At 68.7% G+C, this 112792-nt stretch carries 97 protein-coding genes and 22 pseudogenes (1 of these 119 cut by a window edge); 62 read left to right on the top strand and 57 right to left on the bottom strand.

Features of this window, described 5'->3' with window-relative positions; all coding sequences use genetic code 11:
* Window positions 1-109 precede the first annotated feature (109 nt).
* Window positions 110-273: pseudogene (locus ACIHAR_RS28905) on the top strand (IS701 family transposase); the annotation flags it as partial.
* Window positions 274-554: 281 nt separating this feature from the next.
* Complete coding sequence (locus ACIHAR_RS28910) at window positions 555-1079, top strand: hypothetical protein (protein ID WP_400022534.1); 525 nt, start codon at window positions 555-557, stop codon at window positions 1077-1079.
* Between the two features lie 123 nt (window positions 1080-1202).
* Here ACIHAR_RS28910 and ACIHAR_RS28915 read toward each other — a convergent pair whose 3' ends face one another.
* Complete coding sequence (locus ACIHAR_RS28915) at window positions 1203-1814, bottom strand: TetR/AcrR family transcriptional regulator (protein ID WP_400022535.1); 612 nt, start codon at window positions 1812-1814, stop codon at window positions 1203-1205.
* Between the two features lie 94 nt (window positions 1815-1908).
* On the opposite strand from ACIHAR_RS28915, the gene ACIHAR_RS28920 reads away from it, so the two are divergent.
* The 3 genes from ACIHAR_RS28920 (at window position 1909) to ACIHAR_RS28930 (ending at window position 4464) form a co-directional block, all read left to right on the top strand.
* A complete protein-coding gene (locus tag ACIHAR_RS28920; RefSeq protein ID WP_400022536.1) occupies window positions 1909-3159 on the top strand; it encodes an NADH:flavin oxidoreductase/NADH oxidase family protein in 1251 nt (416 codons plus the stop codon).
* A 218-nt stretch (window positions 3160-3377) separates the two neighbouring features.
* On the top strand, window positions 3378-3503 hold the full coding sequence (locus ACIHAR_RS28925) for a hypothetical protein (protein WP_400022537.1): 126 nt from the start codon (window positions 3378-3380) through the stop codon (window positions 3501-3503).
* A gap of 193 nt (window positions 3504-3696) precedes the next feature.
* Window positions 3697-4464, top strand: a complete 768-nt coding sequence (locus tag ACIHAR_RS28930; RefSeq protein ID WP_400022538.1) for an N-acetyltransferase — start codon at window positions 3697-3699, stop codon at window positions 4462-4464.
* Window positions 4465-4801: 337 nt separating this feature from the next.
* On the opposite strand, the pseudogene ACIHAR_RS28935 reads toward ACIHAR_RS28930, so the two are convergent.
* Window positions 4802-5063 (bottom strand): annotated as a pseudogene (locus ACIHAR_RS28935) (aldehyde dehydrogenase family protein); the annotation flags it as partial.
* A 626-nt stretch (window positions 5064-5689) separates the two neighbouring features.
* Here ACIHAR_RS28935 and ACIHAR_RS28940 point away from each other — a divergent pair.
* The 3 genes from ACIHAR_RS28940 to ACIHAR_RS28950 are packed head-to-tail and all read left to right on the top strand — an operon-like array spanning window position 5690 to window position 6478.
* Window positions 5690-5842 carry a hypothetical protein gene (locus ACIHAR_RS28940; RefSeq protein WP_365452842.1) on the top strand — a complete coding sequence of 51 codons (153 nt, stop codon included), beginning with the start codon at window positions 5690-5692 and terminating at the stop codon, window positions 5840-5842.
* 19 nt (window positions 5843-5861) lie between these two features.
* Window positions 5862-6101, top strand: coding sequence for a hypothetical protein (locus tag ACIHAR_RS28945; protein WP_365452839.1), 240 nt, complete (start codon window positions 5862-5864; stop codon window positions 6099-6101).
* Window positions 6101-6478 (top strand): fic family toxin-antitoxin system, toxin component, encoded by a 378-nt coding sequence (locus ACIHAR_RS28950; protein WP_365452836.1) that lies wholly within the window; start codon window positions 6101-6103, stop codon window positions 6476-6478. The genes ACIHAR_RS28945 and ACIHAR_RS28950 overlap by 1 nt, the downstream gene beginning before the upstream one ends.
* Window positions 6479-7348: 870 nt before the next feature.
* On the opposite strand, the gene ACIHAR_RS28955 is transcribed toward ACIHAR_RS28950, so the two are convergent.
* A complete protein-coding gene (locus ACIHAR_RS28955; protein WP_400022539.1) occupies window positions 7349-7819 on the bottom strand; it encodes a hypothetical protein in 471 nt (156 codons plus the stop codon).
* A gap of 398 nt (window positions 7820-8217) precedes the next feature.
* On the opposite strand from ACIHAR_RS28955, the gene ACIHAR_RS28960 reads away from it, so the two are divergent.
* Complete coding sequence (locus ACIHAR_RS28960) at window positions 8218-8733, top strand: GNAT family N-acetyltransferase (RefSeq protein WP_365452830.1); 516 nt, start codon at window positions 8218-8220, stop codon at window positions 8731-8733.
* A gap of 19 nt (window positions 8734-8752) precedes the next feature.
* Here the strand turns inward: ACIHAR_RS28960 and ACIHAR_RS28965 are convergent, their stop codons facing one another.
* The 5 genes from ACIHAR_RS28965 to nhaA all read right to left on the bottom strand — a co-directional run bounded on the left by ACIHAR_RS28965 (window position 8753) and on the right by nhaA (window position 12210).
* On the bottom strand, window positions 8753-9184 hold the full coding sequence (locus tag ACIHAR_RS28965; RefSeq protein ID WP_400022540.1) for a hypothetical protein: 432 nt from the start codon (window positions 9182-9184) through the stop codon (window positions 8753-8755).
* Window positions 9185-10084: 900 nt separating this feature from the next.
* On the bottom strand, window positions 10085-10381 hold the full coding sequence (locus ACIHAR_RS28970) for a hypothetical protein (RefSeq protein WP_400022541.1): 297 nt from the start codon (window positions 10379-10381) through the stop codon (window positions 10085-10087).
* A 35-nt stretch (window positions 10382-10416) separates the two neighbouring features.
* Complete coding sequence (locus ACIHAR_RS28975; RefSeq protein ID WP_400022542.1) at window positions 10417-10581, bottom strand: hypothetical protein; 165 nt, start codon at window positions 10579-10581, stop codon at window positions 10417-10419.
* 37 nt (window positions 10582-10618) lie between these two features.
* Window positions 10619-10888: a hypothetical protein gene (locus tag ACIHAR_RS28980; protein ID WP_400022543.1), complete on the bottom strand. Its 270-nt coding sequence runs from the start codon at window positions 10886-10888 to the stop codon at window positions 10619-10621.
* Window positions 10885-12210 (bottom strand): Na+/H+ antiporter NhaA, encoded by a 1326-nt coding sequence (gene nhaA / locus ACIHAR_RS28985; RefSeq protein ID WP_365452816.1) that lies wholly within the window; start codon window positions 12208-12210, stop codon window positions 10885-10887. Before nhaA ends, ACIHAR_RS28980 begins: the two co-directional genes overlap by 4 nt.
* Before the next feature lie 547 nt (window positions 12211-12757).
* Between nhaA and ACIHAR_RS28990 the strand changes: the two genes are divergently transcribed.
* Entirely contained in the window at window positions 12758-14026 is a 1269-nt protein-coding gene (locus ACIHAR_RS28990) for a cation:proton antiporter (RefSeq protein ID WP_400022544.1), read from the top strand.
* A gap of 78 nt (window positions 14027-14104) precedes the next feature.
* Here ACIHAR_RS28990 and ACIHAR_RS28995 read toward each other — a convergent pair whose 3' ends face one another.
* Window positions 14105-15646, bottom strand: a complete 1542-nt coding sequence (locus ACIHAR_RS28995; protein WP_365452810.1) for an alanine/glycine:cation symporter family protein — start codon at window positions 15644-15646, stop codon at window positions 14105-14107.
* A gap of 452 nt (window positions 15647-16098) precedes the next feature.
* Here ACIHAR_RS28995 and ACIHAR_RS29000 point away from each other — a divergent pair, with 452 nt between their 5' ends.
* Window positions 16099-16650, top strand: coding sequence for a DM13 domain-containing protein (locus ACIHAR_RS29000; protein ID WP_400022545.1), 552 nt, complete (start codon window positions 16099-16101; stop codon window positions 16648-16650).
* A 117-nt stretch (window positions 16651-16767) separates the two neighbouring features.
* Here the strand turns inward: ACIHAR_RS29000 and ACIHAR_RS29005 are convergent.
* The 4 genes and pseudogenes from ACIHAR_RS29005 to ACIHAR_RS29020 form a co-directional block, all read right to left on the bottom strand.
* Window positions 16768-17093 (bottom strand): annotated as a pseudogene (locus ACIHAR_RS29005) (transposase family protein); the annotation flags it as partial.
* Window positions 17094-18574: 1481 nt separating this feature from the next.
* Window positions 18575-18721 (bottom strand): annotated as a pseudogene (locus ACIHAR_RS29010) (transposase); the annotation flags it as partial.
* 498 nt (window positions 18722-19219) lie between these two features.
* On the bottom strand, window positions 19220-19396 hold the full coding sequence (locus ACIHAR_RS29015; RefSeq protein ID WP_400022624.1) for a hypothetical protein: 177 nt from the start codon (window positions 19394-19396) through the stop codon (window positions 19220-19222).
* Window positions 19397-20553: 1157 nt separating this feature from the next.
* Entirely contained in the window at window positions 20554-20958 is a 405-nt protein-coding gene (locus ACIHAR_RS29020; RefSeq protein ID WP_400022546.1) for an STAS domain-containing protein, read from the bottom strand.
* 111 nt (window positions 20959-21069) lie between these two features.
* Here ACIHAR_RS29020 and ACIHAR_RS29025 point away from each other — a divergent pair, with 111 nt between their 5' ends.
* Window positions 21070-21402, top strand: coding sequence for a helix-turn-helix domain-containing protein (locus tag ACIHAR_RS29025; RefSeq protein WP_365452795.1), 333 nt, complete (start codon window positions 21070-21072; stop codon window positions 21400-21402).
* Window positions 21403-23223: 1821 nt separating this feature from the next.
* Here ACIHAR_RS29025 and ACIHAR_RS29030 read toward each other — a convergent pair.
* A complete protein-coding gene (locus ACIHAR_RS29030) occupies window positions 23224-23907 on the bottom strand; it encodes a class I SAM-dependent methyltransferase (protein ID WP_400022547.1) in 684 nt (227 codons plus the stop codon).
* Window positions 23908-24417: 510 nt separating this feature from the next.
* On the opposite strand from ACIHAR_RS29030, the gene ACIHAR_RS29035 reads away from it, so the two are divergent.
* A complete protein-coding gene (locus ACIHAR_RS29035) occupies window positions 24418-24876 on the top strand; it encodes a cupin domain-containing protein (RefSeq protein ID WP_365452783.1) in 459 nt (152 codons plus the stop codon).
* Window positions 24877-24925: 49 nt separating this feature from the next.
* The gene (locus tag ACIHAR_RS29040) at window positions 24926-25210 is read left to right on the top strand and encodes a hypothetical protein (RefSeq protein ID WP_400022632.1); all 285 of its coding nucleotides are present in this window, start codon (window positions 24926-24928) and stop codon (window positions 25208-25210) included.
* Window positions 25211-25584: 374 nt separating this feature from the next.
* Here the strand turns inward: ACIHAR_RS29040 and ACIHAR_RS29045 are convergent.
* The 3 genes and pseudogenes from ACIHAR_RS29045 to ACIHAR_RS29055 all read right to left on the bottom strand — a co-directional run.
* Window positions 25585-25809, bottom strand: a pseudogene (locus ACIHAR_RS29045) (transposase); the annotation flags it as partial.
* A gap of 315 nt (window positions 25810-26124) precedes the next feature.
* Window positions 26125-27312: a cation:proton antiporter gene (locus ACIHAR_RS29050; protein ID WP_365452780.1), complete on the bottom strand. Its 1188-nt coding sequence runs from the start codon at window positions 27310-27312 to the stop codon at window positions 26125-26127.
* Window positions 27313-27445: 133 nt separating this feature from the next.
* Window positions 27446-27898 carry a hypothetical protein gene (locus ACIHAR_RS29055; protein WP_400022548.1) on the bottom strand — a complete coding sequence of 151 codons (453 nt, stop codon included), beginning with the start codon at window positions 27896-27898 and terminating at the stop codon, window positions 27446-27448.
* Between the two features lie 170 nt (window positions 27899-28068).
* On the opposite strand from ACIHAR_RS29055, the gene ACIHAR_RS29060 reads away from it, so the two are divergent.
* Both ACIHAR_RS29060 and aceE read left to right on the top strand, forming a co-directional pair.
* Window positions 28069-28554 carry an Rrf2 family transcriptional regulator gene (locus ACIHAR_RS29060; RefSeq protein ID WP_365452774.1) on the top strand — a complete coding sequence of 162 codons (486 nt, stop codon included), beginning with the start codon at window positions 28069-28071 and terminating at the stop codon, window positions 28552-28554.
* 116 nt (window positions 28555-28670) lie between these two features.
* A complete protein-coding gene (gene aceE / locus ACIHAR_RS29065; RefSeq protein WP_400022549.1) occupies window positions 28671-31349 on the top strand; it encodes a pyruvate dehydrogenase (acetyl-transferring), homodimeric type in 2679 nt (892 codons plus the stop codon).
* 735 nt (window positions 31350-32084) lie between these two features.
* On the opposite strand, the gene ACIHAR_RS29070 is transcribed toward aceE, so the two are convergent.
* Complete coding sequence (locus ACIHAR_RS29070; protein ID WP_365452768.1) at window positions 32085-32441, bottom strand: hypothetical protein; 357 nt, start codon at window positions 32439-32441, stop codon at window positions 32085-32087.
* Between the two features lie 754 nt (window positions 32442-33195).
* Between ACIHAR_RS29070 and ACIHAR_RS29075 the strand changes: the two genes are divergently transcribed.
* Complete coding sequence (locus ACIHAR_RS29075) at window positions 33196-33483, top strand: DUF4190 domain-containing protein (protein ID WP_400022550.1); 288 nt, start codon at window positions 33196-33198, stop codon at window positions 33481-33483.
* A 299-nt stretch (window positions 33484-33782) separates the two neighbouring features.
* Here ACIHAR_RS29075 and ACIHAR_RS29080 read toward each other — a convergent pair whose 3' ends face one another.
* A complete protein-coding gene (locus ACIHAR_RS29080) occupies window positions 33783-34244 on the bottom strand; it encodes a VOC family protein (protein ID WP_400022551.1) in 462 nt (153 codons plus the stop codon).
* A gap of 1 nt (window position 34245) precedes the next feature.
* Window positions 34246-35226 (bottom strand): DUF5996 family protein, encoded by a 981-nt coding sequence (locus tag ACIHAR_RS29085; protein WP_400022552.1) that lies wholly within the window; start codon window positions 35224-35226, stop codon window positions 34246-34248.
* Window positions 35227-35656: 430 nt separating this feature from the next.
* Between ACIHAR_RS29085 and ACIHAR_RS29090 the strand changes: the two genes are divergently transcribed.
* Window positions 35657-35935, top strand: a complete 279-nt coding sequence (locus ACIHAR_RS29090) for a DUF4253 domain-containing protein (protein ID WP_400022553.1) — start codon at window positions 35657-35659, stop codon at window positions 35933-35935.
* A gap of 384 nt (window positions 35936-36319) precedes the next feature.
* On the opposite strand, the gene ACIHAR_RS29095 is transcribed toward ACIHAR_RS29090, so the two are convergent.
* From ACIHAR_RS29095 to ACIHAR_RS29105, 3 genes are all read right to left on the bottom strand, one after another.
* The gene (locus ACIHAR_RS29095; protein WP_400022554.1) at window positions 36320-36676 is read right to left on the bottom strand and encodes a MarR family winged helix-turn-helix transcriptional regulator; all 357 of its coding nucleotides are present in this window, start codon (window positions 36674-36676) and stop codon (window positions 36320-36322) included.
* Between the two features lie 1777 nt (window positions 36677-38453).
* Window positions 38454-40331, bottom strand: coding sequence for a molecular chaperone DnaK (dnaK, locus tag ACIHAR_RS29100; RefSeq protein WP_400022555.1), 1878 nt, complete (start codon window positions 40329-40331; stop codon window positions 38454-38456).
* A gap of 38 nt (window positions 40332-40369) precedes the next feature.
* Window positions 40370-40720: a J domain-containing protein gene (locus ACIHAR_RS29105; protein WP_365465925.1), complete on the bottom strand. Its 351-nt coding sequence runs from the start codon at window positions 40718-40720 to the stop codon at window positions 40370-40372.
* A gap of 424 nt (window positions 40721-41144) precedes the next feature.
* Between ACIHAR_RS29105 and ACIHAR_RS29110 the strand changes: the two genes are divergently transcribed.
* The 3 genes from ACIHAR_RS29110 to ACIHAR_RS29120 all read left to right on the top strand — a co-directional run bounded on the left by ACIHAR_RS29110 (window position 41145) and on the right by ACIHAR_RS29120 (window position 41974).
* Window positions 41145-41267: a hypothetical protein gene (locus ACIHAR_RS29110; RefSeq protein ID WP_400022556.1), complete on the top strand. Its 123-nt coding sequence runs from the start codon at window positions 41145-41147 to the stop codon at window positions 41265-41267.
* Window positions 41264-41647 carry a hypothetical protein gene (locus tag ACIHAR_RS29115; RefSeq protein WP_365465922.1) on the top strand — a complete coding sequence of 128 codons (384 nt, stop codon included), beginning with the start codon at window positions 41264-41266 and terminating at the stop codon, window positions 41645-41647. Before ACIHAR_RS29110 ends, ACIHAR_RS29115 begins: the two co-directional genes overlap by 4 nt.
* A gap of 174 nt (window positions 41648-41821) precedes the next feature.
* A complete protein-coding gene (locus tag ACIHAR_RS29120) occupies window positions 41822-41974 on the top strand; it encodes a hypothetical protein (protein ID WP_400022557.1) in 153 nt (50 codons plus the stop codon).
* A gap of 214 nt (window positions 41975-42188) precedes the next feature.
* Here ACIHAR_RS29120 and ACIHAR_RS29125 read toward each other — a convergent pair whose 3' ends face one another.
* From ACIHAR_RS29125 to ACIHAR_RS29135, 3 genes are all read right to left on the bottom strand, one after another.
* Window positions 42189-42611, bottom strand: coding sequence for an Hsp20/alpha crystallin family protein (locus ACIHAR_RS29125; RefSeq protein WP_365465920.1), 423 nt, complete (start codon window positions 42609-42611; stop codon window positions 42189-42191).
* Window positions 42577-43077, bottom strand: a complete 501-nt coding sequence (locus tag ACIHAR_RS29130; protein WP_400022558.1) for a hypothetical protein — start codon at window positions 43075-43077, stop codon at window positions 42577-42579. The genes ACIHAR_RS29125 and ACIHAR_RS29130 overlap by 35 nt, the downstream gene beginning before the upstream one ends.
* 87 nt (window positions 43078-43164) lie before the next feature.
* Entirely contained in the window at window positions 43165-43755 is a 591-nt protein-coding gene (locus tag ACIHAR_RS29135; RefSeq protein ID WP_400022559.1) for an HdeD family acid-resistance protein, read from the bottom strand.
* A 218-nt stretch (window positions 43756-43973) separates the two neighbouring features.
* On the opposite strand from ACIHAR_RS29135, the gene ACIHAR_RS29140 reads away from it, so the two are divergent.
* Window positions 43974-44396: an Hsp20/alpha crystallin family protein gene (locus ACIHAR_RS29140; RefSeq protein WP_400022560.1), complete on the top strand. Its 423-nt coding sequence runs from the start codon at window positions 43974-43976 to the stop codon at window positions 44394-44396.
* A 32-nt stretch (window positions 44397-44428) separates the two neighbouring features.
* Window positions 44429-44629 carry a hypothetical protein gene (locus ACIHAR_RS29145; RefSeq protein WP_365465912.1) on the top strand — a complete coding sequence of 67 codons (201 nt, stop codon included), beginning with the start codon at window positions 44429-44431 and terminating at the stop codon, window positions 44627-44629.
* Window positions 44630-44852: 223 nt separating this feature from the next.
* Here ACIHAR_RS29145 and ACIHAR_RS29150 read toward each other — a convergent pair.
* From ACIHAR_RS29150 to ACIHAR_RS29170, 5 genes and pseudogenes are all read right to left on the bottom strand, one after another.
* Window positions 44853-45278 (bottom strand): annotated as a pseudogene (locus ACIHAR_RS29150) (transposase); the annotation flags it as partial.
* A 150-nt stretch (window positions 45279-45428) separates the two neighbouring features.
* Window positions 45429-46265, bottom strand: coding sequence for a carbohydrate ABC transporter permease (locus ACIHAR_RS29155; protein WP_400022561.1), 837 nt, complete (start codon window positions 46263-46265; stop codon window positions 45429-45431).
* On the bottom strand, window positions 46262-47305 hold the full coding sequence (locus ACIHAR_RS29160) for a carbohydrate ABC transporter permease (protein WP_400022562.1): 1044 nt from the start codon (window positions 47303-47305) through the stop codon (window positions 46262-46264). The genes ACIHAR_RS29155 and ACIHAR_RS29160 overlap by 4 nt, the downstream gene beginning before the upstream one ends.
* A 2-nt stretch (window positions 47306-47307) precedes the next feature.
* Window positions 47308-48603, bottom strand: coding sequence for an ABC transporter substrate-binding protein (locus ACIHAR_RS29165; protein ID WP_400022563.1), 1296 nt, complete (start codon window positions 48601-48603; stop codon window positions 47308-47310).
* Window positions 48604-48659: 56 nt separating this feature from the next.
* Window positions 48660-49898, bottom strand: coding sequence for an aminotransferase class V-fold PLP-dependent enzyme (locus tag ACIHAR_RS29170; RefSeq protein WP_365465904.1), 1239 nt, complete (start codon window positions 49896-49898; stop codon window positions 48660-48662).
* A 247-nt stretch (window positions 49899-50145) separates the two neighbouring features.
* Between ACIHAR_RS29170 and ACIHAR_RS29175 the strand changes: the two genes are divergently transcribed.
* The 3 genes and pseudogenes from ACIHAR_RS29175 to ACIHAR_RS29185 form a co-directional block, all read left to right on the top strand.
* Entirely contained in the window at window positions 50146-50847 is a 702-nt protein-coding gene (locus tag ACIHAR_RS29175; RefSeq protein ID WP_365465902.1) for an FCD domain-containing protein, read from the top strand.
* A 388-nt stretch (window positions 50848-51235) separates the two neighbouring features.
* Entirely contained in the window at window positions 51236-51520 is a 285-nt protein-coding gene (locus tag ACIHAR_RS29180) for a hypothetical protein (RefSeq protein ID WP_400022564.1), read from the top strand.
* A 127-nt stretch (window positions 51521-51647) separates the two neighbouring features.
* Window positions 51648-51872 (top strand): annotated as a pseudogene (locus ACIHAR_RS29185) (transposase); the annotation flags it as partial.
* Here ACIHAR_RS29185 and ACIHAR_RS29190 read toward each other — a convergent pair.
* Both ACIHAR_RS29190 and ACIHAR_RS29195 read right to left on the bottom strand, forming a co-directional pair.
* Window positions 51771-52295: pseudogene (locus ACIHAR_RS29190) on the bottom strand (hypothetical protein); the annotation flags it as partial. The pseudogenes ACIHAR_RS29185 and ACIHAR_RS29190 sit on opposite strands and share 102 nt — an antisense overlap.
* Window positions 52296-52494: 199 nt before the next feature.
* A complete protein-coding gene (locus ACIHAR_RS29195) occupies window positions 52495-53322 on the bottom strand; it encodes a GNAT family N-acetyltransferase (protein WP_400022565.1) in 828 nt (275 codons plus the stop codon).
* Window positions 53323-53872: 550 nt separating this feature from the next.
* Between ACIHAR_RS29195 and ACIHAR_RS29200 the strand changes: the two genes are divergently transcribed.
* Complete coding sequence (locus ACIHAR_RS29200; protein ID WP_400022566.1) at window positions 53873-54394, top strand: DUF421 domain-containing protein; 522 nt, start codon at window positions 53873-53875, stop codon at window positions 54392-54394.
* Window positions 54395-54658: 264 nt separating this feature from the next.
* On the opposite strand, the gene secD is transcribed toward ACIHAR_RS29200, so the two are convergent.
* From secD to ACIHAR_RS29215, 3 genes are all read right to left on the bottom strand, one after another.
* Entirely contained in the window at window positions 54659-56914 is a 2256-nt protein-coding gene (gene secD, locus ACIHAR_RS29205; RefSeq protein WP_400022567.1) for a protein translocase subunit SecD, read from the bottom strand.
* 570 nt (window positions 56915-57484) lie between these two features.
* Entirely contained in the window at window positions 57485-58159 is a 675-nt protein-coding gene (locus ACIHAR_RS29210; RefSeq protein WP_400022568.1) for a response regulator, read from the bottom strand.
* An 11-nt stretch (window positions 58160-58170) separates the two neighbouring features.
* On the bottom strand, window positions 58171-59160 hold the full coding sequence (locus tag ACIHAR_RS29215; protein ID WP_400022625.1) for a HAMP domain-containing sensor histidine kinase: 990 nt from the start codon (window positions 59158-59160) through the stop codon (window positions 58171-58173).
* A 352-nt stretch (window positions 59161-59512) separates the two neighbouring features.
* Here ACIHAR_RS29215 and ACIHAR_RS29220 point away from each other — a divergent pair, with 352 nt between their 5' ends.
* The 8 genes and pseudogenes from ACIHAR_RS29220 (at window position 59513) to ACIHAR_RS29255 (ending at window position 63706) form a co-directional block, all read left to right on the top strand.
* Window positions 59513-59824 (top strand): TraR/DksA C4-type zinc finger protein, encoded by a 312-nt coding sequence (locus ACIHAR_RS29220; RefSeq protein WP_400022569.1) that lies wholly within the window; start codon window positions 59513-59515, stop codon window positions 59822-59824.
* 46 nt (window positions 59825-59870) lie between these two features.
* Window positions 59871-60245, top strand: coding sequence for a TraR/DksA family transcriptional regulator (locus ACIHAR_RS29225; RefSeq protein ID WP_400022626.1), 375 nt, complete (start codon window positions 59871-59873; stop codon window positions 60243-60245).
* On the top strand, window positions 60242-61063 hold the full coding sequence (locus ACIHAR_RS29230; RefSeq protein WP_400022570.1) for a rod shape-determining protein: 822 nt from the start codon (window positions 60242-60244) through the stop codon (window positions 61061-61063). Before ACIHAR_RS29225 ends, ACIHAR_RS29230 begins: the two co-directional genes overlap by 4 nt.
* Window positions 61064-61130: 67 nt before the next feature.
* Window positions 61131-61751: a hypothetical protein gene (locus ACIHAR_RS29235; protein ID WP_400022571.1), complete on the top strand. Its 621-nt coding sequence runs from the start codon at window positions 61131-61133 to the stop codon at window positions 61749-61751.
* A gap of 19 nt (window positions 61752-61770) precedes the next feature.
* A pseudogene (locus ACIHAR_RS29240) lies at window positions 61771-62194 on the top strand (aldo/keto reductase); the annotation flags it as partial.
* Between the two features lie 79 nt (window positions 62195-62273).
* A pseudogene (locus ACIHAR_RS29245) lies at window positions 62274-62396 on the top strand (RHS repeat domain-containing protein); the annotation flags it as partial.
* Window positions 62371-62598 (top strand): annotated as a pseudogene (locus ACIHAR_RS29250) (transposase); the annotation flags it as partial. The pseudogenes ACIHAR_RS29245 and ACIHAR_RS29250, both read left to right, overlap by 26 nt.
* Window positions 62599-62926: 328 nt before the next feature.
* Window positions 62927-63706, top strand: a complete 780-nt coding sequence (locus tag ACIHAR_RS29255; protein WP_365465882.1) for a hypothetical protein — start codon at window positions 62927-62929, stop codon at window positions 63704-63706.
* 180 nt (window positions 63707-63886) lie between these two features.
* On the opposite strand, the pseudogene ACIHAR_RS29260 reads toward ACIHAR_RS29255, so the two are convergent.
* Together ACIHAR_RS29260 and ACIHAR_RS29265 are read right to left on the bottom strand one after the other, a co-directional pair.
* Window positions 63887-64671: pseudogene (locus tag ACIHAR_RS29260) on the bottom strand (maleylpyruvate isomerase family mycothiol-dependent enzyme).
* Window positions 64672-65261: 590 nt separating this feature from the next.
* The gene (locus ACIHAR_RS29265; RefSeq protein WP_400022572.1) at window positions 65262-65612 is read right to left on the bottom strand and encodes an alpha-amylase; all 351 of its coding nucleotides are present in this window, start codon (window positions 65610-65612) and stop codon (window positions 65262-65264) included.
* Window positions 65613-66827: 1215 nt separating this feature from the next.
* On the opposite strand from ACIHAR_RS29265, the gene ACIHAR_RS29270 reads away from it, so the two are divergent.
* Together ACIHAR_RS29270 and ACIHAR_RS29275 are read left to right on the top strand one after the other, a co-directional pair.
* Entirely contained in the window at window positions 66828-67019 is a 192-nt protein-coding gene (locus ACIHAR_RS29270) for a hypothetical protein (RefSeq protein WP_400022573.1), read from the top strand.
* 831 nt (window positions 67020-67850) lie between these two features.
* A pseudogene (locus tag ACIHAR_RS29275) lies at window positions 67851-68099 on the top strand (transposase); the annotation flags it as partial.
* Here ACIHAR_RS29275 and ACIHAR_RS29280 read toward each other — a convergent pair.
* Window positions 68087-68350 (bottom strand): hypothetical protein, encoded by a 264-nt coding sequence (locus tag ACIHAR_RS29280; protein WP_400022574.1) that lies wholly within the window; start codon window positions 68348-68350, stop codon window positions 68087-68089. The pseudogene ACIHAR_RS29275 and the gene ACIHAR_RS29280 sit on opposite strands and share 13 nt — an antisense overlap.
* A gap of 648 nt (window positions 68351-68998) precedes the next feature.
* Window positions 68999-69586: a protoglobin domain-containing protein gene (locus ACIHAR_RS29285; protein WP_400022575.1), complete on the bottom strand. Its 588-nt coding sequence runs from the start codon at window positions 69584-69586 to the stop codon at window positions 68999-69001.
* Window positions 69587-70688: 1102 nt separating this feature from the next.
* On the opposite strand from ACIHAR_RS29285, the gene ACIHAR_RS29290 reads away from it, so the two are divergent.
* The 3 genes and pseudogenes from ACIHAR_RS29290 to ACIHAR_RS29300 form a co-directional block, all read left to right on the top strand.
* Window positions 70689-71240 carry a CGNR zinc finger domain-containing protein gene (locus tag ACIHAR_RS29290; protein WP_400022627.1) on the top strand — a complete coding sequence of 184 codons (552 nt, stop codon included), beginning with the start codon at window positions 70689-70691 and terminating at the stop codon, window positions 71238-71240.
* A gap of 410 nt (window positions 71241-71650) precedes the next feature.
* The gene (locus ACIHAR_RS29295; RefSeq protein ID WP_365465868.1) at window positions 71651-72124 is read left to right on the top strand and encodes a VOC family protein; all 474 of its coding nucleotides are present in this window, start codon (window positions 71651-71653) and stop codon (window positions 72122-72124) included.
* 837 nt (window positions 72125-72961) lie between these two features.
* Window positions 72962-73069: pseudogene (locus ACIHAR_RS29300) on the top strand (AAA family ATPase); the annotation flags it as partial.
* 38 nt (window positions 73070-73107) lie between these two features.
* Here ACIHAR_RS29300 and ACIHAR_RS29305 read toward each other — a convergent pair.
* Window positions 73108-73542 (bottom strand): DUF6228 family protein, encoded by a 435-nt coding sequence (locus ACIHAR_RS29305; RefSeq protein WP_400022576.1) that lies wholly within the window; start codon window positions 73540-73542, stop codon window positions 73108-73110.
* A gap of 154 nt (window positions 73543-73696) precedes the next feature.
* Window positions 73697-74036, bottom strand: a pseudogene (locus ACIHAR_RS29310) (transposase family protein); the annotation flags it as partial.
* Between the two features lie 505 nt (window positions 74037-74541).
* Between ACIHAR_RS29310 and ACIHAR_RS29315 the strand changes: the two are divergent.
* From ACIHAR_RS29315 to ACIHAR_RS29325, 3 genes and pseudogenes are all read left to right on the top strand, one after another.
* Entirely contained in the window at window positions 74542-75099 is a 558-nt protein-coding gene (locus ACIHAR_RS29315) for a DUF3291 domain-containing protein (RefSeq protein WP_365465864.1), read from the top strand.
* A 364-nt stretch (window positions 75100-75463) separates the two neighbouring features.
* Window positions 75464-76240: an endonuclease/exonuclease/phosphatase family protein gene (locus tag ACIHAR_RS29320; RefSeq protein WP_400022577.1), complete on the top strand. Its 777-nt coding sequence runs from the start codon at window positions 75464-75466 to the stop codon at window positions 76238-76240.
* 166 nt (window positions 76241-76406) lie between these two features.
* Window positions 76407-77567: pseudogene (locus ACIHAR_RS29325) on the top strand (sulfatase); the annotation flags it as partial.
* An 845-nt stretch (window positions 77568-78412) separates the two neighbouring features.
* On the opposite strand, the gene ACIHAR_RS29330 reads toward ACIHAR_RS29325, so the two are convergent.
* Window positions 78413-78850, bottom strand: a complete 438-nt coding sequence (locus ACIHAR_RS29330; RefSeq protein ID WP_365471101.1) for a cupin domain-containing protein — start codon at window positions 78848-78850, stop codon at window positions 78413-78415.
* A gap of 256 nt (window positions 78851-79106) precedes the next feature.
* Between ACIHAR_RS29330 and ACIHAR_RS29335 the strand changes: the two are divergent.
* Window positions 79107-79674: pseudogene (locus ACIHAR_RS29335) on the top strand (transposase); the annotation flags it as partial.
* A gap of 306 nt (window positions 79675-79980) precedes the next feature.
* Window positions 79981-80340, top strand: a complete 360-nt coding sequence (locus tag ACIHAR_RS29340) for an STAS domain-containing protein (RefSeq protein ID WP_365471104.1) — start codon at window positions 79981-79983, stop codon at window positions 80338-80340.
* 577 nt (window positions 80341-80917) lie between these two features.
* Here ACIHAR_RS29340 and ACIHAR_RS29345 read toward each other — a convergent pair.
* On the bottom strand, window positions 80918-81283 hold the full coding sequence (locus ACIHAR_RS29345) for a helicase associated domain-containing protein (protein ID WP_400022578.1): 366 nt from the start codon (window positions 81281-81283) through the stop codon (window positions 80918-80920).
* A gap of 409 nt (window positions 81284-81692) precedes the next feature.
* Here ACIHAR_RS29345 and ACIHAR_RS29350 point away from each other — a divergent pair, with 409 nt between their 5' ends.
* The gene (locus tag ACIHAR_RS29350) at window positions 81693-82340 is read left to right on the top strand and encodes a transglutaminase domain-containing protein (protein WP_400022579.1); all 648 of its coding nucleotides are present in this window, start codon (window positions 81693-81695) and stop codon (window positions 82338-82340) included.
* Between the two features lie 609 nt (window positions 82341-82949).
* Here ACIHAR_RS29350 and ACIHAR_RS29355 read toward each other — a convergent pair.
* The 3 genes from ACIHAR_RS29355 to ACIHAR_RS29365 all read right to left on the bottom strand — a co-directional run bounded on the left by ACIHAR_RS29355 (window position 82950) and on the right by ACIHAR_RS29365 (window position 85895).
* Window positions 82950-83318, bottom strand: coding sequence for a nuclear transport factor 2 family protein (locus ACIHAR_RS29355; protein ID WP_400022580.1), 369 nt, complete (start codon window positions 83316-83318; stop codon window positions 82950-82952).
* Window positions 83319-84441: 1123 nt separating this feature from the next.
* The gene (locus ACIHAR_RS29360; protein ID WP_365471110.1) at window positions 84442-84855 is read right to left on the bottom strand and encodes an SRPBCC family protein; all 414 of its coding nucleotides are present in this window, start codon (window positions 84853-84855) and stop codon (window positions 84442-84444) included.
* A gap of 29 nt (window positions 84856-84884) precedes the next feature.
* Window positions 84885-85895, bottom strand: coding sequence for an aldo/keto reductase (locus tag ACIHAR_RS29365; RefSeq protein ID WP_400022581.1), 1011 nt, complete (start codon window positions 85893-85895; stop codon window positions 84885-84887).
* 148 nt (window positions 85896-86043) lie between these two features.
* On the opposite strand from ACIHAR_RS29365, the gene ACIHAR_RS29370 reads away from it, so the two are divergent.
* Window positions 86044-86955 (top strand): LysR substrate-binding domain-containing protein, encoded by a 912-nt coding sequence (locus ACIHAR_RS29370; protein ID WP_400022582.1) that lies wholly within the window; start codon window positions 86044-86046, stop codon window positions 86953-86955.
* A 901-nt stretch (window positions 86956-87856) separates the two neighbouring features.
* A complete protein-coding gene (locus ACIHAR_RS29375; protein WP_400022583.1) occupies window positions 87857-88111 on the top strand; it encodes a hypothetical protein in 255 nt (84 codons plus the stop codon).
* Window positions 88112-88499: 388 nt separating this feature from the next.
* Here ACIHAR_RS29375 and ACIHAR_RS29380 read toward each other — a convergent pair.
* Both ACIHAR_RS29380 and ACIHAR_RS29385 read right to left on the bottom strand, forming a co-directional pair.
* Window positions 88500-89136 (bottom strand): annotated as a pseudogene (locus tag ACIHAR_RS29380) (IS5 family transposase); the annotation flags it as partial.
* Window positions 89133-89471 carry an ArsR/SmtB family transcription factor gene (locus ACIHAR_RS29385; RefSeq protein ID WP_400022584.1) on the bottom strand — a complete coding sequence of 113 codons (339 nt, stop codon included), beginning with the start codon at window positions 89469-89471 and terminating at the stop codon, window positions 89133-89135. The gene ACIHAR_RS29385 and the pseudogene ACIHAR_RS29380, both read right to left, overlap by 4 nt.
* Window positions 89472-89526: 55 nt before the next feature.
* On the opposite strand from ACIHAR_RS29385, the gene ACIHAR_RS29390 reads away from it, so the two are divergent.
* On the top strand, window positions 89527-90297 hold the full coding sequence (locus ACIHAR_RS29390; RefSeq protein WP_400022585.1) for an SDR family NAD(P)-dependent oxidoreductase: 771 nt from the start codon (window positions 89527-89529) through the stop codon (window positions 90295-90297).
* A gap of 86 nt (window positions 90298-90383) precedes the next feature.
* On the opposite strand, the gene ACIHAR_RS29395 is transcribed toward ACIHAR_RS29390, so the two are convergent.
* Entirely contained in the window at window positions 90384-90851 is a 468-nt protein-coding gene (locus ACIHAR_RS29395; protein ID WP_400022586.1) for a DUF6584 family protein, read from the bottom strand.
* Between the two features lie 323 nt (window positions 90852-91174).
* Between ACIHAR_RS29395 and ACIHAR_RS29400 the strand changes: the two genes are divergently transcribed.
* The 4 genes from ACIHAR_RS29400 to ACIHAR_RS29415 all read left to right on the top strand — a co-directional run bounded on the left by ACIHAR_RS29400 (window position 91175) and on the right by ACIHAR_RS29415 (window position 95176).
* Window positions 91175-92440 (top strand): MFS transporter, encoded by a 1266-nt coding sequence (locus tag ACIHAR_RS29400; RefSeq protein ID WP_400022587.1) that lies wholly within the window; start codon window positions 91175-91177, stop codon window positions 92438-92440.
* 49 nt (window positions 92441-92489) lie between these two features.
* Complete coding sequence (locus ACIHAR_RS29405; RefSeq protein ID WP_400022588.1) at window positions 92490-93338, top strand: oxidoreductase; 849 nt, start codon at window positions 92490-92492, stop codon at window positions 93336-93338.
* Between the two features lie 43 nt (window positions 93339-93381).
* Window positions 93382-94302 (top strand): helix-turn-helix domain-containing protein, encoded by a 921-nt coding sequence (locus tag ACIHAR_RS29410; protein WP_400022589.1) that lies wholly within the window; start codon window positions 93382-93384, stop codon window positions 94300-94302.
* 313 nt (window positions 94303-94615) lie between these two features.
* Window positions 94616-95176: a hypothetical protein gene (locus ACIHAR_RS29415; RefSeq protein ID WP_400022590.1), complete on the top strand. Its 561-nt coding sequence runs from the start codon at window positions 94616-94618 to the stop codon at window positions 95174-95176.
* 498 nt (window positions 95177-95674) lie between these two features.
* Here ACIHAR_RS29415 and ACIHAR_RS29420 read toward each other — a convergent pair whose 3' ends face one another.
* Together ACIHAR_RS29420 and ACIHAR_RS29425 are read right to left on the bottom strand one after the other, a co-directional pair.
* Window positions 95675-96784 carry a low temperature requirement protein A gene (locus ACIHAR_RS29420; protein ID WP_400022591.1) on the bottom strand — a complete coding sequence of 370 codons (1110 nt, stop codon included), beginning with the start codon at window positions 96782-96784 and terminating at the stop codon, window positions 95675-95677.
* Between the two features lie 717 nt (window positions 96785-97501).
* A complete protein-coding gene (locus tag ACIHAR_RS29425; RefSeq protein ID WP_400022592.1) occupies window positions 97502-98080 on the bottom strand; it encodes a hypothetical protein in 579 nt (192 codons plus the stop codon).
* A gap of 26 nt (window positions 98081-98106) precedes the next feature.
* Here ACIHAR_RS29425 and ACIHAR_RS29430 point away from each other — a divergent pair.
* From ACIHAR_RS29430 to ACIHAR_RS29455, 6 genes and pseudogenes are all read left to right on the top strand, one after another.
* Window positions 98107-98205: pseudogene (locus ACIHAR_RS29430) on the top strand (2Fe-2S iron-sulfur cluster-binding protein); the annotation flags it as partial.
* Window positions 98206-98226: 21 nt separating this feature from the next.
* A pseudogene (locus tag ACIHAR_RS29435) lies at window positions 98227-98550 on the top strand (FAD binding domain-containing protein); the annotation flags it as partial.
* A 227-nt stretch (window positions 98551-98777) separates the two neighbouring features.
* A complete protein-coding gene (locus ACIHAR_RS29440) occupies window positions 98778-100268 on the top strand; it encodes an aldehyde dehydrogenase family protein (protein ID WP_400022593.1) in 1491 nt (496 codons plus the stop codon).
* A 16-nt stretch (window positions 100269-100284) separates the two neighbouring features.
* Window positions 100285-100619: pseudogene (locus ACIHAR_RS29445) on the top strand (catalase).
* Between the two features lie 112 nt (window positions 100620-100731).
* Window positions 100732-101048 (top strand): annotated as a pseudogene (locus tag ACIHAR_RS29450) (catalase); the annotation flags it as partial.
* 189 nt (window positions 101049-101237) lie between these two features.
* A complete protein-coding gene (locus tag ACIHAR_RS29455) occupies window positions 101238-101399 on the top strand; it encodes a catalase-related domain-containing protein (protein WP_400022628.1) in 162 nt (53 codons plus the stop codon).
* A gap of 362 nt (window positions 101400-101761) precedes the next feature.
* Here the strand turns inward: ACIHAR_RS29455 and ACIHAR_RS29460 are convergent, their stop codons facing one another.
* Together ACIHAR_RS29460 and ACIHAR_RS29465 are read right to left on the bottom strand one after the other, a co-directional pair.
* On the bottom strand, window positions 101762-104626 hold the full coding sequence (locus ACIHAR_RS29460) for an AAA family ATPase (protein ID WP_400022594.1): 2865 nt from the start codon (window positions 104624-104626) through the stop codon (window positions 101762-101764).
* A 189-nt stretch (window positions 104627-104815) separates the two neighbouring features.
* Window positions 104816-105874 carry an alpha/beta hydrolase gene (locus tag ACIHAR_RS29465; RefSeq protein WP_400022595.1) on the bottom strand — a complete coding sequence of 353 codons (1059 nt, stop codon included), beginning with the start codon at window positions 105872-105874 and terminating at the stop codon, window positions 104816-104818.
* Window positions 105875-106671: 797 nt separating this feature from the next.
* On the opposite strand from ACIHAR_RS29465, the gene ACIHAR_RS29470 reads away from it, so the two are divergent.
* From ACIHAR_RS29470 to ACIHAR_RS29480, 3 genes are all read left to right on the top strand, one after another.
* Complete coding sequence (locus ACIHAR_RS29470) at window positions 106672-107082, top strand: heme-binding protein (protein ID WP_400022596.1); 411 nt, start codon at window positions 106672-106674, stop codon at window positions 107080-107082.
* Window positions 107083-107204: 122 nt separating this feature from the next.
* Window positions 107205-108011 (top strand): SDR family oxidoreductase, encoded by an 807-nt coding sequence (locus ACIHAR_RS29475; RefSeq protein ID WP_365473284.1) that lies wholly within the window; start codon window positions 107205-107207, stop codon window positions 108009-108011.
* Between the two features lie 423 nt (window positions 108012-108434).
* Window positions 108435-108803, top strand: a complete 369-nt coding sequence (locus ACIHAR_RS29480; RefSeq protein ID WP_400022597.1) for a hypothetical protein — start codon at window positions 108435-108437, stop codon at window positions 108801-108803.
* A gap of 232 nt (window positions 108804-109035) precedes the next feature.
* Here ACIHAR_RS29480 and ACIHAR_RS29485 read toward each other — a convergent pair whose 3' ends face one another.
* The 3 genes from ACIHAR_RS29485 to ACIHAR_RS29495 form a co-directional block, all read right to left on the bottom strand.
* A complete protein-coding gene (locus ACIHAR_RS29485) occupies window positions 109036-110136 on the bottom strand; it encodes a hypothetical protein (RefSeq protein WP_400022598.1) in 1101 nt (366 codons plus the stop codon).
* A 1011-nt stretch (window positions 110137-111147) separates the two neighbouring features.
* Window positions 111148-111303 (bottom strand): hypothetical protein, encoded by a 156-nt coding sequence (locus ACIHAR_RS29490; protein ID WP_400022599.1) that lies wholly within the window; start codon window positions 111301-111303, stop codon window positions 111148-111150.
* Window positions 111304-111376: 73 nt separating this feature from the next.
* Window positions 111377-112792, bottom strand: the 3' portion of a protein-coding gene (locus ACIHAR_RS29495; protein WP_400022600.1) for an acyl-CoA dehydrogenase. It continues 381 nt past the right edge of the window; the window shows 1416 of its 1797 coding nt (coding positions 382-1797); the start codon falls outside the window, past its right edge; it ends in the stop codon at window positions 111377-111379.

Raw genomic sequence — 112792 nt, forward strand, 5'->3', positions numbered from 1 at the left:
TGCGGTCGCGAGGGTGTCCAGGTTGTTCGTCACACAACGATCTTGGACACCCTCGTTCACGTCTGTACGGGCACCCCTTGGAATAGATCATCTAGCGCTGCCACTCGACCGCCCGGTGCCGCTGGCCACGCTGGTGTGGGTGGCCGGGCGCAGGTGACCGTCGAGGAGACGTTCCAGGCCGCCAAGGGCCTGACCGGGCTGGATGAACACCAGGTCAGACGCTGGACGTCCTGGCACCGCTGGGTCACCCTCGCGATGCTCGCCCATGCCTTCCTGGCCGCAGCCACCGCACACGAACACAACCACCGCCCGGCCCCAGGCAAGGTGATTCCGTTGACCTGCAACGAGATCCAACACCGGTTCGCCGCGCTCACCACCACACGCGCTGCCGTATCCAATGCCCCGAACCGCTGTCCGATCACGGGCTGCCGGCGTCGTCCAGCCCCGCCGGGTTCGCACCGGCACGCCGCTCGGCCGCGCGCCGGCGGATGACCTCCGGCGGTTCGGGGGAGCTGGCGGCCGGGATGAAGAACAGCCTGGCCATGCCCAGGCCGGTGACCACCACGCTCGGCAGGCCGATGGAAACCAACGGGTCGTCGACCGACGCCACCCCGGAGAACACCGACGCCACGGCGACGAACGCGCGTGAGACGATTCGCGGCTCACGCGCCAGGGACTTCTCGCGCGCCACCATGCTGGTTCACCACGTCCACCAAGTCCACCCCGCCGCTGCGCAGACCAGGACACCGGTCGGCGGCAGCAGCACCGGCGGCACCCACCGGGCGGCGTCCCCGTCGTCCAGCGGCCCGGCCGCTTCGGCCCAGCTGGACAACCCGTTGGGGCTCGCTGTGGACTGCGTCGACGCCCTGTACGTCGCCGACCATGTCGACAACCGGGTTGCAAAGGTCGCGTCGGTGAAGAAGCGCCTTCGCCGAAGCCCCGACGCGCTGGCCGAGCTCCCCGCCGCGCTCGGCCGGGGTCGCGACGCTGTCGTCGTCACCTCGGGCGGCATCCTCGCCGCACTGTGCGGCGCGCTGCTCTCGCTGCTGTACGAAGGAGTCGTGGCTTTCAATCGGTGACCGTCAAACCCTCCGTCGCCACCCCTGTGGGTGCGTCCGGAACCACGCTCCTGACTTTTCGACAAGCACGCTCACTTCGTCGGCGATCACCGCCACATGCTCACCTGCCGCTGAACCAGACGGTCACCTGCTCGGCGGCGCTGCAGCCTGGGACAGAGCGGGGGCCGCGCTGAAGAGCGCGTACACGGAGGCGCGGACTTGGTCTGCGACCACCTCGGGTGTGGAGCTGTCCAGCTTGCCATCGAGGTGCAGGAACGCCAGGCCGTGGACGAGGGCCCACACGGTGGTCGACAGGGCGCCCGAGCTGTCCGCACCCGGGAAGGCGTCGCGGACGATGCCCTGCACGTACTCGGTGATCACGGCAGTCGCGCTGACGCGTTCCGCGCTGGTCGGGTCGCAGGGCTCGGCGAACATCGCCCGGAACAGGGCCGGGTGATCGAGCGCGAACTGGACATAGACGACCGCGACCGCGGCTAGATCATCAGGCGTCGAGGGCGCGGGGTGGACCGCTGCCAGGTGCTCGGCGAGCTCGCGGTATCCCTCGGCGGCGACCGCGGAGACAAGTGCGTCGCGGTCCGCGTAGTGACGGTAGGGAGCGGTTGGCGACACGCCGGCACGGCGGGCGACCGCGCGCAGCGAAAGACCCGCGCTGCCGTCCTCCTCCAGCAGCTCCCGTGCGGCCCGCAGGCACGCGGCGCGCAGGTCGCCGTGATGGTACGTACCGCTTTGCGACATAGGTCACACTTCCTCATGTTTACAGTGCTCACATCAGACCCTAATGTGAGTGGTGCATACATCGTAAGTGGTCGACATGGAAGAGGAAACCGGGATGACTACCGAGCTGTTCTCGCCACTGCGCCTGAGCTCCGGGCAGGTGCTGAGCAACCGGATCGCGAAGGCCGCCATGGAGGAGAACATGGCCGACGACGGCCAGCTCCCCGACGAGCAGCTCTTCACGCTGTACCGGCGCTGGGCCGTCGGCGGCGCCGGACTGCTGATCACCGGGAACGTGATGGTGCATGCCGAGGCGCTGACCGGCCCTGCCGGAGTCGTACTCGACGAGCACGCGCCCCTGACGCCGTTCACCGAGTGGGCGAAGGCCGGCAAGTCCGGCGGCGGGTCGATCTGGATGCAGATCAACCACCCCGGCCGTCAGGTGGCGTCCGACATGCCCGGCGTCGTGTGGGGCCCCACCGACATCGGCGTTTCCCTGGGTAAGCACAGCAGCCGCTTCGGCCGCCCGACGGCCATGACCGCGCAGCAGATCGAGGACACCGTGACCCGGTTCGCCGTCACGGCCCACCGTGCAGAGAAGGCCGGCTTCGACGGCGTCGAGATCCACGCCGCGCACGGCTACCTGCTCTCGCAATTCCTCTCCCCGTTGGTCAACCAGCGCGCCGACCAGTGGGGCGGAGCACTGGAGAACCGGGCCCGGATGCTCCTGGACGTCGTGCAGGCCGTCCGCGCCGCAGTCTCGCCGTCCTTCGCGGTCGCGGTGAAGCTCAACTCGGCCGACTTCCAGCGCGGCGGCTTCGACGCCGACGACGCGCGCCAAGTGATCGCGATGCTCGAACCGCTCGGCGTCGACCTTGTCGAACTGTCCGGCGGCAGCTATGAGAGCCCTGCGATGACGGGCCGCCCCGCCGATGACCGCACCCGGGCCCGGGAAGCCTACTTCCTGGACCTCGCGAAGGACTTGGTCAAGACCAGCCCCCTCCCGCTGATGCTCACCGGCGGCATCACCCAGCGCGTCACTGCAGAGAGGGTTCTCGACAGTGGGGTGGCGGTCGTCGGCATGGGCACCGCCCTGGCGGTCACCCCCGACCTTCCCGACCGTTGGAAGCAGTATCGGGAGGCGGACCGCCAGATGGAGCCGGTGACCTGGTCGGACAAGGCACTTGCCTCCGCTGCCGGCATGGCAAAGGTCCGCCATCAGATGCGCCGCCTCGCCCGTGGCCGCAAGCCCAAGCCCGGCACCCACCCGGCGATCGCCCTGATCTCCGAGCAGCGAAAGCAGCGAAAGGCCCTGCGCGGCTACCGCACCTGGCTGTCCAAGGCGCAGACCCCCGAAGGTCGTTGAACACGCCCTTTTGGCGATGCCCTCGCATGCGCCCGGTGTGCCCGGATCAGTTGGGCACACCGGGCGCATGCGCATGCTGCCCTGGGCGACTGCTGGGGGTCACGTGATCACCGACGGTGCGATCGCTCGCTGAGGTCGGGACGGCGGGGATGCGCATCGAAAGCTGCAGAGGCATGGCCCCGGAGCCGCGCAAGCACGTCTCATGCGCCGGTGAGTCCGTGGATCTGCTCGCGGATGTGTTCGGCATGACCCTTGTGACGAGACCGAGCAGCGTCATCGAGGACGGCTGGCGCGCTCGTCAGCATGCGCAGGCGGAACGGGCTGTCCATCCGGTGTCGTATTGAGCCTTCACCAACTCGAAGTCACAGGTCAAAGGTTTGGCGTGACCGGTGCGCGGGGTGCTCACGCTGGTCGTGGGCGGCTGCCTGGGGAGTAGATCGTCCGTCAGTCTCTGTTCTCGTCCTTGGCAGGCGGCTACGGGCCCCGTAGGACAAAACCGCTGGCCAGAAGGGACGTTGCCGTGGCAGTGTCCCCGCCGTGACAGAGATAGACAGCATTGTGATCACCACCCTTGCCGAGCGTCCGTCATTGCTTCCCCGCATGTACGAGATCGCTGAGACGTGGCCGGCCTTCATACCGCACGATCCGGTGGGGGAAGCCTTGCTGAGCCGGGTGGCGGAGGACTTCCCTCGGTACTGCGTGGTGGCAACGGACGGTGACCGAGTCGTCGCCCGTGGGCTGAGCGTGCCGTTCAACACCGACCTGGACGGCCGTGAGGAGACGCCGGACAAGGGCTGGGATCAGGTACTCGTCTGGGCGTTCCGCGACCGGCACCATGGGCATTCACCGACAGCGGTCAGTGCGCTGGAGATCACGGTGGACACCGAGTATCTCGGCCGTGGCCTGTCCTACGGGATGTTGGCCGCGCTGCGGGACGCCGCCGGCCGGCAGGGGCACAACGCGTTGTTGGCCCCGGTCCGTCCCACGGCGAAGCACCTCGAACCGCGCGTCGCCATGACGGACTACGTCCGTCGACGGCGTGACGACGGTTTTCCGACCGACCCCTGGCTACGCGTACACGTCAAGGCTGGTGGCAGCATCCAGAAGATCGCCTCGGCGTCGATGACGGTCAGCGGCTCACTGGCCCAGTGGCGTCAGTGGACCGGACTGCCGTTCAACAGCGACGGTGACATCGACGTACCAGGCGCTCTCGTCCCGGTGCACTGTGACACCGCACGTGATCAAGCCGTCTATGTCGAACCCAACGTATGGATCCGGCACGATGTGAAGCCGCGCACCATCTGATCACGCTGCTCCGCGAGGTATAGCACAAGCTGGCGTCCTTCTGGCTGGGGTGAGCTTGTCGAGTGCGGCTGGCGTGGAAGCCGGTGACGATCACGGGGCCGCGTACGTCGAAACCCGCGCCGACGCCCCGCCTTCGTCCGACTGAGCGGTAGGACGGTGTGCGGAGGCGGGAGGGCGAGGTCGTCGTGTGGACGGGCCGCCCTCTTCTCGCGGCATGGCCCGATCGGGGCCACGGCCCTATCCTCAGTCGCTGTTCAGCGCATGCCGGCTGCCTTCATGACTTTCAGCGCGCCGGTCATGAGAGTGGCCCGGGTCTGGGGGGAGACGCGGGCCGGCGGGATGAAACCCTCATGAGGTCGAGCGCTTCGTCCTTGGCGGTCCAGGACGAGGTCGTGGTAGCGCAGCAGGATCCTCTTGCGCTCATCGAGCGGCGTGGCCGCCCAGACCTTCTGTGCAGTACGGGCACGGGCGAACGCCTCCTCGACGTCCGCGGGCGTCGAGACCGGCAGGTCGGCGAGCGCGACACGGGTGTAGGGGGCGTTGGTGGTGACCCGCGCGGCGTTCGGCGCGGCCGAGACCCGAGCGGCAAGCCGCTGGATTGAGGGAAGCGGGCAGGCTCGGGCCGCGGGCAGCGGTGGTGCGGGTGGCGTGGTGCCCTCCTCCTGGTCACCGGATACGCACCCGACCAGACCAACACCAACGCTTCGGCAAACACCCCCCGCGCCGCACGGTGAGGAAAGCGCGATCTCCAGCGCCATGCCCGCAGCCACCAGCCGGCCGATGGCCTCCCCGCCGTGCGGGTCGTTGACCGCGCAGCGCGCGATGAGGGTGCGCCGCCGCCCGCCCACATGTCCGTCCCGGTACAGCACATTCCGGAACGGAACACCGCCTGAAGAAGGTGCTGGTCTACCGCAACCTCGTCTCCGACACCCGCCGCTTCGCCCGCGAACTCCCGCATGCCCTGCGCCTGTTGCGCCGCACGGACCCCAGCGCGCGCCCGGACGTCGACCCCGGACTGTCCTCCGGCCACGGCGAGCACACCCCGCCCGGCGCGCCGACATCTCCGCGGCCTTGGCCGCCGCCGACTGCGCGAGCCTGTCCAACTCCCGCCTGATCGCCGAAGGTGTCGACATCGCCAGCGTCGACGCGCTTGTCTTCGCCGCCCCCTCGAGGTGGCCGTGTTGGTTGCGGTAGGGCTGGGCGGCGGGGCCCGGATGGCGGGAGCGTGCGGATCGGCGCCGGGCTCGCCAAGGCCCGCACCGAGCACCGTGCCGGCCAACTCCCCGACGCACACGTGCGCCTCGTCGCCGCACTCTTCGACGGGGACTGGACGGACGAGACCGCCGTTCCCGCTGCTGTCGCCCCCACCGCATGGTAACAGCTGTTACCATGCGGGTATGGCGAAGACACAGTTGGGTGCGCGTGTGGATGAGGACGTGGCGGAGCTCGCGAAGAAGCGCGCCGCCGACCTGGGGCTGAGTATCGGGGACTACCTCGCCAGGCTGGTGCAGGACGACACCAGTGGCCTGCGTGCCCGTGCGGTCGACGCGGCCGCCCGCTTCCTGGCCGATCACCAGAGTGTCTTCGACGAGGCGGAAGAAGCCCAGCAGACGCCTCGGGGAGAGCGCGCGGCCTGATGGACCTGCACATCGACGTTCCATGGATCCTGCAGGTCGCCGAGGCCGCCGGAGCGAACGATCCGGCGCCTGACGACTACGGCGTTCCCGTCTCGGCGGTCGCCCGCCACCGGGCCGAGCTGTTCGAGCAGCCCGTCTACGACGGCCCTTACGCCAAGGCCGCCGCCCTGGTACACACGCTGGGCCGGTGCCGCTGGCTGGAGCGTTCCAACATGGCCGTCGCCGCCGCCACCGGCGTCATGTACCTGGAAGCCGCCGGGATCCCCGTCAAGCCTGTCCGCGAGGATGCCGTCGCACTCAAGGACCTGCTTCTCGATCCTGCCTGTACCGCAGGGAAGATCGCTGCCTTGCTGCGTACCTGGCCCACCGCCACCTGACGCCCGCAAGCCCGCCACCCGCCGTCCCGGCCCCAGGCGGCGGGAGCAGGCCGCTCGCGCAGGGTGGTAGCGCGGGGCCGGGGTCGACGCACCGCGCCCACCCCGCGGAGTCGCCGGCCGGGGCGCGTGGGCGTGGCGGTGTGAGGGCTACGACTCGGTGCCGCTCGAGATGCCACTCGACGTGCCGGGACACGAGGGGTCATGGATATTGCACGACGCAGACGGCGTGGGCGCCGGGTCGGTCGTCGGGACCTGAGTGGGCGGGCACTCGGACTCGGTGCGCTCGGGCTGGAGGGGGCTGTTCGGGTGGACGCCGGCGTGGACGGCGTCGGCTGCGACACGGCCGGGCCGGTGGCGGGTCCTGCCTGCTGGGCGCCCCGTTCCGTGGCGGCCGGAGGACGGGCCGCGGCTGGAGGTGTGGAAGCTCGAGGTGTGGTCAGCCGGTCTTGGCGGACCGCATCGGTTAGGGTGCGGCAGAACTGGCCAGACGGCTCACTGCGTTATCGGGTCACGGGCGACCTCCGCGGTGACCCGCCGGTGACGATTCACCTGTACCGGTGGCCGCAGCCCGGGTTGCGCGTAGGCCGCGGGAGCGGCTCGCAGCCGTCCCGGGACCTGGACGAGCGCAGGGGCAGGATGCCGTCCTGCCCGGCGGAAAACGCTTGAACCTCAACCCTCAAGAGCTCGTAACACGATCTTGTCGCCGCAGAGAGGGAGCGCCGATGCTCACTTCTCGGAGTCGGGCCAGGTCGCCACAAGCGCTCGCCGATCTGGAAAGCGGGGACCGGAGACTATCTCCTGCATGGGTTCACCGTTGAGCCAGCACACTTGCTCCGGGGCGCCGTCACCAGTGTCGAACAGGCAGCACACTCATCCGCTGTCGGCGGTGAGGTCGGTGAACACCTTCCTGATGTTGGCCGACCGCGCGAACAAGCGGCTCATCCCCGACGTCGCTGCCCAGCACTCCACCGACGTGTAGCCAGGGTGCAGAAGGGACTCGAACCGGATCGTCGCGTAAATGTAGCCAATCTGGATGCGCCCGTCCGCCTCGAGTTCAAAACCGTTCGTCTGCGCGTACTCACGCAGTGCGTCATCGACGTCGAGCATGAGGGACGTGTCGAGCTCGAGCGTGCTGCTCGTGGAGCAGTCGACCGGCTCGCTCTTGAAATGGGACGTGAACGGGAGGACGAGCCGCTCACCGCCGGGCAGGGTGATCTCAAGCGGCGGCACGGCACGGGCCGGTGGTGCCAGCTCGGCCAGATGGGCCAACGCCCTGGCGACATTCCGAGGACGCAGATAGATGTCGTAGCCGTAGATCAGCCCCGCGTTTCCCCCTGTCACAGACCGAAACGCACCCTCTCACGTCCCGCTTCTTGGGTGCTTGTCGGTCGAGAGCTCGCAACACGTTGATGAGTGGTTTCTCTTGAGGCGCCGCCAGCACCGTGTTGACGACTGTCATCGGCCTGTCCTGCGGGCCGGAGCCGAGCCGCCCCTTCACGTAAATCCTTGAGTGATGTCATGAGTTGTGCCCAACATCGGCGTCGATGACGGTCGTGCCTCCTTCGTATTTTCGCTTCAATCCGTGGTTCAACATAAGCGGAGGGTAACGACGTGGCGTAAAGTCCTCTTGAGCCGGCCTGGGGGTGGCCAAAGACTGCTGCGCATGAAAGCCGCGCTGTGCGTCCCCGGGCGGGGCCCGCGGCGCAACGGTCACGATCACAGGGAAGAGGAGAATGTCGATGCCTGACGCCGGCCGCCGGGATGCCGCATGCTCGATCACGCTGACGGACGGCGCCGCCACCCGGACACGGGAGGCGGCCCCCGTCGACCTGGCGCCGATCCAGGAATTGCACCGCCGTTGCTCGCTGGGCAGCCGGGCCCTGCGGTACCACGCGGGCAAGTCGGGTCTCTCACCTGCCGAATGGCGTCAGTTGTCCAGCCCCGAGCGCGGCACCACGCTGGTGACCACTCCGGCCGAGCGTACGGACCACATCATCGCCATGACCAACGTCATGCGCACCGATCAGCAAGGGGTGGGGGAACTCGCGATCCTGGTCGAGGACGCGTGGCAAGCCAGGGGACTTGGCACCGCGCTGGCCGAACATGCGACGGCCGTCGCCCGCCGCGAGGGACACCACACGCTGTCCGCCACGGTGGCGGCGACCAACAAGCCGATGCTCCACGTCCTTCAGAAACTGGACGCGACAGCGGTCGACGCCACCGGGCCTGTGCTGGACCTGCGCATCCCTCTGTGAGTTTCTCAGTCGCAGGACGTCATGCGATTCTTTCCGGAGCCGGCTGGCGGCGAGGAACGGTCAGACAAGGAAAAGCCAGTGCCCCCTTGCGGAGGTCCTCCAGCAGCGGCTGCGCGCCTCCCATGTCCACCTCCCTCGGCACTGACTGCGGGCCGCTGAACCTGAGCACATACGTCGGGATTTTGACCTCGTCCCGGACCACCGTTCCTCGCACACTCGCCACCACCACGCGCAGACAGCCGTCGCTCGCTGCTCCTGCGTGGCAGGGAACGGCGGCGCGAAAGGCACGCTCGTCTTCCAGGAACGAAGGCACCGCGGCCAGCGCAGCGCCCGACACGAGGAGAAGGGCCAGGCCAAGCAGCGCCGTGACCGCCCACCAGCCTCGACGCAAGATGGTGCGAAGGCGTACTTCGCGGCAGGACAGATGGAAAGCCGGGCCGACGCGGAACACGTCAGCGGCCTCGTCGTCGGCAGAGGACCGGGGAGACGGCCAGGGCCGGCAGGAATCCGGTTGTGACGGTGAGGCAGTCCGCGGTGAGACGGCGGTCGTGATTCGGCAGAGCGTCGGTTGGGGCCAACGCGGTGAGCAACCCGGTCAAGGCGGCAAGGGCGCCCGCACTCCAGTGAGGTTGCCGCCTCCAAGGGAACGCGACCTCGGACGCGGCCACAGTCGGCGCCTGATGATCCACAAGGCAAGTGCACCGCAGGCCGAAGCAGTATGCCCGTGGTCGGCAGGATGCGGCACGTTTCAACTGCCGCGGCACGGCAGCAGAAGACGTTGTCCACGCGGTATTCGGGCCGGACCGGTAACCAGTGCCGCATACCGAACCGCTCGCCGCGAAAGAGGCGCCCCCATGGGCAGTTCAGCGCCGCCCCCGAGCCGGGCGCCTCCCTTCGGCGGAGGCACCCGGACCGTGGCCAGCCGGGTTGAAGGGCCCGAGAGGGTGCGGCCAGTCCGATGGTCAGGATGGTGACCCCGTGGGGACGCAGCCGGGAGACGGCGAGCCGATCGTCTTCCTCGGCCCGAGCTTCCGTCCTGGCGGCACAGCAGGCACCGCAGACACACCAGGCTGAGGGAGGGCTCACCGACGAGCAAGCACCGCTTACCCCTGCGTGCGCCGCGAGCGAGCTCTCTTGGCAGCGGCCGCCGCCGGCCCACGGTGCGCTGTCCAGCGCCGACGCAGCCAGTCTCCCATCTCGCCGATGCCGACCAGGAGCGCGGAGGAAGCGGCGCATGCCGTGAGGGAGGCGGGCTGGTCGACTGCCTGGCCAAGCAGCCACAGAGTCAGGGCGAGCAGCAGCCACCAGGCCGCGAGCGACCAGGTATGGCGCCACCAGCGTGTGCGGCCGGTCATCGGGGGGTGACCCGGGTCCGCTCGGTGGCAATGATCACCACGATGCATCCCGCGAGGACCACTGCCATTGCCAGGCCGGTGGCGGCCAGGGTGATGCTGGGTGAGGCGTCGGCCAGGCGGGGAACGGCGTTGAGCGGCGCGGCGGCGTAGAACGCGAGAAGCGCCAGCCCGCGAGGGCGCATCGGGTCCAGGCGGGGACGCAGCCGCTGCGGTACGCGACCGGTGAGCAGGGCGACGCTGGCGGGCAGCAGCGTGAAGGAGAAGACGGCGAGGCCGATCCACTGCCAGATCATCAGTACCAAGGATTCCTGTCGGGGTGGCGGCGCGGTCAGGTGCGGCGGGTCACGGCGAGTGTGAGGAGGCCGGCGGTGAGCGCGGCCAGGCCGATGGCGAGGACGGGAAAACCAGGGCCTGGCAGGACGTACAGCGCGACCCCGGCCAGGGACAGCAGCGCCCCGATGACTGTCAGGGCGGTGCCGATACTCCGATTCATCGTGCTGCTCCTCGGGCGTAGGCGGTGGACGGCAGGATCATGGGCACTGCCTGTGGTGATGGATCAGGTGAGCGGTGAGCGCACCGACGAGCAAAGCCGAGGCCACCGCGACCGTGCCGGCATGAGACCAGCCGGGCCAGATGATGGCAGCGCTCGCGGCAGCACCGCCTGCCACCGCGGAACTGTCAGTGGCGAAGGCCCACTCCCGGCGGGTACTCCCGGGGCGGCGCAAGTCTGCGATGACCGTCTTGATGACGACAACTGCGGCGATGACGATGAGGGCCGGCAGCGAGGTGTCGGCGGTCATCGGCCGGACGCATGATCGCGGTGGTCAGCCGTCGGCGCAGGCTGGTGCTGGTAGATGTCCGGGATGCCGTCGGCGTCGGTGTCGACGTTCTCCGTCTCGTACAAGACCCGGTAGATCCGGTTGCGTCGGCGCAGCAGCAACGAGGCCAGGATCGCGGAGGCCAGGGAGGCGATCAGGACGGCGGCCTTGACGTACTCGCCCAGCTCGCCGGTGGGAAACGCGAGCTCGCCGATCAGCAGGGCGACGGTGAATCCGATCCCGGCCAGCACGGCCAGTCCGAAGACATCCGCCCAGGCCAGGTCCGGATTGAGCTGGGCGCGAGTGAAACGGGCCGCGAGGTAGGTGCCGACGAAGATGCCCAGGATCTTCCCGGCTACCAGCCCGAGGACGACGCCGAGCGGCTCTGGCCTGGTGAACACCTCGCCCAGCGCCCCGACGGAAACACTGACCCCTGCGGCGAACAGCGCGAACAGCGGCACAGCCACACCTGCCGACAGGGGATGCAGCAGGTGTCCCGTGCGTTCGGCAGGTGAGGCTTCCTCCGCCTGATCGCGCGTGGTCCGCAGGATCAGTCCCATGGCGACGCCGGCAACGGTGGCGTGGACGCCGCCGTTGTACATCAGGGCCCAGATGATGATCCCGAGCGGTGCATACCACCACCAGCCCCGCACCCGCAGCCGCTGCAGCACATAGAAGACGACCAGGCCGGCCACTGCCCCAGCCAGCGCAGAGAGGTTGAGATCAGTGGTGAAGAAGATGGCGATCACGAGGATCGCACCGAGGTCGTCCACCACGGCGAGGGTGAGCAGGAAGGCCCGCAGGGCCGCGGGCAGGTGGGTGGAGATCACAGCGAGGACGGCCAGAGCGAAGGCGATGTCGGTGGCCATCGGCACCGCCCAGCCCTCAAGGCTTCCCCCGCCCAGGCCGGCCGTGGCCGTGTAGAGCGCGGCAGGCACCGCCATACCGCATACCGCCGCGATCACCGGAAGCGCGGCTCGGGCCGGGCTTCGCAACTCACCCACCACGAGCTCGCGCTTGAGCTCGATCCCGGCCACCAGGAAGAACACCGTCAGCAGCCCGTCCGCGGTCCAGTGCCCGACCGACAGATCCAGCCCGAGCGCGGCAATACCGAAGTGGAAGTCGCGTACCTCCTCGTAGGCGCCGCTCAGAGGGCTGTTGGCCCACACCAGCGCCACAACGGCAGCCGCCAGCAGGATCAGCCCGCCGACCGTCTCCGTTCGCAGGGCACGGGCAACCGCCTGCCGCTCCGGCAAAGGCAACACGCCGAGAAACAAGGACCGGGAACGCGGCGCAGGAGTCACGACGGTGAGACCTCCGGGCAAGTCGACGAACGGGCACACGGCCCCTGAAAACGCCGACCAGACTTCCCGGCACACCCCGCGCCGCTCTTGACGCGTTCCTTACAGACTATCTGCCGCAACCGAATCTGCCCAGAGCGCTCTGCCCGGCTCGCCTGCGGGTACTGCCAGCCCACGCATCAGGTCGTTCAGCCGTACGCACCACAGAGTCAGGGTTCAAGCACCTCTTCAGTCGGAAGATGGGGAGACCCAGCAGTTGCATGCCCGGCCGCTCACACTTCGGATGAACCCTGGGACAGCCGGAGTCCCCTCCTGCGAACGCAGCTGCTCCTGGTCGGTCCCGGGGCGCGCGGCGACCACGACGTCGGTCGACGTCGTGGCGTAGAGCGCGACGTCGGCGGCAGGCCCGGCTCCTATCGAAGCGGACTCGGACGGCCGTCGACCGAATGCGGGCACTGCGCGGACTTGATAGGGGACGCGAGGCGAGACGCGGCTGTGGTCGGGGTACACACGTCTCCTGGTTGAAGATCGTGTCGGGCAGGAGGTCGCAGTGACGCTTTCGGACGTGGTCTATGTCTGTCTGGGGCTCGGGGCGCTGGGTGCGGCTGTACTTCCCCGGGTTGTCTCCCAGCGGCCGTTCTCCCTGCCCATGGTCTTTCTCGCCGCGGGGATGCTGATCCAGCTGTTGCCGGTGGGAGTGCCGGCCGTGGATCCCGTTCGTGATCGTTTGTGGGTCGAGCACACCACCGAGGTGTGTGTGATCGTGTCGCTGATGGGCGCGGGGCTCGCCATCGACCGGCCCTTCGGGTGGCGCCGGTGGTCCGGCACTTGGCGGTTGCTGGGCCTCACGATGCCGTTGACGGTGGTGGCCATCGCCCTGCTGGCCTGGGGGCTGCTCGACTGGCCGCCTGCCGTGGCCCTGTTGCTGGGGGCGGTGCTCGCGCCCACGGATCCTGTGCTCGCCGGTGAAGTGCGAGTGGGAGAGCCGCTGGGTGCCGAGCACGACGAGGACGAGGTGCGGTTCGCCCTGACCAGTGAGGCGGGGCTGAACGACGGACTCGCCTTCCCGTTCGTCTACGCGGCCGTCGCCCTCGCCGCGGCGGCCGCGACGGGGTGGTCGGCGGAGTGGATCGGTCCTTGGGCGCTGACCGACCTGCTGGGCAGGTGCGCCGTCGGGCTGGCCGTCGGGGGCGGTATCGGCTGGTTGCTGGGGTGGATGTTCTTCCGTGTGCGTGCGTCGGTACTGCGGCTGTCCGAGCACATGGAGGGCTTCGTAGCGCTGGGGGCCACCTTCTTGTCCTATGGCATCGCCGAAGTGCTCCACGGTTACGGCTTCCTGTCCGTGTTCGTGACCGCCTGCGTCATCCGGGCCGCCGAGCGCAGCCACGGCTATCACAAGGTGCTGCACGAGTTCACCGAACAGATCGAACGGCTGCTCACGGCCGTTCTGCTGTTCCTGCTCGGCGGGTACCTGATGGCCGGCGCCTTGTCCGCCCTGACGCTGATGGGCGCCGTGCTGGGCGTGCTGGTGTTGCTGGTCGTGAGGCCCCTGACCGGGTGGTTGGCACAGGTACGGACCGCCGTGGGGAAGAAGGAGCGTGCTGTGGTCGCCCTGTTCGGGATCCGGGGCATCGGTTCGTTGTTCTACCTGTCCTATGCGCTCGGACAGGACCCCTTCAGTGGGCTGGAACGGGAACTGTGGGCGATCGTGGCACTCACCGTGGCGATCTCGGTGGTGCTGCACGGAGTCATGGCGTCCCCGGCCATCGGTCATCTGGACCGGCGGCGCGACGGTGCGGGGCTCGGCGGTCGCTCGTAGGCGGCAGGCGTACGGGCCCGTACTCACCAAGGCGCGAGGTGAGCACGGGCCCGTACAGGAGCCGGGCCGCGGGGGCGGTCAGACGGTGGTCTTCACCGACTCCTGGTCTTCGTCACCGTCGGAGATCTCGCCGGCGTCGCGGGCGCGGACGAACTCCAGGAAGGAGTTGAGCTCCCGCTTGACGACCGGTGCGAGGAGGTAGAGGCCGATGATGTTGATGACGGCCAGCATGAAGAGCACCGCGTCGGCCATGTCGATGAGGGTCTGCAGCGTCAGCAGCGAACCGGTGACGGCGAACAGGGTGTAGACGACCTTGTACGTCAGCTCGCTGACCCTGCTGCGGCCGAACAGGTGGGTCCACGCCTTGAGGCCGTAGTAACCCCACGTCAGAACGGTGGAGATGGCGAACAGCATCACCGCGACGGTGAGGATGTAGGGGAACCAGGGCAGGACCGTCTCGAAGGCGTCGGAGGTGATCGTGACGCCGCCGATGTCGCCACCCCCGCTCTTGCGGGCCTCGGCCCAGCTGGCGGGGTTGGCGATGACGATGGTCAGCGCGGTCATCGTGCAGATGACGACGGTGTCGATGAACGGCTCCAGCAGGGCGACCAGGCCCTCGCTGGCGGGGTGCTTGGTCTTCACCGCGGAGTGCGCGATCGGGGCGGAGCCCAGGCCCGCCTCGTTGGAGAACGCGGCACGCTTGAAGCCGATGATCAGGGCGCCGAGCACGCCGCCGGCGACGCCCTCGGGGTTGAAGGCGCCCTCGATGATGGTGCCGATCGCGGCCGGGACGGCGGTGACGTGCACCAGGATGACGACCAGGCAGGCGGTGATGTAGATGCCGGCCATGGCGGGGACGAGCTTGCTGGTGACGTTGGCGATGGAGCGGATGCCGCCGAGGAGCACGATGCCGACGAGCGCGGCGATGAGGATGCCGAAGAACAGGGCGCCGGCGGAGGAGCCCATCAGCCCGTCCTCGCCGCCGGTGACGGAGACCAGTTGCGCGTAGGACTGGTTGACCTGGAAGAGGTTGCCGCCGAAGAGGCCGAAGAAGAGGATCATGAAGGAGGCGAGGACCGCGAGGACCTTGCCGAGCTTCTTGCCGTTCGTGCCGAAGCGGTCGGCGAGGCCCTTGGGCAGGTAGTGCATGGGCCCGCCGGAGACCGTGCCGTCGGCGTGCACCTCGCGGTACTTCACACCAAGGGTGACCTCGACGAACTTGGTGGCCATGCCGAGCAGGCCGCACAGGATCATCCAGAACGTCGCGCCGGGGCCACCGATGGATACGGCGACGGCCACACCGGCGATGTTGCCGAGGCCGACCGTGCCCGAGACAGCGGCGGTCAGTGCCTGGAAGTGGTTGACCTCGCCGGCCGACCCCTTCTCGTCGTACTTGCCGCGCACCACGTCCACGGCGAGTCTGAACTTGCGGATCTGCACGAACCCGAACCAGCCGGTGAAGACCAGACCGGCGACGACGAGCCAGGCGACGATGAGGGGCAGGTCCGTGCCGCCGACGGGAACGGCGTAGAAGACGACCTCCCCCAGCCACTTGGCTATGGGTTCGAAGAACTCGCTGACGGCTTCGTCGACGGACTGCGTGACGGAGTCGAGTGACACAGTGGCTACCTCGATGTTGCGGGACCGGGGCACGGGGAGTGCTGCCGGCTGATGTGCGGTCTCTGACCGAACGTCGTGTCCGATCGGCGATATTGGACATGCGGTCCGCGCATGCGGATCGTGAACATCCTGGTCGTGCCGCCGGCACATGCCGACCGCTCCGCGCTGTGGCGTTGAGCGGTGCCACCTGCAGAGTTGCGTAGTTCTACCACGACCTTTACTCACTCTTTAGTGACGCGAGTCACATAACCTGCAGTCACCGTCAAAAGCGCCAGTAAGCGAGACCGGACCGTTATGCGGAGACCGACATCCGTTCATCGGACACCTATCGGGGTGCGTCTCGGCCATGGCTGCGGCGACGTAAGCATTTCGTCATCTCTGCGGGGTGCGCGACGGTCCGCCCGGTCCGTTGAATAGGGAGCGACAGGTAGCTCTAGGGGAGTGAGGCGGGTATGGGGCGCGTGCTGGTCAGGCCGCTGGTCATCGGAGTGCTGGTGGTGGCGGTGGTGGGTGTCGGCTTCGGGCTGTACTGGTTCCAGCCCTGGAAGCTGTGGCAGGACGAGACCGTCCAAGAGGTGCTGCCCGGCACCGTTGCCACATCGGCACCTCCCACGGCTGCAGCCTCCGCTTCCCCCTCGTCCGAATCCGTGCCTCGAACGCTGGCGAGCGGCGAGCTGATCAGCCACGAGCACACCACCTCGGGCACGGTGAAGCTCGTACGCCTGGCCGACGGCTCCCACGTCGTACGCCTGGAGAATCTCGACACCAGCAACGGCCCGGACCTGCGCGTCTGGCTGACCGACGCGCCGGTGAAGGAGGGGCAGGCCGGCTGGCACGTCTTCGACGACGGGCAGTACGTCAGCCTCGGCAAGCTCAAGGGCAACAAGGGAAGCCAGAACTACGCCGTCCCCGCCGATGTGGACCCGTCGCGCTACGCCAGCGTGAGCATCTGGTGCGACCGCTTCAACGTGTCCTTCGGTGCCGCCGAACTTGCCCGTACCTGACGTCGTCTGCCACGGTTGCCGGCCGCGCGCAGAGCACTGATGGGTTCTCGACGCCGGCAACCGCGGTGCGGCAGGACGGACAGGACGCGGGGAAAGATGGATAGTGCCGTCGCCAGTGCGGTCGACCGGCAGCAGCGTCCCGTCAGGATCACGCATGCCTTCATGGACGCGGCCTCGACGGCTTCTGCAGGCGTGGGCGCGAGAGCGGCCAAGAGTTCGAAGACCTCGGTGACATGTCGGTAGACAGTGGTGGTGCTGAAGCCGGCCGCAAGCTGGGCGTAGGTGTGTCCACCGCGGAGGTGGCGAGAGCGAGCAGAGCCTGTCGGCCCGCACTCAGGGCGTCGCTATCGGGTGCCGAGGGCGCCGCGGTGTTCCCTCAGGGGCGCGGAGAGGAAGCGGAGGGCAGAGCCGGAAAGGTCGACGTCGTACGGGTGAACAAGCACACACGAAGCCTCTGGTGGAGACGGATTTCTTGATCGGAAACGCGTCTACCAGGGGGCTTCACCCGTCTGTCAGAGAACTCCCGACTCAGAAGACTAGGTTGTATGGCCGGTGCACCGTTGGGGTTGCCGAGGCTGGCCCGGTGCCGGATGCCGGGGGCCTCCCTCAGGTCGGGCTGCGCGCGTTGATCAGGGCCTCCAGGCTGTAGCCGCCCGGGTGTGGGTAGGTGGCCCTGGCCAGCGGGAGCGTGTCGACCATGCAGACGGGGGCTCCGCGGCCGGCCGCCGCAGTCGCGGACGCCCCGCCCGAACGACGTATCGGGTCGAGGACTGCTGCTGCTCGACGAGTTCGTCGACCGGTGGGCACGCGACACCGTCGGTGGCCCCGCCGCACGGCCCCGGACCGCAGGGGTCCGGGCAGAACCGCGGATTACGCCGTAGCGCTGTACCGCCCAGGCAACCTGACCATCCTGCAGGGCGCCGTCCATGCCATCCCCCGCACTGTGGGCCTGGGCGGCTCCGGGGGTCCTGGCCGCCCAGACGGTAACGATGGCCAGAATCCCTGCCGGTGAGCCTCCGAAGTCACGGAGTCCCGGAGTGTTTCAGTCCCGGACTACGGGAGTGGCGGGGCTGAAGCGTCACAAGCGCAGGCGCGGCGCATCAGGCGCCGGCTATTCGCGGCTATCGCGCGGCTGCACTCCGACGGAACCCGTGGATCGGCCTCCCCGGCAGGCGGCGGGTGCTCCCGACCAGGTCGGTTAGCGTACAGACGTGATCACCATGAATTGGGACGGCATCACCGACCGCGAGCGTTTCAACGGCTGGTACTTGGACGAGCGGGACCAGTTCGCGGACATGGCCCGGGACGCAGACTGGAACGGACTCTTCCAGATGCTGGGCAAGAACCCCGGGTGGGCCAACCTCCCCCGGCCCGGCAACCGCAGTGGCTTCACCGCGCTGCATCAGGCGGCCTGGCACGGCGCGGACTTCCCCGTCGTCTCCCGACTGCTTGCGCACGGCGCCTGGCGGACGCAGCGCTCGCGGGACGGACGGCGCGCCGTCGACATCGCGCGGGAGCGAGGGCACACGCATCTGCTGCAGCTGCTGGAACCCGTCGCGGTACGGCAGCTTCCCGCTCCTTCGGACGCGCTGGAGCACCACTTCCGCTCGCTGCTGCGGGAGGCGACCGGCCGCTGCTTCGGGGAGATCGAGCACCTGCTGCCGCCCCTGTCCCCCCTGGCGGAGGGGCCGTCCGTGAAAATCTTCTTTCAGGTGATCGGCATGATGGGCGGCTTCTTCTACCACCTTGAGCACGACCACGTGCATGTGAACGCCAGCTCGCGGATGGACTACGGCGACGGAGACCACTACCGGGTGACCCCGCAAGGGTTTTTCAAGATCGACGAAACGTGCGTGCCCCCGCCGCCCCTTCCGAGCGCCGCGTTCGCGCCCCCCGCTCTGACGGGCAGACGAGCCCGCGCGGCGAGGCCGAGGAAGGCTTCGTGGACGTCGTCGCATTGTTCCCAGTGGATCCGTAGGCGGCGGAAGCCGTGTAGCCAGGAGATGGTGCGTTCGACGACCCAGCGTAAGGTGCCCAGGCCGGTGCCGTGCGGTCGTCCGCGTTCGGCGATGGGGTTGCCGGATTCCGCGTTGCCGCGGGCACGACCACGCGAGCCCGGGACGGAATGCGACCCGCGGGCCGGTTGCGCTCCCGGCCTAGTCGGCCCGTCAACCTCGCGGTCACGCCCGACGACCAGGACTGAACAACCCCTCCAACCGTGGGCGGCCGCCGCCCACGAACCACATGACCCAACTTTGCGGGCCACCCCGCCCGCCGCGCGGGAGAGCCCGACCATGAGCAGCGTGTCCGAGTGACTGAAGTCGGCGCCGTGACCGCGCTCGCGGGCCGCACCCACGCGCTGCGCGCACTTCCGGCGCACACGCGCACACTCGTCTGGATGGCGGTCTCCGCCACCTGTGGATCTCCGGTGCCGCGGTCGGCTCCGTGGACCAGCGCCGTCACGACGCGAGGCATCGACGCCGCCGAGTTCCGGCACGCTGGTCGACGAACCGGCCACCCACCCGAACTCACCCCCACCCCGCTTTCGAGGTCGGTAGCCGTCGACCTCCTACCGGCCCACCTCGAGGAAGTAACGCAGTGCTTCCGGGGTGTTCTCGTCCAAGGCCGCATTTGCCGCCGCCCGCAAGGCGTCGCTGCCGGCGGAGTCGGCGAGAATCCTTGCGATGGCGACACGGCCGTCCTCCGCCTGGGCGAGGCGGTAGCCGTCCTCGAGCCAAACGCGCATTTCCTCCGGTGTGCCACTGTCAACGAGCTCGTTGGCCTCCCGAGTCACGCGCGTACCGCTGTCGGGGTCGGCGAGGATCCTTGCGATGGCGACATTCCGTCATAAAGGGAGCCATCCCGGAGGCCACGGCAACGGCCGTCGCCGTCGTGGCATCGGCGTGGGGCGGGGTGGTGAGCAGCAGCGTAGGAACGAGGACGCCGGTCGGTCACGGCGAGGGGCACACGCATCAGTCTCATGATATGAACCACCTTGCTTCGTAGTGGCGGAACGATACGGCACAGCGCGGCACGGCATTTGCCTCTCGGGCTCTTGCCTGAGCGGCCAGAACCAGCGCGGAACCCCGTGCCGCGGCCACGCACAGGCGTGTCCACCGTGAGCTCCAGAAGTTCGAGGATGGTGCCGCCGGCGAAGAGGATGGGTATGCGCAGGGCGAGAAGGTACCCGACCACGCGCGAATCCTGATCCGCAACCAGGGACTAGGCTCTCCCGTTCGCGGCGGTTTCGATGATCCGGGGGAAGTCGTCGTCGAAGACCACGCGGTCGGGCCGGTAGCTCGTCACGAACCCGCTCAGCAGTCGGAAGACATCCTCTGCGTTTTTGAGAAGGTGGCGTCGCGGATGGTCACGTCGGCTCATCCGCGGGGAAGCTGGAGATCGGTGCCGTGGCGGCTGCCGGAACGGCGCCCCATGAGCTGCGCCGCTTGGACTCGATGCTGCTGTCGGGCCGGCCGCTGCCGCGGTGCACGCGTTCCAGCCGACTGACCGACTCGTCGAACACCACCAGTGCGGCCAAGTCGGCGGATACCGGCACACTCTGCCCGGCCGCATCACTGCCCTGGGCAGCCGCCCAGCGCCTGCGGGGGACACGTCATCGCGGCGCACCCCTGCTGCGTGGGCAAGGGCGCCGTACCGCAGCCGTGCATGGCCGGGCAGTGCCGCGAGCAGGAGCCGGTCCTCCGGGCGTGACGAACGCAACGACCTGACGGTTTGCTCCAGTGGCACGCCCAATGCGGCCCACACCTCCAAAGTACTGAGCACGTCGGGGTGTTGGTGCAGGCGGGGACGCACCACGCAACGCGAGCATCCCCGGCGGACCAGGGGATGCGGGAACGTCCAGCTCGCCCTATCGTGCGGGGTCGCGATGAGGAGATGCGGCCGTCACGAGACGGCAGCGTTGTCGACCGCGTCTCGGATTTCTAGGATGTTGTCGACTCCGGTGATCTCGCAGAGCCGTTGAACCTGGGGGGACGGCGCGACCAGGCGCAGAATGCCCGCATAGTGGGTGCGGATGAGCAGATTCAAGAAGGTCGAGTCTGCGAAGGTGACGCCGGAGGCGTCCAGGATCACCTTGGGATGCTTTTTGGCCGCGGTCTCCAGCGCGTCCGCCAAGGGTGTGATCGAGTCCATGTCATAGGCACCGCGAGCAGCGATGACCCAGGCCCCACGCCATTCGTGCTGCAGCACGCCGGCTCCCTGCGATGCGCGCCCGGTGGTCTGTGCCGGCAGCGGCGTCTCGCCGGTGTTGCTCATGAGGGTCGGCATGGCGTCGTCGTCCCACGGCACCTTCGGGCTCCTCCCTGTGGCCCTCCCTCGCGGGAGAACACGTCACCTGTTGCATGAAATTTATGTCATGTAACTAGGTTCCGGCAACAGTGATCCTCTAAAATGCTGGGCATGGTTGGAGTGCCCGAATCACACACCGGATGGACGTTCATCACCAGCCACGCGCGTGTCCTGGCAGCCATCGCCGACAACCCGAACGTCCGCATCCGCGACATCGCCGCCCACTGCCGCCTCACCGAGCGCGCCGTTGCGCGGATCATTTCCGATCTCGAGCAGGACGGTTACCTCTCCCACACCCGAGAGGGGCGCACGAACACCTACCGCATCGAGCCGGACAAGGTGCTGCGCCACCCGGCCGAAGCCGGCCTCCCCGTGGCCGCCCTGATCTCCCTGCTCGTGCAGGACGAGACCGAGCGCACCAGGACACCGGTCGCCCACCACTGACACGCGGTAAGTGTCAGCAGCGCAAGGCAGCAGCGGATGAGACGCCGCGTAACGCGCGCCGGCTCGGCAGCGGTGGCATGGCCGAGACCTTCCAGGCCTGCGATACGAAGTTGGCCCGGATGGTGCGCAATGCGCGGCGGTCCGGCGGGCGGCGGTCGGCCAAGAGTGGTGGGGACGTCCTTCCCGCCAGCGTGGTGGTTCCCCACGGCCGACCTCTCGCGCCCGCCAGTCGTAGGCAATTCGCTCGCGGGAGTCGTTCGCACTCGAACTCGTCCGAAGCGGCGTGGTCGGCAGCGCCGTCGTCCTGTCCCCGATCGGCCTGTGGGTCAGCCCCCGGGCCGTCTACGCGCTTGGCTGGCTCCGGTTCGTCACTCGGGTGGTCCCCCAGCCCGCGACGACAATGGATTCCCTCTGATCCAACGTAGCCAAGCGCACCCGCAGCCAGAACCGGAGGCGCAGAGGCTTGCCCGGACAGCGGTGGTGGCGATCTCGTGCGGGGCCGGCTTCCACGGACTGACTGCGGGCTGCCAGAGCAAGCCACTGGCGTACAGCAGCGAGCTGACCTTTGTGTGGGCGGACTTCTCACGGCCGGTGCGGAACGGCCGGTTTCCGACTGCGGCCATGTCTGCGAGGTCGGCGAGGGTGGCCGATACGGTGCATGGTCTCCGCTCGCAACCGCACGGTGACGTAACCGAAGAGAGTGCGCTCGAGGTCGGTCGGGAAGCAGGGTCGTGTAATGGTTCAGACCGGCCAGTCCGCCTGTCCGCTGACAGGCTCATCCGCAGCGCCGTCAGAGTCGGCGGCACGAGGAACAAACAGGGGTGATCACCATGGGGCTGGCCAAGAGCCAGCCGTAGGCGCATGCGTCGCGGCTCCACACAGCCGGGCAGGCTTGGCGCGGGGGCCGCACAGGGCCGCCCCGCCGGGCTCTCGGTTCACCCGGCGGCACGGCCGCGCGCGAACCCGCCTACCCGGGGCTGCGAAGCTGGAGGCTATACGCGCTGACCTTCGGTCTTGTTGTGTGCGGCGGCAGACGGAGTCTCCGCTACCAGGCCGGCCTGGCATGCTCCGCACAGTTCGTGGTGGCCATCAGGCGTGACGACCGTTCCCCAGCCCAGGCATGCCTCGCAATTTCGCGCCTGTGACAGGTCCGGGCGAGGGGGTGCAGGGGTGTGGGCACTGGTTCCCTGAGCCATACGGCGTGAGACTCCTCCGCTGATTCGTTGACGCAGTCACCAGTATGTCGGATTTATTCGCATTTGCATGTGATCTGAGTCACAGGATGAGTTCGGCGATGGCTAGTAGGACGAGAACGCTTTGACAGCCGCAAGACTGGGCTGGGAGCAACGTCAAGTTCGCGCTGCTCATCGTGCCCTCCCCAGCCCGCAGGCCCGGGGCGCGCCGTGCGGAACCGGGCACGGTAGGTTCCGCGGCTGGCAGGCTGGCAGGCTGGCAGGCTGGCAGGCTGGCAGGCTGGTCGGCAGGCAGGTCGGCAGGTCGGCAGGTCGGGCGGTGCTGGTGTCCTTGGCCGGACTACCGACCCGGTACCCCGGGGGCGATTTCGGCGGCCTCCTTCAGTCGAGGGGACTGTGGGGCAAGGGAGTGGGGCGGGCCCGGTCCTGGCGCAGTCCGTCCAGTGGGACGGCGAGGTAGCGCCGCCACAGGTCGGGGGCGACGGTCCGGCTGTCCTCCGTGACGGGCCGATCACGACCTGAGGGAGGGGGATGTCGGTGACTTCGCCGTTGTAGCGGACTCGGCCGACCTGCCGGGCACGCGCGATGACGGCTGTGATGACATGGTGAGGCGCTCCCGGGGTGGCGATCACGCAGAAGCTTCCGTGCCCGCCCTGCAACAGGACCTCCCGCAGTCCGCGGTTCGCATGCCGCGGCGGGACCGGCCGAGCAGGACCCGGCCAGCGTCGTTGGTGACGACGCAAAGGGCGCAGGTCAGGGCATGGGCGGTGGTCGGCCTCTTCTCGACGGCCTGGGTGTCGGTGTGGAAGGGGCCCCGCAGGATCAGGAAGGCGAGGCCGTCCGCGTCCAGCCGCTCCACCGTCTCCCATCCGGCGGCGAGCACGGCGATCTCGTCCTCGTCCAAGGCGATGCCGCGCCGCTCCTCGGGCGTGGTCTCCGCCACCGGGGTGATGACGACGAGAGCGCCGCCGTCCCGCAGCCGCTCACCCAAAGAGTGCAAAATGCGGCCCCTTTCCTTCAGGAGGGGGTACATCAGGCGCATCACGACCAGGTCGTACCCTCCCTGGTGCAGCGGAGCCGGGTTGTCGAGCCCGATGTCCAGCAGCAGCCAGCGCACGCCCTCGACGCCGGCCTGCTCGGCGCGGGCCCGGGCGAGCGCGCTGCCGGCGAAGTCGACGGCGTCCACGGTGAAGCCGAGGGAAGCGAGGCAGACGGCCAGCTCGCCGGTGCCGCAGCCTACGTCGAGCGCCCGGCCTCCGCCGTCCGGGGCCGGGGTGTGCTCGGCGAGCAGTTCCCGCTCGCGCTCACCCACTTGCCGGAACCCCTTGCCGTCGCCGAAGTGCTCGTAGCCACGTTCGGTGTAGCGCGCAGGGGCAGCCGTACGAGGGTCTACCGCCGTGCGGGCACGCGGGTCCAGCGTGTACGGTTTTGGTATGTGTGCTGTCCCGGACGACGGCGACGTACGGCCGCACAGCTCCCTCCCAAGCGCACGCCGCCAGGTCCGACGGCCAGGCGAAGGTGGTCCGCCTGTGGGATTCCGCCGTAACTCGGTGTGCGAGGGAGTTCTCCTTCTCCTTGCCCCCGACGGGGACGGGCTGGGTCACGCCGGTGTCCTCGGGCGGCACGCTCGTCGTCACCGACGCGACGTCCGCGGTGCCCGGCCCGAGCGGGGCGGCTCCTTCCTCTCACCCTTCTCGTCGTCGAGCTTTTCGTCGTACTTGATCGCGGTCGGCGCGCGGACTTGCCGCCGCGGACACAAGCGGGCGACTGAAGCTGAGCGTGGATTCATCCAGGGGATGGAAGACCGAACGGGAGAGCAGTGATGAACGGAGTACGTGTTTCTTGTGGCTTTCTGGCCGCCGGCATGGCGACTGTGGTGCTCTCGTGCGCCCCTGCGACAGATCATGCGGGCGGCAAGGTGCCGGTCGCCGCGGTGACTTCGGAACGCCCGTCCGAGACGCTGACGCCCATACTCGAAAAGGCAATTCCGAATATCCAGGGGAAAACGTTCACCTCGGCGATCGTGAACTTCCCGCCAGACGCACGCGCGGTGCCGCACCGCCACGGTGAGGCGTTCGTCTACGCCTACGTACTCGACGGCACGATGCGCAGCCAACTCGACGGCGAGCCGGCCCGTACGTATCACCAAGGCGAGCAGTGGGTTGAAGAACCGGGTGCTTATCACGTGCTGACGGAGAACACCAGCAAGACGGAATCGGCGAAGCTCCTGGTGGTCTTCATCTCCAACACAGGGGACGAGCTCAAGGTCCCCGAGTCCTGAGATCAGAAGATTGGTTGCGTGGCGGCTGACCCGCCTGACTGCCGATGGGATGCCCGTCCTGACAAGCCAGGGATCCGATGCGGCCAAAAAGATCGTCGGGAGGAAGCGCGGCGTACTCACCGACACCACCGCGTTGCCGGTGCCCCTCCGCTTCACCTCACCCGAGGACGCGGCGGTGGTCTCCGCCCCGTTCAACCGGGACATGAAGGGGGATCTTCTGCCGGCAGAACTGTTCGACCGGTTCTTCGCCTCGGTGGACCGATCGGCCGCCCAAGGGACGGTCTTGTTGGCCTTCACCATGTGGATCTGCCTCGGAGGAGTATCTCTCGCGTAGAACGTTGGGGGAGGGGACCACGGCAGTGAGTGCACAACAGCCCTTGCCGGCCCGGTCCTCCTACCGGAGGACCGGGGCCTTCGGCGTCGGAGGCCGTGAACGCCGCCCGCGCGGCGGAAATGGCCGCGCGGGCGGCGTTCAAAGCCCGTCACGGCGCCTGTCAGCGCCAGCGCAGCAAAGGCAGCCTCGCTATGGAGTACGGGCGCTCAGACAATCGTCGCTGTCCCGCCGCGTCAGTAGCAATCGAGTCATCAGGCGCGTGCCACGCAGAGCTCCGTGTCTGTGCAGAGCCTGCACGGCGTCCATGGAGCACGTCGGCTTGTAGGCGTACCGAGCCGGCCGGATTGGACTACCTGAGTTCTTCGGAGTGTTGTCGGCTCTTGGGTGAGCGTGAGTCCGGTGCCAGCGAGACACCCGTCGATCAAGTCGGGGTGGAGCTGAATATGGCGCAGGCCCCGGCGGAGCGTGCGTTCGAGATGCTCGTCGTCGGTGAAGGCGGTGTTGGCCAGTGGACCGCGCCGTAACAGCGACCAGACACCCTCCACCGGATTCAAATCCGATGCATATGAAGGCAATTGAACGATGGTGAGCCAGTCGTGATCGGTGGAGCAGGGCCCGCAGCGCGACAAGACGCGCGCCGGCGTTCCCGCCGACCAGGAAGAGTTGTAGGAGCGGGTGCACCTGCGTGCTCCGCGCCCCTCCGCGGGTTGAGGATGCCAGGGTGCGGAAGCCCTTGAGTCAGTTGAAGCAACGCTCGATCATGTGGCGTCGACGGTAGGTTTCGCGGTCGAACCCTGGTGGTCTGCCACCGTGCTTGCCTTCTCCAGGACATCGCGTACCGCAGCGTCTCCAGGTGAACCGGGAAAGGCACACCGCTTACCACCCGTCGGACGTCAATCAGTCCTCTCCTGCGGTCACGGCTTCACGGGTTCCCGTGAACGGTTCAGCATGGGCAGGGCCGTCAGGGGAAACACGATCACGGACAGGAGCCCCGCCGCCACTAGGGCCGCCGCGTTGGCCGGTTGGATGGCGTCCAGCTTCAGTCCGATCGTCGTCGCCACCACGATGAAGGGCAGGGAGGTGGCCTGCAGGAGGCCGCTGGCGATCACTTCCGTAGGGGACAGGCCCGCCCTGCGGTAGACCAGTGCGGGCAGGCCTCGCACGAGGAGGAGCGCGGCAAGGAACATCGGCACCCGCAGGACGGTCCCGGTATCCGCGAACAACGCTCCGAGGTCGAACTGGATGCCGCTGGTGACGAAGAAGACCGGGACGAGAAATCCGTAGCCGATTCCCTGGAGTTTGACGTGGAACTGCGGGTGCTTTCGGTCGGCGTCGGGTGCGACCAGCCGCAGTACGGCCCCGGCGACGAAGGCGCCCAGAACGGCCTCGAATCCTAGATGCATGGCGACCGCCGACAGCCCGACGATCAGAACCATCGTGAGGCGGACGCGGACCTGGGCGCTCGTGTCCGCGAGATTCACCAGTGTCCGGGACAGCCACATGGAGCGCCCGGCGCGTATCGACGTCGCCACGATGAGCGCCGTCAGGCAGGCGAGGCCGATCAGCAGAAGCACCCGGGAGCCCGGGCTCGACGAATGCTCGGAGAAGAACAGCGACAGCAGCACGACGGCGCTGATCTCACCGGCGGAGGCGCCACAGATGGTCAGTTGGCCTATCGGGCGGGCGACCGCGCCGGCGTCCTTCAGGATCGGGACCAGCAGGCCCAATGACGTGGCCACGAGTGCGGTGCCGATCAGCAGAGGGCTCTCGACCAGTCCGGCGATGTCCAGTCCCCAGCCCACGATCGCGGCCAGCGCGATCGAGGCCACCAGTCCGACGGCGACGAGCTTGGCCAGTGGCCCGCGCAGCTGCTGGAAGTCGATCTCCAGCCCGGCGAGGAACAGCAGGAAGCTCAGCCCGATGACGGACAGTGTCTGAACGGTGGCGTCAGGCTGCACCAGGTTCAGCACCGCGGGACCGAGCAGGATGCCTGCCACGATCTCCAGGACCGGACCCGGGAGCGGGACTCGGGGTGCCAGGGCGAGGAGGAACGGGACGGCGGCAGCCACCACGAGGACGATGAGCAGATTGTCGTACCCCATCGTGACTCCCGTGGTCGGTGTGAAGGGCACAGGTTCCGGGCCACCGGTCCCGCCGGCGCCTCCTTCCACGGTGCTATGGGCCGACGGCCTTCGCATGTGTCCTACGTCGGCGTCACGGCGGCAGACGACGTCATCACCCCTCAGCCGCAGATAGGCCGCGTCGAGGGGCTGGCCGCGTGCCGGGCCCATCGCGGCGACGACGCCGACCGGCGCACGCCGAGCGAGCCGCTGCCCGAGCGGCGGAGGTGACGAAGTCGACGACGGGCACCGGGTGGCGCGCCAAGCGGAACAGGTACCGTGCGAGCGCCGCCGCGGCGACCGCGAAGCTGCCGATAGTGGCTCCGCTGCCCCAGCTCCACTCCGGGCCATGGACCAAGCCCAGCGCCAGCGCGCCGATCGCCACGACCGGCAGGGAACCGCCGGGCAGGCCGGCCAGGCGCGTGTCGGTGTTGAGCAGGAAGATCCACTGCCAGGCCGCCTCGACCAGCAGGCCGCCGACCACGGGGCCTGCCGCCGAAGCCAGCGAGCCGCCGGCCGACCAGATCTGGACGTACCGGGTGAGCTTCGCAGGCGGCGTGGTGAGCACGAGCCCGTGGCTCGCGGGGTAAGTGCGACATCGTCCAGTGAGCACCATCCGCTCTGATATCTGGATCTAGATATCCAGTACTCGGATGTCAAACACCGCACGACCCTGACGCCCCCCGAGGACACGGACGGTACTTTGCACGCGGGAAACTGGATGTGTAGTATCCAGGTATGCGAACCGGCAAGGGTGTGGAATGGGCGCTGCACACGCTGCTCAACCTGGCATGGCTGGGCGGCGGCGAGCCAGTGCCGACCGCGCAACTGGCCGCCGGGCACGACCTGTCACCGTCCTACCTGAACAAGCAACTGCAACAGCTCGTCAAGGCCGGACTGCTGGAATCCGTGCCCGGCGCGCGGGGCGGCTTCCGGCTGGCCAGACCGTTGGAGGCAGTGTCACTGCTGGACGTGGTCGTCGCCGTCGAGGGCGATGAGCCTCTCTTCCACTGTGCCGAGATCCGCCGCTGCGGGACCATCGGCGAGCGATGCCCGGACGCCACCTTTGCCCGGCCGTGCGCGGTGCGGACCGCCATGGGGAGGGCCGAGACGGCCTGGCGGAAGGCACTGGCCGAGCAGAGCCTCGCCGACATCCAGGCCACGACGGACGCGTACGTCCCCACCATGGCGAAGCGGGTTCGACAGGCCATCGGGGACGACTGATCCATTTCGCGCGCGGCCCTGCCGCGCGCCTTTCGCGAAGGTAATCCTGGATGAAATGTGTCCAGAAAAGATCCCGGGGGACGTTGCTGCCAGGAGTCAGGAGAGAGGCGATCACCATGATCGAGAACACCCGTGGTCCGAGCGAACTGGATCAGGTTCCCGACCGGGATCCCGAGGAGACTGCCGAGTGGGCAGCCTCCCTGGACGCCGTCGTCGCGGCAGCCGGGCCCCAGCGCGCCTCGTACCTCATGCGGCGCACCCTCGAGCATGCCGAGCGGGCCGGCCTGATCCTGCCGAGGTTCCTGGAGAGCGACTACGTCAACAGCATTCCCACGGCCGCGGAGCCGCTCTTCCCGGGTGACGAGGAGATGGAGCGGCGCATCACCGCGTGGAACCGCTGGAACGCGGCCGCGATGGTGACCCGCGGCAGCCGCTTCGGGCTCGGTGGGCACATAGCCACCTTCGCCTCCGCCGCATGGCTCTACGAGACCGGCTTCAACCACTTCTTCCGGGGCAAGGGCTCCGACGGCTCGGGCGACCAGCTCTTCCTCCAGGGCCACGCTTCCCCCGGCATCTACGCCCGCGCGTTCCTCGACGGCCGACTCACCGAAGACCACTTGGACCGCTTCCGGCAGGAACCGGGGAGCGGAGGCCTGCCCTCCTACCCGCACCCGCGCCGGCTCCCCTGGCTCTGGGAGTTCCCCACCGTCTCGATGGGCCTGGGCCCGCTGTCCGCGATCCACCAGGCACGCTTCAATCGCTACCTGCACCACCGCGGCATCAAGGACACCGGCCTCTCCCGCGTGTGGGCGTTCCTGGGGGACGGCGAGATGGACGAACCCGAGTCGACCGCGGCTCTGGCCCTCGCGGGACGCGAAGGACTGGACAACCTGACGTTCGTCGTCAACTGCAACCTGCAGCGACTCGACGGACCCGTACGCGCCAACTTCAAGATCGTCCAAGAGCTCGAGGCCCAATTCCGCGCGGCTGGCTGGAACGTCGTCAAGGCGCTCTGGGGCAGCGCTTGGGACGATTTGTTCACCCTGGACACCACCGGCGCGCTCGTACGCCGACTGCGCGAGGTGCCCGACGGGCAGCTCCAGACCTACGCGACAAGGGACGCGGCATACATCCGTCAGCACTTCTTCGGTGCCGACCCGGCCCTGATCGAGATGGCGAAGGTGCTGACCGACGCGCAGATCAGCGAATGCTTCCACACGTCCCGGGCCGGGCACGAACCGCGCAAGGTCTACGCCGCGTACCGTGCGGCGGTCAACCATCAGGGCGCGCCCACGGTCGTACTCGTCCAGACGGTCAAGGGCCACACGCTCGGCAGCGGGTTCGAGTCGCGCAACGCCAATCACCAGATGAAGAAGCTGACGGGCAGGGAGTTCCGCGCGCTGCGTGATCTGCTCGACCTGCCGATCTCGGACACCAGGCTGGACGACGAGCTGGTGCCGTACGCCCACCCGGGTCCCGGCTCGCCGGAAGTTCGCTATCTCCACGACCGCCGGGCGGCACTGGGTGGTCCCGCACCGGCCCGCACGTTCCATCCTGTGGCGCTGCCCACCCCGTCGGCCAAGCCCTTCGAGGCGCCGGCCTTGGGATCGGGGAACCAGGAGGTCGCGACGACCACGGCGCTCGTCCGCCTGGTCAAGGACCTGATGCGCGAGACTGACACCGGCAGGCGGTGGGTGCCGATCGTGCCGGACGAGGCCCGTACCTTCGGCATGGAGTCCTTCTTCCCCGCCTTCGGGATCTACTCGCCGGTCGGCCAGAACTACGAGCCCGTCGACCGTGACCAGCTGCTCTACTACAGGGAAGCCCGGGACGGCCAGGTCCTCAACGAAGGCATCACCGAGGCCGGCTCCATGGCCTCCTTCACGGCTGCCGCCACGTCCTACGCGACACACGGCGAGCCGATGATCCCCTTCTACATCTTCTACGCCATGTTCGGCTGGCAGCGCACGGCCGACCAGATGTGGGCACTGGCCGACCAGCTCGGCCGGGGGTTCCTGGTCGGAGCGACGGCCGGCCGCACCACCATGACCGGCGAAGGCCTGCAGCACGGTGACGGCCATTCCCACCTGATCGCTTCCACCAACCCGGCAGCCGTCGCCTACGACCCCGCCTTCGCGTACGAGATCGCGGTCATCGTTCGTGAAGGGCTGCGGCGCATGTACGGGGCGAAGCCGGAGGACGTCTTCTACTACCTCACCGTCTACAACGAGCCCAGGATCCAGCCGCCGATGCCGCGCGAGCCCGGCGTGGAAGACGCAATCCTCAAGGGGCTGTACCGCTTCCGGCAGGCCGAGAACCATCACTCGGCCGCGGACGTCCCGCGTCTCCAACTCCTTGCCTCGGGCACGGCCATCCACTGGGTACTGGAAGCCCAGCGGCTCCTTGCCGAGGACTGGGGCGTGGCGGCCGACGTGTGGTCCGCCACCTCATGGAGCGAGTTGCGACGTGAAGCGTTGGAGTGCGACGCCGCGTGGCTGCAGGGAGGCAAGCGGGTTCCGTACGTCACGCGTGCGCTGGCCGGCGCGCCTGGGCCCGTTCTCGCGGTCAGCGACTGGATGCGAACGGTGCCGGACCAGATCAGCCAGTGGGTGCCCCAGGAGTGGCATTCACTCGGCACCGACGGGTTTGGGCTGTCCGGCACCCGTGAAGCGGTACGGCGCCACTTCGGGGTCGACCCCCATTCAATCGTGGTCGCCGCCCTCTCAGCCCTCGCCCACAGTGGCACGATCGACGTACAGACCGTGCGGGAGGCCCGTGCGCGGTACGGGCGCTGAGCCCGCGGTCTCGGGCAGTGCGGCGCTGCGCGGTCCTCCCAACGACTGGGCCGGCACGGCTGGGTCGTGGAGCGAACCGTTGGCATGTCTTTCACATGCTGTTCCGGCACGGCCAGGACGGCGCTGCCTGTCGTTGTCAGGTCGAGGTGGTACGAGCGTCGACGGGTGTCTGGCCGAAGGTCGTCGTCGGGAAGCGTTTGAGCAGGGCCGCCGCGGCGATCTTCCGGGCCACCGTTTCCGGGGCACCCGATGTAGAGCGAGCCGCTATCGACCTCGGCGTCGTACCCCTCCCGGCGCGGCGCAGCGGCCGAGCCTCGCTGCGCACCCATTCGGTCCCGGATCCCCTTGTGGGGAGCGGAGAAGATCTCCTTCGCCCCCTCATCGGTGTTCGCGACGAAGCCTGCGCGAGACGCCGAGGACGTGATCGTCCGGTCCGGCCGGTCGGTGCTTCCCCCTTTTCGGCCGGTGGCGGCGGAAGTACCGGCGAGCGCGGACGATGGGGGAGTCGAGACCAGCCAGTCCATGTCGCCGGACGCATCCGCCTGCGCCCGGATCTGTTGCAAAGGCCCGGAAGCCCGCGCCGACAAGGGCGTAGCGACGGAAGCGGGTGTAGACCGACTTCAGGGCCCGTAACGTCCCGACAGGCACGCCAGATGCCCGTTCGGCTCTCGGTTCTCGGCGGCGTGCTGCGGGAGGCGGACTGCCGCGGGTCGGTGGTGCCGACCAGTTGCGCCTTTACTTCTCTTCCCGGCTGCCCTGCATGCGCAGCGCGAGTGTGCGCAGAAGATCGGCCGTTGAGATGTCGCTGCGGCCGGCGTCGTGGATGTCGGCGAGCTCCGTGAAAACGTAGCCGACGCCTGTGGTGAAGCGGACCATGAAATCGGCGAGTTCCTGGCTGACGGTCGCGGCGATCTCTTCCGGGGGCATGTCTGCCGGTACGGTAACTTTCGGCATGACTTCGTTGAGAAGTACGCCGACTGCTTCTGCTTGGGCGTCGTCGGTGTCCTCGTCCGTGCGGCCCCATTCCATGGCTGCGGTGAGGTAGCCAATGAGCCGGAGGATGATCTCGCGCTGCTGGTCTTCAGGGGCCATGGAGCGAGGTTAGGCGCAGAGCGCTGAGGGCGGGTGCACGTGCCACTCCGGGAGGCCGCGTATCAGCGATGCGGCCAGTAGACGGCGAAGGGATTGTCCGACGGTACCCCGCGGCGCTGACAGCCACGCCGCCGTTTGTGACGTAGGCGGTCGTGGCCGGCAGGCGACATTGCCGTTCAGCCGGCCTCATCCCCCTGGATGTCGGTGATCTCCACGGACACCTTCGTGCTCGCCGACGCGGTGCTGCGTGTAGTCCAGGCTCGTCTGGTTCGTCAGCTCGGCCGTTTCGATGACCGGGCGGGAATCGTTGCCGCGGATCTCGGTACACCGCGTCCGGGCCGTTGTTCCGGCTGTCACACAAGTAAGTCAGCTCCGGTTCGACGGTCATATTGCAGCTCGCCGCCCCGTAAGCGCTGCCGCTTGGTGGTGCGCAGTTCGATGGTGAAGTCGGCAGCGTCGAGGTCGGTGTACGTCGGCTCCGGTGCCGGCTCCTCCGCGGCGTTGGTAACGACGTCCTCGTCGGGGCGCTCGACGTGGCGTTGGTGGGCCGTCTGACGCCGACAAGCGCCCGGCCCTTTGTCGACAGCATGCGGAGCGGCCGGCACCTACAGCGCGTGCGGGAAGCCACAGGAGGAACTTCGCAGCTGAGGATCCACTGACATGGGAACGCCTCAATCGGGCATTCGAGCAAGCAAGTCGAACGTAGGGAGCGTCGGCCCGTTCGGTCCGTGCAACCGACACCTGGGAGTATCCAATGACGAGTTACGGCAGCCCCTCTGCCGCATCCTCCGGATCGCGCACCAATGGCCTGGCGATCGCGAGCCTCTGCTGCGGCATCGTCGGCCTCTTCATCCTGAACATCGTTCTCGGCCCCCTGGCCATCGTCTTCGGCGCGGTCGCCCGCCGCCAGGCGGCGGTCAAGAACGGCGCCGGAATGGCGAAGGCCGGCATCATCCTCGGCATCGTCGACGTGGTCCTCTGGCTCGTGCTCCTGGCCGTCGCCGCCAGCAACGGTGGGTTCAGCTGGTACGTGGGCGGCTAGCAGCCATCTGGACAGGCGTGGGCATGTGTGTGGCCACCGGCCGCGGGCCCATGCCCACAGGCGGCATGGGCCCGGACCCCGTCACCCGCGCCATCAAGCGCACTCCACCCGTTCGGGGTGCCGAGTGCACTGGACCGGGCGCTCGCGGTGCATTGGCCTAGCCTCCGTCGCCCCCCGCCGGCCCCGCCGGTCGCGCCGGCATCGCCATCGCCGACCCGGGCGGCTGGGCCCGCCCGCTCCATGCTCGGCTGCATGCAGAGCCACGACGGAGCGTGAGCAGGGAGGGCTGCAGGGCGCCCTCAGCCCGTGCCGGACCCCGCCGGCGGGTCGGCGTAGACGCCCCGCAGCATGCCGGTCGCCTGGCCGACCTCGATGAGATAGCCGTCCGGGTCCTGCATGTAGCACCGCAGTTCGGCCTTGCGGTCCAGGGGTTCGGTCAGGAACCGGGCGCCCTTCTCCTTCGCCCGGGCGTAGAACTCCGCAATGTCCGCGACGCGGATGTTCATGAATGCCGACATGGGGTCCCCCGGCTCGGGCGCGGTCAGGGTGATGTCGGGCTTGTCCGGGGTGGGGCCGCCACCGGGGTTCATGATGATCCAGCTGTTGGCGGCCTTCACGATGGCCGGGTTCTCCTCCAGCACCACCTCGCCCCCGAGGATGTCGGCGTAGAAGTCCCGCGAGCGGGCGACGTCGCGCACCGTCAGGAAGTGGGTCAGGAGCAGTCCCGTGTGCGGTGCCGGTAGATCGGGTCGGTTGGGCATGTCAACCGTCCTGGCCCTGTCGTCGGCGGTGGCGTGGCCGCTGCGGCGCCCACCGGTCGGGATCGTCCTCCAGTGCCGCCCTGTCCCACCGTCCGTGCACGGCGGCCGCCTCATAGGTTGTTTGCAGGAAGGACACGAGGGCCCGGTCGGGGTTGTCGGCGGTGCGGACCGCTTCGTACGGCAGGAGGAACTGGCCGTTGTCCTTGCTGTAGAACGCCTCACGCGGTGAAACCGGGTGATCGGCGAAGCCGTCGGGTTCGGGATAGGCGTAGGCGTAGAAGGCCCCCTCCTCGCCGCCGCCGGGCCAGAAGCCGCAGCTGCTCAGCTCTTTGGAGTAGCCCTCCTTCATCACCCAGTCGCCGCAGTTCGGCGCGCCGCCCGGGTGGGGCGGTGCCGCCCTGCCGGAGAAGCGGGTGCAGGCCAGGTCCATCGCGCCCCAGAAGAAGTGCACCGGGCTGACCTTGCCGACGTAGAACGAACGGAACTCGCCCAGCGCCCGGTCCGCCTGCAGCAACTGCCGCCAGAACAGGTGCACGGCTTTGGGGTCGTACGTGTCGTGCCGGTAGTCCTCGGCGAAGGGAATGGCCTCTTCGACCTCGTTCGGCGACGGCTGGATCCTCGTCGGAATCCCGAGTTCGCGGAGCGCCTGCATCGTCTCGTGGTAGAAGTCCGCCACCGGCTTGGGCTCCAGCGCCACGGTGCGGACGCCACCGTCGCTGGCGCGAACGACCAGCCGGTGGTCGACGAAGTCGAACTCGATGTCGAAGACGCCCGACCGGCAGGGGATCGCGGATGTCGTCAGACCGCGAGGGCTCACGTACGAGGTGACCTGCCACCAGTGGTTGAGCAGCGGAGCGTGTGCCAGCCTGATCTTGCCGACGATCTGCATCCACATGTGCAGCGTGTTCCGCGTGGCGGTCCAGTCGGCCACCCGCAGGGCGGGCCATGCGCTCCGCGCGCCCGCTTCGCTTTCCCCCGTCATACCGCCTCCCTCCGCCATGACGGAGCGATGCCGACAACACTGCCACCACGGGAGACACCGGGCAACCGCGCGGCGCGCTGCCGTCGGGCGGCCGGTGGTGGCAGGTGGGCGTGTTCGGAATCGGCTACTCCCGGCGGGGCGTGTTTGGGCCCGGCAAATCCCGGCGGGACCGACTCCGGGCAGCTCCAGGGGGCGTCTCGAGGCCGGCACATGAAGGGGGCGGAGGAAACGGGCCCGCAAGGGCACCGCGCCGCCAACCACCAAGCCCGGACGCCGAGCGACCCTTCGCCGACGACACCGAGCACGCGCACACGTACTGGATCGCCCTGTCGCAGGTCACCCCGTGGAGCCGAGGCCCTGGCGACCGCCGGTTGGACCGGACCTTTGAACCACGACAACGACCCCCACGTACTGCGCCGTCGTCCGCGACTTGGCAGACCGCTTCGGCGCACGCATTGTCGGCGTCGGCTTCGCCACCCTCCACCTCAGCGTTGCCGCACCACCGAGCCGTCTCGAGGACGCCCTGATCATCGCCGCCGAACACTTCGCCTTCTGCCCCGACAACATCTGGCAGGGCGCCCACCCCCACCTGGTCACTTACGCCGAGCACCTGATCTTCCTGAACTGCTGGGAGGATCGAATCGGCATTTCCGGCCGAGGCAGCCGCAACCCCTTGAGCCGTGTACGGAGACGACGCTCGTGGCGCTGATGTGTCGGTCTCGCAGCCGGAGGCGAGGTCGTAGCGGAGAGAGCCCCTCCAGCCGCTCCACCGGCATCACCAGCTAGGCCAGCTGAACTGGCCCCTACGACCGTCCGAACCACTGGCGGATCCGACCATTCCGGCACGTGCTGCGGGAACGGCCACCCTCCTGATCGAGAGAACACGACGTTGTCGCCCCGCATGGCGCGTCGGGGACTCACACACCGCCACCCGTTCTTTGCCGACGGTCGGCGTTCGGGAGGACTCCTCCAACTATCGGACGCGTGAGGCGCGTGGTGAGCCTCCGGTGACTCCTGCGTCTCACGGGCGGCACGCTACTCTGCCCAGGGTTCGAATCCGGTGTGGAGGATGGCGTCGAGAGACGCGCGCAGCTCAGCCGCCTCGTCGACGCCGAAGTTCTTCTCGAAGCGAGTCTGCACCTCCCGCCGCAGGGGGCAGCGCCTCCTTCAGCCGGGCGGCGCCCTCCGGAGTGATGGCGGCGACCCGCGCCCGACGGTCGGTTGCCGATGTCTCGACCGTGACCAGCCCTTCCCGAGCGAGCGGCTTGAGATGGGATGCCATCGTCGTCCGGTCCATGGCGATCAGGTCCGCGAGGTGGGAGATCGTAACTTCTCCCTCGGAGTGCAGCTTCTGCAGAGTGCTGAACTGCGTCGACCTCAGCCCGACAGGGGCCAGGGCTTTGTCGTAGGTCGCGCCGAGATAGACGGGAGGGCCTGACCTGTTCGGCACGACAGTGGCTGCGGGCGCCGGGCCGAGCCGGTGTGGCGACTCAAGCCCCGGGCCGTGTTCAGGTCCGGTCGAGGATGCCCCTCAACTTCTGCGTGTCAGATGATGTGCAAGAAGCACCCCAGCGCCACCACACCGGCGGTCGCGATCGACGTCAGCTTGACGATGAACCTCGGGGACTTCAACGGCGAACCTCTTTCGGGAAAGCGTCGTGAAGCCGAACTTCACAGCGCATGACGTGCGTAGGGGTGCCGCAACGCACTCGCTTCCGGCTGTTGGAGCCGTCGACTCGGTCGGCGCGGCGCCCGCGGGTCACAGGCCGCCCATACGTATGAGCCACCAGTCAGGGTTGTAGGCGCCGCTGACCGCATCGTGGCGCGTGGCCGGCCGCTCTTCCGTGGTGTCCTCCAGTCGGATGGGCTCTGGAAGCTTCGAGAATCGTAGGCTGCGTTGGAGCTGAGCCGCATCGACAGATTCGGGTTCTTGTCCCATGTCAACGTCTCCTTGGGCTGTCAGCTATGTGTCGAATGGCGGTCGCCGAGCCGAACCCGGCGACCGCGGGGGCGCGCAGGTTGCGCTGAGTTGCTATTGCACCGGCATGACCAGCGGACTCACGGAAGCAGTGGTCATTTCAGGTCTTCTTTCCCGCCGGGAGGATGATGGCAGCTTCACACACCGCCGGTAACCTGTCAAGACGGTGACGTGACGGTCGGGTGCTGGTACACCCCGGTGGCGGCGACTCCTGACGGCCGACCGAAACGGAGGATCGCCTGCGGGGTCGGTGAGGCTCGGCGGCCCTGTCGCGGAAGGGTGGCGACTTCGTCACCGCTTGACCTCGAACTCGTCACGATTGACATCGACCACGTCACGTTCGCCTGGTCGCCCGACGGTCGGACACGCCGCGTCATCGGCAGGAGCGCAGTACATGTCGCTCGCTTCGGAGCACGCACGGTCCCCTCTCGGCGCGACACTCCGTCCTGGCCGCCGATGTCGGAATCGCCGGCGGAACCAGTGACTACGTCCCGGCTCAGTGACGTATGAATGCGGTGCCTGCCGGGCCTGCAGGAGGGGGCGGCGAACAGCAGTCGACGCCCCGCCAGCCGTGCCATCGCTCCGCAGGGAAGGGAAGGCCTCACTTCTTCGGCTGCCAGGTGTCGAGGCTCTCACAAGGCGGACAGACACCAGCAGTCTCTTCTGGCCCGGCTGCTGCTGCGGGGCCGGCGGGCGGGCCGCACACAGCACCCCGGTATCCGTCGGCGGGCCCCGAGCGGTCGGGCCGGGGGAGCAGGCGCGGACAGGAGCTGCCGTGCGTCCGGTGCTGCCCCCGGTATGGCGGCGGCCCGCGCGGCGCCGCCCGCAGGGCCCGCCGCAGGATTGCCCGGGACGGCGCCGGGCCGGGGCGCCTCAGTGTCCCGAGCCCGGATGCCCGCTCCTGCCTCCCGGCTGGCTCCGGCGGCAGTCCGCGCCCTGGCCGGGCCATAGGGCAAGCGGGGTGTCACGCCGGGCGCGCCGCAGCCAGCGCCCTGGCCGGGCCACAGGGCAAGCGGGTATCAGCGTGCCGGGCGCGGCTCCGTTGGCGCACGCCCGGTCCCAAAGCGTCCAGGACCGGCAGCAGCGCCCGGAGCACACTGGCCACGGCGATCTCGCGTAAGGCCAGGCGGTCCCGCCGGATGCGCTTGCGGGTTGCCGTACCCGGCCTTCACCCGCTGCTGGTCGGCGGTCCCCTCGTCCAGTAGATGCCGCGACTGCTGCACCTCGGTGTTCTGCGGCCCGTTCCCGGTCATCGGCGTCCGGCCTCCGGCTTGTCGTCGACGATCTCGGCATCCACCACCTCGTCCTCGGACCCGCCGGTCGCAGTGCTGCCCGCGGTCCCGGCGCCGCCCGGGGCCGATGCCTGCTCGGCCCGCGACTTCTCATACAGGGCCGTGCCGATCTTCTGCGCGGCCTGGGCGGTGCGGTCGATCGCCTGCCGGATCGCCGCCGTGTCGGTGGACTCGTTCTTCAGCGTCTCCTTGAGGTCGTTCAGTGCCGCCTCGGTCTCGTTCTTCGCCTCCGCGGGGATCTTGTCGGTGTTGTCCTTGAGCAGCTTCTCGGTGGAGTAGACGAGCTGCTCGCCCTGGTTGCGGGTTTCCGCGGTCTCACGGCGACGGCGGTCCTCCTCGGCGTGCTGTTCGGCCTCGCGGACCATGCGGTCGATGTCGTCCTTGGGCAGCGCGGAGCCGCCGGTGACGGTCATCTTCTGCTCCTTGCCGGTGCCGAGGTCCTTGGCGGAGACGTGCATGATGCCGTTGGCGTCGATGTCGAAGGTGACCTCGATCTGCGGCACCCCGCGGGGCGCGGGCGCGATGCCGGTCAGCTCGAAGCTGCCGAGCTTCTTGTTGTACGCGGCGATCTCCCGCTCGCCTTGGTAGACCTGGATCGTCACCGACGGTTGGTTGTCCTCGGCGGTGGTGAAGATCTCCGAACGGCGGGTCGGGATGGTGGTGTTGCGCTCGATCAGCTTGGTCATGATGCCGCCCTTGGTCTCGATGCCCAGGGACAGCGGGGTGACGTCGAGGAGCAGGACGTCCTTGACCTCGCCCTTGAGGACACCGGCCTGCAGCGAGGCGCCGACGGCCACTACCTCGTCGGGGTTGACGCCCTTGTGCGGGTCCTTGCCGGTCAGTTCCTTCACCAGCTCCGTGACGGCCGGCATCCGGGTCGAGCCGCCTACCAGGACCACATGGTCGATGTCGGAGACCTTGATCGCGGCGTCCTTGATCGCGTTGTGGAACGGTCCCTTGCACCGCTCCAGCAGGTCACTGGTCAGCTGCTCGAACTGGGCACGGGTCAGCTTCTCGTCCAGGTGCAGCGGGCCTTCCGAGGAGGCCGTGATGTAGGGCAGGTTGATCGTCGTCTCGGACGAGGAGGACAGCTCGATCTTCGCCTTCTCGGCGGCCTCCCGCAGCCGCTGCACGGCCATCTTGTCCTTGCCGAGGTCGACGCCGTAATGGTTCTTGAACTGCGTGACCAGGTGGTCGACGATCCGCTGGTCCCAGTCGTCACCGCCGAGGTGCGTGTCGCCGTTGGTGGCCTTGACCTCGATGACGCCCTCGCCCATCTCCAGCAGCGACACGTCGAAGGTGCCGCCGCCCAGGTCGAAGACGAGCACCGTCTGGTCGTTCTCCTTGTCCAGCCCGTACGCCAGCGCCGCGGCAGTCGGCTCGTTGATGATGCGCAGCACGTTCAGGCCCGCGATCTCACCGGCTTCCTTGGTCGCCTGACGCTGGGCGTCGTCGAAGTACGCGGGCACGGTGATCACCGCGTCGGTGACGTCCTCGCCCAGGTACGCCTCCGCGTCCCGCTTCAGCTTCTGCAGCACGCGCGCGGAGATCTCCTGCGCGGTGTACCGCTTGCCGTCGATGCTGCCGTGCTCGGGGAAGCGCCAGGAATGGTTGCCCACGTGCCGCTTCACGGAGCGCGCGGTGCGCTCCACGTTCGTCACGGCCTGCCGCTTGGCCACTTCGCCGACCAGCACCTCGCCGTTCTTGGCGAACGCCACGACCGACGGGGTCGTGCGCGCACCCTCCGTGTTGGTGATGACGGTGGGCTCGCCGCCCTCGAGGACAGAGACCACCGAGTTCGTCGTCCCCAGGTCGACACCGACTGCACGTGCCATCTGAGCTCTCCTTCCTCGTCGTCACCTGGTCCTTGTTCTCACCTGCCGGGCTTCCACCGGACGGGGCCCGCGCGCAGCGGCGGCTCCGGGCGGACGGCCCCGAGCACCACGACGTAGCGCCGCGCACGCACGGGCGCGGCCGAGGCATCTTCCCTACCGGGCTCCGGCTCGTAGGTCTGGTCGTAGGCCACCCGCAGGACCGGATCACGCAGCGTCTCGTACGCCTCCCTCACCTCCACGAACCGCTCGGCGGTGACCGCGTCCACGCGGGTGTCCGGGCGCAGTTCCTTCACCCGGGACCGGAAGGCGGAGGTGACCTCTTCCGCAGTCGCCGAGGGCTTCACCCCGAGCACCGCGTACAGGTCCGGCTCCCGCTTCCACGCCGACATGCCGGTCACCTCCTTGCCTGCCGCCAGCTGGTCTCTCGCCAGCTTGCTTACATCACTGAAATAAAACTTGAGTCTTGCCTTGTCAAGATTTGTCGGGTATAGGGGGTTGTCGGGGGTTGGTGGCAGGTCTTGGGCGGGCAGGACAGCAGGAATCGAGGTGAAAACCGGTGGCTGAGTTCCGTGCATCGCACAGGGAGAACGGCTGGAGCGTGACGGAGGTCGAGAGGGCTTTGGACACGGCTACGGCCCACGCACTGTGCGGCCTCGTGACCCAGGCAGCACAGCGCCGCCAGGCCCTTCACCTGATCGTGGACCTGCCCGAAGCGTCGGTCAGGACGCCGCAGGGATCAGTGTCCTGTCGTCCCAGCGCCCTCTGCTGGGCGAGGGCTGTGCGGAACTGCGGCTGGTGTGCCCCGAAGGACGGGTGAAGCGAGCCCTCACCGCCGTCGGGCTCGCCCTGGTCCTGCCCGCGTATTCCTCCCTCGACGCGGCCCTCGCCGAGCCGCGGACCATTCCCGCCGACCGGACAGGAGGTGCAGTGCCGTGATCACGGAACTTGCTGTCGAGCGTGTCGAGTTCACCTGCGGCTGGTGCTGGCACCGCTGGAGCGTCGACTACGACGTCCAGCGCTACCGCGACGCCCTGGATGCCGAGTGGGAGTACTTCTACCGCGACAACCTGCCGGTGCCCTCCCCCTACACCCCAGAAGGAGCGCCGCCCTGCGAACACTGCGGCCGGCGCTGGGTCGGGCGCCTGGTGGCGCGCCGCCCGGTGCCGTTGTCCGGCGCCGCCGAAGCACCTCGCAGCCGCGTCCCGGCTGAAGGGAGCCATCGGCCGGAGAGGCACACTGCGCCGATGCTGCACGCTGCCGCTCACCCGCAGCCCGGAACGCCGGCTCCTGACCCGTCGACGAAGCCGTACGGATGATCCGCCCGCTCAGCCGGCGTGCGCGAGCCGCCAGCACGGCCCCGCGCGCCGGCGGGCGTCGGCCACACGGCACTGAAATCGACGAGGGTGGTGTGAGCTGCGGCATTGCCGTCCGCGCCCACCGGCCTTCACCATGGCCTGAATCGCAGCGCAGACCAGGGAAAGCGGCTACTCATGGGCGATCATGTGCACGTGCGGCTCAGCCAAGGGCTGAGCGTGTCACAAGACGGCGAACTGATCGAGCACTCCCGCTGCCGATGCGGAGCCACCTTCACCAAGGCCTTCAACGCCGACGACGGAGAGCCGGAAGGCCGGGCCCGCTCCTGACCTGTGTCACCGCGCCGCGGCTGAGAAGAGCCCGACTGTTCCCAGGCCCTGACAGCCCGATTGCGCGCCCCGGAACGGCCCTCGGTCCACCGCTGCTGGCGAGCTCGGGACTTGGCGCACTGGTCGCCGCGCCCTCGCCTCCCAGGGGCTGGCTGTCCCTGAAGTGGGCGAGGCCCCGGGCACGCCCGGGGCCTGAGATCGTGGTTCTGCTGGGTCAGCTGCCCAGTTCCTTGCGGTCGCTGCCGCCGCTGATGGCGATCTTGCGGGGCTTGGCCTGCTCGGCGACCGGGATCCGGAGCTTCAGCACGCCCGCGTCGTAGGAGGCTTCGATGTTCTCGGTGTCGAGGGTCTCGCCGAGGAACAGCTGGCGGCTGAACGTCCCCGCGGGCCGCTCGGTGACCACCGTTTCGGTGCCTTCGCCGTACGGCGGCTTGCGCTCGGCCTTCACCGTCAGGACGTTGCGCTCGACATCGAGGTCGATGGACTCCGGGTCCACGCCCGGCAGGTCCAGCTCCACGAAGAAGCTCTCAGCCTCGCGCCAGGCATCCATCGGCATGCCCGCCGGGTGAGCGGCCGTGCCCCATACCCGCTCGACGAGCCGGTCAAGCTCGCGGAAGGGATCCGTACGCATCAGCATTTTCATCCCTCCTTGACGTTGTCCCCGCGTCCTTCGCTTCTCTTTCTGATATACAACGCAGCCGGAAAGTTGACAAGCCCAGACTCAACCTGTCATCGGCGCTCTTGGCGGCCACCTCCCGCAGCCACGCAGCGGCAGCGTCCGGGTCGTCAGCGGACAAAGCCAGCCGGGCGTAGAGCGCGTCGCGACCGACGGAGGTCGAGATCACGAGCACTGGACCCTGCGCCCGCAGGGCGACGAAGTCCCGCCCGCGGGCGTGCTCCAGCTCACCCACGCACCAGCGCCCCGGACGGAAGCGGTAGCGGTGCCCCGGGCGTGGGCGCACCGCCCGCCACCAGTGGGGCTCGATGCCTACCTCGTCCACGAACTTCAGGGGCAGGCGTACGGTGCGGCGGCGCGCCGCGAGCGCCCACCGCCACGGCAGCCGCACCACCAGATCGCCGTCGTCGATGTGCAGCCGTGTCATCGGGCACCCGCCTTCCGACCATGCTCTGGGCGCGACCGCGGACCTCGCCGGTCCGCGGTCGCGGGAGTCAGGGAGTGAGGGCAGCGGTCAGTGGGCCACGCGCGCGCCGGACGGCGGCCGCGATGTCCACGACCGGGAGTGGTGGGCGTGTGTGCGGTACTCCCGCCAGGCCGCGCTGAGCCAGATGCCGCCGGCGATCAGCGCGTACACGCCCAGGACCAGCGCGATGTCCATCGCCCCGGCATAGGGCCGCAGCCACAGCAGCACACCCGCCGCCACCGACACCGCGGCGGAGGCCCTCCACCACCAGGCGTACCGCAGCTCATGCCGCATCCGCGTGGCGACCCACAACTCCAAGCAGCCCGTCACGATGGCCCAGGCGCCCGCCATTACCAAAAGCACCAGGGCCGTCGGGCCCGGCCACAGGGCGGTCATCGCACCGGCCGCGATGCCCAGCGCACCGGCCGCCGCCGCACAGACCACCGCGGGCCGGAGCTCACCCCGGTGCCGCCACGCCGCACCCAGGAGCACCGCACCGTCGGCCAGCGCGTACGTACCGAACGCCCGGGCCAGGGCCAGCACCGTCACCTGCGGCCACACAAGCGTGAGCCCCCCGAACAGCACAGCGATGGCGCCGCGGGCGCCCAGCACCCAGATCGTCCTCCTGCTCTCAGTCACCAGCGACCTCCCTTCCAGCCGTCCGGTGCGCCGACTGAGAGCACATCGGCGCACCCGACCGTTCACTGCACGAGATAGAACTTGAGCCGGTCCCTGTCAAGTTCACCTAGTGGGAGATTGTCAAAGAACTGCTGTCCGGTATACGAAAGGAGTGGTACTCATCGCGGGTCGGGCCGTACTGCCGACGGCCGCCGACCAGAGAAGTGGAGGGAGAAGACATGCTTGCCCGCACCGGCGCACTCGGGGATCTCGACCGGCTCGTGCACCATCTCGCGCAGACCGCCACCGTGACCGGCAGTGTCATTCCCGCGGACGCCTGGCGCGACGACGAGGCGCTCTACCTGCAGTTCGACCTGCCCGGCATGGATCGCTCCAGCATCGAGGTGGCCACGGAGCGAGACACCCTGACGCTGACCGCCGAACGGCCCTCCCCGATTCCGGCCGGGGCCCGGCCTCTGCTCACCGAGCGGCCCACCGGCCGGTTCACCCGCCAACTGACCCTGTCCGACGCTCTGGACACCACGGCCGCCGAGGCGTCGTACGACAACGGCGTCCTCACCCTGCGCATCCCACTGGCCGCACACGCCAAGCCCCGCAAGATCGCCATCTCCGGCGGCGTGCCCAGGCAGCTCACGGACTGAGAGGCCGCCCGACCCGCCACACCATTCGACCAATGACCAAGGAGGTACTGATCGTGGGCGCCCTGCTGTGGCTGCTCATCCCCATGACCGCGGGCATCGCCGCCAGCGTCTGGGCCTGGGGGAGCGGACGTCGCAACCCCAGCCCGCCCGACCACGACACCTGGGAAGACCTCGACCGCTACCAGCGACTGCGGACCGTCCTGACCAGCAACGAACACTGCAAGGCGGCATAACAGGCGCCCGCCAGCCGGTGATTCCAAGGCCGCGCTGTCTCCACTCGGGCGTGCCGTTCGGGGAACTGGACTGCACGCCCGCGTGGGTCGCGGCGCCGGGCTCCCTGCCGTGGCCGGCTTGGAGCCGTGGTTGCGTTACTTCGCCACGCAGAACTGGCAGAAGGCCGTTCTCGACAAGACGCGGCCGGGGAGTTCGTCCGCAAGCACTTCGATGCGATGGTCTTCACCGCGCTCGCGGAGGAACTGCGCACGGGCGACGTGGCCGTGGTGGGCGCGGGGGAGTACGCGGACTGGTCCACGCAGTTGATGGCCCGAGGTGGATCACGGCTTCGGGGCGGGCGGGCAGGGGCTCGTAGCCGCGGGCCAGGCGACGGCGGAACATCAGCCACCCGTAGGTCCGCTCCACGGTCCAGCGCTTGTGACCGGGGTGAATAGCCTGTTCATGGTGCTGCGTTGATTGATTGTCAAGTCGATGCCGAGGGTGGCGGCGTGCTCGACGAGGTGCTGTCGGTAGCCGCCGTCCACCCAGACTTTGCGGATCGTGGGGGTGGGCGGCGGCGACCTGGTCGACCAGGTGCGTGCCGGCGACGGCGTCCTGCACGCTCGCGGCCGTGACCAGCACCGCGAGAAGCAGTCCGAAGGTGTCGGTGGAAGGACGACAGCATGCCGTCGGCAGACCCGACCTGGTGGAAGTCGTACCGGGGCCGCCTGGAGCGGGTGGCCCGGGAGGCCGGCCGGGGCGCGTGACCTGCGGCCGGCGTCACCGACGGGACCTCGCGGGACCGCGGGGCCGGTGCCGTCAGCCCTTCACCGCACCCGAGGTGAGGCCCTGGACGATGTGGCGGCTGGCGAAGGCGAACAGAATCATCGTGGGCGCGATGGTGAGCACGGCCGCCGCCGACATCGACCCCCAGTCGATGTTGAAGCTGGAGATGAAGCCGTTCAGGGCCGTCGGCACCGTCTTGTTGCCGTCGCTGTTCATCAGCGTCACCGACAGGAACAATTCGTTCCAGCAGTTGACGAAGTTGAAGATGAACGCGGCCACGATCCCGGGGCGCATCACCGGCAGCAGCACCCGCACCAGCGCCCCGAACCGGGACAGCCCGTCGATCATCGCGGCCTCTTCGAGGGCGTCCGGGACGTTCTCGAAGAAGCCGCGCAGCATCACCGTGCAGAACGGCACGCACACCGCGATGTAGACCAGGACGAGCCCGAGGCGGTTGTCGACCAGACGCAGGTCGGTCATGAGCAGGTACAGCGGCCCCAGCGCGATGAAGGACGGGATCATCTGGGTGACGAGGGCCGCCATCAGCAGCGCGGACTTGGTGCGGAACTCGAAGCGCGCCAGCACGTACGCCGACAGCGTGGCGATCGCCGTGGCCACCGCGCCCGCGACGGTCGCGACGACCAGGCTGTTGACGAGGTACGTCCCGAAGTCGGCCTTCCCGAACAGCCCTCGGTAGTTCTCCAGCGAGAACCGCTCGGGCCAGTAGGCGATCGGGAAGGAGAAGATGTCGCCGGGCGCCTTCAGCGACGTGACGGCGATCCAGTAGAGGGGGAAGACGGAGAAGAGCAGCCAGAGGCCCAGGAACGTGAACTTGGTGGCCCGCCCTGCCGTGGTTTCCTTGCCGATCATGCCCGCACCCCTCGCTCTCCGGCGCTCCGCCGGCCCGCGCCCGGGCCGCCGACGGCCTGCCTCTCCCGCGTGGCCAGCAGGAAGAACACCGCGAACACCAGCAGGACCGCGACCACCAGCAGGCCCAGCGCGGACGCCTTGCCGTAGTCGCCCTGCTGCGTGATCTTGATCATCCAGGTCGTCACGATGTGCGTCTCGTCGTTCGGCCCGCCCCCGGTCATGCCGAAGATCAGGTCGGGGAAGTTGAAGATCCAGATGACCCGCAGCAGCACGGTGAGCGCCAGCGTGGTGCGGATGTACGGGATGGTGACCTGGAACAGCGTGCGCGCCTTGCCTGCGCCGTCCAGCGCCGCCGCCTCGTACAGCTCGTCGGGGACCGACTGCAGCGCGGCCAGGATCATGATCGCGAAGAAGGTGACGCCGTACCAGACGTTGGCGATCAGCACGGCGATCATCGCCGTTTGCGGGTCGGCCAGCCAGGCGATCGGCTCGTCGATCAGCCCGGTCCGCTGCAGCAGGTCGTTGACGACGCCGAACTCGCTGTTGAACAGCCAGCGGAACAGGATGCCGATGAGGAATCCGGAAATCGCCCAGGGGAAGAAGATCAGCGCCTGGTAGAAGCCGCGGAAGCGGAACCGGCGGCGCAACCACAGCGCGATCGCGAACCCGATCACCAACTGGGGCACGATCGAACCGGCCACCCAGAGCAGGGTGTTGCCGGCCACCGTGCCCCAGGCGGGGTCGGTGAAGACGTCACGGAAGTTCTTCAGGCCCACCCACGACGTGTCGGTCAGGTCCGACAGGTTCCAGTTCCGGAAGGCCATCTGGCTTCCGGCGATCATCGGGTAGTACGTGAAGATCGCCACGAAGACCGCGGCCGGCGCCATGAACGCGGCGACGACCAGGCCGCGCCGGGTGGTGAACTCCCGCCTGCGGCGGCCCCCTGCCGCATCCGGGCGCGGGGCGCCCCCCGAGCGGGAGGGCGGCGCCGGCGACTTCGAGGGGGCGGTGGCCGGGGATCCGGTGGAAGCGGCGGACATGGCTACTTCTTCCACTTCTCGGTCCAGTAGGCGTCCCAGCCCTCGAGCAGGTCCTTGGGCGGGAGCTTGCCGAGGACCATCCTCTGCACGTCCTTGTCGGCCCGCTGCTGCCACTCGGCCCACCAGGCGACGCCGCGCGGCTGGGTGACCACCAGGTACGTGTCCGGGTTCTCCGTCATCGTGACGTAGCTGGCCCACGGGCCCGTCCGGTAGAAGTCGTCCTCGGCGGCCGACTTGAGGATGGGCACCAGGCTGTTCTTCTTGGTGAAGGCCGCCGATGCCTTCCCCTCGGAGAGGAACTCGACCAGCTTCACGGCCTCGGCCTTGTGCTTGCTGCCCTTGGCCACGCCCCACCCGGCTGTGGCCAGGGGCTGCACGGTCTTGCCGCTCGGTCCCGCCAGAAGCGGTGCGGTGCTCCACTGGCCCGGCTCGATCGACTTGGACGCGGAGACCGTGGCGATCACCTCGGGGTCCTGGAGCAGGAACGCGGTCGAGCCGTTGGAGAAGCCCTCGACCATCTCCGGGTAGCCCCAGGCCACGGACGACTTGGGCGACGCCCGCTGGAACAGCTTCAGATAGGTCTCCATCGCGTCGAGCGCCTCGGGCGCGGAGAAGATCGTGCTGCCGTCCTTCAGCAGGTAGCCGTTGGCCGGGTCGATCCGGTCGGCGACGTACGCCTCGATCGCGGCGGTGGCGTTGCTGTGCGCGTTGGCCCCGCCCCGAAAGGCGTAGCCGTACCGGCGCTCGGCCGGGTCGTGGATGGCGGACGCCTGCTCCAGCAGTTCCTCCCAGGTGGCCGGCGGCTTGTCGAAGCCGGCCTCCTCGATGAGGTCGGTGCGGTGGAAGAGGCTCAGCCCGTAGAAGCCGTAGGGGACGAAGTACGTCCTGCCCTCGCCGTTCTCGGAGGCCTCGATGGCGTTGTCGGTCAGGGCCTGTCGGCCCTTCCAGTCGGCGAGGTCCTTCTTCATGTCGTACAGCCAGCCGTTGTTCGACCACGGGCCGACCGTGATGTCCCGCACCTCCAGGACGTCCACGCCGCTGCCGGACTGGAGCATCTGCTGGATCTTCTGGTCCGCCTGCTCGGTGGGCGGGGAGACGAGGTTGACCCTGATCTTCGGGTTCTGCCGCTCGAAGTCGGCTATCAGCCCCTCGATCAGGTCGGTGCGGGCCGGGTTGGTCAGGCTCTCGACCATGCTCAGGGTGACCGTCCCGCTGTCACCGGGGCTCATGGTGGAACAGCCGGTCAGGACCATCGCGGCGGCCGTGCCCAGTGCGAGAGCTGCCGTCCTTCTTTTCATTGTGCTGACCTCTTCCTTGCTCGTGCGGGGTTCGCGGGGGGCGGCTGCGGGGGCGGCTAGAAGGTGCGGTGCTCGCGGGCCGCGCGGGCCCACTCGCCGAGGACGGGAACGCACCGCTCGGCGAAGTACTCGTAGTCCTCGGGGGTGTTGTAGACGTGGGCGGACAGGCGCAGATAGCCGACGCCGCCGAAGCTGGTGAAGGCGGCCTCCACCCCCAGCTCCCCGGCGGCCCGGTCGCGCAGCGCGTCGGCCGCGACCCGGCTGTCGGCCAGGCCGTCCGGCAGCCGCACCAGCCGCATCCCGGGGACGGGCATGCCGACGTCCACCCGGGCGTCCGCGCCGGTCAGGTCGGCGAGCGCGGCGCCCACGATGCGCTCGGCGTAACCGGCCAGGTCGTCCATGTAGCGGCGCGCGGTGGACCAGCCCCAGGTGCTGCGGATGAAGTCGAGCGCGGTCGCCGCGGCCAGCTGGGCGGTGGCGTCCACCGTGCCCTGCTGGTCAAAGCGGTCGGGGTAGGGGTCGGCGGCGCCCCAGGAGTCGATCAGCGGGTACAGGCCGTCCCGCAGCGGCCCGCGGGCCACCAGGGCGGCGGTACCGCGCGGCGCGCAGCCCCACTTGTGCAGGTTGCCCGTCCAGAAGTCGCACGTCAGCCCGTCGAGCGGGGAGGCGATCAGACCGGGCGCGTGCGCGCCGTCCACGAGCAGCGGGACACCGCGGCGCCGCGTCTCCGCGCCGATCAACTCCACCGGCATCCGGCGGGCGGTGGCCGAGGTGATCTGGTCGACGACGACGAGGCCGGTGGCGTCGCTCAGTTCGGCGGCCACGGCCTCGTACGCCTGCTCCGCACCGGCGTCCAGCGGCACCCTGGCGGTGCGGACCCGGCCGCCCCAGCGGCGCGCCAGGCGTTCGGCGCCCATGGTCACGGCGCCGTAGCCGTGGTCGGTGACGACGATCTCCCCGCCGTCGCGGGCGGGCAGCCCGGAGTACACCACGCTCACGCCGGCGCTGGCGTTGGGCACCAGGGCGAGGTCGTCCGGGTCCGTGCCGAGAAAGGACGCGAGGTCGACGCGGGCCGCCGCGAGCCGCCGCGGCAGCTCGGGGAACCACACCACCGGTGCGCTCTCCATCTCCGCGCGCAGCTCGTGCTGCCGCTCCTGGGCAACCCGCGGGACGGCTCCGAACGAGCCGTGGTTGAGGTGCCGCAGGGCGGGGTCCAGCGACCACGCCCGCGCCGCCGGCTCGCCGTCGGCCAGCAGCAGGGGGCGGGGTGCGGTGGTGACCTCGGTGTCGCTCACATGACTCCCATCCGTGTCCGGGCAGTGCCGGGCGCCGTCCCCCGGGGGAGTGGGAGACGTCAGATCATCTGGTCAAGACGTATGATGAGTCGGGATGGTGGCATGCTATTTCCGGCCGTGACAAGACCTCGGTAGCGGGAGAAGTTGGATGACTCTCAGCCGGTACGCGAAAGACATCTGATCTCTCGGCTCGCTACAGTGCAGCGAGGGCCGGCGGCGCCGCCAGCCCGTCATGGGGAGGGATCGGATGTCCGCAGTCGACAGGGCGTTCCACGGCCTACGGCACATGATCGCGACGGGGCGTCTGGGCGCCGGGGAGCGCATTCCGCCGGAGGCGGACCTCTGCGAGGAACTGGGCGTCTCGCGCGGCTCGTTGCGGGAGGCCGTGCGCATGCTGGCGGCGCTGGGCGTGATCGAACCGCGGCACGGCTCCGGCACCTACGTCTCCCAGCTCAGGCCGGAGGACCTCATCGGCAGCCTCTCGCTGACCCTCCAGCTCCTGCCGCTGCCCGGCCTGCTGGAGCTCTACGAGATCCGGCGGGTACTGGAGGCCCACGTCGCGGCCCAGGCCGCCGCCCGCGCGACCCCGGAGACGATCCGGACGCTGTTCTCCCTCATCGAGGCCATGGAGGCCACCGAGGACCCCACCGAGGCCTCGGAACTCGACCACCGTTTCCACGCCGAGATCGCCCGGGCGGGCGGCAACCCCACCCTCGCCTCGCTGCTCGCCGTCTTCCGGGCCCGCTCCCGCAAGTACCAGGTCTTCACCCTGCCCGAGGGCCCGGAGTTGCGGCGCAGGAGCGACGCGGACCACCGCGTTCTGGCCACCGCGATCGCCGACCGCGACCCAGGCGCCGCGGCGGGCGCGGCCGAGGCCCATGTCGCCCAGACGGAACGCTGGTTGCGCGCGCTGATGCCTCCGGTGGAGGAGGACGACACCACCGGCTGACGGCGGTCGTGCCCACTTTTTGTGCGTCTTGGCAGCGCCCCCGCCCTGCGGCGACCTGAAGGCGGCCGGCCCCCGCCGGACCGGAGGAAACGGGGGTGACGTGGGCGGCGTCGGGCGTTAAGAGGCCGGCGTCGGCCACTTTCTCCAGGTGGCGATGGCCCCAGGTCGACATGCGTGGCAGCAGCTCCACCTACACGTACGACCTGAACAGTGACACGCCCGCGACGACGAAGCCGCCGGACCAGGGCCGCGAAGGTACCCGTGGGGACGTCTCCCGCGGTGATGAGGAGAACCGGTGATGATTCGACGCGGTGCCCACACCTTGGCGGCACTGGGAACCGCGCTTCTCCTTGTCTCCTGCTCCGGCGCCACCGGGGATGAACGCCCCGTGACCGAGGAACGTGACTGGCAGTGGGACAAGAAGGCCGACGCGGCCGAGACATCCGCGTTCATGCACGTGGCGATACCAGAGGGCGCCACACAGACCAAGGGTGCCATCCAGCTCAATCCGCAGGGGGACATCTACCTCCTCTCCTTCGTCACCAGCGAGAAGACTGCCGAGGACATCGCGAAGGACCTGCACTCCCAGAAGCCCTTGCAGGTCAGAAAGCACGACGTCCCCCCAAAACCGAGCTCTTCGGCCACCTCGGGCTGGCCGAGCCGCAGACGTTGACCGGAACCCGCTGGGCGGGGGTCTGCCCACCGTGCGTGAACGACGGCCGGCGCAATCGGGTGCAGTGGATCGAGATCTACGTGCAGACGCTTGAGGCCGATCGGGCAAGGGTCTACCTCCAGGCGTTCTGAGCAACGCCAAGAGGCGCGCGCGGGGGCGGTCGGATTTCGACCGCCCCTCCGTCACATCGACCGCGCGTGGTCATCCGCACGAACGCGGCCCACTGCTCGGCGCCGACCGTGAGGAACGCGTCCCGCGGCCGCTTCGAGTCACGGACAACGCGATCCTCTACGTCAACCGCACCGGCATCGCCTGGCGTTACCTGCCCCACGACTTCCCGCCCCACACCACCCAGCCCGTCCACCTGGACCGGATCATCAACGAGACCGGCCTCACCCCCGCGGTCAACCAGATCCAGCTCTCCGGCCACAGATCGGCTTCGTCTCCGCGCCACTCGATCAGTCCGGAGGTCACGACGTGCGTCTCGTCGGCCTCCTCGATCGCGCCCGGCGCAGGAACTCCGCGACGTCGAGCAGCCCGTACGCCATGCCCACGAACTGGTCGTCGATGCGGATCCGGCGGCCGCCGTCCGCGGCGGGCGGGTGGACCATGATGAACCGCGCCACCTCGAAGTCGACCCTGTTGCCGTGGAATCCGCGGTACCGGGCGAGCTGAGCGTGGTAGCCGGCCACTTTGGTTCCGTCGCCCAGCCCGTAGGCAGGTCGGGACTCGCTACGGCGGTGCTGAGCATCGGTTCGGGCAGCGTCCACGGCATGCGCGATGCCTGCCACCAGGCCCCTAGGTCACGCGGGTGCTCCGTGACACCAGGGCGCGTGGACAGCCGGGGCTTGGCTTTGTCCGCGGGAACGGACAGCACTTCGGCAGCGGTCCGGGAGGTGTCTCGGCACTGGCTCGGATGTTCACGGGTTCCGACAGCACCGGGCCCTCCCGGCGCGCCGAGCGCGTCGGCGGTCTCAGCGCCAGTCGTCGATCACATACGCGTCAGGGTGGCTGTATCCGGGTTCGTTGGGCCTGTGCATGGTCACGCCCTGCAACCAGGTGCGGAAACCGCGGTCGATCATGCGCCGGTAGGCATCCGGGCGGCCCAGGTTCATTCCGGCGTCCAATTGCCCCAGTCCGCGCTCGGCGGCCAGCCGCTCGCACGCGTCGAGCAGTCGCTCGAACCGGTCGGCGGCCTCCGGACCGGGACGTACGGCACCGAATTTGACGAAGCACACGTCTGTGCCGGCCTCCGACCCGGCTCCGCAGTGGCAGACAGCCAGGCCATCGAGCTCGGAGCCAGCGCCATGGAGCAGGACGGTGTCACCGAGTCCCTGCGCGTGCGTGGCCACGATCTCGCGTTCCAGGCTCAGGCCCTCGTACACGGCTCCGGTCAGTGCGCGACAGAGACTCAGCGCGTCGGGCCGCTCGGCGGCGGGCAGTTCGCCATAGAGCACCCGGCCGGAGACTGCGGCACCGTCTGCGACCTGCTTCTTCATGATGGCTGTGAGGAATCGAGGCCAGAAACCGTAGCGCCGGTACAGCTCAAGATGCTTGGGACTGTGCGAAAAGGTGAACAGGCCGACGTGGCGGTTCCCCCATGCGCCGAAGCAGTCCATGACCGGCTCCATCAGACGCCTGCCGATGCCCTGGTCCCACAGATCCGGACGCACGGTCAGCGGTCCGAAAAACCCGACGCTGCCCCAGTTGGTGGCGAAGTTCGATCCAACTACCTCACCCTCGACCGTAGCCGCGAACGCCGCCCGCGGATCGGCCGCCCAGCGCGTACGGACGTAGTCCACGGTCCCGAAAGGATCAGGTGCCCCCAGGAAGGTCCCGAAGGCGACCCTGCAGATCTCATCGGCCCGATCCAGGTCCGCCTCGCCCAGCGGGCGGACTGATGCAGGGGCCGCTCCACTCTTGCGCTCCGCTGCTGGTGAGACCATCGCTCTCTCCTTCCCACCCCCGTTCCATCGCACCACGGAGGTACGCCGGAGGCGAGGCGAACGGTACGGCCCGCGCTATACCCGAAGAAGATCGAGGACCAAGCCGGTCCACCTTGCCTTTCGGCGGCTTCCCACCATGCCGGTAGCCGGTGGTGGTTTTGTTCACGGATCACGACAGCGGTCGAGATGCTCAAGCGCCGGGTGTACGGTCGCGCTGGCTTCGGCCTCCTACGGAAGCGGTCCTACTCGCCCGCTGAGCAGGCGGTCCCCGAGCGCAGATCGGTTCGGGTCCGGAGCCGGCACCAGCACGGCCGGCGTCCATTTCACCGGGCGTAGCGAGCCTCACCGCAGCCGTACGGCACCCGCTCAGCGCGCCGGCTGATACCAGACCGGATAGACAGAGCGCATGCCTGATCTGAGCGCAATGTTCACGCTTGAGACGCCAGTCCTTGAGCTCATCATCCGCGGTGCGGTCATCTTCCTGTCGCTGCTGCTCCTTATGCGCGTCACCGGCCAGCGTGAATCCGGCGGCCTCGGCCTGACCGACGTGCTCCTGGTCGTACTGATCGCCGAAGCCACCGCAGGAGGGCTCGTCGGCGACTCCCACTCCGTGACCGACGGCCTCATCGTCGTGACCACGATCCTCATCTGCAGCGTCGCCGTGGATGCCGCCGCGTACCGGTTCCCTCGCTTCTCAGCAGTGGTCAAAGCCAGACCCAAGACTCTGATCGAAGACGGACGGTTCGACCGCGCAGTGATGCGTCGCGAGTTCATGACCCCCGAGGAAGTCCGCAGCCAGCTACGCCTGCACGGCATCCAGGACCCCGCCCGCGTACATCTGGCCTACCTCGAACCCAACGGAATGATCAGCGTACTGACCAGTAAGAACGAAGAATCAGAACCACCCCAGCACCCTCCAACCCACTGATGCGCAGCTGGCTGCCCGCGTGCCGGCCTCCGTCATCCCGGTGGTGTGCGTGGCTCTGGCGGGGCGCTGTCGTGCGAGGAATGGCCCGGTGTCAGGCGTGGGCGGTGGCGCGAAGGATGCACCGCAGCATGAGCTGGCGTGAGCCCCGCCATCCGGAAGGGCCGGAAGCCGGGCCGGCACGCCCGGTGGAGAACAGTGGGTCCCGGTGGCTTCCTGCGCGCCACCGGGCCCGGGCCGTATCAACAGGCGAATCCGCTGGTCGGGTCAGGGCCGGCGGGGTGGGCGGGTCCCGTCGCCGCGCCGGTGGAGTTCCACGGCCACTGGAGCAGCGGTGAAGACGGACGAGTACGTACCGACGGCCAGGCCGATGAGGAGCGCCAGGGCGAAGTCGGTGAGTGAGGACCCGCCGAACACGGCTAGGGCGGTGAGGATGAAGGCGGCGCCCATGCCGGTGTTCACGGTGCGGGGCAGGGTCTGCAGGATCGCCTCGTTGGCGATGGCGCGTAGCGGCGTCCTGGGGGACTTGCGGGCTAGTTCCCTGACGCGGTCGAAGAGGACCACGGAGTCGTTGACCGAGTAGCCGATGACGGTGAGCAGGGCCGCCACGAACACGCCATCGATGGACTTGCCGAGCCAGGCGAAGACGCCGACGAGGATGACCACGTCGTGGGCGAGGGCTGCGACCGCGGCGGCACCGAACAGCCAGCGGAAGCGCGCGGCGAGGTAGACGAGTTGCGCGCCGAGGGCAACGGCGAGCGCAATCAGGGCGCCCCGGCGCAGCTCCTCGCCGAGGCTGGGGCCGATCAGTTCGTCGCGGACCTTGTCCGCCCCTCGAGCAAGGTCGCGCACGGCGTCGGTGACCTCGGCCTCCTCTGCGTTGGTCAGCGGATCGGTGCGCACGGTCAAGCCGGTGTCGCCGGAGGACTGCACGACGGCGCGAGGGAATCCGGCATCGGCGAGCGCGGTGCGAGCCCGGTCGGCGTCGACGGGGGTGGTCGTGGCGTACTCGATGAGGCGGCCACCGGTGAACTCCACGCCCAGGTCGATGCCGCGCACCGCGATGCCCGAGGCGGCCAGAACCAGCACGGCGGCGGAGGTGGCCAGCCAGCGGCGGTGGCGGCGCATCAGCTGGGGGTTGCGGCGGGTGATGCGGTCGCGGACGGCACCGGTGGCCGCGATGCCGGTGAGGCGGGGCCGGCGGCGTACCCGGGGGCGGCTCGTGGCGTACTCGGCGAGCACGCGTGTGATCACCAGGGCGCTGAACATGGAGGCGAGCACGCCGATGCCGAGGGTGACACCGAAGCCCCGCACGGGTCCCGAGGCGAGGAAGAACAGCAGGGCGGCCGCGATCAGGGTGGTGATGTTGGAGTCGGCGATCGCGCTGAAGGCGTTGCGGAATCCGGCCGCCAGCGCCGAGCGGGCACTGGGGCGGCGGCGGGCCGCGTACTCTTCGCGGGCCCGTTCGAAGACCAGCACGTTGGCGTCCACGGCCATGCCGATCGCCAGGACGAACCCGGCCAGGCCGGGAAGGGTCAGGGTGGCGCCGAGCGCGGCCAGGGCGGCGTAGGAGACGAGGCCGTAGCAGGCCAGGGCGACGGCGGCCAGCACGCCCATCAGCCGATAGATCACGATGATGAACAGCGCCGTCAGCGCGGTGCCGATGACCGCTGCCCAGGCGCTGGCCGTGATGGCCTGCGCCCCCAGTGTCGCGCCGACGGTGCGCTGTTCGACGGTCTCGACCGGCAAGGGCAGGGCCCCGCCGTTGATGAGCAGGGAGAGCTCGCGGGCTTCCTCCGGGCCGAAGGAGCCCGTGATCTGGGTGGCGCCGTCGCGGATACCGGTCTCGCAGGCGACGGACGGGTCGACCTGTGGTGAGGAGATGACCTTCTCGTCGAGGACGATCGCCACCCGCCGCGCCGGGTCGCCCGCCGGGTGACAGGCGGCCTCACCGGTCAGCCGGGCCCAGCCCTCCCGGCCGGCGCCCTCGAAGTCCACGGTGACGTGCCATCCGGCCCCGCCCTGCTGGTCGAACCGGGCGGCGGCCTCCTTGACGTGCTCGCCGGTGAGGGCCCCGGCCCCGAGGCGCAGCAGCGTGCCGGACTCGTCGGGCAGGACGTGTTCCCGGGGCCGCTTCGGCAGTGGCCGGGGGGTGCCGTCGGAGCTGTCAGCGGTGCCGAGCACCGGGTGGAAGGTGAGCTGCGCGGTACGGCCCAGGACGTCGGCGGCCTTCTTCGGGTCCTGCACACCGGGCAGCTCGACGATGATCCGGTTGTCGCCGGAGCGGACGAGGGTGGGTTCGGCGACGCCGAGCGCGTCGATACGGCCGCGCAGCACCTCCAGGGCGCGGTCGGTGGCCTCGCTGTCGGCGTCGGCGGTGGGGGTGGAGCGGGTCTGAAGCACGATCTGCGTACCACCGCGCAGGTCGAGTCCGAGGCGGATCGGCACGGTGACGGCAATGGACAGGGATACGGCGATCACGGCGAGGGCGAACAGCGCCCTCACCCGGGCGGAACGGGTCACAGGAAGCCTCCGGCAGGCGCACCACGACCACCGAGGGAGCGGTCTGGGTGCTTCGAGGAGAGGAAAGGGGGTGGTGTCAGGTGCCGGAGGTGTCAGGCGGTGCCCGCCCGCGGTCATGGGGTGCGTGAGGATCTGGGGCTGAGGCGTGCCTGGTCTGCGTCGAAAGCCGCGCCAGGCCGGGCGGAGTGACGGCCGTGCCCTGGGCGCAAGTGGCGAGGTGGCAGCGTGGAGCAGGATGCTCGCGGTGCGGCTCCTGGCGTGTTGCCGCTCGGACGGTGCAGGCGGTGCCACATCCGTCGTCGGCGCGCGGCCCGGTGTCCCGGTGGTGGCCGGCTGTTGGCGCCACGTCGGCCGTTGGGCCGCCCGTCGCTGCGGGCCCGGCGAGGCCGAGCGCGGCCAGCAGCGTCAGGACGACGGCCGCCAGTACCGCGACGGCGGGGGGCCGGACGCTGCTGGTGCCGGGGGCGGTGCGCGCGGTGTCGTGCATGCACCGCCCCCCTTTCATCCTGTTTCATCCTGGTCTGTGGTGCGGGCCCGAATCCCTCGGGTCCCCGTCGTCGGGCGGGGAGGTCAGAGTTCGATCAGGCCGGCGCGGATGGCGTAGCGGGTGAGTTCCAGGCGGTCACGCAGGCCGAGTTTCTGCAGCAGGTTGGCGCGGTGCCGCTGGACCGTCTTGATGCTGATGAACAGCAGGTCGGCAATCTCCTTGGACGAGTGGCCCTCGGCCACCAGTTTCAGGACCTCTTCCTCGCGAGGGGTGAGGATCTGGTCGGGGGTTTCCTCGCCGTGACGGGCCCGGTCGAGGTAGTTGCGGATCAAAGCGGTGACCGCGCCGGGATACAGGAAGGGCTCGTCGCGCATGGCGGCTCGGCAGGCGGCGACCAGGTCCCGGTCGGCGACGGACTTCAGCACATACCCGCTCGCGCCCGCCTTCAGGGCCCGGAAGAAGTACTGCTCGTTGTCGTGCATCGTGAGCATCAGGATCCGCAGGGCCGGTTTGAGGGTGGCCAGTTCGCGGGCGGCCTGCAGTCCGGTCAGGCGGGGCATGGCGATGTCGAGTACGGCCAAGTCGACGTCGTGGGTGCGGGCGAGCTCGATGGCCTCGGCGCCGTCGCCGGCCTCGGCGACCACTTCGAGGTCCGGTTCCCGGTCGAGGATGAGCCGCACACCGCGGCGGACCAGCGCGTGGTCGTCGGCGAGCAGAATGCGGATCGTGCTCGTTTCCGTCCTGGAGGGCGTGGTCATCTCAGGCATGGTCAGGGCTGCTTCCTGGAAACGGGAGCGGTGAGCTGGACCCCGGTGCCGGTGCCGGTGCCGGTGTCGGTGCCGGTGTCGGTGCCGGTGTCGGGGGCCGGGGTGATGTCGAGACTGCCCCCGATGAGCAGGGCCCGCTCGCGCATGCCGCGGATGCCGGCGCCTTCACGGGGGGCCTTGATACCGGTGCCGTCGTCGGTGACCGTCAGCACCACGCTGTCGTCGGTGTGACGCAGGGCGACGGTGACCCGCTGGGCGTTCGCGTGGCGGGCGACGTTGGTCAAAGACTCCTGAGCGACGCGGTACAGAACCAGTTCCGTCTCCGGCGCAAGGGCCGGCAGGTCGGCGTCGAAGCGGCGGGTGACCTGCAGCCCGGTGTGGGTGGCGAAGTCCTCGGTGAGCGAGGTCAGGGCGCTGACCAGACCCAGGTCGTCCAGCACGCCGGGCCGCAGCCGGCGCACCAGGCGGCGGACCTCGTCCAGGCTCTCCCGGGTGATCTCCTGCACCTCGTGGAGCTCCTGGCGCAGCGGCGCCGGTGCGTCGTCCGCGGCGCGTTTGAGTCCCAGCAGGATCGCGGTCATGGTCTGGCCGACCTCGTCGTGCAGTTCCTGTGCGATACGGCGGCGTTCGGCCTCCTGAGCCAGCAGCGCCCGGGCACTGCTGGTGGCCCTTTCGTGTTCCAGCCGCTCGAGCATGGAGTTGAACGTGCGGATCACTTCGGCGACCTCGCCGCCACCGGAGGCGGGCAGGCGCTGCCCGGGGCGCAGCAGGTCCACGGTGGTCATCAGCTTGGTGAGCCGGTCCAGCGGGGCCAGGCCGAGCCGCAGGAGTGCGGCGTTGGCGACCAGCATCACGGCCAGACCGGCGACCAGGATGATCGCCTCGGTGAGCAGCACCGGTACGGAGACGGTTACCGGAGCCCACAGCAGCAGGGCCGTGGCTGTGCCCAGCACCACCGCGTTGAGGGCGAAGATCCGCCAGAACAAGGACACCGGCAACACGCCTTCCCTTCTTGTCTTCACCTCCACTGTGCGGCCCGCCAGGTTCACGGTGCCGGGTGATCGAAGTGAGCCTGGAGCCAGCCTGCCCCGTCCCGCGTGTCCCGTCGATGGGGCGCGGACCCCATTTCCGGGCCTGCGCACCACCGACGACGCCGCCGCGTGGATCCCGTGGCCCGGTGCAAATGGGGCCCGCGCCCGATAGGTATCCACCGCCGACCCGGCCAGGGTGGAAGGCACCAAACCAGCCGAACGGTTGCCCTGCAACGCCGCCAGGCAGATCGCCGCCCGGCACGCGACCGCGCGATGCCACGCGTGCGGTAAAACCTCGAGAAAGGGATTGCCCATGTCACTCGATGTCACCCGGGCCGAACCCCACCCGCATGAGGCGCGACAGCGCCTGGAACACGCCCGCAGCTCCCGGCTGGCGCAGTTGCAGGCCCTCAAGGAGACCGGACAGACCTCGGACGACTACCTGCTGTCCGAGCAGAAGACCGCGATGGAGCGAACCCTCAAAGAGATCGAGGAAGCCTTCGCCCGCATCGAGAACGGCAGCTACGGAACCTGCCTGGGCTGTGTCAAGCCCATCCCCGGGGAACGGCTGGAGATCCTCCCCTACACCCGTTTCTGCGTGGCCTGCCAGCGCCGCGCCACCTGACCACCGCCCGTTTCGATCTCCTGCGCCCTGCCCTCGAAGGGGTGAACTGGTGAACCACCAGACCATCAGCCAGAGCACGGCACGGCTGTCGGCCGAGGACCTTGCCGCCCTGCGCGAGAACCTGCACGAGCAGCGCCTGTTCCGCCAGGAGCAGCTGCGCCAGCTCGCCGGACCGGTCACCTCCCGCACCGAGGACCGGCTCCAGCAGCGGGCCGCCTCCCAGATCGAGGTGCACATCAAGCTCACTGCCTCCGCCCGCATGGTCCTCGCCGACGTCGAAGCAGCTCTGAATCGCATGGACGACGGCTCGTACGGCACCTGCCACCTGTGCCGGCGCCGCATCGACCGGGAACGGCTGACGATCGTGCCGCAGGCCCGCTACTGCGCCCGCTGCCAGCAGGTCAAGGAGGCCATCCCATGACCGGCACATCACACCCACACGCCGCCGCCCCACACCGGCCCTGGCCGATGTGCCGGCGCTGCTGCGGCATTGCCCTGGACATGGGCAGCGCCCGCACCCGCGCCTGGATCGCCGGCAAGGGCGTGGTGGTGGACGTGCCCACCGTGACCTTTCCCGGCACCGGCGCGGTGTACCCCATCCAGCGCGGCACCATCATCGACATCCCAGGGTGCGCTCGGATGTTGGAGCGCCTGCTCCGCCACCGCCTGCCCCGCTTCACCCGGCCCATGGTCATCGTCACTGCTGCCGTCCTGGACGGCGTCGCCTACCGCACCCAGGCCCGCGCCGCAGTCGACGTGCTGCGGCCGTACAGCGTCCTGACCGTGCCCAGCGCCCGGGCCATCGCCATGGCGGCCGGTGCGGACCTGTCCCGTCCGCTGATGGTGGTGGACATCGGCGCCCACCTCACCGAAGTGGTCTTGCTGGTCGACGGCGCCATCACCGACGCGCGCCGCACCGCCCTGGGCACCAGCGACCTGGACGAGACGACCACACCCGAGCAGATCGCCGAGGCGGTGACCTCGATGCTCACCGCGATGCTCCGCCAGGACCGCACCTCGCTCACCGTCGATGCCCTGCACCGCGGTGTTCTCCTGGCCGGCGGAGGCGCCCTGCGCCCCGAGATCACCTGCCACCTCACCGACCGGCTGCATACGCCGCTGCGCGTGGTCCCGGCCCCGCACACCGCAGCCGTCCGCGGCGCCGCCAAGCTCCTGCAAGCCGCCCACACCCACCCCTCCGCCTCCGACCCCCTCCCGCCAACTGTCCGCCCCCACTAGGCCGCGCTCTCGTCCCGTTTTCCTCGGCACTCCGCATCCGCTGCGTCCACCGTCGAAAGGAGGACACATGCCCGGCCGCACACCCCCACCCCCACCCCCGCAGGAGCTACCCCAGGTCATGCTCTGGCGCCTGCGGCACAACCCCCTGCGCCGCCCCAGCGACTTGCTCCAGGCATGGATCGGCCTCGGCCTGATCCTGGCCGCGCTGGCAGCCACTCCCATCGCCATGTTCCTGGTCGGCGACGCCGCCTACCACCACTACACCCGCACCGCCCACCACCAGGCCGCCACCCGCCACCACACCACCGCAGTCCTGCTCGAAGACGCCCGGCGCCACCCCGAACCCGGCTCCGCCGAAGCCAAGAAAACCCGCTACCCGACCAAGGTCCACTTCACGGACCCCAACGGGCGCACCCGCACCGCAACCACCGACGTCCAGCCCGCACTGCCCGAGGGCAGCACCTTCCGCGTCTGGGCCGGCACCGACGGAAAGATCACCGACCCGCCCCTGAGCCCCAGCCAGATCCGCGGCCGCAGCATGGGCTCCGCCATCATCGCCGCCCTCGGCGTCCACGCCACAGCAGCCGCCGCCTACGGCACCGCCAGCCGCATCATCCACCGCCGCAACCTCGCCGCATGGGACACCGCCTGGGCCGAAACAGCACCCCGCTGGACCACATCGCCATAGCCCTCAACCCACCGAACAGATCCCCCAAGTCACCCTCAACAACGGTCCACAGATGCCGATCCTCCGCTTCGGCGTGTACAAGGTCGCGCCCGAGCAGACCGAACAGGCCGTCACCGACGCACTGGCCGCCGGCTACCGCCTCATCGACACCGCCGCCGGCTACGAGAACGAGGAAGCCGTCGGCCGCGCCATCGCCAAGAGCGGCATCCCCCGTGACGAACTGTCATCACCACCAAGCTGTGGGTCCAGGACTACGGCCAGGAGGCACCAAGCGCGCCTTCGACCGCTCGCTCGACCGCCTCGGCCTCGACCTCTACCTGATCCACGAGCCCTTCGGCGACTACTACGGACCCTGGCGGGCCATGGAGGACCTCAACCGGGACGGTCGCACCCGGGCGATCGGCGTCAGCAACTTCTACCCCGACCGGCTCGCCGACCTCATCACCCACGGCGGTGGACGCACTCGGCCGCACGGTCGAGCTCAAGCAGTACACCGACGCAGCACGCACCGCCTCGCAGTCCATGCACCACCGCTACGACAAGCACGGCCGCCTCAGCCAGGTCACAGATCCATCCGGCGCCAAGTGGACCTACGCCTACGACATCCGTGGCCGGAAGACCGATGTCGTCGACCCGGACACCGGCAGGACCCGCACCGCATACGACCAAGGTGACCGCATCACCGACGTCACCGACGCGCGCGACCTCGCAACGACTGGGCCGCCACCGTTGGACCGTAGAGAGCACCATGGCCTGGCTCGCCCGCTGCCGCAGCTTGCACCGACGCTACGAACGCAAAGCCGACCACTTCCTCGCCTTCACCAGCATCGCCTGCACCCTCATCTGCTGCCGCCGGCACTGGCGTGCCCCCCACGGGTGTGGAACGTCTTCGCCGCCCCGCAGGTTGGCCGCCCACTTGCCGTCCTGCGTGCGCTTCACCGGCCGCTCCTGCTTGGTGGCAGGGGCTAGGGAGAACGGGGTGCAGCCGGACGGGGGACGCAGGAGCCACGGTACGAGGGCGTGCGGGAGGTGGCTCATCATCGGCCCGGTCGTCGGGATGTGCCCGTCCGGCCCTTGACCGGGTGCCGCTTCGACGGAGGATGGGGGAAGAGAGCGGGTCTGCGTGGTGAAGTGTGGGGCTGTGACAACTCCGATTGCAGGGAGCGTTTCTTCCGATGACCGCACAGCCCGCACGCCCTGAGCGCAGCGGCCCCGTGACCGCCTCGGTCATGGATGTCTCGCCGTTCAAGCCTTCTCTCGTCAAAGCGGTGTTCAGGGACGTGACCCCGATGCACGTCTCTCGGTCGGCCGCGTGGGCCGCCGCGTCGGTGACGCGGACAGTGCTGACGGAGATCATCGACGGCGCGAGGAGAGCGGCGGCGGAGGAGGCCCGGAAGAAGCTGACTCCCGGGGACCTTCTCTCGGCGATCGACCGGAACGTCGAGCTCGAGGTGGGGGACAAGTGGTACGACCACAGCCCGACGTTTCGAGGCCTGACCGGTGTCCTGTACGACGCCGAGGGTGTCATCGTGCCTTCTCGTAAGCGCAGCAGGTCGCGCAAACCGAGTGCTGTGGTCGGCGCCCACAGGTTCGAGGCCGGGGTCAAGAAGCTGCTGCGGAGCCAGGGGGCGACGGCCGTCCCAGCGATGGTCCGCGACCTGGACGGAATCGCGAGCGTGTTCCTGACGGACCTCGCCCGGGACGCGGCCATGGTCGTCCGCGAGGGCGGGGTCAAACGTTTCGGTGCGGTCACCCTGGTGATGTCGGGCGAGCCGACCCCACCCCCGGTCCTCGAGGATTCCCTCCGGGCCCTGTCCGCCCGCAGGGGGGACGGGCGGACCATCGGCAGGGATGACATCTTGGCCGCCACCACGATGCAGTTGTTCGGCGGCAATCTCAGGCAGCGGGCCCTCACCGAAGCACGCGAGGCGACACAGAACACTTCGGCCGGCTGAGCGGGTGCGACCGACATCGCCGCCTGCACCCTCATCTGCTACCGCGGACTCGCCACATGAGATGGCCTCTCAGTCCGCCCTTGAGGCGTGAGGGCGGTGCCGAGTTCCGACAAACCCTGCGAAGCTGAGCAATCGTGTCCCCTTCGGCCCGGAGCGCAGCAAGTGGCGCACGGTTACGTCCTACTCCTCCGGATCCCAGGCGCGGAGCAGGTCGAGCAGACCTGCGTCTCCGTCGATCTGCACGGAGTCCGCCGGGATACGGTCGTAGATGAAGAGGACCAGATCACTTGCCGTGCCCCTGACAGCGGCGCCGGCTACGTCCGGGCCCTCGCCGGTAACGGTGGTGGGCAGACGGGTGGACCGTGCGCCGTCCCCGTCGACCGTGAGGCGCCAGGAGTAGCCCTCGGTAGCGTGGAAGTCGAAGGCAGTGGGCTTGTGCGGCCAGGCGGCCGTCGTTGCGCAGCAGGTGGACAGAAACTCGTCGACACCGTCGAGTGCCACCTCGTCCGACAGCGGCTGCGGGGCGCCCAGGGTGAGCTGAGCGTCGTAGCCGTGCACCGCGGTCTCCTGGACCCGGTGCCGGGCGACGCCACCGGAGTTCTGCGGCGACTGCGACGTACCCCACCACGTCCAGCAACCGCGATCCGGGCCCGCCTCCCGCAGCGCGCTCAGCAGCAGCTGTGTCGACTCGGCCAACCAGGCCAGCAGGGCCTCACGCTCCCGCGGCGCAGCCACGGCGGCCCGCTCGGCAGCGGCATCGGCCGGTGGAGCGTCAGCGGGTCCCGCGCCGACGATGGCGGCCCAGAAGCGGTCCCCCCACCCAGGTGCTGCACCAGATCGAACAGCGTCCACTCGGGGCAGGTCGGCACCTGCACGTCGAGGCTGGGCGCTGAGGCGACCGCGGCGCGGAAGGCGGTCGACCGCTCGTCAATCAGCTGCCGCAGGTCAGAGAACTCAAGTGTCATTGCCACACCGGGTGTCTATCACCCTGTTCCGGCAGCCGGACAGTGAATTTCGCACCCGACGCGGCGGCGGCACGGCAGGGCCGCGCGCCCTCTGATGACGCGGTGTCCTCGTTTTGACGACCAGTTGACCGGGCCCACGCTCACCGCTTTTCGGGCCGAACGCAGAGGCAGGGGCCCGGACATCGGCCGCCCGCCCGAGCACGACCTGCGCCGCCGGTCGGTGTCGAGTTGGCGCTCCCCGCTGGTGCTCACGGTGCGTTCCTGGCCGAGATCCCACGGGGCCGGAGAAGAGCCCCGTCTGCACGTTGGACACGCGCAGCGGGGCGTCTTCCTCCCGCCAGTCCGGTTGGTCGGGGTCGATACGCAGCCGCAGCCCGGCATCGTCGAGGTCGTAGCGAGCCCGAGAGCGCTCGGGGAACGTCCAGTTCCGCAGGTAGTGATCGACCCAGCGGTCCGTGCTGAGCCGTGGAGCGGTGCGGTCGTCCTCGAGATCTTGCGCACGGGTCGAAGGTTCTGGAAGACCCGCGTCATCAGCCATCATGACGCCCTCCTGGCCGACGGCGAGTGCGGGCCAGGTAGAGGGGCAGGGCTCATTCCACGGACGTGACACCGGCGGCCGCGGCGGGCGCGGGGCAGAGGGCGACGTGGTGGACGTGCCCGTGCCGGCCGAGGTATCCCTCGCCGATGGTGGTGACGTCACCAGGTGGCACGGCGTAGCACGGCCCCTCGGCGCCGTCCTGGTAGACGACCTTCACGGTCATCGTTTCGGCGCAGGCGTTCTCGGCCTGCGTGTACCGCCAGCTCTCGTACACGGTGACACAGGAGGGGGCCGGCTCCGTGGCCGGGAACGCGGCGGAAGCCGGGCCGGTCGCCATGAGCGACAGGAGGAGCGCCCCTCCCATACCCGCGCCGGCCCATCGACGAAAGACTTGGATGCGCATGACTGATCGCCTTCTTTCCCTGAGCGTGCGTCATCTCCTGAACGCACAGGCCCTTGTGGGTGCGCCATGCGTTCAACCATCGAAAGCTTTCAGGGCGAGTGGACGGGCGCAACAGGGTGGCCGTGCTTCCGGTCAGGAGGCAGTTTCATGCCCGCACCCACGTGACCTGTGCGAACGCGGCGCGGACGGCGGAACGGTCGAGGCGACCGTTCAACCATTTCATGTACGTTAGGGGGACATGCGTGATGATCCACAGGTCGCGGGCCTGTGTGCGGGCAAGGACCTGCCGGGTCCTGCAAAACCTTCGGTGACGCATCGGTCCGGTTCTCACGTGCGTTCACCCGCCGTCGAGGTGCGGCACCGGCACCGCGAGGCAGCGCCGAACCGCATGGGACATGCCTCCCGACACGCATCAGGGTTCCCTCCGCACGCCTCGGTGCTTACCTGCGTGAGGGCAACGACAGGGCAACGGGCGAGAGGCTGTTCACGAACGGCAGCCGCTACTCACCGCGCGAGCACATGAGCATCAACTTCAGCATGTGGTTCATCGACCTTTGCCGCGCTGGTGTGGGCGGGACGGCGGCTGTGGCCTGCGAGGCGCGCCAGGAGGCTGTGTGCGCGAACTTGCCGTCTCCATGCTGCCGGCGTAGGCGCCTGTACACCCCTGCGGCTGTTGGACTGGGAGGGCTGGGGCCAAGCTCTGGAGGGGTTCGAGACCGCCAGCTCTGCGCCTACACGCTGCTCCAGTCGGACACTACCGCCCGCGCCCGTGCCGTCTTGCCGGTCCTGGGTGGCCTGGCCGGCCTTGCCGCCGAAGCGACCGTCTGCGCCCGGCTGTTGCGGACTGTGGCCCACGGCGACAGGCTGGTCCTCGAGGACGGACTCCGGGGCTGGTCCGGGGAATTCCGCCGGCGTTGACGGCAAGGGCCGATCGGTGCTGGTTGCTGCGGCTCGTTTCTGAATGCGGCGGGAGCTGCGACGGTTGACGCTGGAGGCAGGAGGGGCACTGCCACCTGGTCGGGTATGTTGCTGCGGTGCATCGTGCGTTGACCGCTCGCGCGGCCAGGGGAGAGGGCGAGAGGGTCCCGGGCGAGCGATACAGTGCGCGCCGTGGACATACCCGGCTGGTTCATCTGGATCGCTCTCGGTCTTGCCGTCTTGCAGGCCCTTGGCCTCGTTTCCGTCATCCGTCGATTGCGCGGATGTGACTCCGCAGTGCGCTTCGAGACGCGCCTGAACCTGCTGGACGCCGTCGGCTCCCTGCTGCTCTTCGGCGGCCTGCTGCTGAGTCTCGTGGTGGCGGAGTCCTGGTTCTGGCTCGCCTTCGCCGGCTTCGCGCTCATGGCTGCCGTGTACGCGGTGAAGGGCGTTCACCTGCTCCGCGCCCGCCGCCGTCCCACGGTCTGATCCGTAAGACAGGTTTTTTTACCGCCGTACGGCTCGCCTGGCGGGTACGGACGGGGGCGTGGATGCGGCCGCGGCCAGGGCTCCGGGCCGGCCCGGCGGTCGACACAGCGGTGTGTGCGGCTCAGGTGCCAGCGGTGATGGGTCGTGCCCGCGCGCGGGGGCTTTGTCCGCGGGCGGCGGGGGCCAGCCGGCGGCCGGGCGCGGCGGGATCAGTGCCGGCGGGGCGGCCGCTCGTCCGCGAGCCGGTGGACCTCTCGGGGAAGGAGCAGCTCGCACACCTGGGGTGGATTCCGGTCCGAGGTCGGACAGTGGGCCCGCAGGCACTACAAGGCCTCCCACGGCGATGACCGGCTCGCCCGGCCGTGTTCAGGTCCGCCGATGACCTCTCTTTCGACCGGGTCCGATAGCGATTCGAGGTCGGCCAGGCCGGGTCCCCTGGTCTTGTGTCGCCCGGAGGACGAGCCGGGCCGCCCCTGGCTCCCGCCGAAGCGTACGGAGGATGTGTCGGCGGCCGGCTGAGCGTGCCCGAGGGCGAAGAGATTCCTGCCGGAGCGCTGGAGCCGGGCTGCATGACCAACGTCTGCACAAGATCTGGGGATCGACGCGGCGCGTGGGGGGCCGGGACGTGTCGGTGTGTCGTGCCTTCCACGCTGCGACGCACGCCCCTGCGGGGTGGGGGGTTCGGTTAGTACCCCCGATGAACCCGACCTGCCACGCCTGGCGCAGAGGCAGTTTTCTAAAGGGATACCGCCGGTCAGCTCCCGGCGGACGGCCGCCCCGTCTGCGCAATGCGACCAGGTGCCGCATCGCGCAGCACAGAGTGGCGGTGGCGCAGGTCCTCGGCGGCGTACGCCCGGCAAGCTCCACGGAGACAAGGGCTACGACTACAACCACCTGCGGCGACGGTGATTCCAGCGGGCTGTCCGTCACCGCATCGCCCGCAAGGGCGTCGAGACCTCGCATCGACTCGGACGCCACCGGTGGACGATAGAGCGGACGATGGCCTGGCTCGCCGACTGCCGTCGACTCCACCGGCGTTTCCACCGGTGTTACGGACGGAAAGCCGATCACTGGTTGTAGTGGGCGACACACGGGAGAGGCCGCTTGTCCGGCGGCAGATGGGCCCTGCCGTCCCACTTCGGCTCGGCGGCCCACGCGGTGGGCAGGGCAGGATGGTCCACGGCCTCGCCGACGCCCTCGAGCAGATCCTGCGCCGCATCCGCCACCCAGTGCAGCTGCCCGACCTGCCAGGCCGGCGGCGCCCGGATGTGGCGCGGGGTCTGGTCGTTGAAGGGCTGGTGGACGTGGTCGTGGTGGATCCACGGGAACATCGGGTCCAAGATCAGACGTAGCTGCAATGGAGGTGTTCCGGCCTCCCTGACGCAGGCCGCACCGCACGCCGTCGGTGGCCGGCGAGGGCGCCGGCCGCCGAGGGCGGACGAGGCCGATCACGGCACGAGCGTCGCCTCGCCCCGCGCTTCCGACACTGCTCCCTGCCGGTCATCCGGCGCCGGAGCACCTCCTCTGCCTTGGCCAGAGCCAGACGCACCCTGTCCAACTCCGCGACGAGTTGCGCCCGGCCGGCCGGGACTGCCGCAAGGGCTTGCGTCTGGACCGACTACCGTGACGTCATCCAGGCCGCACACCGGCAGCTTGGCGGCCCAACTCGGCTGGTCTGCGACAAGCTCAGCACTCACCTGACCGCAGGCATGCGCGATACATTGCCGAGCGGGACTGGCTCACCGTGTGCCGGCTTCCGCCCTGCGCACCGGACCTCGACCGGTCGAGGGCAGTTGGTCGGGGCTGCGGCGCACGCCTTCGGCCAACCGCGCGTTCGCCGACCCGCAGGACGTGATCAAGGCCGTCCGGCGGCACTTACGCCAGCTCCAGTACCGTCCGATGTCCTCGACGGCTGCCGCGTCGGCACCGGGCTCGTCCCCGCATCCACCATGAGGGCATCACGCGTTCAAGGTCGATAGTTACCAGGCGTGAGGCGCATAGGGGTGTGTCCACAGTGCAACTTGAAGCGTGACTGACTTGAACCATGCTTGGTGCATGGCGTCCACCTGCTCCTCGGAGTGGCCACCGGCGGCCAGGAACGGCCGAATGGTTGCGGTGATGGGGTAGATGAATGCGACCAGGTAGCGCAGCGACACAAGGGGAACCGAGTGCACGTGGTCGGTCTGGTTCTTCTTCGCCGGCGTATGTCGTACGGCGATTTCCTCTTGGTAAGCCAGCCAGGTGGCGTCGTAGGGACGCATGCAGGTGTCCTCGATCCACTTACCGAAGCGAGGGCGCACTGAGGCCAGGTATGCCTGGATGGGCTGTCCTTCAGGTGTGGAGAAGTAGGCCACGAGATGCTCGTGCGAGCCCACGAACCCGTACCAGACGTCGAGAATGTCCTCGACTTGCTCTTTCAGGACGTCCCACGCCTGGTGCAAAGCTGTCTCGTCGGCTTCGCTGAACAGGACCGATGCTTTGAGTTTTTCAAGATCCTGCTGCGTTACTGGCGACGGCGGAAGGCCTGCGTCACCGTATTGGTATCCCGGCGGGGCTGGCGTGCTCATGATCTTCTCCCGATTTTCGGACTTCGGCGAACCTGCGGGTGACGCCTTCGTGCCATCCGTGGTCCCGGCCTCTGCGGCGACGCTGCGTTGTCGGGCCGTCTAGCCCTGGCCAGGCGCACCCGTCGTCCCGAGGCGACTGCGCGCTCCTGCGAGCGCGTACCCCAGCCCGAGGTGTCTGCCCACCAGCACGATGGTCGGTTTCGTGCAGCGTGGAATTCGGCTGTCCGATGCCTGGACGGGGCAGCGGCTGCCAGAGGCGTGGTGGAAGGAAGATGGTGGACAGGCGTGACGACCGAGCGATGGGGCTGCGTACGCGCCCTTGTAACCCTCCTTGCCCGAGAGGAATGACTGCTGACAACACTGCACTTGGCCGACGGTCCTGGCAGTGTGGGACGCTCTGGTCGAGTGACGGTTGTGTCAGCAGATGTATGCACCATCCCCAAGGGCTGGGAGCAGAGCACCTTCGCCTGTCCTGTTTCTCACAGCTGACCAGCGATCTGGCCGCCGGGCCGACCAAGCTCGCGGCTCGTGGATGACCGACGTCATCGACCGACACGGACGTGCTCTCGTCGCGACACCGGACACCCGCACCCCTCACTACAGCGGGATTCCTGACGCTGCAGTTCCTCCAAAAGCTGACCACCTCGAGGACGACCGACCACCTCGAACGACCTGGGGACGTGCACCCGGGAAAACGAGCGGCCCCAGCGGGGTCGAGGTGCTGCAGGACTCCGAGCCCGTATCCAGGGCGTCGTGCTTGGACCGGAATCCGATGAGTGCGTGCCACGCCGTACGGCCTGGTTCCACGACCTGACGCGGGAGGAACGGCGGCTCGACGCGTACGCGACGGCAGGGGGATCCAGGCGGGGCGCAGCCCGCACGCCCTCGTCACCGCGCGCCGCGGCCGCGTGGGCGGCACCAGCGTGGCGATCCGCCCCGTGGCTGACGCCATCGGCCGAGGCCTAGCCGCACCGTACCGCACCGTAACGGTTTCGCGAGTAACATATGCAGCTGACTCCGTGTACGTACGAGGAGGCCCACGATATCGCCGCGAACGACCGAGGCCAGTCCGCTGACGCAGCCGCCGGCGGCTGACGTAGTCCTGCGGTTCGTCAATACACACCCCTCGGGACCTCACCGGCTGCCCGAGCGCTTCGCCAGCGCGAAGGACCTGCACGCGTGGCTGCTGGAGCAGGCCATGGGCTCGGAAACGACACATGTCACGGAGGCCGACGCGGCCGCCGCCCGTGAGCTGCGCGAGGCTTTGATCACGGTGCTGCTGGCTCACTCCGCCGACCAGTCCACCACGTCCGACATGCTCGCCGAGGCGGAGTCGTACCTGCGCCATGCCGCATCCCGGTATCCGCTCATCACGGTCGTCACCGCCTCGGGAGCATCCCTGGCGCCCGCCCAGAGCGACGTCCCCGGGCTGTTTGGCACTGTGCTGGCGAACGCCACCGAACTCGCCCAGGCGGGCGTCTGGGACAGGGTTCGGGCGTGCCGCCACCAGCCGTGTCACTTCGGCTTCTTCGACCGGACACGGAACAAGAACGCCGTCTACTGCGGCCCGAAATGCGGCTCCCGCGAGTCCATGCGCGCCTACCGGCAGCGGAAACGGGCCCTGGCCTCCCAGCGCGACGCACTGCCGGAATGATCCCGCGGACATAACCGTGCGCCGGTGCGCCGGGCGCTCTCCGGGGCAGCGTGCGCGACGATGCGCTCTTCCTGGCCGGGGCCCGTCCGCCAGGATCACCTTCATCCGGCTGCGCGCCATGCCATTCCGTTTCCCCCTCGCGCGGTTGCCTCACGATGGGCGCTGCGAGCCAATAGATCGAACTGGAGTGCGAACCTGACGGTGAACGGTGTGACATTGCCCTCCCCGTGAAGGTTTGTTCGTTAGAGGCTAAACAGCTACGGTCATAACCAGAAGTTGCCGCGCCGCTCGGCCGGCGCGATGCCCTCACACCGGGAACACCGACCTCATCCGGGTCACCTCAGCCGGCCGCACAGCCCGGCCCGCTCGCCCACCCCGGTTTCTACGGACCAAGAAGGAAAAGCCCTTCCATGCATATGAAACTTGAACTCATCGTCCTGCCCGTCTCCGACGTCGACCGGGCCAAGGCCTTCTACGAGTCACTGGGATTCCGCCTGGACATCGACAAGACCGGCGGGGAGAACTGGCGCGCGGTGCACTTCACACCGCCCGGCTCCGAGTGCTCGATCATCTTCGGCAAGGGGATGACCACCGCCGAGCCGGGCTCGGCCCAAGGTCTCTACCTCGCCGTGTCCGACATCGAACAGGCGCGCGCGGAACTCCTCGGCCGCGGCATCGAGGTGAGCGACATCTTCCACGACGCCGGCGGCCTCATCTTCCACGGCCACGAAGGCGGTGGCATCACCCACAAGCTCGAAGGCCAGACCCGCAAGCCGGGCCTGCACCCCGAACGCGCCTCCTACGGCTCCTTCGCCACCTTCCACGACCCCGACGGCAACGGCTGGGTACTGCAGGAAATCCAGCAGCGATTCCCGGGCCGCTGACACCACGGCAGTCACCCGCGGCTGCGACGGGCCGACCCGCCTCGTGGCGGTCGGCCCGCTCAGACGCCGAGCACGGCAAGTGGTCCCGCACAGTACGGGCGCACGTTGCACTCCGCACCGCCGTGCCCCCCGGTGCCCGGCCGTGGCATGCGGCAAACACCACCAGAGCCAGACCCGTCGAGGCAGTGGGGCGCGTTCGGGCCGACCGGCATGACAACCTCACTCTGGGTTGTTGAGCAGGGGCGTTGACCGGCAGCTTCACAGCCCGGCTTGCTGCCTGACCATCCACCGCCAAATGGGGGCGCTTCCCAGCGGGATGCTCCGGAGAGCACGAGTGACAGTCGCTGCTCCGCAGCCCATCCGGGATGCACGGAAGCCAGCTTGAGAAGGGCTTCGTACCCGTCGGCCCCGCGTTCCCCGCGGATGCGCAGCCGCCGGAAGCCGTGCAGCCAGGCGAAGGTTCGCTCGATCAGCTACCGGGGTAGGTGCCGTGCCGGGTACCGCGGCAGGTGATGGCGGGCACGACGCCTCGTTCGCGGACCTGGTCGCGATGGACGAGCAGCCAGCGCGCGGAGCCGCCCTTGTGGTCGGCCGCGTCGGTGGGGAACCACCGGGTCCGGCTCGCCTGCTGGGGTTGGTACAGGTGACGTCCGACAACTTCAGGGGCGAGTGCGTCGAGGGAACTGTCGTACGTACGCCTCGTCCAGTTTGTTCACACGGTGGTGAACTGCCGCGAGCCCGGCGCGGCTTCGGACCGGGTGTGCGCGGGCAGCGCTTACCGCTCCCCGTGCGCCACCACCTCGTCGCTCGCCGTCTTCGACAATCCTCTCGCCTCGCGCCAGCAGCGACCGGCTCACCTTCAACGGCACCATCATCGAGACCGGCACCGACTCCCACCGCCTCGCCACCACCCGTGCCCGCGCTGAACAGCAGGCCGTCGGCTGAACCGGACGCGGGAGTGCCTGCAGGGAGACGTGGGCGACCTACCCCTGGCGCAGAAATTCCCGCAGGTCCGCAGCTACAGCCGTCATCCCTTCACCGGCTTCGATCACGGTCGTCACCGTGCACTTCCAGTCACCGGGAAAGAAGCCGGACCGAAGCGTCCAGTCCAGATACACATGACCACCCGAGCCGAAGGTCGCCGTCACGACCAGGTTGTTGTTGATCCAGACCCGCTCTCCCTCCCAACCACGAAAGTCGCGCGCGAGGCTGTCGAAGAACTCGCTCAAGTCATCCCAGACGGTGACGGTCACATTCTCGAGCCTTGCACGCACACCCTCAGCAACGGCCTCCACCGCGAAGACGGTCTCGTACTCATCCGCACGCGACCAGTCGAACAACCGGACAGAGGTCGCCAGCGCCCCCGGCCCCCGCACGACGAGCTCAGCTTGCCCTGGCCCCACCTCGATCAAAGTCACCCGCCGAAGGATACGGACGCCGACACGTTGACGACATCACGATTCCGTGGCCCCGGACCGTTGCTGATTCTCATCAACATTCGGCGGCCCAGCAGCAACCAGCTGTTCCCAGCTCCCACCAACAAGTGCTCTTCGTTCTGACCTACGCAGCCAGCTGGTCGGCGGCTATCCGGTCGATCGGCAGCAAGGTGCCGTCGAGGGGCAGGTGTCTTCCTGCGGGCCTGCCGGAGGCTCTGCTCCAGAGTGGGAGCCGAAGCGGCCAGGACATCGACCGCCTCGCGGATGTAGCGGTTGACGGTGGTGGTGCCGACGCCGAACCCGGCCCCGGATTGAGCGTAGGTATCGCCGCATGGGCCCGGACCCAAAGAGTCTGCCGGCGCGGTGCCAGGCGCCGCCGGCGGCACCCGATGTCCACGCGGCGGGCGGCCAGGTGACGGGTGAGGTGGGCGCAGGTGTGAAGTCGACAGGCCGACCCCGGACGGGTAGACGAGCACGAGGTAACTCGAAGTGGGAAAGAGTGCCTTGGTCGTGGACCCCTGCACCAGGGTGCTTCACCACGTCGTCCAGCCAGGGTTGCCCGCCAAGCGGCCTGGTTGTCCTTTGACAGTGAATCCAGTCGCTCCGTCATCCAGCTCGGTCGACGCCGACAACGCCGCTGGCGTCGCCCCGGCACACCGGCTTGAGCAGGGTTGTCGACGCTGCTTCTCGGCATTTGCTGGGCCGATGCGGACTTCCACGGAGGCAGGCAGCGCCACCGCCCCAGCTCCCGCAAGGACCTGTGCAAGAGGCCACTTGGACGAGAAAAACGCAACTTCGACATGACTCGCAGAGGCAGCTACCTTCATCTGGTCTTCGGTGGTCGCCCCCGGTCGCACAGGGCCTCCTTCAGGCTGGGCCAGCCGCGACGGGACGAGTCGGTCACGCCCCACGAACCCTCGCCCCCACGCGTAAGCCACCGAACCCGGTCCACGCCAGACAGCCCCAACCAGGGAGAGACTCATGCCCCATCTTGCTCTGTACACATTCGGCGTCCTGAAGTTACCTCTCGCCGATCCCGCACCCCTCACGCACGAGTTCTACGACATTGGTGAGGCCGTCTACCGGAAGATCAGTCAGCACCCCGGATACCTCGCGCGTGCTGAAGCGGCAGACGGTGACCGGGGCGCGCTCTTCGAGGCGGATTGGGGTGCATGGGGAGAGTTCGCCGTACCGCCTTGGTACGGCAAGGGCCATACGCTGGAAACCACCGCCCTGGCCGCGACCCTCTCGCTCTGGACCGACCTGCGCCCCGCCTTCGACGCCGTCTACACCGGTCTGCACCGTAAGGCTCTGAACAGGCGTTACGACTGGTTCGAGAGGACAGGGCACCCAAATTACGTGTTCTGGTGGATCTCCGACGGCGTGATACCCACCTGGCGGGACGGGGTTTCCAGGCTGGAGCACCTCCACGACCACGGCTCCGCTCCGCATGCCTTCACCTTCCACCACTCGTTCGCCCCGGACGGAACTCCGATCAGGATCAAAGGCATCGGGCCGAAGAAAGATCAGGTTCGCTGACAAGGCAGCAATCCTGAATAGAACCTCGACCGCCCGCGACCTGTCGGACGACGGGTACGAGAAGGGAAGCAGTAACCCCGCCATCAAGGGAAGTTTGGACGGCGCGAAGGGCATCTGGCCCGACGGGCAGTTCGGCATGGAGCCGGACGACGGCGGCGGGTGTCGGCCCGCCCTCGGCCGCACCGCCTCCGCACCGCCCGCAGGCCGCCTGTTGCCCACCCCACCCCGCTCACCACTGATTCCTCTTTGGCAGCAGTGTCCTTCCACACGGCTTCGGGCTCTTCCACGGCGTGTCGGTACGATCAACGCTGTGAGCGGCTCTCCGCATGGCCAGACAGGCCGCCGGACGGAAGGTGAAACGTTCGTGAAGGCCCTGCGCCTGCTGACCATGAACACCCTGTTCACCGGTGATGTCCCGGCTCGGCTGCGTGTTCTCGGCGCGGCGCTCGAGCAGTCCGAATATGACATCGTCTGCCTGCAGGAAGTCATGTTCCGCCGCAACGCCCGGCTGATGTGCCGTGCTGCTCCTGCATACCGGCACTTCGCCTACTCGGGCACGGTCCTGCTCAAGGGTGGTCTGATGCTGCTGTCCCGGTGGCCGATCAGCCGATGGCGGTTCGTGCGGTACCCGATGACGGGCCCGGTGCGCGGCGAACTCCTCATGCGCAAGGGTGCCCAGATAGCGTCCGTCGCCACCCCGGACGGTGAACTGGTGGTGGTGAACACCCACCTGTCGGCCAACCGCGACGACGACTGGTCCCCCACGAACCGGTACACGCGGATGGCAGGTGCTGAACTGGCCCGGCTGGCAGAACTGATCGCGGCCATCGGCCCGTCCCTGCCCGTCGCCGTGGTCGGTGACCTGAACGTCCCGCGCGACTCGGCTGCACTCGCCGACTTCGTCGCCACGGCGGGCCTGCGCGACATCCTCGCCGGTGACACCCGTCCGACCTACCGGCCCACACCTCGATGGCCGTCGCCGCCGGCCCTGGACCACGTACTGGTCCGGGCCGCAGCCGGGGAGACACTGACCGGCGCCGCCGACTTCGTGTTCCAGGACAAGGTGACACTGGGCGACGGCCGCCAGGCCTACCTGTCCGACCACTACGGCGTACAGGCGCAGCTGATCCGGTCGAAGTGACACGGACACCGGCCCGACCGGACTTGAGGAGTGCAAGGCGGCAGACACGGAGCCTTCCGACGGGAGTAAGGCGTACACAGCGCGCAAGCGTGGCCTCACACACCGGCGAGCCGGGAGGTCGGCCGGCATCAGCAGCAGGACCGGGCGCGGGGGTGCCTGTATGGTCCGGGCCGTTCGCGCGCATCCACGTCTCACGAACGCCTGTTCCGGCTCCGTGTCCTGCTCCCCGACGCGGTTCAGCGTGGACACCGGCCGCCACCCGGGCCGTGCCCGGGGCGGGCTCGCCGAGCCGTCGGCAACAGGACGCAGGGACTGGCCCCCGATCACCCGACCCTGGCCTCCCTGCTGAAGCAGGCCGGTTACGCGACCGCCCTGATCGGCAAGTGGCACTGCGGCTGGCTGCCCGACTGCAGCCCCACCACGTCGGGCTGGGAGGAGTTCTCGGCAACTTCGGCGGCGCGCTGGAGTATTCCTCCAAGCTGGGCCGGCTCGGTGACTACGACCTGTTCGAGGGTGACGCCGAGTACCAGGACCTCCGGTACTACGCGACCGTCCTGACCGAGCGGGCCGTTCAGTACGTCTTGCGGGTCCACGACGAGCCCTGGCTGCTCAACCTCAACTTCACCGCACCTCACTGGCGCTGGCTGGGCGGGGACGACGAGGAGATGGGTGCCGGGATTGCCGCGAGGATCCGCGCCGGTGAGGTGCTGAGCGGCCTGTTGCACAACGAGGGCGGCTCGGTGGAGAAGTGCACCGAGTTGGTGGAGAACCTCGACGCCGCCATCGGCAAGGTGCTCACCGTGCTGGAGCGCTCCGGCCAGGCGCACAACGCCGTCGTGGTGTTCGCCGGCGGCAACGGCGGCGAGCGGTTCTCCTGCCAGTGGCCGCCGAGCGGCGGGAAGTCCCAGCTGCTGGAGGGGGGGCATCGGGACGCCGACGATTTTGCGCTGGTCCGCCCGGGTGGACGGGCGCCAGGTCACGGACGAGCCCGTCCTCTCCCCGGAGTGGACGGCGACCCTGCTGGAACTGTGGCGCCCGCCCCGCCTCGACCCACCCGCTCAACGGACACAGTCTCGCCGGCTACCTGCTGCGCGGCCAGGAGATCTGCGAGCGCGATCTGTTCTAACGGGTGCGCGGCAACCGGGCGCTGCGGCGCGGGGACTGGCAGTACTGTCAGGACTCCTCCGGCAAGGACCACCTGTACAACCTGGCCCAGGGCCAGCGTGACCAGGCCGACCTCGCCGGCGACCGGTCGGAACTGCTCGCCGAGCCGAAGGCCGCCTGGGAGAAGATCGCGAGCGGGCTGCTGCCGTACCCGGCCGGCTGAGGGCCCGGGTCGTCCGTCGGCCGCAGCCGACGGTAGTCGCCCCGCGCCCGCGGAGGTAGCTCGCAGGTCCGCCGGGCCCAAGCGGAGCGTGAGGTTGAGCAGCGTCAGCAGGCGATCGCGCGGCGCCGTGCCCTCGAGGAGGAGGCCGCGCTGGCCCGCAGGCAGGTGCCGTGTGCGGACGGCGGGTCCCGGCTGCGGGGGACTGTGCCCGGGGTGCGCCTACCGGCGGTGTACCGAGGTCCTTGTGCAGGAGGCCGTGGACTTGGCCGTCATCGTGCGGGTCGGCCTGTCAGACGCGGCCGCGGTCGCAGAGCTCACCCGGCGCTGCGAGACGGATACCCCGGGCCATCCTGGCGTTGGCGTGTGAGCGGGCCTGTGGTCCGGACGCCGATCGTCGTGGGTCGCGTTCACTGAGCCCGAGGTGGCGCAGCCGATCCGGGACGAGCGGCGCGGCGGCGCTGCGCCGACTGGAGCGCTCATCGGAGGCGGTGGCGCAGGCGACGCGGTGTACGAGGTGTGCCCTCGATGTCGCAGCCGCGGTGCCGAAGTCGTACGGCCGAACTCCTGCTCCATCGCGCCTGGGCGCATTGCATGCTGCCCACGAGCGAGCGGCCATGGCGCTTCCGGCCTCGGGCAGAGTGCGGTGGAGGCGGCATGACCGAGGTCGGAGCTGCGCAATCGCGCGCGCCGTGTGCGGTCTGTGCCCTGACACGCTAGTGCCATATGAGGCAACATTTGCCCTGTTGTGATGTGACGCCCCGCTCGGGTGCTGGCACAGGCGGTGCGTCACCATGAGTCGGCAGGGATCGGTGTTCCGGACTCCGCACCCTTGTCGATTTCGCGGGTCAGCCTTCCGAGGGACGCGGGGCGCGCAGGTGCGCCCGTTCCTTCAGCTCCTCCTCGTCGACCAACGTGAGCATCGGCTGACCCGGTGCGCACACCATGGTCACCAGGAACTTGGTCGGTGCGTCCGGCAGGGCGTTGCCGTCCTGGTAGTGGATCACGTCACCGCCTGGCTCCCAGAACGTCCCACCGGCCTCGACCACACGCTCCGGCTCACCCTCGAGCTCGAACCGGAGCGCGCCCTCCATCACGTAGCCGAAGGCCGGGCCGGAGTGGCGATGCGGAGGGAGCCCTGGGTGACCGGGAGGCCAGTCGACGAGGATGGTCATTCCCGAACCACCTTCGGGAAAGAAGGGCGGAGTGACTTCCTGCAGCAGCTTGACTTCGGAGGGCAAGGAGCCCTCGTGGGCGGTCCCGTGCTCCGGCTTCTTCTCTGACATGTAGCGCACCTCCGTAAGCCTGCCCGCAATGGGCGATCTTGTGTCGGCCACCGCATTCAAGACGGGTGTCTCGACCCACTCGTTCGGCGGCGAACCAAGTTGGTCGGTTCCCGGCTGACACAACTTGCTTCGCGTGAGGACAAGCCACAGCCCTCATCCGTGACAGGCCGTGTGCCTCGGCTTCGCCCGAACAGTCTCAAATCCACCCTGCCTCCCGTCGGCAGCCGCTACAATCCGGGAGCCAGCCAGAATGATCATGTGGCTTAACGTGTGCGGATCCGGGTCCGGGGTTGACGACGACGAGGGCGGGCGGCTGCTGCGGATCGTCCGCAGAGGCACCGGTTCGGTGGTGACCTGGCGGCGGGTCCAGATGGTGCTGTCATCCGCGCAGGGCATGCCCGTGGCGAAGATTGCCGAGGTGACGTTCACCAGTCCGGACCGAGTCCGGGCTTCAACACCGACGGTTCCGAGGCGCTCTGCCCGTAGTGCAAGGGCGGCCGGCCGAGAACCTTCGCCCTCCCGGAACGCCGGGGGGATCAAAGAAAGCGCCAAGTCCAAGTCGGCCGAGCACGGCCTGCCGTTTCGAGCTGGAGCCTGGCCAAGCCGTCCGACTTCCCGGTTGCCGAGGGGGTGGCCAACGAAGGCCTTCGGGCCCTGCTCCCCGAGGAGGGCGTGTCCCTTTCAGCGCATAAAGACCTGGAAGACCTTCCGTGACCCCGACTGCGCAGCCAAGAAAGCCCGCATCGAGCACCTCTACGGGATCGCCGACGGCGAGGTCATGCCCAAGGGACGGCGAACCTGACGTCGTCTTCTGCCTCGACGAGTGCGCCAACGCGTGCCGCGCTTCGAGCATGGCGCCGTCGATCTTCTCTGGGTGGCGTTGGACTTGGTGGGTGCGGGTTTCGCAGGCCGTTCCTTCTTGTGGGGGGTCGCGGATGGGGGCTGGGGTGTGCGACGGTGGGCAGACAACGAGACCGGCCGGCCCCCGGCGGGTGCCGGTCTTTCGGGGAGCCGGGCGTTGCCCCCATCCCGGGCACCTGGCCCCCCGGCCATCGTCGCAGCCCCCCTCTCCTCCGGGGGTGCTTCGCCTTTGGGCTCATCAACCCCCGGGAGGGGGGCCGCGCCCCGGCATGAACATCACCACCGTCATCGACGGAACGTCCGCACGCATCACACTGCGCGGGGACATCGACTTCGACACCCTGCCCCCGCTGCGCGCCGCCACCGACGCACTACCGGCACACGTGACCGACCTGCTGTGGGACCTGACCCACGCACCGTTCATGGACGTCGCCGGCCTCCACCTCCTCTTCGCCCCCGCCCCCGTGAGCGGACCGGACCGCCGGACGACCGTGACGGGCCTTGGCCGGCAGCCGCGGCGACTGCTGCTTCTGGCCGCCGACGTGCACCCCGACACCTTCGACCTCGCGCGCCTGCTCCCCGACACACCGCCCACCGGCTTCCGGCAGGCGGCGCCCGAGCAGCCCTGATGGCCTCCGGGCGCCCATGCGGCAGTCCTCCCGCCAAGTCCTGTGCCCACTCCACGGATGAGCTCCCGCAGCGCTCAGCCGCTCGGGCGGGCTTGTCCCGCCTGGCTCGGGGGGAGAGACCCATGCGCCCGGTTTCACGGCCACCGGTTCCTCGCCGGTGAGGGTGATCTGTTCGCTGTGACCGCGTGGTACCGGTCTGTTGCTGTTCAGGAGCGGGCGTTGTGATCAGAGGCGGGTGGGCCGGCCCGGACTTATCACGTTGGCGTTGCAAGGGCGCAGCGAGCAAACGTGCGGGGGCGTGCCAGCCGCAGACGGCATGACCTCCGCACCAGTCTCCTCCGCAGGCCACTGTCAGCAGCCCGTGTCAAGCTGGCCATAGGGCGGCGTCGCCGCCTCTGTTCACGGACGGGGCCGCACGCGCGGATCGGAGACATGTCATGGAACAGGTAGGGGACAAGCCGGAGGACGTACGCAAGCACCTCGAGGAAGAACAAGCGCAGCCCGACGAGCAACAGCCGCCCCAGCACGAGGAACGGCGAGACGAGCAGACAGAAGACACTGCTCGCGAAAACGGCACTCAGACGTCTTGAACAGGCCTGACCGCACCTGACGTGTATGTCTTCCTGGACCGGGCCGTGCGTGCAGCAGGGGAAAGCCACCTGGCGAGCACAGCTCGGCAACGGAAGTTGCCCTCCCCCACTTGCGTCCAGCGCATGCCGATGGCGGAGAGCTGCTCGATCCGTCCCGGGGAGAGCGTGGCTGCCCTGCTCCGCTGGTTGCTGGTCCAGGCACCCAAATTGGCCTGGCGTTCTTCCTGGCCATCGCCGCTGCGGCTGTCGTCTCCGTCGCCCCTGATGACGATCGTCTCGACGTGTTTGCGCGGCACGCGCAGGTGCCCCTCGCGTTCGAGCTTCTCCAACTGCCGGGCGCGGCCGGCAGCCATGTTCCCGCGGGCGTAGAAACGCCTGCGTCAGCGGTCCATTGTCCCAGTGGGAACGCGGCGAGCGGGGCCGGCCACGCCTCGGCTTCCGCCTCCTGGCTACCGGCTTCGGGGACGCGGTACGTGAACGGCACGCGCAGGCCGCCGTGGAGTCGGTGGTAGATCACGGCGGCCTCGATACCGCGTCGCCAGTGCTGGTGCTTGGGGCGCACTTGAACGTGTTCAAAAAATCTGGGAGGCTGGTCCGCAATCGGGGCAGGAGGAGCCGGTCATGGTGAGTACGCTACCGACGCCGTGTGGGCGGGCTCGACAGGCCGTGGCCGACGGCCGCGGCGCGCGCGGAGGAACAGCGCCGACGCCAATTCTCGACTGGGGACATCCGCGGGTCCACGCTGTCACGCGCAGTATCGCCATGGCGGCCCAGGAGGGGGATGGGCCCGCGGTGAAGGTGGCGGCTCTCCGCCACGCACACCGGTGGATCTCCGAAGAGATTCGCCCCGTGTATTCGGTGGAGGAGGCGCGACCGGTATCCCAGGTTTTGCGGCTCGGCCGCGGCTCCTGCAGTCAGCGGATGGCCGTACTGGAAGCGGTTGCCCGGGCGTGGGGCATTCCCTCCCGGGTGCGTGGCCTGGTCGTGGACGGCACATTCTGGTACCCGCGCTTCCCCCGGCTGCGCCGGTTCGTCCCCGACCAGGTGGTGCTGGCCTGGCCTGAGTTCCGCATCGGCGGGCTGGCGGAGGCCGATCAGACCGCCGCACCCTGGCTGCCGGTGTCCGAGCTCTTCGGCGCTGCCGGCGAGCCGCGTGGACGGATCCGTTACGGCTTTACGAACGCAGGTCCGGAGACGCTCTTCGAGGCGCTGTCCAGGACGAGCGTCGACTGGGACGGGGTCACGGCCTGCCCCGCGTCGGATTCGTGCGATCTCTCGGCGTACCTGCTCACGGATCTTGGGCGCTTTGACTCCCGAGACGAGCTTTTCGCCCGGTACGGCCAGACCCTGTGTGGCCCGGCGAGACTCCTGGCCGAGCCCGTCCTGGGCCGACGAGCCGCCGCATTCTAATGCAGCTTGGTCGGTTTGAGCCGGTGTGGCTATGGTGCGGTGGTAGGTGGGGTATGCGCCGGCCCAGGCGGCAAGGGGTGTCTACAGTTCGTATACGACTTGGTAGAGACTCACATTTGCAGTGCGTCGGCGCTTCGGGATGAGGAACCTCGGCTGGTGCCCGGCTTCGTCGAACAGGCCACGCCGCCCTGCCTTCCGACACCGAAAGCAAGGCGGGGTTGGGCCTCGACCGCCCGCGGCTCCGGCTGAGGGCCGCCCGTGAGTTCGGGACCCAGGTGATCCAGCGGAGCGGACGGGTGTGTGCCTGTGCGGCAAGTGGAGCTGCGCCCTGGCTGGGCGCAGTCGCACGCCGGCCGCGAGGGGGCGCGGGGAGGCGTGGGGGAGGGACCGTGAACTCGGCAAGGCGGCTGCGCCTCCACCGGGTGATGCTCGGAGGCCAGCCGGTCACGGAGTGGACGGTGCTGTTCGCGGAGCGGCGCAGTCCTTCGGGAATGCGTCCGCTGTGCTGTGAGGGAGGAGCGGCCAGTGGGTGGCAGGATCCAGCATCGGCAGCGCCGCTCGGCCGTCGGTACAGCGGTGACCGGACTCGGTGGCCTGACAAACTGCTGGTCAGTCGCCGGTGACCAGGGTGTAGCGGACGGTCTGCGCCTGGATGAGGCCATGTCGGAAGACGAAGGTGTCGACGCCGTCCCTCACGCGCGCCGTGGGGCCGGTAGCCGACCACTCCAGGAAGAGCACCTCACCGGCGAACTGCGGCTTCAACTCCCAGTTGGCATCGGGCAGATCGGCCAACAGCGCGCCGATGCCTTTCTTGACGCCTTCCTTCCCCCGCAGGATGCCCTGGGGGGTAATGAAGACTGCATCGCGCGCGTAGTTGGCACTGATGCTGTCCAGATTTCCCGTGCCGAGTCGGCGCCCGTGGTCGGCGAAGACCTCTTGGGGGGTGCGGTGGCTGGGCTGAGTCGAAGGACTGGTCATGTCGGTCTCCTTGTTGTATCGGTGGTGTTTAAGCAGTTGTAGGCGTCGCGGGCGTTCTCCGCCGCGGGCACCCCGCTTTCCGCTTTCCCCTTCCGAGCGCTTCGCGCAACGCAGTGCCATGGGTGGACCTTGCCCGTTCTCCCGGAGTGCCTGTGCGGCCTTTGAGCCGTTGCTTGCGCAGGCCGCGGCGGTCAGGCGCAGCTGCCTCACTGCATGGAGGCCGTTGTCGTCGTGCCCACCGAATACTGGCAGGGCGTGCAGAGCCTGCAGTGCCCGGCCACTGCGGGTGTGAAAACCGTCCTGGTGTCCCGTCGCTGGTTTCGAGCGGGGACGGGTGGCTGTCAGGCCGGCGGCGGCACCCGGCGGCGGAACCAAACGACCTTGCCCGTGCTGGTGGGGCGGACCCCGGTGGCGTCGGCAAGCGCGTGCACGAGGAGCAGTCCCCGGCCTGACTCCGCTGCGGGGCCTCGATTCCTGCGATGGGGCAGCTCGCCCCCGACGTCGCCGACCTCGCAGCCGAGGGTGTTCCGACGGTACAGGGGCAGGCGCAGGCACGGGGCCGCGGCCGTGTTCGACGGCGTTGGTGACCAGCTCGTCCAGCATGAGGAGGACGTCGTGAACGGCGTCCCCCTGCACACCCCAGCCGACCAGCGCATCTCTTGATGCGTGGCGGGCGCGGGACGCGCTGACCGGCGCGGCGTCCAGAGTCAGGGCCATCTCCTGCCCGACCAGCCAGGCACGTTCACTCGGCCCGACGCCGCGGGCGGCGTGGCTCACCGCTGCAGGTGTCGTCGTTGCCATGACTGGCACTCCTTGGTCATCCAGGGCGTTGAGGGACGTTCCTTGACCGCAGCCAACGCCGCACGCCGTCATGAGTCGTAGCTCTTGTCGCCGTGCGGCTTGCGGGTCTGCGCCGCCTTGGCCGCAGCGCGAGCGGATCGGTGAATGGGCCGACAGGGGCGGTGGCCAGCAGGTTGCCTGTGGGGAACCCGCAGCTTCAGCTGGACAGGGCCGGTGCGACAGGCAGCGGCCGAAAGCTGCATCCCCTCGAACACGGCCGGTTGACGCCGGACGGACTGCTTGCCGGAGCCGGACGGCCCCACCGGGCATCAGGTGATCGCGTTCATGCCTTGAGTGTCTTCTTCAGTGCGGCCAGCCCTTCGGTGTAGATGCCGTGGAACAGAGCGATCGCTTCTTCTTCGCTCGTACCGGCCGGTGTGAAGGTGCCGGACCACTCCACACGGCTGTGCCTGCCGGGCTTCTCGTGCACGGTGAGGGTGGAGCGGTAGCCGGTGACAGGGAATGGGGCCTGCAGAATGGAGTAGCTGTACGTGCGCGCCTGGTTGTCGAACGCTTCGAGGCGTTCGACGATGACGCCGCCATCCTCGTTCGAGAGGCTGCGGACGCGGCCGCCTTCGCTGAGCGTGCTCGCGGGAATGTAGGGCAGCCAGTCAGGCAGGGAGTCGAAGCCGCCGATGAGCTGCCAGACGCGGTCGGCGGGCACCGGGATGTCGATGGTTGCGGTCGTAGTTGCCATGGTCGTCTCCTGTTCGGGTGAGGTAGAGGTCAGGCGCTGGGTACGGGGGCGTCCTGAGCGATCAGCCCTTCCGTGCGCAGAGCTGCCCAGAAGTCCGCCGGGACCTTCTCGCCGAGTGCGGCGACGTCCTCAGCGATGCGGCTGGGCCGGGAGGCACCGGGGATGGCCGCGGCGACCGCGGGGTGAGCAAGGGAGAACTGCAGCGCTGCCGCCTTGATGCCCACGCCGTGCTGCCCTGCGAGTGCCTTGATGCGCTCCACCTTGGTGATGACCGAGGCGGGGGCCTGCTGGTACTCGAAGTGCTGTCCGCCGGCGAGCACGCCGGAGCTGTACGGTCCACCGACGACGATGTCGACGTTCTGGGCCTTCGCGGCCGGCAGCAGCCGCTGCTGGGCGCGCTCGTGGTCAAGCAGCGTATAGCGGCCGGCGAGGAGGAACGCGTCCGGCTTGGGCTCCTCGAGGTCCAGCGTCAGCTCCAGGGGCTCGACCCGGTTGACGCCAAGGCCCCAGGCCTTGATGACGCCTTCGTCGCGCAGCCTCTGCAGCACCCGGAATGCGCCGGTGCGGGCCGTCTCGTAGGCGGCGAGCCACTCGTCGCCGTAGAAGTCCTGTGCGACGTCGTGTACCCACACGATGTCGAGGCGGTCTGTCCTCAGCCGCTTGAGGCTGTCTTCGACGGAGCGCAGGGTGGCGTCGGCCGAGTAGTCGTTGACGATCTTATTGGGCCGTCCGTGTTCGAACAGTCCACCCTTCTCGCCCAGGTCGCGGGCGGAGGGGACCTCGATGTCGTCGAGGATGACGCGGCCGACCTTCGTGCTCAGGACGAACTCCTCGCGGGGGCGGCTACCCAGCGCTTCTCCGAGCCGGATCTCGGACAGCCCCGCGCCGTAGAAGGGCGCGGTGTCGAAGTAGCGGATGCCGTTGTCCCAGGCAGCGTCCACGGTGGCCGCGGCCTCCTCGTCGGGTATGGCCCGGAACATGTTGCCCAGCGGTGCGGTGCCGAAGCCCAGGCGGCCGGGCAGGAAGGACTTGATGGACATGGTGCGGATCCTTGCTGTACGAACGGCGACGGATGTGTTCTCTTCGCGCCTTTTGCGCGGTCCGTCGACTGACGTGTTCGAGGCTAGGATCTACACTTAAGACTGTCCAAGACTTACTTGGACACACTTGAGTCCCTAGAGGTCTTACATGCTTGACCTGCGGCAACTCCGCTACTTCGTAGCCGTCGCCGAGACCGAACACGTCGGCCAAGCCGCCGAACGCCTGCACATGTCCCAGTCGCCGCTCAGTCGGCAGATCGCTCAACTCGAGCAGAATCTCGGCCTCACCCTGTTCGAGCGCGGCCAGCAAAGAATCCGGCTGACTCGGGACGGCAAGGTCTTCCTGGCCGAAGCCCGCGCACTGCTGCAGCATGCGGATCGCCTGGAGAACCTGGGCCGTCGGCTGGGCCGTGGAGACGAGGGTGGCCTGTGCATCGGCTACGTGGCGGACGCCATGCACACCGGCATCCTGCCCGGCGCGCTACGCGCTGTGCACAGCGAACGCCCCGGCGTTCACATCGCTCTGTACAACCTTCCGCCGGCCGAGCAGTTCGAAGGCCTGCGGCAACGCAGCCTCGACATCGCGCTCGTCCGTGAACCTCCGTCCGCGGATGATCCTGACCTACTGGCCGCACCCCTGCTCCAGGACCCGCTCCTGCTCGTTCTGCCCGCGGATCATCCACTCGCCGACCAGGAAAAAGTGGCCCCCGGGGACCTCGATGGTCGGCCGTGGATCGCCGTCGAGAATGCTCAGGACCCCGCCTGGCGGGACACGTTCGTCGCCTCATGCACAGCAGCCGGCTTCACACCCGACATCCGCTTCGACGCAGCCGAGCCACTGACCGCGCTCGGCCTGGTCGCTTCTGGGCTCGGACTCGCACTCGTACAAAAAAGCATGGTCCGCGCCACTACTGAGGAGGTCGCGGTGCGCGAGCTTCCCTGGAACGAGACAAGCGTCCAGCTGTGGGCCGCGTGGCACCGGGTCGACCTGCGGCCCCTGGTGACATCGTTCCGCACCACCGTCCTGCGTACGAGCGGCGTCGCACAGCCGTCCAAGTAGCGGCTGTCCTTGGGCGCTATGGGGTGCGGCCGCCGTCATAGCGGCCTGGAGCACGAGGCGCGGGCCGCGCGGCAGCGGGTCCGCCGCCACCGGGCCAGGAGTGGAACACGTCGTCGGCGCGCAGGGCGAGCCCTTGTGCGTTCGGCTCCTGCAGCTCATGCGCGGACGCGCCGCTGGGGTCCATGGTCGGGCTCTGCACGAGGTGCGGGTCTGGTCACGCCGCCGATCGACCGGTCACCCAGGTTCTTATGCGAGCAGGGTTGTCGGATCACCCATTCCGGAAGCCGAGCCCGGTCGGCCCGCCACCATGAAGGCGGACCAGTTCGAGGCAGGGCGGGCCGTCGGTGGCCTCCAGCCGGAAGCCGCCCATTGAGCTCCAGGCGTCGGTTGCGTTGATCTCTCCCGGTCCTGCGGTAGCACGGATGCGGCGCAGCAGAGGGGAGAAGATGAGGCAGCAGAGATCGTCCAGTTCGCGGACCTGCTGCTGCGCCAGGTCGAGCGGGCCAAACGCCGCATAGGCGGGGGTAAGCGTGTAGAAGGGTGCACATGGTGCGGAGTCTGCGCAGCCGTTGGTCCGCCCGTGGGGAGGCCGGGAGGGGCGGCGCGGCCCCGCCCAGGTGACCGCAAACGGACGGGGCCATGGGTGAGGGCCTCCGCCTGGGGGAGGAAGAGGATCACCGCGGTGACAGGATGGAACTGGATTCGGCCAGGCACAGGGTTGTGACTGGAATCGGCCGCATGGCGGGGTCAGCTGTGGCATCTGGCCCCTAGGCCGGTGGGGGAGCTGTGCCGTTTCGAAGTCGCCCCACCATCCGGCCGCCTCTGGTGGGCCACCGGCTGCGCCGAAGGAGCAGTTGGAGACGTGATCCCCATCATGTCTACCGGCGGTAGAATCAGCTCTATGAGCAAGCCGACGAGCATCAAAACAAGCGAGGCAGTGCGCGACCGGCTGCGCATCCTCGCGGAGGAGCGCGGCACCACCATCACGGAGCTGCTAGAGGACCTTGCTACCCGGGAGCTTACGGCGGCCGAGCGGGAGCAGCGGGCTTTTGAGGCTGCCCGTGAGCTCGGCATCGAGTACACCAAGCAGGTCCAGCAGGCCGGCGAGGACGCCTGGGCGAAGATCCGCGCCCATCAGGGCGGCGGCGGGGCATGAACCTGACGGCCGTCCTGGACCACACCGCTCTGGCCGCCCTGTTCCGTGCGGATCCCTTCTTCACCGGTCTCTACATCCAGGCGTCGCGTGGCACTGGCCGGGTCATCATCCCGTCGCTGTCCATGCTGGCCGCCGAACGACAGGTCGCCGGTGCCGGCAAGCACGCGGCGTCCCTGCGGTTCGCGGAGAACGTGCCGTTCACCGCGTCGCACGCGGTGGATGCGATGGACTGGAGAAACGTCGACTGGTCTGTGGCGCACGCGGCAGCGATCGCCTGGCAGGCGGTGAAGGCGGGGGAACCGCTCACTGTCCTGTCGCTGGAACCCGCGCTGTACGCGGGCACCGGCATAGCACCACTGAACCCGACCTGATCTTCGGCCTGGCGGGTCAGCCATCCGTAGGTCCGCTCTACTGTCCAGCGTTTCGGCGGCGCGGCGAATTCGCTGATTCCTGGGGTGACGATTTCCATGTTGATGCCGAGGGCGGCGGCGTGTTCGACGAGGTGCCGGCGGTAGCCGCCGTCGACCCAGGTCTTGCGGACGCTGGGATGCTCCGCGGCGGCGTGTTCGACGAGGGTCCGGCCGGCGTCGGAGTCCTGCACGCTCGCCGCAGTGACCAGCACCGCCAGCAGCAGTCCGAGGGTGTCGGTGACGATGCTCCGCTTGCGGCCCACGATCTTCTTCGCCGCGTCCGTCCCCCTGCCCGGCGGCCGGGACGCTGGTGGAGGTCTTCACGCTCTGCGCGTCGATGACACACGCCGAGGGCTGGGCGGTGCGGCCCTCCTTCTGCCGCACCAGCTCCCGCAGTAGACCGTTGAGCTGGGCGAACACACCGTCCTTTTGCCACTTGGCGAAGTAGCCGTAGACGGTTTCTCAGGGCGGGAAGTCGTGCGGCAGGTAGCGCCACTGTACCCCGGTGCGATCCACGTACAAGATCGCGTTCATGATTTCGCGCAGCTCGCGCTCGGGCGGCCGCCCGAAAGCCAGGGCCCGGCGGCGACGCGCCAGGCGCCAAGTCACCGTCACGTGGCCGCGGTGACGTCTTCGCCGATACCGTCGGCGGCCGCCACGGAGAGCAGTGCTGCCATCAGGTGCGGGAACCGGGTGTCGAGGTCTGTGCGGCGCAGCTGGACGAAGCAGCGGGTGCCTTCCTGGCGGGTGCGGGTGATGCCCGCCTCTCGCAGGACTTTCAGGTGGTGACTCAAGGTGGATTTACCAACGGGTGCACGCAGTTCCCCCCAGCCGCGTTCCCGGCCATCAGCCAGTAGCCGCACGAGACCGAGCCGGATCGGGTCGCTGAGCGCGGCGAGCACGCGGGTGAGCGTGATGTCGCCGGGGTCGGGGTGTTGCGGGTCTCTCATAGCCACATGTTAACTTCAAACGACATTCGACGAACATCGAACATTGGGGTTTGCTGTGTCCGTACCAGAGCCGAAGAACAGTCCCTTCGCTGACCAGGTCGTGATCGTGACCGGAGCCGGATCGGGGATCGGACGCGCGACCGCAGCCACGTTCGCCGACGCGGGCGCTCACGTTCTGGGGGTCGGCCGCCGGCCAGACGCCCTCGCGGAGAGCGCCGCCCAGCATCCATCCATCGTGTCGTTTCCCGTCGATGTCACCCAGGACGACGCACCCGAGGCGGTTGTACATGCCGCCCTCGGCCGATGGGGTCGCATCGATGTACTGGTCAACAACGCCGGCGCGTTCGCCGCGATGCCGCTGGAGCAGGCCACAGCGCCCCGTATCACCCAACTGCTGGCCGTCAACGTCGTCGCGCCCAGCCTGCTGGCAAACGCGGCCTTGCCGTATCTCAAAGCCTCCCGCGGGGCGATCGTCAACGTCTCCAGCACCTTCGGGCACCGACCTGCGGCCGGTGCCGGTCACTACGGCGCATCCAAAGCCGCACTCGAACAACTCACCCGCAGCTGGGCCTTGGAGCTGGCGTCTGACGGTATCCGGGTCAACGCAGTGGCCCCCGGGCCGACCGAAAGCGAAGCCTTGATCGCCGCCGGTCTCCCGGACACGGCCATCAACCAGATCAAAGCCGACGAGGCCGCACGAATCCCGCTGGGCCGCCGCGGTGATCCCGCTGAGATCGCCGCATGGATCCTGCGGCTCGCAGGCCCCCACACCGCCTGGCTCACCGGGCAGGTCCTCACCATCGACGGCGGACTCGAACTGACCTGACGCCTCAATGCCGCCACCCAGCGCCCTCAAAGGGGCGCTGGCCGAGGTGCCGTCGCAGGATTCGAGGGCGGGTGCTGCCTCCTCATTCACCGTCCCCAAGGATCGGCCGTCCTCCTGCTATGTCCGTGTGGCGTCGCTGTGCCCGTGGAACTGAGCGCCGCCGAGCGCGGCGGGGAGTCAATCGCCGCGGCCGCCCCGATGGCAGCTGCATACCGTCCGAGCGTGTCACCGTCGGAGTGGCTGCCGTCGTGCTTGGACGGTCTCACCCTCACAAGCCCCGTGACTTCATCCGCCACCCCGGGAGACCCGTACCGCGCCTCGAAGGCAGCGGTCTCGTCGGCGTTCCGGTCTTCTTCGAGGTACATCCAGCGCCCCACCCCGGCGGTGTCGCGCATCCGCCCGTCCGCCGCATCCCTCCACAGCAGCCGTAGACCCACGGCCGCATCCGGCGGCCCGTGCACCACGGCATGATCGCGGTCCCGGTAGTACGAGCGCTGCCACTGCGTCGGCCAGGGCACGTTCCACCACCCGTCCAAGGCTTCCAGCGCTTCCACACGCTCCTGCCACAGCGCCCAGGCTCTGGTGCCCCCGGGTCGTAGGCGACATGTTCGTCTACCGCGACGAGAGCCATGTGGCGGATTTCTACGCCGAGGCGCTGCCCCTGGTGCTGCGCCAGGAGCTGCGGAAACCGGGGATGCTCGGCGGGTAGCCCTGGAGCAGCCTGCTCATCTGCCTGGTACTGGCTTTCCTAGGGACGGCTGCCCAGGAAAAGGCCTCCCTGTATGCGCAGGCACTCCGCCACGACGATGGATCCCGCAAGGCGCCCTTCGCAGAGGAAAGCCACCTCTGCCGCCGACGCCCGGATTCCCGTCGAAAGATGGCAAGACTGATGATCGCCCACAGGTTGGCTGCCCCCGAGCTCCGGGGGCACCGGCGCCCTATCGCCCAGCATCACCGGCAACACCGCCCCTGGCACTTCAAGACCGTGGTCGCGATCGTCTTCGTGGTCATGGCCGCCAGCAGCGCGCCGTCTCCGCTGTACGGTCTCTACCAGCAGCAATGGCACTTCGGAACGACCACTTCGACGGTCGTCTACGCCTGCTACGCCGTTGGCGCGATCCTGACCCTGTTGGTCGCCGGGGACCTGAGCGAGCACCTGGGTACTCAGCGGACGATCGTGATGGCGCTGGCCACTGTCGTCGTCAGCTTTCTGACGTTCCTGCTTGCCACGGGGGCGTGGGCGCTGTGCCTGGCCCGCATGATCCAGGGCGTCGGGGTCGGGTTGCTCACCAGCAGCGCGGGCTCGGCCCTGGCCGACCTTCACCGGGACCGCAGCCACCGGGCCGCGGCGGCGGCCAACAGCGCGGCGACCTCGACAGGCATCGCGCTGGGCGCGGTGTTCTCCGGCCTCGCCGTTCAGTTCGCTCCCGCACCGCTGGTCACCCCGTTCGTCGTGCTGACCGTCCTGTCCGTCGGTGCACTTGCCCTGGTGCGGGCGATTCCCGCCTGGCAGATCGCGCCCGCACGGCTCAGGCCCTGGCGCCCCCGGGTCCTGCGGCTGGGTGCGGAGCCACGGGGGATCCTGCTCCGGGTGGCCCCCATCGTGACAGCCGGCTGGGCGGTCGTCGGCCTGTACCTGGCACTGGGGGTCGACCTGGTCGCCGGCCTGCTGCACACCACCGACAGGGCACTGTCCTCGCTGGTCATCCTCGTGGTGCAGGGCTGCGGCGGCATCGCTCCGATGCTGTTGCGCAGGCTCGGGGACCGGGCGGCATCGGTGACGGGGTGCGCGCTGCTCGTCGCCGGGGTCGGGGTGTCCGTGATCGGCTACGACACCGCCCACGCCCAGTTGTTCTTCTTCGGTGCGGCGATCACCGGTGCGGGCTTCGGCCTGACCTTCATGGGGTCCACGAGCACCGTGACGGCGGCGATGATCGCCAAGGGCTACCCCCAGCTCCTGCCGGGATTCTTCGCCCTGGCCTACCTGGCGGTGAGTGTGCCGGTGGTCGTTCTGGGCGCCGCTGCTTCCCGGTTCGGCGTCGCGGCCGCCTTCTCGGGGTTCGGACTGCTCGTGGCACTGCTGGCCGTAGCAGCAGGGGTCATTGCTGTCCGCTCGGGCCGGGCCGAGCTCCGGAAGCAATAGCTACGTCCAACCCGATTTTCCTAGAATCGAACGAATGAGAGGTAGTGGCATGGCCACTTGGTTCATCACTGGTGCGTCCCGCGGTTTCGGCCTGGAGATCGCGCGCCAGGCACTGGAGCGGGGCGACAAGGTCGTGGCGACGGCCCGCAATCCGCAGGGCGTACAGGATGCGCTCTCGCAGTACGGGGACAGCGTGCTGGCCGTGGCCCTGGACGTCACCGACGAGGCGCAGGCTCGTGAGGCTGTCGAGGCAGCCGTGGAGAGGTTCGGGACGATCGACATCCTCGTCAACAACGCAGGACGCGGTGTGCTGGGCGCGGTGGAGGAAACCTCCGATGCCGCGTTCCGCTCGGTCTACGACACCAACGTCTTCGGTCTGGCCAACGTCACCCGCGCCGTGCTGCCGGTCATGCGCCGGCAGAGGTCGGGCCGCGTTCTCAACCTGAGTTCCATCGGGGGCTTCGAGAGCGTGGCGGGTTTCGGCGTCTACTGCTCGACCAAGTTCGCCGTGGAGGGCCTGTCCGAGGCGATGCGCGCCGAGCTGGCGCCGCTGGGGATCCAGGTCACGATTGTCGAGCCGGGATACTTCCGCACCGACTTCCTCGACGCCACGAGTCTGCTCACAGAGGGCCGGATCATCTCCGACTACGCCGATACCGCCGGCGCGGTGCGCCAGGCCGTCCCCGGGCTCAACCACGCCCAGCCCGGTGACCCGGTCAAGGGAGCCACGGCCATCCTCGCCCTGGCCGACGCCGCCAACCCGCCGCTGCGTGCCCAGCTCGGCAGCGACTGCGCGTCGGCCATGGACCGTAAGATCGCCCAGCTTCGCGAGGAGACCGACACCTGGCGGGAGCTCGCCCTGTCCACGGACCATGACGACTCGAAGGTCACCAACTGACCCGCCGTATGAATCGCATGAGTCACACGAGAAGGAGGCTGCCGTGACAGAACTCGGTGCATACCTGCGCGCATGCCGCGCCCGGGTCAGTGCGGAGCAGGTGGGGCTGCCCACGTCCGGGCACCGCCGGGTGCCGGGATTGCGGCGTGAGGAACTCGCCTCGCTGGCCGGCGTCAGCGTGGACTACATCGTGCGGCTGGAACAAGGCCGCGTGAAGTCCGCGTCCCCCGCCATCCTCACGGCCCTGGCCCGGGCCCTCGAGCTGCGGCCCGACGAGGAGGAATACCTGCTGCGGTGTGCGGCCGAAGCCGGCATCTCCGACCGGGCGAAGCCGGTCACACCGAGAAATCAGCAGGTGTCGCAGGCAACCCAGGTACTGCTGGACAGCATGGTGAATGTTCCGGCACTCGTGCTCGGACGCCGTATGGACATCCTGGCGTGGAACAAACTGAGCGCCGCGCTGTTCACCGACTACTCCAGGCTGCCGGCCAAGCGGCGCAACCACATATGGCTCACCTTCCTCGATCCCGAGGTCCGGGGGCTGTACGCGAACTGGGAGCAAGTGGCCCAGGAGTGTGTCGCCTACCTCCGCATGGACGCCGGCCGATACCCGAACGATCCCGAACTCGCCCGTCTCGTCGGGGAACTGTCCTTGAAGGACCCCGACTTCCGCCGATGGTGGTCCGACCACAGGGTGCGGGCCCAGCGGCATGGCCGCAAGGAGTTCGTCCACGCGATCGCTGGAGGACTGAGCCTGGACTTCCAGGTGCTGGATATGCGGGGCTCCACGGACCAGAGCCTGCTCGTCTACACGGCGGAACCGCACTCGCCGAGCGCGCAGGCCCTCACCTTCCTGGCGGGCTGGGCCGCTACCGAGCTCCCCGCCCTGTCGACGGAGGCGGCAGGATCCTCCCGGCGGCCCGGGGCAGCGCCTTCGGCGACGGAATCCAAGGACGGGGCGTAACGCATCAGCGGGACGGCCAGGCCGAAACACTTGGGGCAGCAGGGGTGTGCGACATCCTGCTCCCCAACGCCGTTCGTCGACACGCTCCTCACCTGCGCCCTGATCCTGGGCAGCCGGCAGATGTTCGGCAACGTCCCCCGCTGCCTGCTTCCCGCCTTCCCCCTGCCCTATGAGGGCACCCAGCAGATCGGTGAGGAATCGCGCCCCTCAGACTTGGTTGAGCAGCTCAACGAGTCCACGGCCAGCAAGTGGCTCCGAATACCGTGCGCGAGCGTCTCGGAGGACACTGAGGGCGTACCGAGTTCTGAGGCGAGTGGAAGCTGATGACTACGGGTGCTCTCACGCCGCCAAGCGCAGTGGCTCCCACGATGGAGCCCAGGGGGAGAACAAGGCCCAGCGGCTGAAGGCGCTTGCCCGGGCCGGCACACGGATCGGGGCCACCCTCGATGTGCTCGACACCGCCCGGGGCCTGGCGGAGGGGTCCGTGCCCGGGCTGGCCGACTGCATGGCGGTGGAGGTACTGGGGCCGGTGCTTGCGGGAGAGGGGACCTCGAACCCGGTCCCGTACACCGCGACACCGTGCTCCGTCGGGCAGCTTCCCCGCTCCCGGGACGACGAGGCCCCCGGAACGGCGGCCGACGACCAGGACGGAGCCCTCCCGCTGGTGACCGCTGCCGAGGCCCTGGCAGCCCTTCAGCCGCGCATCGTCGATCCGCTGAGCCCTGGTGGACAGCGGACGTTGCGCAGCTTGCGGGCGCGCAGGGAAGAGGTTCACTCGCTGATGCTCGTACCGCTGGTCACCCAGCACCGGGCTATCGGGCTCGCCACGTTCTCTCGCTGGGGGAGCGCAGGCCGTTCGAACGTGACGATCTGACCCTGGCGGGAGAGCTCGCCCTGCGCACCGCCGCATGCCTGGACAATGCCCGCCGATACCTGCGTGAGGGCAATTCCCTGGTCGCACTGCGGCACGCCCTGCGTCCGGGCGGACTTCCCCCTGACCACGCCCTGGATGTGGCGCACGAGTACGTGTAGGCGGGCTCCGGCGGCGACTGGGTCGACGCCGTACCTCTCTCCTCAGCCCGGGTGGCTCTCGTCGCCAGCCGGGTGCCCGGCCGCGGTGTACAGACTGCCGCAGCCGCAGGACGGGCACACGGGGTCGCTCCTTGAGCAGAGCACCGACTGCAGCCCAAGTCGCATTCCGGCGTCCAGCTGCAGCGCCACAGCGGATCCTTCAACTTGCCGCGGCACGCCGAGGCAGTGCGCGCTGGCGCTCCGGGCGTCCGGTAGAGGGTGAGGTGCTCGTGGTGGAGGATCCCGTCGCGGACCTCTCTCGTGGCGGTGAAGGCGGGGGGTTGCCGACGTAGTCGATGTGTCAGCCAGTACTCAGGGTCGTCTGAGAGGCTTGGGTCCTTTGTGACGCCAGGCGGTGGTCGACGGTGGCGATGGCCGTCAGGACGACCACAACCAAGGTCATACCGATCCAACCGGCGATGGACGCCGTCGCTCCCAGCGGCACCGCGCATACCGCCCCGACGACGCGGTCGGCGATCCGTCCGCTTCCCAGCAGGCCCCGGTAGGCCGCGTGGCCCAGGAGGAACAGCGCTGTGCCGCAGCCCAGCCACCACCGGTGCGCATGACCGTCGAAGTGGTGGATGGCGTCGGTGATGCCCGCGGCGACCAGAATGATGCCGACGATCATCACGAGGTGTGCGCCGGTGAATGCGTAGTAGGCGAGCATTTGGCGACGGTGCTCGGTGGCCTTCTCGAACTCGGCGTCGGCCCGGCTTTCGTCCCCGTCGAAGTACACCCACCACAGGCCCGACGCCACGGCGATCCCCAACACCACGCCGAGCGCCAGGGGTGCATCCACCGCGTGGCTCTCCGATCCCTCGGCGCCGAACCCGATGGCGACCACCGACTCACCCAGAACCACCATCAGCAGCAGTGCATGCCGCTCCACGAAGTGATGCGGCTCGAGGACGAAGCCGCGGATGCGGCCCAGGAAGGGCGAGAGGTACAGGACCAGTACAGCGGCGGCCCAACACACCCAGCCCCATGCTTCCGGCAGGTGTGGGGCGACGAGTACGAGAATGCCGGCCGCGGCGTTGAACGGCATGTTGCGCAGGATGGCCTGCCGCGCCGACGGGACATTGGCGGTCAGATAGACGATCCCGTGGATGGCAACGACGGCCAGATACGCCAAGGGGAAGGCCCAACCCTCGGGTGCGAAGGCGTAGGGGATATCCAGCCCCATGATGAAGAAGCCGGTCATGGCAAGCATCAGCAGCAGGCGCACCTGCACCGAGTCGGGCCGCACCGCGTTGGTGAGCCATCCGAACCCGCTGAACATCCACCACACGATGACCATCGGGAACAGTCCCTTGAGGAGGCCCTCCCACCCGGGATGGCTCTCCACCGAGTGGGTGACCTGGGTGACGACGAAGACGAATACCAAGTCGAAGAAAAGCTCGGCCGGCGTCACCCGGCCCTGGGTACTCTCTGAAATCCACAGTCGCCTGGGAACGAGGGATGTCTCGTTCCGTACGGTTCTTCTCATGGGCGGTTCGCTTTCCCCATCGGTACGAGCGGACAGCCGTCCGCCGGGGCACCCGGTGGCGAATCCTCGATCGAAAGAGGCGGCAGAAACGCCACAGCGCGCCTGACCCTGCTTGCCGTGCTGAAGGCAAAGGTCTCCTGACAGTTGGCGGCATCCAGATTAACTGATCGTTTCTGCGTGAGATCGGCGTGCCGACTGGGTTCGACTCGCTGCTCGGCAATGACCACGGTCGCCTCGACCCCACCGAGATGATCCACGCGATGGTGCGGATCCTGTCCAGCGACACGAGCAATTGTGCAACGTCGTACCGGAGCTCATCGAGAAGATGCTGAAGCAGAGCCAGGCCGAGGCCTGGGACATCACCATCTGGGTGTTCCGTCCACGGAGATCGACGACAGGGATCTCCGCTGAGACATCTCGAAACGGCTGAGGGCCTTCTGGAGCAGCGTGGATCGCCACAATCGCAGCGGAGACCGGAAGGCCCTCATCCCGCATTACCCCAGGCCCCGGCTGGGGCGGATTTCCCCCAGGGATCTGGGGCTGTTGAACAATGAGAGCGCGACAACCAGCGGATCGACCATGCCCCGAAGGCTCCGTGAGGACGATTTTCCGTTGATCACTGTGTCACCGGCCGGGGCACGGTCAGTCGAGGTCAGTGGTGTTGGTCGCCGCCGCGCTCGAGGTCGGCAGCGGCACCGCTCGCGCCTCCCGGCTCGCGCTCGGCGGCGCAGGCACCAGCCGTGGCGCGGCTGACGCGGAACGGGTGCTGCTCGGCGGGTGGGCCACGGAGCCGGTCTTCCGGGAGGCAGACGTGGCCGTTCTTACGGCACTCGTGGCGACGGCTGGATCGTGTGGATGGCGGGCGGCGTCGAAGCGCAGCATGGCGATCGCCTCGTGGGCTGCGACATTCCAGTTCGCGTACGGTGCCTTGCCCGGAGCGTCGAGGATCAGCCCGCCCAGGTAGTTTCCGCCGGCTCCCACGCCGCGGAACAGCGCGTGCGTGGGCTCGTTCATGGCGAGGAGGTCGAGTAGCCGTCCGAGGACGAACGCCAGGGTGGAAAGGTTCTGGAGCAGCAGGCGTAGTCCGGCGCTGATCTGCTGGTCGTCGACACAGCTTGGCCCGTGGTGGACCGAGTCCAACAACGCGTCTGGCACGTTGGGGCAAGGGCCCTGCTCGAAGCGGACGTAGTAGTCCACGCTGATGCCGGTGGGGTCGGCCACCTCTTCGCGCGGGACGTGCGAACTCGGAGGAGGGCATCCGTGAGTTCATGAGCGGCAACGTCTGCCGCTGTGGCGCCTATCCGAACATTCGCGCAGCGATCCGCGACGTTGCGGCGGAAGGTTGATCCACGCGTCCCTTCGACTACGTTCGAGCGAGCGACGCCGAGCAGGCTGTCGCCGTGGTCAGCGCCGATCCGCGCGCGCCGTTCCTCGCCGGCGGCACGACGCAGCTGGACCTCATGAAGGACGGGGTCCTCGGACCGGAGCGGCTCATGGACATCACCCGCCTCCCCCTCGGCGGCATCACGCACACCGACTCGGCGATCCGGGTCGGCGCGCTCACGACGATGGAGGAGCTGGCCGCCGATCCGACGACAGCGCATCCGTCAGAGACACACCCACACCAGCACTGCGCAATCCACACAAGGAGGGCCCGTTCGATGCCTGGCTCCGGTGGACGGCTGATGTGACACCCAGGCCGACAGGCGGCCACGAAGCTCTACCCAGCTGCTCGGAAGCGGTCTGCGCGTGCCTGGCACTGGCTTTCCTAGGGACAGCTTCCCAGGAAAAGATCTCCCTGTATGCCAGGTCTCTCCGTCACGACGATGGATTCCGCAAGGAGCCTTCGCACACGAAAGGCCGCCTCCGCCACATGGCCGTCTGTGTGGCGAAGAACTGCGCATCCAACGGAGACACCATGCGTGAGTACACCGAGCTGTACATCGACGGCGCCTGGCGCGAGCCCCTCGACGGAACGGTCATCGAATTGACCGACCCTGCCACCGGCGAGGTGTCCGGACGGGTGGCACTCGGTGGCGAGGCCGACGTCGACCTGGCGGTTGCCGCGGCCAGCCGCGCATTCCCCGCATTCTCGCGGACCACCCGCCAGGAGCGCATAGATCTGCTGGATCGGATCGCCGACGAGTACGAGCAGCGCGCCGAGGACATGGCCCAGGCTGTCACTGCAGAGCTGGGCTGTCCGCTGCCGCTGTCCCGCTCCAGGCACGTTGCCGCCGGAATCATCCAGTTCCGGGCAGCCGCCCAGGTGCTCAAGACGTTTGCGTTTACCGAAGAGCGCCGCACTACCCACGTCCGCAAGGAACCCATCGGCGTGGCCGCTCTGATCACTCCTTGGAACTTCCCCGCCCTCCAGCCGGCCGGCAAGACCGCCTCGGCGCTCGCGGCGGGCTGCACCGTCGTCCTCAAGCCGGCCCAGCTGGCCCCGTACTCGGCTGTCGTCCTGGCCGAGATCCTGGAGGCCGCCGGAGTCCCCGCAGGCGTCTTCAACCTCGTCACCGGTCGCGGATCGATGATCGGATCCGCACTCGCGTCGCACTCCGACGTCGCCCTGGTGTCCTTCACCGGCTCGGGAGAGACCGCGCTCCAGGTGAATGCCGCCGCCGGCCGGAGCGCCAAGCGCGTGACCACCGAACTCGGCGGCAGGTCTCCGCAGGTGATCATGCCCGATGCGGACATGGACGTCGCGGCGGGCACAGCGCTCACCTGGCTGGTGGCCAACACCGGCCAGATCTGCAGTGCGCCGAGCAGGACCCTGGTGCCGCGCGAGCGGCTGGAGGAGTTCCTGTCCGTGCTGCTCCCGCGGATCGAGTCCATCAGGATCGGCGACCCGCGCGCAGACGACACCGACATGGGCCCGTTGATCTCCGCCGAGCAGTGGCAGACCGTCCAGCACTACATCCAGGCCGGCCTGGATGAGGGAGCCCACCTGGTCACGGGTGGCCTCGGCAAGCCACATGGCCTGGAGCAGGGGCACTTCGTCAAGCCCACTGTCTTCACCGGGGTCACCAACGACATGACCATCGCCCAAGAAGAGATCCTCGGGCCGGTGATGTCGATCATCACCTACGACACGGTGGATGAGGCTGTCGAGATCGCCAACGACATCCCGTACGGCCTTGCCGGTTACGTCACCGGCGGCGATCCGGCGGACGCCGCCGACGTCGGTTCCCGTATCGAAGCCGGCTACGTGATCGTCAACGACGCCGATTTCGACTGGACCGCTCCCTTGGCCGGCTGCAAGGAGTCCGGCAACGGCCGCGAATGGGGCCCCGAGTGCATGCAGGAATACCTGGAGACCAACATCGTGCTGGGCCGCTGCCGACCGACGCGGGATCCCATCGGAAATGGCAAGACTGAGATGGCAACACTGATGGGACGCCGTCCGTGACCCGCGTGGCTTCGCGCTGAAGTTCTACACCGAGGAGGGCAACTACGACCTCGTCGGCAACAACACCCCGGTGTTCATGATCAAGGACTGCCATCAAGTTCCCCGACTTATCCACACGCAGAAGCGCGACCCGTACACCGGCTCGCGGAAGTCGACAACGTCTGGGACTTCTGGGGGCTCAGCCCGGAGAGCACCCACCAGGTGACCTGGCTGTTCGGCGACCGCGGCATCCCCGCCTCCTACCGCCACATGAACGGCTACGGCTCGCACACGTTCCAGTGGAACAACGAGGCCGACAAGGCCTCTTGGGTCAGAGACCACTTCAAGAGCGGCCAGGGCATAAGAACCTGACCGCCGAGGAGGCGGAGGTCCTGGCGGGCAAGGAGCCCGACTCGCACCAGAGTGACCTGCGCGAGGCCATCGAGCGCGGCGAGTTTTCGAATGGACCGTGCAGGTGCAGGTCATGCCGGCGGCGGATGCGGCGACGTACCGCTTCAACCCGTTCGACCTCACCAAGGTGTGGCCGCACGAGGACTACCCGCCGATCGAGATCGGGAAGCTGGAGCTCAACCGCAACCCGGAGAACATCTTCGCCCAGGTCGTGCAGTCGATCTTCTCCCCGGCGTACTTCGTGCCGGCATCGGCCCGCCCCCGGACAAGATGCTCCAGGGCCGCCTCTTCGCCTACGGCGACGCCCACCGCTACCGCGCCGGCATCAACGCCGACCGCCCGCCGGTGAACCGTCCGCACGCCACCGAGGCGCCCACCAACTCCCGTGACGGCCACCTGTACGACGGCCGCCACAAGGGCGCGAAGAACTACGAGCCGAACAGCTTCGGCGGCCCGTTCCAGACGGACCGGCCGCTGTGGTTCACCACCTCGGACTTCACGGCCGGCACGGGCAACCACCCGGCGCCGGTGCACGCCGAGGACGACGACTTCGTCCAGGCGGGCAACCTCTACCGCCTGATGTCCGAGGACCAGAAGGAGCGCCTGATCAACAACCTGGCGGACAGCATCGCCGGGGTGTCGCGCGACGACATCGCCGAGCGCGCGATCGACAACTTCCGCCAGGCGGACGGTGACTTCGGCAAGCGGCTGGACGCCGCAGTTCAGGCCCTGCGCGGCTGACGCACCGCTTTGTGCCTGAACCGGCGCCGCTTTCGCGGACCTGGTTCCTCGCCGACGGGGTTTGCTCACATGATGGTTCTGGCTTGGGGGGTGCCTGTGCGGATCCTGTCCACACAGGCACCGTTGCGCATCAGCTCACCGGCTCCGGGCAGTCAAGGACCATGAGGTGCCGGAATCCGCTGTGGGTCATGGCCTGCGCGGCATCTTCAGTGGCCCGCTCGATGTCCGGGAGGGGCGCAGATCGACGGAGATACGGCGGAGCTGTAGTACGCGTCGTCCGGAACGTCGAACAGCACGTCGGCAGCCCGTTGGATCACTTCGATCTTCGTATGGCCCCGACGCGGGTTCAGCGGGCGCAGGCTTCAGCCGTCGGGACTGTCGTCGGCAGCGCCGGTGCGCCGGCTCGTGGCCTCGGAGTCGAGTGCGTCGCGCAGCATGGCGCGCGACGTGATGCCCAGCTTCGGATAGGCCTGATACAGATGCGCGCCCACGGTCCGATGAGAGAGGAACAGGCGCTCGGCGATCTGCTTGTTGGTCAGACCGGAGGCCGCGAGCCGGGCGATCTCCAGCTCCTGGGGCGTGAGCGTGTGTGCCTTCGATTCACCTGAACCCCGCCTGCTCCAGCCCGCGGCTCGCAGCTCCTTCTCTGCACGTTCGGCCCACGGCCGCGCTCCCAGGTGCTCGAATGTCGCCAGCGCGGCGCGCAGCGGCTTCCGGGACTCGGCCGTCGCCCTGATTCGCCGCAATCGCTCCCCGTGGGCGAGTTGGACGCGTGCGAAGTCGAAGCGCCATCGCTCGGCTGCGGGAGTCGCCAACGCCTGCGCGAACAGTCGTAGCGCCTCCTCGTCGTCGGTGGTGCACAGGGCGGCCGACGCGTCCATCAGCATGGCGTGTCGGGGGGACACGGCGGCCGTGTGTGCCTCCCACATGGCACGTACGTGCTCGGCCGCATCCTCGGGCCTGTTGATCCGGATGGCGGCCTCCACCAGGTCCATCGCCACCCATAGGGCATGCGGGGTGTGCGACGCGAGGTTCCCGGCGGGGCTGACGGCATTCGCGTGCTCGTAGGCCAGCGAGAAGTCGCCGAGTCCCAGGGCTGCCACCGCAGCCGCATGGTGCGCATAGTGCGCGGCGCAGTGCGCTCCGCGGGGGACGGCCCAGTTGATTACGCGGTGGGCCGTCGCAAGGCTCTCGTCCGCATGCCCGCGAGCGCCCAGCACGATGGACTTGACGTAATGGAAGTACCAGGCGAAGGCGCTGTATCCGTGGTCCTGGCAGATTTGGAGTCCCTCGTCGGCGAGGTCGAGTGCCTCGTCCCACATGCCGGTGAGGTAGTCGTCCAAGCACAGGTGGATCAGAGCGGACAGGTATCGCCTTGCCGCACCGCCGTCGCGTCCCGTGCGCACCACCCGCCAGGCCGCTTCGCGGACTTCGCCGAGCCGGTCGAGGTAGAGGGCCGCCGTGCCGACGCGGTTGATCTGGATGGGGTCGGTCTCCCCGGGAAGGCTCGCGACGAGCAGATCGAGTTCCCCGGACGCCGCCGCGCCGGTGCGCGCTGGGTCGGAGAACGTCCTACCCAGTGCGGACAGGAAGACCGGGGGCTCCGGCTGCAGCCGTTCCAACACCCGGTAGTAGGGCTGCCACAGCTCATGCCGGGCACCGAAGAAGCAGAGCACCGCCAGCATGTGAAGCGCGTCGACGAGCGCCTTGTCGCGGGCGTCATACCTGTGGGTCTCGGCCGTGGACTCGACGACGGCGACCAGCAGTCGGTGAGCAGTGTCGACATCACCGTCGCTGTTGAGGTCGAGCAGCGCCGCTGCTGTGGCGAAGTGCAGCGAGCCTTCGTCGAGCTCCGGGGAAGCGGACCTGGCGTCGTCCAGGAGCTTACGGGCGCTGTGAAGTGCGCCAGTGGACTCAGCGCCAAGGTAGGCCGCCTCCGCGAGGCGGCGGCTGCGGTTTGGTCCCTGGGGGGTGAGGACTGCAGCCCGGACAAGCGTCCGCATCCCGCCGTCCGCGTCACCACGACGCAGGGTGAGGCACGCTGCGTGCTCCAGCAGGGCGGCAACCTCCTCATCGGGTTCCAGGGTCGCCTCACCCAGGTGCCAGGCGCGGCGCTCGGGCTGGTCGACGAGGACCTGGGCGAGCGCCCCGTGTGCTGCGCGTCGTTCGCTGCTGGTCGAGTTGCTCACCACGGCGGAGCGGATCAGCGGGTGGCGAAACCTCAGGCGCCGCGTCCTGTCCTCGATGTGCACCAGTTGGTCACGCTCGGCGGGCGCGAGATCGTCCAGGCTGTAGCCGTCGTTCGCCTGGCGCGAGGCCGCCTGCAGCACACCCAGGTCGCCGCTCCCTTCCAGCGCCGCGAGCAGCAGCAGACTCCGGGACGGCATGGGCAGCCCAGTCACGCGGCAGCCGAACAGCGTCTCCAGGCGCCGGCTGAGTGGGAGCACGGCGGGCGGGTCAGCCAGCGCCGGCTGCAGTGCTGTCGGTAGTTCCAGCAGCGCCAGGGGATTGCCGCCAGCCACAGCCAGAAGGTGTTGGCGCACATTGCGCGCGAGGACGGGGAACTTGCTACCGATCAACTGAGCCGCCGACTCCGCGTCGAGCGGTGGCAGCTCGTACGTGGGCAGTGCGCCGCCCTCGGAGAGGCTATGAGCTCCGGGGCGCGCTGCGACGAGCATGCTCACCCCGACGCCGGCCACCCGCCGGGCGACGAAGCCCAGCACGGCGGTGCTCGCCCGGTCGACCCAGGGCAGGTCATCGATGATGATCAGAAGCGGATCCCCGGCGGCGACCGTCTGGAGGAGTCGCAGTACAGCGTTGGAGACGAGGAGCCGCTCCGGCGGCCGACCGCTGTCGAAGCCGAGCGCCACGCGGAGGGCGTCACGGAAAGGCAGGTCGAGGTCGTCCAGGGCGTCCAGGAACGGGAAAAGGATCTGATTGAGGCCCGAGTAGCTGCAGTCTGCCTCGAACTCCACGCCGGCGGCGCGCAGGACCCGGATGCCTTCCGCCTCCGCGGCCCCCGCCAGCTCGTCCAGCACCGCCGTCTTCCCCACCCCGGCATCGCCGGCCAGCAGCAGCGCCCCGCCGCCCGCCCCGATACGCAGCAGATCACGGATCCGACGCAGGTCACCGTCCCGACCGATCAGCGTTCCCGTCGCACTGTGCCTGGCTGAGCCACCACCGATCACAAATACTTTCCTCTGCACTTCAAGGCTTGCCCTGGTCATGGATGCGTCAGAGTCATTCCTTTGTTTCGGAGAGGTAACTCTGTGCACGGCCGCAAAACCCAGGCGGACCCCAGACAGTATGCACGACATTGTGTTGGACATGGTGTCCAAACGGGGTCACTCGGACAACTCGGTTGTCTAGAGGGAGGGTTGGCCGTCCACCCGCCGGTGGGGCGCTGCGGCGGTGGGTTAGCCGCTCGTGCCCAGCGCCTGCCGCAGGACGAGAACGGCTTGGGTGATCGCCCCGCGTGCCGCAGACGTCGACGACAGCGGCGTGAGCACGACGAAATCGTGGATGACGCCCTCGTACCGCGTCGCGGTTACCGCCACTCCTGCCGCACGCAGCTTGGCCGCGTACGCCTCGCCCTCGTCCCGTACGACATCGGCCTCCGCGGTGATCACGAGCGTCGGCGGCAGCCCGGCGAGCTGCTCCTCTGTCGCCCGCAGCGGACTCACGGTGATCTCCGTACGCTGCGCGTCACCGGGGACGTACTGGTCCCAGAACCACCGCATCGCGTCTCGCCGCAGGAAGTAGCCTTCCGCGAATCGGTGGTAGGAGTCGGTGTCGAAGTTGGCATCGGTGACCGGACAGAACAGCACCTGCTGGACGAAGCTCACGTCCCCGCGCTCCTTGGCCAACAGCGTCAGCGCTGCACTCAGATTACCGCCCGCCGAGTCCCCCGCGATAGCCAAACGCATGGGGTCGATGCCGTGGTCGGCTCCTCGGCGCGCCGCCCACCGGGCGACGGCGTAGCACTCCTCCAGCGCGACGGGGAAATGGACCTCCGGTGAGAGGGCGTACTCGGGGAAGACCGCGGCGGCCCCCGCACCGACCGAGAGTTCACGCACCAGTCGGTCGTGAGTGAGCGCACTGCCGAAGACCCAGCCCGGGCCGTGGATGTACAGGATGGCGGGCAGCGCGCCGACGGCCCCCTTGGGGCGGACAATACGTACTGCGACACTGCCGTTCGGCCCGCCCGAGACCGCGATCCACCTCTCGTCCACTTCGGGCACGCCCGCCTGCCGCGACCGCCCTTCCTGCCCACCGTGCGTGCCCTGCACGGCAGGTGTCGCCTCTGCCGCCCGTACCGCTTCCGCCGTCCCTGCCGTCTGCATTCTCTGCATGGCTTTGCGGCCTTCCACCGGCCCGAGATCCGTGAGGTACGGCGGCTCTGCGGTGGCTTCCGCGAACGCGCGGGCTTCCGGTTCGAGCGCAGGCTGCACAGGGTTGGAGGACGAGTCGGACATTACACACTCCTTTACGGCGGCGGCGTCGGACTCGGAAGCTCAACGCCCGGTGCGCCTGCGCCGCGCAGCCGTGAAGGCGCACCTGGGTACCGGCGGAGGCGAAGATCACCTGCGATGGAAACACCGGCGCAGCCCCCAGTGCATCAGTCACATGACTGGGAAGTGCGGGCCTGCTGCCGCGCACGGCTGTCATACTGACCGGCGTCGCCCGCTGTGGTGCAGCAAGGGGCGGCAGAAACGCCGCAGCGCGCCTGCCCCTGCTCGCCGTGGCTGAGGGCAAAGGTCTCCCGACAGCTGGCGGCATCCGGATCAACTGATCGTTTTGTCGTGGGACCGGCGTGCCGACCGGGTGCAAGCCAGGGGGACCCCCGCCCGTCGACGAACTGCGCGCCGCGGCCTCAAAAGGCGGACCGGCGATCCGGCAGACGGGGCGTCTGAGCCATCGTCGCAGCCCTGCTCCCGGCCGAGTCGGCAGCCAGGCGCGTTTGTCAACGGGCGTCGGATCGCCCGACATGACCCTTCAGCGGTCACCTCAGCCCTTCCGGAAACCGCGTGCCGCTTGCGTCAATCGATACCTATGCGGGAGTCACGTCTGCCTGCCCCGCCATGGGCACCATACCTATGGGAACCGCTGACAGCCCGTTCCGGCATGGTCGGATGACGGATTACCCCCGCGCCCGGCATGGCCAAACATGGATGTCGAAAGGGAACGCCGACCGGTTAGCAGAAATTCACGGCAAGCGCCTGAATAGCGAAAGTGGTCGGCAATGAAGACACCATGTAAGGAGCTGGTCGCAGTGCCTGACATTTCGACCGAAGAGGCCCAGCGGGTTCTCTCGGCCGGTGTGCGAAGGGCAGCGGAAATGGCGCTGCCTATGAACATCGCGGTGTTCGATACCGGTGCGAACCTCAAGACCTTCGTTCGTATGGACGGTGCCCTGCTGGGTTCGGCCGACATCGCGATGGGGAAGGCGCGCACGTCGGCGCTGTTCCAGCTGGACTCCGAAGCGCTGTTCGAATACTGCAAGCCGGGCGGTACGTCGTTCGGCCTGGAGAACAGCAACGGCGGACTGGTGGTCTTCGCCGGCGGCAAGCCGATCCGCAACGCCGAGGGCGTGGTCGTCGGGGCCGTGGGTGTGTCCGGGGGGTCGGTCGCCCAGGATGCCGAGATCGCCCAGGCGGCGGCTGCCGCGCTCGCTGCCGCATAGGCCTGAGTTCCCGTCCCGGCCTGAGCTTCCGCCCTGGCTGGGGTGTGACATGAACCAGTCCTATGGATCGGTTTCTGAAAATAACCAGATACAAAAAACCAAGAAAAGGAATGTGCATCATCATGAGCGGTAAGCGGATTCTGATCACGGGTGCCGGATCGGGTTTCGGTGAGGGTGCGGCCATCGGTCTGGCGAAGGAGGGTCACGACGTCATCGCCACGGCCCAGATCTACCCCCAGGTCGCGGCGCTCCGGCTGAAGGCGCGCGAACTCGGCCTGGACAACCTGCGGGTCGAGAAGCTGGACGTCCTGGACCCGTACGACGTCGCGGCCGCGCTGAAGTGGGACATCGATGTGCTCTTCAGTAACGCCGGTATCGGTGAGGCCGGTCCGGTCAGCGAGATCCCCGTCGGGCTGCTGCGGAAGAACTTCGAGACGAACGTGTTCGCCCCGCTCGAGCTCGCTCAGAAGTTCGCCCGCAAGTGGATCGACCAGGGCCGGCCGGGCAAGGTGGTCTTCACCTCCTCGATGGGCGGTCTGTTCACCCCGACCGGCTTCGGCCCCTACGTGTCGACCAAGCACGCGCTCGAGGCCCTCGCGGAGGCGCTCCGGGACGAGCTGCGCCCGCACAACATCAAGGTGCAGACCGTCAACCCCGGCGCCTACTTGACCGGTTTCAACGAGACGATGGCCGAGACGGCCTTCAGGTGGCTCGACGACGACAAGAACTTCAACAAGCGTGCCGACGTGCAGGCCGGGTTCGACTCGCTGCTCGGCACCGACGAAGGTCGCCTCGACCCCCAGGAGATGATCGACGCGATGGTGCGGATCGTGCCCAGCGACACGGGCAAGTTCCGCAACGTGGTGCCGGGCTTCGTCGAGGACATGCTGAAGAAGAGCCAGACCGAGGCCTGGGACATCACCATCTAGGTGTTCCGTCCACGGAGATCGCCCTGACGCGGATCCCCTCCGAGGCACCTTGAAACGGCTGAGGGCCTTCTGGCGCGGTGCGGATTTCCACATCCGCGGCGCTGACCGGAAGGCCCTCACGCCGTCCCACCTGATGCCCTGGCCGGAGGCACTTCCCACACTGGATGCCCGGATGGTGCATCCCGCCGCTGTCGACGCCGCGCCGAGTGCGCCTCCTGGGCGGTTGAACGGAGAGAGTGCGACAACAACCAGTGGGGTCGACGGGCACGTTGCTGTCGGCAGCGATGGCTGTCGCCCGGCCGTCGGGCGTGATGCCGAGCGCAGCGGCCCTCTCGGCGACAGCGCCGGAGAACTTCCGGGCGCCCGTCACGACCTCGTCGAGCTGGAGATGAATGGAGCAAAGCGTCGCCCGTACAGGCTTCAGTGGACCTGCTTGCCCATCAGCGACAGATCCAGCAGGTCCACCAGGGCGCCCTGCAACGGCAGGATAGGAGTCCAACAAAGCTCCTGCGCGAGCGAGTTGAGACGTCGAACAGGTCCCTCAACGGCACGGGGGCCTTGTCCGTTGCGGACGGCTGCGGCGTCACCCGATCAGTGGCCACGCTGAAAAGGCTCACTGATCGGATCGCGCTGCTCATGGAGAAAGGCGTCGAGCAGTACGAGGCGGCCCTTCGGGAGAGCTGTCCCTTCGTCCGCGGCGCGCGTTTCTCCGGAGCCGAGTACGCGGTCCGGGATCCCGTGCTCTTGGGCTTCCCTTTCGCGCTGCGTGGCCTGGGCGGACGGAGGGCTTGATGGCCTGGCCCTTGTCGCTGGAGGACTCGGGTACTCCAGGGTGCCACCGGATTGAGCGTGCCGACGATAGCCACTGCCGGGACGACGGCGGGCGATGCGATCGTCCGGTGGGGGTTGGAGTAGGGGTTGGACCCCGAGGCCTGGCTCGCTGTCCGAGCGGCGACGGGGTGGGCGTCGGGGCCGGCGGTCTGGGCACTGCATCGAGACGGCTATGGAGGTGATCCCGGCACGCTTATAGTTTCGCGGCATCCAACAGGCGCAGCAGTGCCCTTTTGGTGGGGTGCTGTTTGCGCAATGCGCGGTAGCGAGCGGTGAAGGCCTCGGTGGAGCCGTTGCGGCCTGCGAGTACGGCCAGGTCCTCCAACAGTTGCACGGCGGCGGGATAGTTGCGGCCCCTCTGGTGCGCGATCATTTCGTGGACACGCTTCCAAGCGGCCTCAGGATCGCCTTCAATGACGTCGATGCGGGCTCTTTGAGCAGCCTCGGCGAGCTGGCGTTGCGCCTCTTCGTGGTCGGCCCTTTCCCGTTCTTCGCGGGTGAGTCGCTGTGCCGTGGAGGCCAGCGCGGCAGCCTTCAACTGGGCTACGGTCCGTCGTGCCTCGACGGGGGCTGTGTCTGGATGTTCGAGGCTGAAACGGCGCCGCAGGTCGGCGACGGTGTGCTGATCGTTGTTGTAGTGCGGGCTGGGGGGCGGTGAGAGGGCGGCGGCCGCGCTGATCAGGTCTGGGTCGATCCGCAGGAACGTGGCGAGGTCGACGAGGGGCTCGGGCAGGGCGGCAAGGCCAGCGGGCAGCGGGGGTTCGACCTCGTCTTCGTTCAGGTCGCCGTTGCCCAGGCAGAGCAGCCAAGCCAGGTAGAGCAGTCGAAGGTCTCCCGCGGCAACGTCGGGGCGGGCCCTGGCGATCGTTGGCAGCCATTCCTCTTCTCGGCCGGAGTCCTGACCGTAGTCGCTGAAGTCGAACAGATCGTTGAAGTCGTCGAGTTCGCAGTCTTCGTCATCGGAGACCAGAGTGATCAACACGTGCTTGCCGTGCTGGCGCGCCTCGGCTGACTCGCCGGAGCAGTAGCGCTCGGCGACACTCAGCGGGAGTTGCTGGGCGGGCCATCGGAGAATGATTCTGCGGTAGCCCCAGTTAGCGAAGTAGAGGTGTCCGTCGTAGTACCTCTCCATGAGCTGGTCGCAGTCGCCTTTGAAGTCGCCCCACTGGTACGTATTCAGGAACGTGGTGCGTGTGAGGGCGGCACGGGTGGTCAGCTTGCGGATCTCGGTGAGCTGCTCGTCGGTCAGAGGGCGGTCGGCGGCGAGGAACTGGTAGTGCTGGTACTCCGACATGGGCGCCTCCGGCTGTGCTCGTGTTACGCATGACGATTTAACCGGAGGACCGGTGGTTCAAGAGGCGAAACCGCCCAGGGCACAGCGGAAGTGGCCATCGCGGTGGGCATGGTGAGGTGGGCGTTCGTCCGAAGGACCGGGAGTTGTTGAGTGCTGTCGGTTGAAGACCAAGGGGTTCATGCGACGCACTGTGGAATGCCTCACCTGCGCCCTCGAACGCCACTGCCGATGCCAGTGCCGGCACCCCCATGACAGTGCCTCGCACAGGCTTGCCGACCTGTGGTCCTGCGGTCAGGTCCCACACCCGCACCGTCCCATCGCCGCCACCGGTGACAGCGACCGGACTTCGACGCGTTGGCTGCCACTCAGCCAACCGCCGCGGACCGATCACATGACGAGTGGCCCAGACACTCCTCTCGGAATAGCCGCTCGCCACGGGCACCCGCAATCGTCGGGTCCTTGCCTGACGCCCCCCTGTCGACAGAGCCCTCGACTCCGCAGCTCGCCGCTGCCGACTGCCTGCACCTGCACCACCTCAGCCTCGGCGATACCCGGGAGGCACGGCACTGGCTCCATGAAGTCACCGACGACAGTCCTGGACCCCGACGCCCCCCGACGAGGCCTCCCTCGCCACCCTGGAAGCCGTCGCAACCCACGTCCGCAGGACCGGCACCAGCCTGGCCAGCGCCCGCAACGGCGGGCTGGAGATGGAGATCGACCGCCTCGCCACCGCGAAGACTGGCACCATCATCGTCCAGCGCCCGCGCGAAGCAGGCCGTCCCGTACGCCAGTCGGTGAGGGCCGGGGCCGGGCCCATGCGGCATCGTGGCTCGAGCGGTCACGTGCGGAGGGCTGGAGTAGTGGTCATGTAGGGGACCAGTCGCTGGATCAGGCGGTCGGTGGCGTAGGCGACGGCTGCGGTGGGGGCGTTGGCGCGGGCGAGCACGACCAGGATTGCGGCGACAATCCTGCGGGAGGTGTGGAAGGCGTTTCCCGCGCCGGCTTCGGTGATCAGTCAAAACTGTCATCGCGTTCGATGCAGATCTGACCGGCCGGCACCTGGCCGCGTGCGGGCCAGGTGACATCGTTGGCCAGTGCTGCCTTTGCGGAGAACGCGGCCGCCAGTTCATCCGCCCAATCCGCATCCATGCAGCCCGCGACCGCCATCGCGGGCGGCCAGCACGGACCTCCGCATCCCTCTCTGGGCTCCTGAGTTTCAGAGGGGTCCTGGAAGACAAGCTCAGAAGCACTCCGCGGGCATGTCGAGGGTGGTGCGGTCGAGGCTTTCCAGCAGCGCGAACTGCACTTCTGTCCTGGGCAGTTCGTACCGGAAGAAGTACTGACCCGCCCGGCGCTTGCCCTCGTAGAAGGCGTCACTGCGTCCGGCGGCGGCCAGCATCTGCTCCAGCCACATCCAGGCGAGCACGACGTGTCCCACGGCTTCCAGATAGACCGAGGCGTTGGCGAGGGCGGTCTCGGCGTCCCCGGCCTCCCACAGGCGCTGAGTCACGGCGGCGACGCGGGCGACGGAAGCGTCCAACTGCCGCCCGAATCCGGCGACCTCGTCGTCCGCGGCCGCCGCGCGGGCGGTTGCCGTGGAGACGGTCTCGATGAGCAGGCGGAGTCCCGCGCCGCCGTCCATGACGACCTTTCGGCCCAGCAGGTCGAGGCCGTGGACGCCGTGCGTACCCTCGTGGATGGGGTTGAGGCGGTTGTCCCGGTAGAACTGCTCGACGTTGTACTCGCGGGTGTAGCCGTAGCCGCCGTGGACCTGGATGGCAAGGTTGTTGGCCTCCAGGCACCACTGGGAGGGCCAACTCTTGGCGATCGGGGTGAGCATGTCCAGCAGAAGCCCGGCCCTGGCCCGCTCGTCGGCCGTCGGGGCGGTGCGTTCGTCGTCCAGCAGCCGCCCGCAGTAGAGGATGAGAGCCAGCGCGCCTTCCACGTACGACTTCTGGGCGAGGAGCATGCGCCGGACATCGGGATGCCCGACGATCGGGATCTGGGGGGTTGTGGCGTCCCTGGCCATGAGCGGGCGCCCCTGGGGCCGGGTGCGCGCGTAGTCGAGGGCGTGCAGGTAGCCGGTGTAGCCGAGCGCTGTGGCACCGAGTCCGACACCGATGCGGGCCTCGTTCATCATGTGGAACATGTAGGACAGGCCGCGGTGGGGCTCCCCGACCAGGAAACCCACGGCACCGGGGGCCCCGCCGGGCCGGAAGGCGCCCTCACCGAAGTTCAGCAGCGTGTTCGTCGTCCCTCGATACCCCATCTTGTGATTGAGGCCGGCCAGGGCGACGTCGTTGCGCTCGCCGAGTGTCCCGTCGGCCCCCACCAGGACCTTGGGCACGATGAAGAGTGAGAGTCCCTTCACCCCGGGCGGGCCGCCGGGGATCCTGGCCAGGACCAGGTGGACGATGTTCTCCGTCAGTTCGTGGTCGCCACCGGAGATCCACATCTTGTTACCGAAGAGGCGGTAGGTGCCGTCGTCGGCCTCTTCCGCGCGGGTTCGGACATCGGCCAGCGAGGAGCCCGCCTGTGGCTCCGACAGGCACATGGTCCCGGAGAAGCGGCCCTCGACCATCGGGCGGACGTAGGTGTCGATCTGCCCGGCGGTGCCGTGGGCCAGGAGCAGGTTGGCGTTGCCGATGGTGAGGAA

This window comes from Streptomyces sp. NPDC052016, assembly GCF_044548445.1.
Classification (GTDB): Bacteria; Actinomycetota; Actinomycetes; order Streptomycetales; family Streptomycetaceae; genus Streptomyces.

Coding starts and splice junctions, on each gene's coding strand:
- ACIHAR_RS29060 (WP_365452774.1), top strand. CDS start 28,069: ATGCGAACCGGCAAGGGTGTGGAATGGGCGCTGCACACGCTGCTCAAC.
- ACIHAR_RS29035 (WP_365452783.1), top strand. CDS start 24,418: ATGAACGGAGTACGTGTTTCTTGTGGCTTTCTGGCCGCCGGCATGGCG.
- ACIHAR_RS29465 (WP_400022595.1), bottom strand. CDS start 105,874: ATGTCCGACTCGTCCTCCAACCCTGTGCAGCCTGCGCTCGAACCGGAA.
- ACIHAR_RS29015 (WP_400022624.1), bottom strand. CDS start 19,396: ATGCGCGTTTGGCTCGAGGACGGCTACCGCCTCGCCCAGGCGGAGGAC.
- ACIHAR_RS29350 (WP_400022579.1), top strand. CDS start 81,693: ATGGCGGCCCAGGAGGGGGATGGGCCCGCGGTGAAGGTGGCGGCTCTC.
- ACIHAR_RS29025 (WP_365452795.1), top strand. CDS start 21,070: ATGGTTGGAGTGCCCGAATCACACACCGGATGGACGTTCATCACCAGC.
- ACIHAR_RS29295 (WP_365465868.1), top strand. CDS start 71,651: ATGCATATGAAACTTGAACTCATCGTCCTGCCCGTCTCCGACGTCGAC.
- ACIHAR_RS29360 (WP_365471110.1), bottom strand. CDS start 84,855: ATGGCAACTACGACCGCAACCATCGACATCCCGGTGCCCGCCGACCGC.
- ACIHAR_RS29105 (WP_365465925.1), bottom strand. CDS start 40,720: ATGTCGGCGTGGAAGCGGGAGCCGGACCTGTACGCGGTGCTCGGGGTG.
- ACIHAR_RS29075 (WP_400022550.1), top strand. CDS start 33,196: ATGACGAGTTACGGCAGCCCCTCTGCCGCATCCTCCGGATCGCGCACC.
- ACIHAR_RS29200 (WP_400022566.1), top strand. CDS start 53,873: ATGCCTGATCTGAGCGCAATGTTCACGCTTGAGACGCCAGTCCTTGAG.
- ACIHAR_RS29315 (WP_365465864.1), top strand. CDS start 74,542: ATGCCCCATCTTGCTCTGTACACATTCGGCGTCCTGAAGTTACCTCTC.
- dnaK (WP_400022555.1), bottom strand. CDS start 40,331: ATGGCACGTGCAGTCGGTGTCGACCTGGGGACGACGAACTCGGTGGTC.
- ACIHAR_RS29355 (WP_400022580.1), bottom strand. CDS start 83,318: ATGACCAGTCCTTCGACTCAGCCCAGCCACCGCACCCCCCAAGAGGTC.
- ACIHAR_RS29160 (WP_400022562.1), bottom strand. CDS start 47,305: ATGTCCGCCGCTTCCACCGGATCCCCGGCCACCGCCCCCTCGAAGTCG.
- ACIHAR_RS29120 (WP_400022557.1), top strand. CDS start 41,822: ATGGGCGATCATGTGCACGTGCGGCTCAGCCAAGGGCTGAGCGTGTCA.
- ACIHAR_RS29460 (WP_400022594.1), bottom strand. CDS start 104,626: ATGACCAGGGCAAGCCTTGAAGTGCAGAGGAAAGTATTTGTGATCGGT.
- ACIHAR_RS29040 (WP_400022632.1), top strand. CDS start 24,926: ATGCCCGTCCTGACAAGCCAGGGATCCGATGCGGCCAAAAAGATCGTC.
- ACIHAR_RS29070 (WP_365452768.1), bottom strand. CDS start 32,441: ATGGCCCCTGAAGACCAGCAGCGCGAGATCATCCTCCGGCTCATTGGC.
- ACIHAR_RS29280 (WP_400022574.1), bottom strand. CDS start 68,350: ATGTTCCCGTGGATCCACCACGACCACGTCCACCAGCCCTTCAACGAC.
- ACIHAR_RS29485 (WP_400022598.1), bottom strand. CDS start 110,136: ATGTCGGAGTACCAGCACTACCAGTTCCTCGCCGCCGACCGCCCTCTG.
- ACIHAR_RS29385 (WP_400022584.1), bottom strand. CDS start 89,471: ATGAGAGACCCGCAACACCCCGACCCCGGCGACATCACGCTCACCCGC.
- ACIHAR_RS29330 (WP_365471101.1), bottom strand. CDS start 78,850: ATGTCAGAGAAGAAGCCGGAGCACGGGACCGCCCACGAGGGCTCCTTG.
- ACIHAR_RS28975 (WP_400022542.1), bottom strand. CDS start 10,581: ATGAATCGGAGTATCGGCACCGCCCTGACAGTCATCGGGGCGCTGCTG.
- ACIHAR_RS29400 (WP_400022587.1), top strand. CDS start 91,175: ATGGCAAGACTGATGATCGCCCACAGGTTGGCTGCCCCCGAGCTCCGG.
- ACIHAR_RS29165 (WP_400022563.1), bottom strand. CDS start 48,603: ATGAAAAGAAGGACGGCAGCTCTCGCACTGGGCACGGCCGCCGCGATG.
- ACIHAR_RS29210 (WP_400022568.1), bottom strand. CDS start 58,159: ATGACCACGCCCTCCAGGACGGAAACGAGCACGATCCGCATTCTGCTC.
- ACIHAR_RS29145 (WP_365465912.1), top strand. CDS start 44,429: ATGACCAAGGAGGTACTGATCGTGGGCGCCCTGCTGTGGCTGCTCATC.
- ACIHAR_RS29155 (WP_400022561.1), bottom strand. CDS start 46,265: ATGATCGGCAAGGAAACCACGGCAGGGCGGGCCACCAAGTTCACGTTC.
- aceE (WP_400022549.1), top strand. CDS start 28,671: ATGATCGAGAACACCCGTGGTCCGAGCGAACTGGATCAGGTTCCCGAC.
- ACIHAR_RS28980 (WP_400022543.1), bottom strand. CDS start 10,888: ATGACCGCCGACACCTCGCTGCCGGCCCTCATCGTCATCGCCGCAGTT.
- ACIHAR_RS29375 (WP_400022583.1), top strand. CDS start 87,857: ATGAGCAAGCCGACGAGCATCAAAACAAGCGAGGCAGTGCGCGACCGG.
- ACIHAR_RS29440 (WP_400022593.1), top strand. CDS start 98,778: ATGCGTGAGTACACCGAGCTGTACATCGACGGCGCCTGGCGCGAGCCC.
- ACIHAR_RS29130 (WP_400022558.1), bottom strand. CDS start 43,077: ATGACACGGCTGCACATCGACGACGGCGATCTGGTGGTGCGGCTGCCG.
- ACIHAR_RS29175 (WP_365465902.1), top strand. CDS start 50,146: ATGTCCGCAGTCGACAGGGCGTTCCACGGCCTACGGCACATGATCGCG.
- ACIHAR_RS29050 (WP_365452780.1), bottom strand. CDS start 27,312: ATGGGGTACGACAATCTGCTCATCGTCCTCGTGGTGGCTGCCGCCGTC.
- ACIHAR_RS28970 (WP_400022541.1), bottom strand. CDS start 10,381: ATGATCTGGCAGTGGATCGGCCTCGCCGTCTTCTCCTTCACGCTGCTG.
- ACIHAR_RS29475 (WP_365473284.1), top strand. CDS start 107,205: ATGAGCGGTAAGCGGATTCTGATCACGGGTGCCGGATCGGGTTTCGGT.
- ACIHAR_RS29255 (WP_365465882.1), top strand. CDS start 62,927: ATGACCGCACAGCCCGCACGCCCTGAGCGCAGCGGCCCCGTGACCGCC.
- ACIHAR_RS29490 (WP_400022599.1), bottom strand. CDS start 111,303: ATGGCGGTCGCGGGCTGCATGGATGCGGATTGGGCGGATGAACTGGCG.
- ACIHAR_RS29080 (WP_400022551.1), bottom strand. CDS start 34,244: ATGCCCAACCGACCCGATCTACCGGCACCGCACACGGGACTGCTCCTG.
- ACIHAR_RS29285 (WP_400022575.1), bottom strand. CDS start 69,586: ATGAGCACGCCAGCCCCGCCGGGATACCAATACGGTGACGCAGGCCTT.
- ACIHAR_RS28960 (WP_365452830.1), top strand. CDS start 8,218: ATGCCTGACGCCGGCCGCCGGGATGCCGCATGCTCGATCACGCTGACG.
- ACIHAR_RS28920 (WP_400022536.1), top strand. CDS start 1,909: ATGACTACCGAGCTGTTCTCGCCACTGCGCCTGAGCTCCGGGCAGGTG.
- ACIHAR_RS29125 (WP_365465920.1), bottom strand. CDS start 42,611: ATGCTGATGCGTACGGATCCCTTCCGCGAGCTTGACCGGCTCGTCGAG.
- ACIHAR_RS29345 (WP_400022578.1), bottom strand. CDS start 81,283: ATGGCTGCCGGCCGCGCCCGGCAGTTGGAGAAGCTCGAACGCGAGGGG.
- ACIHAR_RS28945 (WP_365452839.1), top strand. CDS start 5,862: ATGGCGAAGACACAGTTGGGTGCGCGTGTGGATGAGGACGTGGCGGAG.
- ACIHAR_RS29340 (WP_365471104.1), top strand. CDS start 79,981: ATGAACATCACCACCGTCATCGACGGAACGTCCGCACGCATCACACTG.
- ACIHAR_RS29370 (WP_400022582.1), top strand. CDS start 86,044: ATGCTTGACCTGCGGCAACTCCGCTACTTCGTAGCCGTCGCCGAGACC.
- ACIHAR_RS29000 (WP_400022545.1), top strand. CDS start 16,099: ATGGGGCGCGTGCTGGTCAGGCCGCTGGTCATCGGAGTGCTGGTGGTG.
- ACIHAR_RS29085 (WP_400022552.1), bottom strand. CDS start 35,226: ATGACGGGGGAAAGCGAAGCGGGCGCGCGGAGCGCATGGCCCGCCCTG.
- ACIHAR_RS29405 (WP_400022588.1), top strand. CDS start 92,490: ATGGCCACTTGGTTCATCACTGGTGCGTCCCGCGGTTTCGGCCTGGAG.
- ACIHAR_RS29265 (WP_400022572.1), bottom strand. CDS start 65,612: ATGCGCATCCAAGTCTTTCGTCGATGGGCCGGCGCGGGTATGGGAGGG.
- ACIHAR_RS29140 (WP_400022560.1), top strand. CDS start 43,974: ATGCTTGCCCGCACCGGCGCACTCGGGGATCTCGACCGGCTCGTGCAC.
- ACIHAR_RS28915 (WP_400022535.1), bottom strand. CDS start 1,814: ATGTCGCAAAGCGGTACGTACCATCACGGCGACCTGCGCGCCGCGTGC.
- ACIHAR_RS29455 (WP_400022628.1), top strand. CDS start 101,238: ATGTCCGAGGACCAGAAGGAGCGCCTGATCAACAACCTGGCGGACAGC.
- ACIHAR_RS29220 (WP_400022569.1), top strand. CDS start 59,513: ATGTCACTCGATGTCACCCGGGCCGAACCCCACCCGCATGAGGCGCGA.
- ACIHAR_RS29230 (WP_400022570.1), top strand. CDS start 60,242: ATGACCGGCACATCACACCCACACGCCGCCGCCCCACACCGGCCCTGG.
- ACIHAR_RS29235 (WP_400022571.1), top strand. CDS start 61,131: ATGCCCGGCCGCACACCCCCACCCCCACCCCCGCAGGAGCTACCCCAG.
- ACIHAR_RS28950 (WP_365452836.1), top strand. CDS start 6,101: ATGGACCTGCACATCGACGTTCCATGGATCCTGCAGGTCGCCGAGGCC.
- ACIHAR_RS29365 (WP_400022581.1), bottom strand. CDS start 85,895: ATGTCCATCAAGTCCTTCCTGCCCGGCCGCCTGGGCTTCGGCACCGCA.